The organism is Paraburkholderia sp. HC6.4b, from assembly GCF_014200875.1.
Lineage (GTDB): Bacteria > Pseudomonadota > Gammaproteobacteria > Burkholderiales > Burkholderiaceae > Paraburkholderia > Paraburkholderia tuberum.
The window spans coordinates 1-110,526 of sequence record NZ_JACHDC010000024.1; the positions used below are offsets into that span (position 1 = coordinate 1).

A 110,526-nucleotide genomic window follows, 5' to 3' on the forward strand; every position below is an offset into this window, starting at 1 on the left:
CGATGATTGATCCGTCTTTCGACAGACAAACCTTCCTCCAATACTGTGTGAGGCTTCTGATACTTCTGCCTGACAGCAGACTCCGGAGAATCCGCCGCCGCATTCCGCATCAAGCGCCCACACTTATCGACTGTTAGTTTTTAAAGATCGGTCCGCCAAACGCGCCGCGCCTGAACCACCACTACCCGGCACTGCTTCGTTTGCGTCGCTGCGTCTGCAGCAGAGAAGCGAAATTATGGAGACTCTTTCGCGTCTCGTCAATACCCGTTTTTGCTTTCGCTTAAAAAAGTTGCCGCTCACTTCCGGGTCGCATCCACCACGACCTCGACAGGAACTGTAGCGGCCATAGCCGCGTAGCCCGCGTCGCTTGGATGGATGTGGTCGCCGCTATCGAAAGCGCGCTGCAGACGCTCCGGCTGCGTCCGATCGCGCAACGCCGCGTCGAAGTCTACGACGCCATCGAAAGCACGACTAGTTCGGATCCACTGATTAACCGCGAGTCGGATCTTTTCCCGCTCCGGTGGCAGCGACGCCGGCGTCAGCGTCGCGCCGAACATCTTGACACCGTTGCGCCGCGCGGCCGCGATCACTCGCTGGTAACCGGCGATCAGATCGGCAGCCGTGACCGACGTATGAGGAAAATCGCAGTCGAGCCCGCCATGAGGCGGCATTGCCGCAAAGTTGATGTCGTTGATGCCAATCAGCAGGATCGCCGCTTTGACGCCTGGACGTCGCAAAACGTCGCGCTCGAAGCGGCTCGCAAGCGCGTCGCCATAACAAGGCGAGTCGCTCAGGAGCCGGTTGCCGCTGATGCCGAGATTCACGATCGCGGTCGACTGCGCGCCGCTCGCCGCCAGCCGCCGAGCCAGCGCATCCGGCCAGCGACGGTTCTGGTTGAGGGTGGAGCGCATGCCGTCGGTGATCGAGTCGCCGATCGCGGCCACGGCAAGCGACGGTGCCGCCGCCTCCACCGACAAACCTGTGACCCACACATATTGCGTGAAGCGGCCGGGAAACGCCGTGGCGGACGCGTCGGTGGTGTGATTGCCGGGCCCGGACACATAATTTACCTGATTCGACACTCGGTGCCATGCGACGATCCGCTGCTCCGGTCCCACGAACGCACTGATCGCATATGGCGCGCCCTCGACGACATCGATCGCGACCGGATCGCTGTCCACCTCGCCGCCAGGCGGAACGCTGACCGCGCCCTTACCGCCAAACGTCACCCGACCGCCGGCGCCCTCGACGGCTGCCGCGCCACCGGCGGAGCGCGCGATGCGCAGTTCGTCGATGACGAGAGGCGTCTTGCCGTACGCATTGCTCAGATGAATTCGCGCCACCCTCCCCGACAACGTCGGATACATGATTTGCCGAACGGTGCGCCCGGCGACTTCCGGCGCGCGATACAGCGGTGGCAACTCGGCCCGCTGTGGAATCGGTTGCAGCGCGGTCGCCCAAACGGCGACCCAATGCTCGGACGCTTCGGCAGCGAACGCACTCGAGGAAACGACAAACGGGGCAAATTGGGCAAGCAGCGCCGCGCCGCATGCGGCAGCCAGGGTGCGAATGGTCATTCGGAAGATCGGTTCGAGGCGAAACGCGCATTGTGCCCGAACGACGCGGCAAGCGCCGGCAATCGCAGGCAGGTCCGCTTACCCCGGCGCCCGGCGGCTGTGCCGGCTCGGTCTCACGCCGTTTGCTGACTCATGATCTTCAGCGCGACCGCTTCGGCGACCTCGATTCCGTCGATTGCCGCCGAGTAGATCCCGCCCGCATACCCCGCACCCTCGCCCGCCGGATACAGCCCGTTGACGTTGACACTCTGGTAGTCGTCGCCGCGACGCACGCGTACCGGCGACGAAGTTCGCGTTTCAACGCCGGTCAGCACCGCATCATGCATCGCGAAACCTGCGATTTTCTTCTCCATCTGTGGCAGCGCTTCGCGAATCGCTTCGATCGCGTAGTCGGGCAGCGCGGTGCTGAGATCGGTTGGCCGCACGCCCGGCTTGTACGACGGAACGACCGAGCCGAGTGAAGTGGACGGCCGCCCCGCGATGAAGTCGCCGACCAACTGCCCTGGAGCCATATAGTTACCGCCACCGAGCTCGAACGCCCGCTCCTCCCACTTGCGCTGGAACGCGATGCCGGCGAGCGGCCCGCCCGGGTAGTCGTCTGGCGTAATGCCGACCACGATGCCCGCGTTCGCGTTGCGCTCCGCGCGCGAGTACTGGCTCATGCCGTTCGTGACGACGCGCCCCAGCTCGGACGTGGCCGCCACCACGGTGCCGCCGGGACACATGCAGAAGCTATAAACCGCTCGCCCGTTGCTGCAGTGGTGCACCACCTTGTAGTCGGCTGCGCCGAGCTGTTTGTGACCGGCAAATTTCCCGAAACGGCTCCGATCGATGATCCCTTGCGGATGCTCGATCCGAAAACCGAGCGAAAACGGCTTCGCCTCGACGTGAACGCCGCGGTCGTACAGCATCTGGAAGGTATCGCGTGCGCTATGGCCGACCGCCAGCACAACGTGGTCGCAGCGCAGCGTCTCGCCGGTCGACAGCTTCAGCCCGCGCACCTGGCCGTTGTCGATGTCGATGTCCTCGACACGCGTTTCGAAGCGCACTTCGCCGCCCAACTCGTGGATGCTCGCGCGCATCTTCTCGACCATGCTGACGAGACGAAACGTGCCGATATGCGGCCGGCTCAGGTACAGGATGTCCTCCGGCGCACCGGCCCGCACGAATTCGTCGAGCACCTTGCGGCCGTAGTGTTTCGGGTCCTTGATCTGGCTGTAGAGCTTGCCGTCCGAAAAGGTGCCCGCGCCACCTTCGCCGAACTGCACGTTCGACTCGGGATTCAGCACCGATTTGCGCCACAGGCCAAACGTGTCCTTGGTGCGCTCACGTACGGCCTTGCCGCGCTCGAGGATGATCGGCCGGAAGCCCATCTGCGCGAGGATCAGGCCCGCGAACAGTCCGCACGGCCCCATGCCGATGACGACCGGACGCGGCGTGCTCAGTTGGGCGGGCGCTTCGGCGACGAACTTGTAGCTCATGTCGGGCGTCACGCCGCAATGCGGCACGTCGGCGAGCCGTTTCAGCGCGGCCCCTTCATCCTTGACCTCGACATCGACGATGTAGGTGAGCTTGATGTCGGCGCGCTTGCGCGCGTCGTGCGCGCGGCGAAACACGGTGTATCGGATGAGCCCGTCCCGCGCCACGCCGAGTTCCGTGAGGCGCGCACGGATGGCGGCTTCGAGGGCGCTTTCGGGATGATCGAGCGGGAGTTTGATTTCGCTTAGACGTAACATGAGTGCCGGAGATGCAAGTGGGCCGCAAATCGCGGCCAATTCGCAATTTTACCGGTAAGTGTCGGCGCGGGGTGACGGCCGGTCATGAAGCGCCGGCCCGTCGAAACCGGGCAAACCAGCATGCATGCTTCGACGCCCTCAATCAGCTATCAGCCCCAACGTCTCTGCACAAAAAATTTATAAACCGACCGGTCGGTTGGTTTATACTACGCCGACACAGACCACTCCTCCAGAGAGAGCGTCCCTCATGTACACCCAATCCCTCGATATCCCCGGCAACGTTGCCCCGCTGGACGCGGACGCGAATTCGCCCGAACAACAGGCTCGCTTCGACGCGGTCATGAGCGCCGACGGCAAGATCGAGCCGCAGGACTGGATGCCCGACGCGTACCGCAAAACGCTGGTGCGGCAGATCTCGCAGCATGCGCACTCGGAGATCGTCGGCATGCTGCCCGAGGGCAACTGGATCACGCGCGCGCCGAGCCTCAAGCGCAAGGCGATCCTGATCGCCAAGGTGCAGGACGAAGCCGGCCACGGCCTCTATCTGTATAGCGCCGCCGAAACGCTCGGTGTCTCGCGCGAGCAGCTGATCGACGCGCTGCACGCGGGCAAGGCCAAGTATTCGAGCATCTTCAACTACCCGACACCCACCTGGGCCGACGTCGGCGTGATCGGCTGGCTCGTCGACGGCGCGGCGATCATGAACCAGATCCCGCTGTGCCGCTGCACGTACGGCCCGTACGCCCGCGCGATGATCCGCATCTGCAAGGAAGAGTCGTTCCATCAGCGCCAGGGCTTCGACGCGCTGCTCGCGATGATGGCCGGCACCGAGGCGCAGCGCGAGCTGGTCCAGCAGGCGGTGAACCGCTGGTGGTGGCCGGTGCTGATGATGTTCGGCCCGAGCGACAAGGATTCGGTCCACAGCAACCAGTCGGCCAGATGGGGCATCAAGCGCATCACCAACGACGACCTGCGCCAGAAATTCGTCGATGCGACCGTCGAGCAGGCGAAGGTGCTCGGCGTCACGCTGCCCGACGCTGACCTCAAATGGAACGAGGCGCGCGGTCACTACGACTACGGCGACATCGACTGGGAAGAGTTCTGGCGCGTCGTCAATGGCGACGGCCCGTGCAACCGCGAGCGCCTCGCGACCCGCGTGAAGGCCCATGAAGACGGCGCCTGGGTACGCGAAGCCGCGCTCGCCCACGCGGAAAAGCAGCGCCAGCGCGCGCAACAGCACGCCGCCTGAGTGGCACCGCACATCAAAGGAATCAGGAGATCAGCAATGAACAAGGAATGGCCGATTTGGGAAGTGTTCGTGCGCAGCAAGCAGGGACTCGACCATAAACACTGCGGCAGTCTGCATGCCGCCGACGCGCCGATGGCGCTGCGCATGGCGCGCGACGTCTACACGCGCCGCCAGGAAGGCGTGAGCATCTGGGTGGTGCCGTCCTCGGCGATCACGGCCTCGGCGCCGCACGAGAAGGCCGAGCTGTTCGAACCGGCGGGCGACAAGATCTATCGCCACCCGACGTTCTACACGCTCCCCGACGAAGTCAACCACATGTAAGCGCGGCCATGACCACTACGTCCACTACGTCCATTACGCCCGAACATCTCCAGTACGTGCTGCGCCTCGCGGATACCGCGCTGATCCTCGGTCAGCGCAACACCGAGTGGTGCGGCCACGGCCCGATCCTCGAAGAGGACATCGCGCTGTCGAACATGAGCCTCGACCTGATCGGCCAGGCGCGCCTGCTGTACACGCACGCGGCCGTGCTCGAAGCGCCGCTCACCGGCCGTCAGCGCAGCGAAGACGACTACGCGTACTTCCGCGCCGAGCGCGAATTCGCGAACTACACGCTCGCCGAGCTGCCGCATTACGGGCCGCTCGCCGGCACCGCGCAGGCCGGGAAGGATTACGCGGTCACGATCGTGCGCAACTTCCTGTACGCGACGCTGATGATGCATCTGTGGGGTGCGCTGACGGGCTCCACCGACGGGCAGCTCGCCGCGATCGCCGCGAAGTCGATCAAGGAAACGCAGTACCACGTGCATCACGCGAGCGAGTGGCTGATCCGTTTCGGCGACGGCACCGACGAATCGCACCGTCGCGCGCAGGCCGCGCTCGACTATCTGATGCCGTACACGTACGAGTTCTTCAGCGCGGACGCGGTGGAAGACGCGGTCGCCGCGGCCGGCATCGGCCCGCGCACCTCAGCGCTGGAAGCCGCGTGGCTCGACGACGTGCGCGCCACGCTCGACCAGGCCACGCTGACGCTGCCCGCGGCGCTGCGGCACGTGAGCACGGGCAAGCACGGCGAGCATTCGGAGCACATGGGTTTCGTGCTCGCCCAAATGCAGAGCCTCGCGCGCCAGCATCCGGGCGCCAGCTGGTGAGTACGCGATGACGACCTCGACCGCCCCGCAGCCCGCGAACGCCGCCGCTGCCACGACCGACGCCGCGCTCACCCGCGCATGGACCGTGCTCGAAGCGGTACCCGACCCGGAGATCCCGGTGGTGTCGATCCGCGAGCTCGGCATCCTGCGCGACGTGCGACGCGCCGCGGACGGCGCGCTCGAAGTCGTGATCACGCCGACCTACTCGGGCTGCCCGGCGATGTCGCAGATTGCCGAAGACATCGGCCGTGCGCTCGAGGCCGCGCAGCTCACGCCATACCGCGTCGCCACCGTGCTCGCGCCGGCGTGGACCACCGACTGGATCACGGCTGAAGCCCGCGAAAAACTGCGCGTCTACGGCATCGCGCCGCCGACGGGCAACTGCGGTTCAGCCGCGACGTCAGCGCCGCAGGAGAAAGTGCTGCGCTTCGTGCCGCGCGCGCTGCCGGCCCCAGGCTGCCCACGCTGCGGCTCGGCGCACACCGAGCGGCTCGCGCAATTCGGCTCGACCGCCTGCAAGGCCCTGTATCGCTGCCTCGACTGCCGCGAACCCTTCGACTACTTCAAACCGTACTGATATGGCCACCCCGCAATTCCATCCGCTGCGTATCCGCGAAGTGCGCCCCGAAACCGCCGATGCGGTCTCGGTCGCCTTCGAAGTCCCGCCCGAACTGCGCGACCACTATCGCTTCACGCAGGGGCAGTTCGTCACGCTGAAGACGCATATCGACGGTGAGGAAACGCGCCGTTCGTATTCGATCTGCGTGGGCGTCACCGACTACGATCGCGACGGCGAGTTGCGCATCGGCATCAAGCGCGTGCGCGGCGGGCGTTTCTCGAACTTCGCGTTCGACACGCTGCAGCCGGGCCACACGATCGACGTGATGACGCCGGACGGCCGTTTCTTCACGCACCTGAACGCGGAACAGGGGCAGCAGTACCTCGCGTTCTCGGGCGGCTCGGGCATCACGCCGGTGCTCGCGATCATCAAGACGACGCTCGAAGTCGAGCCGCGCAGCACCTTCACGCTCGTCTACGGCAACCGCAGCGTCGACCAGATCATGTTCGCCGAGGAGCTCGAGGATCTGAAGAACCGCTTCATGAACCGCTTCGTGCTGTATCACGTGCTGTCGGACGACCTGCAGGACGTCGAGCTGTTTAACGGCGTGCTCGACCAGGAAAAATGCGCGGCGTTCATCGAGCAGCTGCTGCCGGCCGACGCGATCGACGAAGCGTTCATCTGCGGCCCCGCGCCGATGATGGATGCGGCCGAGGCCGCGCTCAAGGCAGCCGGCGTGCCGCCCGCGAAGGTGCACGTCGAGCGCTTCGGCACGCCGCTGCCGCAGGCGGGCGTGCCGCCCGTCGAGATCACCGCGGACACCCCCGCGGCCGAGCTCGAAATCGTGCTCGACGGCAAGCGCCGCAAGCTGCGCCTGCCGTATCAGGGCACGAGCGTGCTCGACGTCGGGCTGCGCGCCGGTCTCGCGCTGCCGTATGCGTGCAAGGGCGGCGTGTGCTGCACCTGTCGCGCGAAGGTGCTCGAGGGCGAAGTGAAGATGGAAAAGAACTACACGCTCGAAGAACACGAGGTCCGCGACGGGTTCGTGCTGACGTGTCAGTGTCATCCGGTTAGCGACAAGGTCGTCGTCAGTTACGACGAACGTTGAGTCGAGTGCTTTCATGGCCTATGTACGGACTGCCCGCCCGTGACGTCCGCCACCGCTTTCGGCCGTTTCGCGATCCGCTTAAACTAGAGGCCGCTCATCGATCGGGACATCGGGTTCCAGTCGGCGAGCGGCCTCTTTTTGTTACAGCTGCTGGCGTCACTGCAAGCCCTTGCCCATGAGCACGATTCACCTCACCAACGGCGATGTCGCCGCCGAGTCGCTGCGTACCGCGCTGGACCAGGCGGGCCGCGACGATCGCGTGCAGCCGCTGCGGGACGATCTGGCGGTCGGCCCGTTACGCGGCGTCGACGACGCTCCGCACGTGCGCGCCGACTTCTGGGAACGCGTCAGCGCCGACACGCAACGCGACTTCGTGCGCGAGTTCCGCGAACAGGCCGCGGTGCTCGACGGCCTCGCCAGCAGCACCGCGAATCTCGTGGTGTGGCACGCCGAAAGCGCGTCCGATCAACTGATGCTGCGCCGCGTCTGCTACCTGGTGCGCAACAGCCCGCAGCGTTTGAACGAAGTGCGTCTGTCGATCGCCGACCTCGCCGATCCGCAAGCGTGGGCGCATACCCGCAAGGATTGCGCGACATCGGTCGGCATGTTTGCGCCGGACGTATTGCAGACACACCTGCCGGACGCCGCGCCGATTTCCGTGCTGCGCATCAGCCGGCTCGCGCTCGAATGGCAGGAGGTCAAACAGGCGAACGGCGAGACGCGGCGCTGGCGTGACAACACCTTCACGAGCGGCAGCGTTGCCGAGATCGACGCGCTGATCCTCGACCGCGCACCCGACGACTGGCAGCCCGCCGCGCGCGTCGCCGCCTACGTGATGACCGCCGGGTTGGGGTTCCTCGTCAGCGACAGCATCGTGCTGTGGCGCATGCGCGAACTCGCGGCGCTGCGGCGCATCCGCCTGCGCGGCGACGCGAACGAATGGCGCTCGCTCGAACTGCGCGCGGCATCCGCCCCCTGCTCACCCCAATAAGATAAGAACAGACGAATATGGCCCGCACCCGAGCCCCCGACCACGAGACCCAACGCGAGCAGATTCTCGAACTGGCCGCCGCGAAGTTCGCGCAGACCAGCTATCCAAGCACGTCGATGGCCGATCTTGCCGCGGCGAGCGGCACCTCGAAAGCGCGCCTCTATCACTATTACGAGAGCAAGGAAGCAATCCTGTTCGATCTGCTCGATCGCTACACGAAGCGCCTGATGCTGATCATCGCCGAGGTGGAAGGATCGAGCCAGCGGCGCGAACTGAGCGAGCGAGAAACCTTCGCGGAGCTGATCCGCGCGTTCCTGTCCGAGTATGAGACGTCGCACAGCCGGCACGTCGCGCTGCTGAACGATGTCAAGTATCTGGTCGATTCGCAGCGCGAGATCATCCTGAACCGTCAGCGCGACGTAGTCGCCGCCTTCGCGCGGCAGCTCGTGCGCGCCTATCCCGAACGCGCGACACGCGACAACCAGACCGCGCTGACGATGATGGTGTTCGGCATGATCAACTGGACCTTCACGTGGCTCAAGCCGGACGGCCGGATGGGCTATCGCGAGTTCGCCGAGCAGGTGGTCGGCATGGTCGAGCATGGTCTCGGCAGCGCGCCGGCCAGGTAGACGATGGTCTGAACAGATCGCCACCCGCGCACTGGATGTTGCAAAGCAACAACATGCAGGCCAAATAAATCAGCGCAGGGAATCCATGCGGCATCGTGTCACGAACGTGCGATCACTTTTAACTTCTGTTTAAAATCAAATAATTAAATTTAGGGTTCCAGCGCTCCAGGTATTCACCTCGACTTTTGATACGGGTTTTCCCTAGTGAATGGCTTAGGTTTCCGCTAAAATCCGTTTTGCGGTGCACAACGCCGCCTGATTAAAAGGAGAACCCGACCATGAACATGCTGACCCATCGCAACACCGAGCCGATCGCGCCGAACGATCGCGCGTCGCTGCCTGCTGAACGCGCGCACGTTCTGGTCCGTGAACTCACCGCCGCCGATCGCGAACGCCTGCTTGCTCACTTCCTAGCGCTCGACGAAGAAGACCGTCTGCTGCGCTTCGGCCAGGTCGTGCCGAACCATGTGATCGAAAACTACGTGCGCGCGATCGACTTCACGCGCGACACCGTGTTCGGCGTGTTCAACAGCAAGCTGGAACTGAGCGGCGTCGGCCATCTGGCCTACCTGCCGGCCGAAGGCAACAAGCGCACCGCCGAATTCGGCGTCTCCGTGCTCGAAAGCGCACGCGGCATCGGTATCGGCTCGAGGCTATTCGAGCGCGCCGCGATCCGCAGCCGCAACACGCATGTGACGACGCTGTACATCCACTGCCTGGCGCGCAATTCGACCATGATGCACATCGCCAGGAAGGCCGGCATGAAGATCGAGTACGCGTACGGCGAGGCCGACGCCTATCTGACGCTGTCGCCGGCCGATCAGTCGAGCATCCTCGCGGAAATGCTGCAGGAGCAGGCCGCCGTGTTCGATTACGCGCTCAAGCGCCACGCACGCCAGGCATCGCGACTGTTCGAGTCGTTCATGCCGGTGGCTGTCGCTGCCTGAATAATCGCTACGGGGAAATGAGATTGGGGCGGCCGAAAGGTCGCCCTTTTTCTATCTGTACCCAATCAACGCCACGCGTAGGACCGTGCGCGGAAGCCTACAAAATGGGCAGCGCTGTCGTTTCCTTGATCTTTTCTAGCGAAAAGCTCGATTTCACATCGATCACCGATGGATGCCGCAGCAATTGATCCTGCACGAAGCGCGAAAAGTGCGCCATGTCCTCCACCTGGACGCGCAGCAGGTAATCCATCTCACCCGTCATCGCGTGACATGCGACAACTTCGGGCCACGTCTGCACGGCCGCGCCGAACAGATCGGCGTGCGTGGCCTCGCCATACGGACTGAACGCGCGACCGCCACCCTTCTCCAGCCGCACGCTGACATACGCGAGCAGGTCAAGCCCGAGACGTTGCGCGTCGAGCAGCGCGACATAGCCGCGAATCACGCCGCTTTCCTCGAGCCGGCGAATCCGCCGCAGGCACGGACTCGGCGACAGATTGATCCGGTCCGCTATCTCCTGATTCGACAGCCGGCCATTCTCCTGAAGGATCGCCAGAATGCGTCGATCGATCGCGTCTATCTCGCCAATAGCCATGTTCTGCCACGTGTCGTTCGAATAGAGCCATAAACTGGCTCAAGCGTAGCGACGCGTGATTAAGTTCGCAAGTTTTTGTCTTCATCGCGGTTCTACACTTGCCCCATCCGGTCGCGCTCAGCCGGCCGTCCCGCGCGCTCACCGCCTGCGCGCCTCGGCAACCCTCTTGCATGGGATTGGAGACTGACGATGCAGGTTTCAACTTGGGAAAATCCTGTCGGCACTGACGGCTTCGAATTCATCGAATACACGGCGCCGGACCCGAAAGCGCTCGGCAAGCTGTTCGAACAGATGGGCTTCACGGCCGTCGCGCGGCATCGTCATAAGGACGTGATGCTGTATCGTCAGGGCGACATCAACTTCATCGTCAACGCGGAGAAGCATTCGTTTGCGCAGCGCTTCGCGCGCTTGCATGGCCCGTCGATCTGCGCGATTGCGTTTCGCGTACAGGACGCCGCGAAGGCCTACGCCCAAGCGCTCGAAAAAGGCGCATGGGGTTTCGACAACAAGACCGGCCCGATGGAGCTGAACATCCCGGCGATCAAGGGCATTGGCGATTCGCTGATCTATTTCGTCGACCGCTGGCGCGGCAAGAACGGCGCGACGCCGAACAGCATCGGTGACATCGACATTTACGACGTCGACTTCGAGCCGATTCCGGGCGCGAACCCGAACCCGGTCGGCCACGGCCTGACCTATATCGATCACCTGACGCACAACGTGCATCGCGGCCGCATGCAGGAATGGGCGGAGTTCTACGAGCGCCTGTTCAACTTCCGCGAGGTGCGCTACTTCGACATCGAGGGCAAGGTGACGGGCGTCAAGTCGAAAGCGATGACCTCGCCGTGCGGCAAGATTCGCATTCCGATCAACGAGGAAGGCTCGGACACCGCCGGTCAGATCCAGGAATACCTGGACGCGTACCACGGCGAAGGCATCCAGCACATCGCGCTCGGCACCACCGACATCTACCGCACCGTCGACGGCCTGCGCGCATCGGACATTTCACTGCTCGACACGATCGACACGTACTACGAACTCGTCGACCGACGCGTGCCGAATCATGGCGAGCCGCTCGAGGAACTGCGCAAGCGCAAGATCCTGATCGACGGCGCAGCGGACGATCTGCTGCTGCAGATCTTCACCGAAAACCAGATCGGTCCGATCTTCTTCGAGATCATTCAGCGCAAGGGCAACCAGGGCTTCGGCGAAGGCAACTTCAAGGCGCTGTTCGAATCGATCGAGCTCGATCAGATTCGCCGCGGCGTCGTGCAGGACAAGACCTGACCATGGAGACTCGCGCCTGATCGGCGCGCACAAGAAAAAAGGGCGAGGATCGCAGGATCCTCGCCCTTTTACGTTGCAACGCCGCCGCTCTCTTCGGAACGGCGGCCGGTCGTCATTAGACGCGCGCGATGCGGTGCGTCATGAATTCTGCCTGTACCGATCGCTGCCGATCGCACCGTCGACCCGCGCCGGCGCCACCTGCGCCGTGCGGATGATCGCGTTCGACAGTGCCCCCGTGCTGCCCGGATTCGAGCGCACCGGCGCGCTCATCGCGAAGAAAGCGGCGGAAACCATCAGGAAGGTCTGGATGTTTCTTGTGTTCATGCGTACTCCTTTTCTAACTGCCCTGCTGTCCAGAAGCTGCACAGAATGCGCGGCGTTCGGCATCGCTCGCAGGTCGGGGTTAGACAGTCGTTTTCACTGCGGTTCCGCAAATTTGTAGGTTTTACAGCTTGTTACACGCGCAGGCGCAATACAACTCCATTCCGGCGGAAATCCGCGACAACTGCTGACAACACGTCGGCAACTTGTCGCGAAACCGGCCGAAATCGGACCGTGCGCGGGCGATTTTTGATCCGCTGCGGCGGGTTTCCACCAGTGCTACCATCGCTTAAAACCCGTCAATATGACGACCCCGGCCCCAGCATTCACGAGATGCCGGGGCCAGAAAAGTTTTGGTGATCCCAAGCTGAAGTGGAGGAGTACACATAATGAATGCCCCGCTAGACGCAGGTCAGCGAGCCTCGCTCGAAGCCGCGTTGTCTTCCGTCACGCTCGACGACAAATACACCCTCGATCGCGGCCGCGCGTACATGAGCGGCATCCAGGCGCTGGTGCGTCTGCCGATGCTGCAGCAGGAACGCGACCGCGCCGCCGGCCTCAGCACGGCCGGCTTCATCTCCGGCTACCGCGGATCGCCGCTCGGCGGGCTCGACCAGTCGCTGTGGAAAGCGAAAAAGCATCTGGCCGCGCATCAGGTGGTGTTCCAGCCCGGCGTCAACGAAGACCTCGCGGCCACCGCCGTATGGGGTTCGCAGCAAGTCAATCTGTACCCGAGCGCCAAATACGACGGCGTGTTTTCGATGTGGTACGGCAAGGGCCCCGGCGTCGACCGGTCCGGTGACGTCTTCAAGCACGGCAACTCGGCCGGCTCGTCGCGGCACGGCGGCGTTCTCGTGCTCGCCGGCGACGATCACGCGGCCAAATCCTCGACACTCGCGCACCAGTCCGAACACATCTTCAAGGCGTGCGGGCTGCCGGTGCTGTTTCCGTCGAACGTGCAGGAATATCTGGACTTCGGCCTGCACGGCTGGGCGATGAGCCGCTACTCGGGCCTCTGGGTCGCGATGAAGTGCGTGACCGACGTGGTCGAATCGTCCGCATCGGTCGATATCGATCCGCACCGCACCAACATCATCCTGCCGGAAGACTTCGTGATGCCCGACGGTGGGCTGAACATCCGCTGGCCCGATCCGCCGCTCGTGCAGGAAGCGCGTCTGCTCGACTACAAGTGGTACGCGGGTCTCGCCTACGTGCGAGCGAACAAACTCGACCGCGTCGAAATCGATTCGCCGCATGCGCGCTTCGGCATCATGACCGGCGGCAAAGCTTATCTCGACGTGCGCCAGGCGCTGACCGACCTCGGTCTCGACGACGAAACCTGCTCGCGCATCGGCATCCGGCTGTACAAGGTCGGCTGCGTGTGGCCGCTCGAAGCGCAAGGTGCGCAGGCCTTCGCACGCGGTCTCGACGAAATTCTGGTGGTCGAGGAAAAGCGCCAGATCCTCGAATACGCGATCAAGGAAGAGCTGTACAACTGGCCCGACGCGCAGCGCCCGCGCGTATTCGGCAAGTTCGACGAGAAGGACGGCGCGGGCGGCGAATGGTCGGTGCCGATGGGCAACTGGTTGCTGCCGGCGCACTACGAGCTGTCGCCCGCGATCATCGCGAAGGCGATCGCCACGCGGCTCGACAAGTTCGATCTGCCATCGGATGTGCGCGCCCGCATTGCCGCGCGCATCGCGGTGATCGAGGCGAAGGAAAAGGCGCTCGCGCGGCCGCGCGTCGAAGTCGAGCGCAAGCCGTGGTTCTGCTCGGGCTGCCCGCACAACACGTCGACCAACGTGCCGGAAGGCTCGCGCGCGATGGCCGGCATCGGCTGTCATTACATGACGGTCTGGATGGATCGCAGCACCAGCACGTTCAGCCAGATGGGCGGCGAAGGTGTCGCGTGGATCGGCCAGGCGCCGTTCACGAACGACAAGCACGTGTTCGCCAATCTCGGCGACGGCACCTACTTCCACTCGGGGCTGCTCGCGATTCGCGCGGCGATCGCGTCGAAGGCGAACATCACCTACAAGCTGCTGTACAACGACGCGGTCGCGATGACGGGCGGCCAGCCGGTCGACGGCGTGCTGAGCGTGCCGCAGATCACGCATCAGCTCGCCGCCGAAGGCGCGGCGAAGATCGTCATCGTCACCGATGAGCCGGAGAAGTACGCGGCAAACGTCGGCCTCGCGCCCGGCGTCGACATTCACCACCGCGACCAGCTCGACGACGTGCAGCGTCAGCTGCGCGAGGTTCCGGGCACCACGATCCTGATCTACGACCAGACCTGCGCGACCGAAAAGCGCCGTCGCAGGAAACGTGGCGCGTATCCCGATCCGGCACGGCGCGTCGTGATCAACGAAGCGGTGTGCGAAGGCTGCGGCGACTGCTCGGTGAAGTCGAACTGCCTGTCGGTCGAACCGCTCGATACTGAGTACGGCACGAAGCGCCAGATCAACCAGTCGACCTGCAACAAGGACTTCTCGTGCGTGAACGGCTTCTGCCCGAGCTTCGTCTCCGTTGAAGGCGGCCAGTTGCGCAAGCCGAAGGCGGCGTCGGGCGCCGAAATGCCGCCGGTGCCGGATCCCGAGTTGCCGTCCATCGACCGTCCGTACGGCGTTCTGGTGACGGGCGTCGGCGGCACGGGCGTCGTCACGATCGGCGCGCTGCTCGGCATGGCCGCGCATCTCGAGAACAAGGGCGTCACGGTGCTCGACGTCACCGGCCTCGCGCAGAAAGGCGGCGCCGTGATGAGCCACGTGCAGATCGCGAAGCAGCCCGCCGACATCCACGCGACCCGCATCGCAATGGGCGAAGCGAGCCTCGTGATCGGCTGCGACGCGATCGTCACCGCCAGCGACGAATGCGTGTCGCGGATGCACGCGGATCGCACGCGCGTCGTGCTGAACAGCGCGCACACGCCGACGGCCGAGCTGATCAAGAACCCGAACTGGCGCTTCCCCGGCAGCAGCACCGAAGCCGACGTGCGCGCCGCGGCCGGCGATGACAACGTCTCGACCGTCGACGCGAATCACTTCGCCGTCGCGCTGCTCGGCGACGCGATCTACACGAACCCGTTCGTGCTCGGCTATGCGTGGCAGCGCGGCTGGGTGCCGCTCACGCACGAGTCGCTGATTCGCGCGATCGAGCTGAACAACGTGCAGGTGGACAAGAACCGCGCGGCGTTCGAATGGGGCCGGCGTGCCGCGCACGATCTGGCTGCGGTACGCAAGCTCGCGCAAACGCAGAGACGCGGCGAACCGGCCGACAGCGCGGGCGGCAAGATCATCGCGCTGCATACGCCGAAGGCGCTCGACACGCTGATCGACAAGCGCGCCGACTATCTGACCGCCTGGCAGAACCGTGCGTACGCGGAGCGCTATCGCGCGCTGGTGTCGCAGGTGCGAGCCGCGGAAGAAGCGCTCGATTCCGCCGACGGCCAAATGCCGCTGACCGAGGCGGTCGCGAAGAACCTGCACAAGCTGATGGCGTACAAGGACGAATACGAAGTCGCGCGTCTGTACAGCGACCCGGCGTTCATCGAAAAACTGAACGCGACGTTCGAAGGCGACTGGAAGCTGCACCTGCATCTCGCGCCGCCGACGCTATCGAAGAAGGACGCGCACGGCCATCTGGTAAAGAAGAAGTACGGCCCGTGGATGTTCCGCGCGATGCACGTGCTCGCGAAGCTCAAGTTCCTGCGCGGCACCGCGTTCGACGTGTTCGGCAACACCGGGGAGCGTCGCACCGAGCGCGCGCTGATCGGCGAATACGAGGCATTGGTGCGTGAGCTGATCGGCGAGCTGACTTCTCTGAAACGCGATCTCGCGGTCGAGCTCGCGAATCTGCCCGACGGCATCCGCGGCTATGGGCACGTGAAGGAAAACAACCTGAAAGGCGTGCGCATCAAGTGGAACGAGCTGCTCGCGCGTTGGCGTTCGCCGGATGCGGGCAAGACGCAGCACGCGGCTTGATCGACTCTCCCAACTGAACCGAAAAGCGGCGGTCTGCACGGACCGCCGCTTTTTTTCAGGCGCAAAAAAACGCTACGGAACCGGGATTCCGTAGCGCTTCTGCCCAGGCCGCCGCGCGCGCGTTACTGCCGCGCCCGCGCCAACCTCACGTGATGCACGTTACTTCGCGTTCACCGACTTGCGCGCGTTCGCCGAAGCGACCGCCGTCATGTTGATGATACGGCGCACGGTCGCGGCCGGCGTCAGGATATGCACCGGCTTTTCCGCACCCAGCAGGAACGGCCCGACCGTCACACCCTCGCCGCCCACGACCTTCAGCAGGTTGTACGCGATGTTCGCCGCTTCGACGTTCGGCATGATCAGCAGATTCGCTTCGCCGGCGAGCGTCGTGCCCGGGAACGCGGCCTTGCGGACCGTCTCCGACAGCGCCGCGTCGCCGTGCATTTCACCGTCGATTTCGAGCGACGGCGCGCGTTGCGTGATCAGCTTGCGCGCCGCGGCCATGCGCTGCGACGACGACGACGGCGCGCTGCCGAAGTTCGAGTTCGACAGCAGCGCGACCTTCGGGGTGATGCCGAACTTCTCGATTTCGCGCGTGGCGAGCATCGTCATGTCGGCAAGCTGCTCGGCGGTCGGCACTTCGTTCACGTACGTGTCGCAGATGAACATGTTGCGGCCCGGCAGCATCAGCAGATTCATCGCGGCGAAGTTCTCGACGTCGTCGGCCTTGCCGAGCACCTGCTCGATGAAGTTCAGATGCGTGTGGAACTGGCCGATCATGCCGCAGATCATTCCGTCCGCTTCGCCAAGGCGCACGAGGATCGCGCCGATCAGCGTGTTGAACTTGCGCATCGCGGCCTTCGCGACGTCCGGCGTCACGCCTTCGCGCGCGCCGAGTTCGTGATACGCCTGCCAGCACTTGTGATAGCGCGGATCGTCTTCCGGATCGACGATCTCGACGTCTTCACCGCACTTGAGCTTCGAGCCCATCTTCTTCAGACGCATCTCGATCACCGACGGACGGCCGACCAGGATCGGCTTGGCGATCTTTTCGAGCAGCACGAACTGCGCGGCGCGCAGCACGCGCTCGTCTTCGCCTTCCGCGAACACGATGCGCGCCGGTGCCGACTTCGCCGCCGCGAACACCGGCCGCATCACCATGCCCGAGCGATAGACGGTCGCGCCGAGCTGTTCGCGGTACGCATCCATGTCCTGGATCGGGCGGGTCGCGACGCCCGAATCCATTGCGGCCTGCGCGACGGCCGGCGCGATCTTGATGATCAGGCGCGGATCGAACGGCTTCGGAATCAGGTATTCGGGACCGAATTCGAGCGAGTGGCCTTCGTAGGCCTTCGCGACTTCATCGCCCTGGTCGGTTTCCTCGGCCAGTTCGGCAATCGCGCGCACGCACGCGAGCTTCATTTCTTCGGTGATCGTCGTCGCGCCGACGTCGAGCGCGCCGCGGAAGATGAACGGGAAACACAGCACGTTGTTGACCTGGTTCGGATAGTCCGACCGGCCGGTCGCGATGATGCAGTCCGGGCGCACCTTGCGCGCTTCTTCCGGACGGATTTCCGGCTCGGGGTTCGCGAGCGCGAGAATCAGCGGCCGCGAGCCCATTTCGGCGACCATCTCCGGCTTCAGCACGCCGGCGCTCGAGCAGCCGAGGAACACGTCGGCGCCGCGGATCGCATCGGCGAGCGAGCGCGCTTCGGTGTGCGCCGCATAGCGCTCCTTCGACGGATCGAGGTTGCCGCGCCCTTCGTAGATCACGCCCTTCGAGTCGGCGACGAGAATGTTCTGCTTCGACAGACCGAGATTGACGAGCAGATCCAGACACGCAATGGCCGCCGCGCCCGCGCCCGAACAGACCAGCTTCACTTCGTCGAGCCTCTTGCCGACCACCTTGAGGCCGTTCAGGATCGCCGCCGATGCGATGATCGCGGTGCCGTGCTGATCGTCGTGGAAGACCGGAATCTTCATACGTTCGCGCAGCTTCTTCTCGATGTAGAAGCACTCGGGTGCCTTGATGTCCTCGAGGTTGATGCCGCCCAGCGTGGGCTCGAGCATCGCGATCGCCTCGACGAGCTTGTCCGGATCGGATTCGCTCAGCTCGATGTCGAACACGTCGATGTCCGCGAACTTCTTGAACAGACACCCCTTGCCTTCCATCACCGGCTTCGCGGCAAGCGGGCCGATGTTGCCGAGGCCGAGCACCGCGGTGCCGTTCGTGATCACGCCGACGAGGTTGCCGCGCGACGTGTACTTCTGCGCGTCGAGCGGTTCCTCGTAAATTGCCATACAGGCTGCCGCCACACCCGGCGAATACGCGAGCGACAAATCCAGCTGGTTCGACAGCGCCTTGGTAGGCGTCACCGAAATCTTGCCAGGTTTCGGATTCTGGTGATATGCGAGAGCGCTTTGCTTGAGTTGTTCGTCCATTTCTAGGCCTGCGAGACGTAAGTGATTGGGCCCGGCGACACACATCGTGCAGCGCTTTCATCTGTCGGACCGATAGCCGACCGAGGCGGTTTTCGCACGCGCCCGGTCAGGCGCGACGGCTTACCTCGACGAAGACGGGACGATGTGGAGTGCTTCGCGGGTCGATTAGTGTACACCCCGGACGTGTCGATGCACTGAGTGGTTAACAGGACTCGCCATTAGCGAAACAGGCGCTCAGGACGCTGCGTCGCCACGACCCGGCCGTGCTTTTCCGCCAGGCGGCGGGGGGCGCCATGCGGGCCGCATGGTCCACGCATTCGCAGTATTCGAAGCGATTGAAGGACGCGCTTCGTCGACGCGGTCAGTCGAGTTCGGCGCCGCGTCGCTCAGGAATCAGAAACAGGGTCGCGAGGATGTCCAGCAGGTAAATCGACGCCAGTAGCGCGAGCGCCACGCCGAACGAGTAGCGCGCCGCCAGCGCGCCCACGACGACCGGCCCAAAGCCGCCCACCGCGCGACCCGCGTTGAACAGCACGTTTTGCGCGGTGGCGCGCGCATCGGTTGGATAGAGCTCCGAAATCAGCGCGCCGTAGCCGCCGATCATGCCGTTGACGAACACCCCCATCGCCGCGCCGCCGATCAGCAACGCCATCGGCGTCGTCAGTTGCGCATAGACGAACACCATGACGACGGCGCCCGCCTGGTAGAACAGGAACGTCGGCTTGCGGCCGAAGCGGTCGGCGGCGATGCCGAATAGCCAGATGCCGGCCGCCATGCCGAGAATCGTCGCGGCGGTCCACAGCCCCGATTTGGTCAGCGAATAGCCGAAGGTCTTCGACAGATAGCTAGGTAGCCAGATCATCAGCCCGTAATAGCCGAAGTTCTGCACCGAGCACAGGATCGTGACGCCGAGGCTCGCGCGCGTCGTGCGTCCATCGACGAACAGCAGTTTCAGCGGCAGCTTGCGCATGCCGCGCGCGATGCGTTGGTCGAAAAGCGCCGGCTCCTCGACGCGGCGCCGCACGAAGAACGACACGACCGCCGGCAGCAGCCCGAGCGCGAACATGCCGCGCCAGCCGATCACCGGCAGCAGCAGCGGCGTCAGCAACGCGGCCGCCAGCACGCCAAGCTGCCAGCCGAGCCCGACATACGACGACACCCGCGCCCGCTGCGACGCCGGCCACGCTTCGGCGACCAGCGTCATACCGATGCCGAATTCGCCGCCCAGCCCGATCCCGGCGACGGTCCGATAGATCAGCAGGTCCGTGTAGCCTTGCGCGAGCGCGCACAGGCCGGTGAACACCGCGAAGATCAGGATCGTCCACGTCAGCATGCGCACGCGGCCGAAATAATCGCTGAGCACGCCGAAGAGCACGCCGCCCGCCACCGCACCGATGAGCGTCCATGTGACCAGCGCACCGGCCTGCGAGGAACTCAGATGCAGGTCGGCGGCGATCACCGGCAGCATGAAGCCGAGAATCAGCAGATCGAAGCCGTCCATCGCATAACCCAGCACCGACGCAAGCAGCGCGCGGCCCGCATAGCCCGGTTGGACGGCGGAGCGGGTTTCGGTGGCGGAGGCGGAGGCGGGTGGAGCGGCGTTCATTGAAAGCATTCCGTAGGTCTGAAGGCGGCTGCGTGGGAAGCGTCCCGGGAAAGTCGCGTGAGTGTAAAGGCGGCCTCACCCGGTCACAAGACGATGCGCGCGCCAAAGCGCCCGCCGGCTGCGCCGCCGCGCACGACGGCCTCCTCGGTGCGACCCATTTCAGGTAAAATAGCGGCCCACGCGCGCAGTAAAAGCCGGTCTGTGCTCTTCCCCCGGCCGCGTATCCCGCCCAGCATGGCGCGGCATACCCCGCTTGCTGCGCCACCGGGCCCAGCGCCCGCTTCTCCCCCGCTCACTCCGAAGGATCCGCCCATGACAGGCTTCGATCGCCAGACGATCTCCGACACCACCGCCAAAATGCTGCTCGAAGTACAAGCAGTGCATTTCAACGCGGAGAAACCGTATATTTTCACGTCCGGCTGGGCGAGCCCGGTGTATATCGACTGCCGCAAGCTGATCTCGTATCCGCGTGTGCGCCGCGGCCTGATGGAAATGGCCGAAGCGACGATCCTGCGCGACGTCGGCTATGAGCAGATCGACGCGGTCGCCGGCGGCGAAACCGCGGGCATCCCGTTCGCGGCATGGCTGTCCGACCGCCTGATGGTGCCGATGCAGTACGTGCGCAAGAAGCCGAAGGGTTTCGGCCGCAACGCGCAGATCGAAGGTCTGCTGACCGAAGGCCAGCGCGTGTTGCTCGTCGAAGACCTGACGACCGACAGCCGCAGCAAGATCAACTTCATCAACGCGCTGCGCACCGCCGGCGCGACGGTGAACCACTGCTTCGTGCTGTTCCACTACAACATCTTCAAGGAAAGCGTGTCGGTGCTGAAAGACATCGACGTCGATCTGCACGCGCTCGCCACATGGTGGGACGTGCTGCGCGTCGCGAAGCAGAACAACTACTTCGACACGAAGACGATCGACGAAGTGGAAAAATTCCTGCACGCGCCGGCCGAGTGGTCCGCTGCACATGGCGGTGCGACGTCTACGCCGCAATAAAGCCATCGCGCTAAGGCAGTGACAATAAAAACGTAGCCGCTTTATGCGGATTGAATGAAAAAGCCGCCTGTTTCGCAACAGGCGGCTTTTTTATCGCCGATTGTTTATCGCTGATTACCCGGCGGACGAAACGAGGCCCGATATCAGGACTGGTTCGCGATGTCCTTACTCGAGTTCGACGAAAGATTCAGCAAACCATTGCTCTGCGCATACTGGAATAGTTGGGAGTCGCGATCGATTCCGAGCTTGCGCATGGCCGCGTTTTTTTGTGTGCTGATCGTCTTGATGCTGCGATTCAAACGCTCCGATATTTCCTTGATCGTCATACCCGATACGAACAGGCGCACGACTTCGAGTTCGCGCCGCGACAGCTTCGAGTCGTCGCGCTTGCCGGCTGAATTGACCCGCAACCCATCGAGCACCGCCTTCACCGACGGACTCATATAGGTCATGCGACGGCCCACGTGTTGTACCGCAAGCGCAATATGGCTGAGATCGTCCGATTTGTTCACGACCGACGTCACGCCAAGTTCCTTGAGCCGTTTGAGCAATGCGGCGTTCTCGAGCATGGTGAGCACGACGATCGGCAGATTCGGGAAATTGCGGCGCAAATAGTCGATGAGTTGCAAGCCGTCGCCGTACTGACCGCCCGGCATGGCCAGGTCGGTGACGAGCACGTCGCATTCGGTGGATTGCAACATTTTGATAAGTTCAGTCGACTGCCTTGCGCGCCCAACGACTTGCATACCGGGAAATTTGAGCAGCGCATTTTCAGCGCCAAACAGAATAACCGGATGATCGTCTGCCACCACGACCCTGAGTGAAACTTGCATCGTCCTCCTCTGGACGGATAAACCGGTCTCCACAACTTCTAACACTGCTTTTGACGCTCGCTATTTAAACGAGTCAAATGCAGTAAGGGTCGCGCGACAACCCCCTTACTATAGCTGATTTCCTGTCTGCGAATTCCGCGGCACGCGAACATATTGCGTCGCAGAGCTAATCAGCGCTGATGTTAGACTTGATTCGACCTTGGGGCACAATTCAGCACAACGACAGTCGCGAGGACCCGCGCCTCGCGCCCTTACAGGAGAACCGGCATATGCGCATGCGTTGCCTGGTTGTTTCGCTGGCATCATCTTGGCGGCATCGATCGCTCGCCGTCGGCGCGATGCTTGCGCTATTCGCAGCGCATAGTGCCGGTGCGCGGGCCGACGAGCCGTTCACGCTGACGAGCGCGAGCGTGCGCGCGGGCGGCACCGTGCAGAATGCGCAGGTGTTCGACCGGAACGACTGCAAGGGCGGCAACCGTTCACCGCAGCTCTCATGGCGCGACGCGCCGGCCGGTACGCGCGGCTTCGCGATCACGATGTTCGACGAGGACGCGCCGGGGCGCGGCTGGTGGCACTGGGCGGTCGCGGGCATCCCCGCCACGGTCGACAGCCTGCCCGAGAATGCGAGCTCGTCCGGTTTCCTGCGCAAGCTCGGCGCGGTCGAAGCGCGCAACGACTTCGATACCGACGGCTATGGCGGCCCGTGCCCGCCGCCCGGCAAACCGCATCGCTATATCATCACCGTGTACGCGCTGAACTCGGCCGATCTGCGTCTCGCGCAAGGACGTCCCGCGTTGATGTTCGATCACGAGATCGGCACGGCCGCGATCGGCAGCGCGCGGCTCGAGGTCAATTACGGGCGCTAGTGGCGGCCGTCGCGGTCGTGATGGGGCGCCGCCGCGCCGCATCGCCTGGCTTGCGCCGTTCGCCTTCCCGATCGCTTTGCTGGAGCACTTCATGTCGAAGATCGTCATCGTTTATCACAGCGGCTACGGCCACACGAAGAAGGTCGCCGAAGCCGTGCTCGCGGGCGCGCTGGAAGCCGGTGCGCAGGCGAAGATGATGCCGGTCGGCGACCTCGACGACGCCTCGTGGGACGAACTCGCCGCCGCCGACGCGCTGATCTTCGGCGCGCCGACCTACATGGGCGGCCCGTCGGCCGATTTCAAGAAGTTCGCCGACGCCAGTTCGAAACCGTGGTTCGCGCAGGCGTGGAAAGACAAGATCGCAGCCGGCTTCACGAACTCGGCGACGATGAACGGCGACAAGTTCTCGACCATTCAGTACTTCGTCACGCTGGCGATGCAGCACAGCATGATCTGGGCCGGCACCGGCATGATGCCGTCGAACACGAAGGCCGCGACGCGCAACGATCTGAACTTCGTCGGCGGCTTTACCGGACTGCTTACGCAATCGGCGGCCGATGCGTCGCCCGACGAAGCGCCGCCGCCGGGCGATCTCGAAACCGCGCGCCTGTTCGGCGCGCGCATTGCGGGCGTCACCGCGCGCTGGATCGCGCCGCGCGGGTAGCGGCGCGCGGCTAATGGCTGAACGGCGCCGAGACGATGTCGCGGTTCATCTTCGGTCATCAGCCCGCATTCGCCGCGCAACGGGTCACGCCAACGTCACGTTGTGCGCGCATCGTCGTTTTTTCGCGCTGCACCGCACCGTCGCAGCGATGACGTCTTAAAATAACGTTCCGGCGCGGCGTCGCGCCCCGTTTCCAGCGAGTGAGATCGAGATGAGCACGAAAGTTTTTGTCGACGGACAGGAAGGCACGACCGGTCTGAAAATTTTTGAATACCTGTCGCAGCGCGCCGACGTCGAAATCCTGCGTATCGAAGAAGCGAAGCGCAAGGACCTGGACGAGCGCCGTCGTCTCATCAACGCGTCGGACGTCACGTTCCTGTGTCTGCCCGATATCGCCTCGCGCGAGTCGGCCTCGCTCGTCGAGAACGACCGCACGGTGCTGATCGACGCGAGCACCGCGTTCCGCACCTCGCCCGACTGGGCCTATGGCCTGCCCGAGCTGGCTCGCTCGCAGCGCGAGCGCCTGCGCACCGCCAAACGCATCGCCGTGCCGGGCTGCCACGCCTCGGCGTTCGTGCTCGCGATGCGCCCGCTCGTCGAAGGCGGCGTCGTCGCGCCCGAGTTCGCCGCGCACGCCTATTCGATCACTGGCTACAGCGGCGGCGGCAAGAAGATGATTGCCGACTACGAAGCCGGCGGCAACGACAGACTCAAGAGCCCGCGCCCGTACGCGCTCGGCCTCACGCACAAGCACCTGCCGGAAATGGCCACGCATACGGGCCTGAAGTCGGCGCCGATTTTCACGCCGATCGTCGGCGACTTCTACAAGGGCCTCGCGGTCACCACGTACTTCTCGCCGGGCCAGCTCGCGAAGAAGACGACGCCGCAGGACGTGCAGGCTCAGTTCGCCGAATACTACGCGGGCGAAGCGTTCGTGCACGTCGCGCCGTTCAACGCCGACGCGAGTCTCGACAACGGCTTCTTCGACGTGCAGGCGAACAACGACACCAACCGCGTCGACCTGTTCGTGTTCGGCAACGAAGAGCGCTTCGTGACCGTCGCACGGCTGGACAATCTCGGTAAGGGCGCGTCGGGTGCGGCGATCCAGTGCATGAATCTCGCGATCGGCGCGGCCGAAGACACCGGTTTGAAACGCTAGGCGAGTCGACCCGCATCCGCGGTGCCACGAAAAAAGCCGGTCTTTGCAGACCGGCTTTTTTTGTTTTAAAGCCCGCTCATTGCATTGCACTGCATTGTTTTCCGCCTGCAGCGCATGTCGCACGGCATAACTCGCGGCCTGGCAATGGCTATTGCCACAGCACCTTTTCTTATCGCTTGCGGCGGGGCAAAGCCGACAATCCGGGCTCCGTCACACCGGCGCAATGCGCGGGCGCGAGTTGCGGTACGCAAGGCGCGCCGACGCCCAGCGCTAGCACCGCGACGCTGTGCCCCGACATCGCGGACCTCGTCAACAGCACTTACCTCGGCGGCGCCGGCAGCGGCGAAATCGTTCAGCTGAATATCGACGCGACCGCGATGACCTACACGCTGAAGTGGCTCGAGTCGCCGATTCCGCTCACCAGCGCGAGCGTCTCCGTCACACGCAGGGGCACGCAGATCACGGGCGCGGTGATTCACCCGCCCACCGGCATGCTGCCGACCGCCGAGCAGACACGCTGCGCGTTCATCCTCGGCGCGGGCACCGGCACCGCGTCGGACGGCACGACCTACACGACGCCCGACTTCGTCGACAACCCGAACGCGCCGATGATCCTGATCGGCAAGGGCGTCGCGGGCGGCGGGATTCCGGGCGCGACGAGATCCAGTATGCAGGCATCACGCTGCTGCCCGGCGTTCCCGCCATCGGCGCGGTCCACAAGCGGCACTTCGACTTCTATCCGTTCCTCGGCTTCGCGAGCATGACGACCGACATCACGAAGCTTGCCGGCACCTACAACGCGCTGCTGTACCACCTGTCGCCGACCGCGAACTACGAAACCGTCGCTACGAACGCCGTCGAAACCTTCGACGCGATGTTGACGGCAGAATTCATCGCCGTGGCAGGCCCAACGGTCCGCTTCAGATCGCCTGATGCATTGGCTTCGGCCGCTGGCCTGGCTCCGGTCCTGAAGCAATCGGGCAAATCCAGTTGGCTCAAACGACCTCAAAAGGGCGACAAGCGTCTCAAGCGGATCTTCTATCAGTCCGCATTCGCATCGATGCGCTGTCCCGAGAGCGCCGCGTTCTACGCACGCAAACGCAAAGAGGGGAAGCGACATCATCAGATCATCATTGCTCTGGCCAGACGACGCGTGAATGTGCTATGGGCCATAGGGCGGTATGAATTCGAAAATCATTTCGGTGCTCGCTCTGTGCGCACCGTTGCTGGGCGCGTGCGGCGGCGGCGGCAGCAGTAACGGCGACGGACCGATGACCGAAACGCGGCCGTGCCCTGCGTCGCTCGACTACGGCACGGTCTTCACCGGTGGCGGCGGAGACGGTGAACTCGTCAAACTGCAGCTCGATACGACGAAGATGACGTGGCAGATCAGCTACATCCAGTCGCCGATTCCCGCCACCACCGGCACCGTCGCCCCGACGCGCGCGGGCCAGGTCGCGAGCGGCTCCCTGACCCAGGAAACGCTGCTACCGACCAACAAGCTGAACCAGTGCGCGTTCCGTCTGAACGGCGCGAGCCTCGATGCGAGCCGGCCGGCGCGGATTTTCGTGGGCGAAGGCGTCGTCGTCGTGGGCGCCGGTGTTCAACGCGGGCCTTGCGTACAGCATCACCGAGCACTGGGCGCTCGTTGCGTCGGTCACGTATATCCCGCTGAAGACGACGTCGCCGGTCATCATCAAGGCGGCCGATGGGACGGAGCTTGGCGTGTCGAAGGCGGATCTGCGCGCAAACCCGATCATTTCCTTCCTGGCCGTGTCGTATAAGTTCTGAATTTGATTTTCCGCGATCGCGGCGCCGCTTTGGGCGCGCGGCGAATTCCGGGCAAAAAAAAGCCCACCTAAGTTGGCGGGCTGAATCCATATCAGAGGAGACATGGAGGAGACAAGACGAACTATAGCAGACCGCTTGGTGCGTTGCAACATGCAAATTAGGGTTGACCCTCAATGTTGCAGACATACAACGGTCACATGGGTACGGCTCAGTTTTCCCTTGTCTGCCGACACGTGCGGTGCTTAGTGCCTCACCAGCGCCATCATCGCGCCGAAACCGACGAACACACCGCCCGTCAGCCGGTTGAACATCCGCGCGACGCTGCGGCTCTTCAACCTGGCGCCGATGCGCGTGCCAAAACCCGCATACACCAGATACCAGCTGACCTCGATCGACGCGAACGTCGCGAGCAGCACGCCGAACTGCGGCAACTTCGGCTGGGTTGCATCGATGAATTGCGGCAGTAGCGCGGCCGCGAACAGGATCGCCTTCGGATTGCTGCTCGCGACCAGAAAGCCGTTGCGAAATAGCGCGAAGCGCGAGCGCGCGGGCCGGGCTGTCAGGTCGTCGACGTTGTGCGCGGCGGTTTCGTCGGCCGGCGCGCGCCATGCCTTGATGCCCAGATATACGAGGTAGGCCGCGCCGATCATGCGCAGTGCATTGAACATGGTCGGCCATGCCGCCAGAAACACGCCGAGCCCCGCCGCCGATACCACCAGCATCAGCACCAGCGCCGATAGACAACCGGCCATCGTCGCGCTCGCGCGACGCAGGCCGTGCTGGGCGCCGTGCGTCATCACGAGCAGCATGTTGGGACCGGGAATCGCGGAAACGACGAAAACGGTGGCGGCGAACAGCCACCATGTATGCAGAGTCATCGAAATCGGGTGTAGGGGGATCGGGCGGCTATTATGCCTTGCCGCCCAGCGCGACTCATGCGGCCACGCTGCGTCGAGCGCTCGCGTCCGGCGATCGACAGCGCCGTCAGCGGCCGGCCCGGCGCGTCGCGACCTGACCCAGCACCGCGAAATCCTTCTCGCCGTCGCCGTGCGCGATCGCTTCGATCAGGCTGTCGCGAACCACGCTCGCGACCGGCATCGGCGTCGTCACCGCATCGGCGGCGGCGAGCGCGAGGCGCACGTCCTTCAGTCCCAGACGCGCCTTGAACAGCGCCGGCTCGAAGCGCTGCTCGGCGATCAGCTTGCCGTAGCCCGAGTACACCGGTCCCGGAAACAGGCCGCTCGTGATCACGTCGAGGAAGTCCTGCATCGCGAGGCCGTGGCCCGTCACGAGCGCGGCCGCTTCGCCGAGCGTCTCGATCGCCGCGCCGAGCATGAAGTTCGCGGCCAGCTTCATCACGTTCGCCTGCTGCGGCAGCGAGCCGATGCGCCAGGTCTTCTGGCCGAGTGCGTCGAAAATCGGCTGGATCCGGTCGATCGATTCGGCCGGGCCGCCCGCGACGATCGTCAGCTTGCCCGCGGCCGCGACGTCGGGCCGCCCGAGCACCGGTGCGGCGACGTAATGCACGCCGCGCGACGCGTGCGCGGTCGCCAGTTCCTCGGCGAGAGCCACGGAAATCGTCGCCATGTTCGCGTGGATCAGCCCGCGCGGCGCATGTTCGAGCAACGACGCGGTGATGACTTCGCGCAGCGCGGCATCGTCGGCGAGCATCGAGAACACGGCGTCGCCCGCAAACGCTTCAGCCGGCGTCGCGACGACTTGCGCGCCCAGCCCGGCCAGCGGCTGGGCCTTTTCCGGTGAGCGGTTCCACACGCGCACCTGGTGCCCGGCTTTCAGAATGTTTGCAACCATCGCGGCGCCCATCTCGCCGAGACCGATAAAACCGATGTCCATCTATCGCTCCGTCTTCTAAAGAACCCGAAGTAGAGCACACTCATGCGACAAGCGCAGGACAACGCGCAACCCGAGCGGTGCGATACTGCAGGCATGGTCACCGCGACATTCCGCTTCTACGAGGAGCTGAACGACTTCATCGCCCGGCCGCTGCGCCGGCGCGCGTTCACCTGCGTCTGCGCGCGCGGCGCAACGACCAAGCACATGATCGAAGTGCTCGGTGTGCCGCATACCGAGGTCGAGCTGATACTGGTAAACGGCGACTCGGTCGGTTTCGATCATCCGCTCGCCGACGGCGACCGCGTCGCGGTCTATCCGAAATTCGAGGCGCTCGACATCCAGCCGCTGCTGCGCGTGCGCGAGCGGCCGTTGCGCGTGATGCGCTTCATCGCAGATGCGCATCTCGGCGGCCTGGCGCCGCTTCTGCGGCTTGCGGGCTTCGATACGCTGTACGACAACCACTTTCCCGACGCCGATATCGAGGCGCTTGCCGCCGCGCAGCAGCGCATCGTGCTGACGCGCGACCGCGAGCTGCTCAAACGCCGCAATATCACGCATGGCTGCTACGTGCGCGCGCTGCGGCCGCGCGAGCAGTTGCGCGAAGTGTTCGAGCGGCTCGACCTCGCGCGCAGCGCGCAACCGTTTCGGCTATGCCTCGTATGCAACGCGCCGCTGCGACGCATCGCACGCGAGGAAGCCGGCCTGCGCGTGCCGCGCGGCGTGCTGCAGCGGCACAGCCGCTTCGTGACCTGCGATGTATGCCGACGCGTGTTCTGGGAAGGCTCGCATTGGCAGAGGATGCGCGCGTTGATGGACAGCGTCTCCGCCGGCGCACCGGACCGTGTCGGCTGACGCCCCGCGCTTGCGTACAATGCGGGTTGATCTATTTGGCAGAGGCCTTTCCGATGATGAAAAAAACCGACCTTGAAAAGAACAAGGCGCTGAAACTGGGCAACGCGATGAAACAGGCAACCGCTAACCGCGGCGGCAAGAACGCGGCGACCGAGCCGAAGATCGACCGGCGCGAGCAGCGCAAGCTCGATCAGGCGCAAGGCCTCGTCCCGTTTGCGTGCAAGCTCAACGGCGAGCTGGTGGAGGAGCTGAAAACGCGCGCCGCCAGTCATCCGGACGGCCTGAACGGGCTGCTGGATGAAGTGATCCGGCGCGGACTCGCGGGCTGATCTTCCCGCGCGCAAAATGCGCCGCAAAAGCAAAAAGGCCAGAGCGCGAGCTCTGGCCTTTTTGCTGGCAACGCATCTGCCGCCACCGGCTGCACCGACCGGCAAACGGTGCGGCGCAGCGCTATGTCGCGCCCGACGAGCGCGCGTTGGCTTAGTTCTGCACGCCCTTGTCGTTCGTGCCTGCTGCCGAAGCTGCGGCGGAAACGTGTGCCTTCTTGCCGTGGGTCTTCAACTGCTTGACGTGGTGCTTCTTCGGTGCGCTTGCTGCTTCCATAGCAGCGGCATCCGATGCCTGCGCGAAAGCCTGAACGGAAACGAGTGCGATCGAAGCGGCTGCGAGCGAGACGATAACTTTTTTCATGTGTTGATCCCCAAACCAGACGACTGAGTCAATGTGAATGAATACAGCTGCACGGTAGAGCGGCTGGACTTCGAGGTGCCTTGTGCTCCCCGCGGGAGAGTATTACCCAGGCGTAGGCGGTTTGTCATGCGCAAAACTCGATATGTATTTTCCGGGAGACAGCCTGCTTTCAGCCTGCTTTCATCTACCTGCAAGCCGCAGCGGAGACCCTACCAGGTCCCCGTGAAGCCGCCGCCCGCGCGCCTCGCCGACCGCTTCGCGGCGCTCAAACCAGGTTTCGCAGCAGGCTCGCGGTCTCCTGCAGCGCCGGCAAAACGCGGTGCAGCGCGGCGTTCGCCGACTCCTCGCCGATCGGCATGCTGACGCTGATCGCCGCGACCACCGTACCGTGCCGGTCGCGCAGCGGGACCGCGACGCCGCGCACACCAATCTCGAGCTGCTGGTCGGTGACCACGTAGCCGTTGCGGCGGATTTCGCCAAGCACTTCTCTGAGCCGTTCGACGGTCGAATAGGTGTACGGCGTGAAAACCTTGATCGGATACGACGCGAGCCACGGGTCGATGCTGTCGGGCGGCTGGAACGCGAGCAGCACGAGCCCCGCCGACGATAACGGCGCCGGCGTGCGCGAGCCGGTCACGAAGCCGACCGCCATCGCCCGATTCACGCCGTTGCGCGCGACGTAGACGACGTCGTGTTCGTCGAGGATCGCGACCAGCGCGGTTTCCTGCACGGTCGCGGTGATCCGCTGCAGGAACGGTTGCACCGTGCGCGGCAGCCGCGCCGAATCGAGGTAAGACTGGCCGAGCCGCAGCACGCGCGGCGCGAGCCAGAACAGCTTGCCGTCTGTGTCGACGTAGCCGAGCTCGCGCAGCGTCAGCAAATAGCGGCGCGCAGCCGTGCGCGACAGGCCGGCGCGCGCGGCGACCATCGTTGGCGTCATGCGCGCGTGCTCTTCGTCGAATGCTTCGATGATCGCGAGCGCCTTCGCGGCGCCCGCGATCCAGTCCTTGTCGTCCATGTCGTTTGCTCGTGGAAGGAGCGGGGGATCGCGGTCCGGTCCGCAAGTCGCTTGATCACCGCGATCCGCAGGCCGGCGACCGCACGGCCGTTGCGCGATTATCGCGCGACTTGCGGGCTTTGCCTGCCCGGCGCGCGACGCCCGCGTATCATGTGAGCGATTCCTTACCGGCTGAGCACCGCGTGGCGCGCCTGCGCGGCTTCCCAGCGCGATCCCAAGACAAATCAGAAGAAATCTTGAATCCCGATACCCGCCAACACCTGCGCGCGAACGTGCTGATGCTGATCGCGGCGATGATCTGGGGCTCCGCGTTCGTCGCACAGCGACTGAGCCTCGATACGATCGGCCCGTTCCTGTTTACCGGCTTGCGCTTTCTGCTCGGCGCGCTCGTCGTGCTGACGATGATCGTCTGCGTGCGCCGCGCGGCGCTCGCCGAGCTGACGAAGCGCGCGCCCGGCGGAGCCCGCGAACTGCTTGGCGCGGGCGGGCTGCTCGGCGTCGTGCTGGCCGTGTCGATCTCGCTGCAGCAGATCGGCCTGCAGTACACGAAGATCGCGAACGCGGGCTTCATCAGTTCGCTGTATGTGATGATCGTGCCGCTGCTCGGCGTGCTGTTTCGCCACCGGACTGGCCTCCATACATGGCTTGGCGCGCTACTGGCGGCCGTTGGCATGTACTTCCTGAGCGTCGACGAGCACTTTTCGATGCTATACGGCGACTGGTATCAGCTCGCCGGGGCGCTGGTGATTTCCGCGCAGATGATGCTGGTCGGCCGCTTCGCGGCGCGCCACGACACGCTGATGCTCGCACTCGCGCAGTTCGTGACCTGTGGGCTCGTGTGTCTGTCGATCGGCCTTGCCATTGAACCCGTTAGCGCCGCGGTAATTGCGCGAGCCGCGCCGACGATCGCGTACGGCGGTGCGTTATCGGTGGGCGTCGCGTATACGATCCAGGTGGTCGCGCAGCGCTACGCGGCGCCCTCGCATGCGGCGGTGATTTTCAGCATGGAAGGCGTGTTCGCGGCGTTTGCGGGCTGGCTCGTCCTCGGCGAAACGCTGACGACTCGCGCGTTGTTCGGCTCTGCGCTGATGCTCGCGGGATTGATCGTGTGTCAGATACTGCCGGGCTGGAAACGCGCCCGGCAGCGTGCGCCGCAGGTGATGTGATTTACAGCGTTATAAAACGATTCGACGCCAACGCTCGGTGCGCGATGCGCGCCGACAGGCGTCTTGCCCCTTCGCCCAACTATGCCGCGCGCGGATGAGCGAATAGGCTCGGCGTATCGGCGGTTGGCGGAAACACGCACCAGCAGCCGTCGTCGTGGCGAAAGAAGAACAAACCCCGCCCGCCCTGTTCCGACGACGTCTCCACCCTCACATAGCGCCGCCCGCCCGCGCGCGTGCGGCTGAACTCCGTCACGTGAACCGGCTCGGCCGGCGATGGCGAAAGCCACTTCTCGACCAGAAACCGCAACGACTGTTCGCTCGCGGCTCTCATGATCTGCTCCGGAACAGCTTGTCGCGCTGCGCATCGCGCGTGGACTCGGGACTGTCGTCGTCGCGAGCGGCGTCGCCGTTCTCGGCGGCCTCGGCGGCTGCCAGCGCCATCATCCGACTCGTCGCGACCGCGCGCAACGAGCTGCAATGGGCCGCATGTCGAAGGTCCGACAGAAGACGGACTAGCTGTCGTGCTGATCTGCGTCTCATACATCCCCCGCACTGCACCAGAAACCTCACAAAGCACTTTAACTCTATGCCGGATTGTTCGTTGGGCAAATGATTTTGACTAAATAGCAACAGTCGCGCTTGCAATAAGAAGGCGCGCAATCTTCGTGCCGCGTTATCAATGTGCGCGTTCGGTGGGCGGAAATCTGTGCGTTGGCGAGCGCTTCGCGTCGCGCGAAGCGTCGATGCGGGAGCAACGGGAAGTGTCGGTCGGAGACTTGTTATCCACAGCGACCTCTGAATAACTTCGGGATAGCGCGACGAACAGCCTGTGCGCGAAATCTTGATAAAGATCAGGGTCGGCTAACGGTGTTCGAACTTATCCCAGTTATGTAGTTTTTCTACCGACGTGTTCCGCAGGGTTATAGGTTTCGCATGATGTTGAAGCGGCGCGACATTTGCGACTTATCCACAGAATCGGTTGACCCTTGTTAACTACTACTACGTATGTATACGTATCAAGTAAACACCATAAGGTGAATATCGCTGCGCGCCTGAATCAGAGGCTGATCGGACCTTGATCAGCCTCGACGCGAAAGCCGCTGCGCGGCTGTCACGGCACCAGAGGCGCCGTGCCGCTCGCGGGTTCGATCGCTGCAGCCTGGCCAATCGGGTCGGCGGGCTGGACCGGCGAGGATGTCGACGGCGTCGTCAACGGAACCGGTGCGGGTGCGGTTAACTGCACTGGCGCGGGCGCTGACTCGACCGCCTGAGCCGCAGCTGGTGACGTCACCGCGACAGGCTTGTCGGTCGTCGGTTGAGCGAGCGCTGGTGAGGTCGTCTGAACCGGCACGGTCGGCGTCGCTCGAACTGCAGCGGAGGTGGTCGCCGCTACCGGCTCGGGCACCGGCTCAGGGATCGTCAGTTGAAGCGGCGCTGCTACCGGCATCGGCAGCGTCCGCGTCTCGATCGGGCTGCTCGTCACCGGCTGCGTGCGCACGACCGTCTGCAAGTAATGATTGACGAGACCGAAAAAGCGGTCATAGAACTTGCCCGACGGAATCGTCTCGCTCGAGATCTTCACCATCGCGTCGCTATTGGAGCGAATCGGCAGCGACAGCGAACCGAGCACGCTGAGCCCGACGCTCGCCGACGTATCGCTCTTCTTCAACGCGAAGCCGTTCTGCACCGCGTTCACATACACGATGCTGGTATCGGCCGCCTCTTCGCCGGGCGTGCACACGACGTGAAATTCGACGACCACGTGCGAATCGCCGGTCGGCTGAAAATTCTTCGTGCCGTCGACGGTATCGGGACGTGACATCGTCGTCAGATAGCCTTGGCTCAGCAATGCGCGGCGCGCGGCTTCGCAGCTATCGCCCGTACTCGAATTGAAATTGCGCGCGTACGGGCTTGCGCCGGTTTCGAATAGTTCCTGAGTGAATTTGGGTTGCGGCGTGCTGCTGCATGCCGTGAGCGCGACCAGCCCGAACAGGGCCGCGGCGGTGGTGCGGGAAAAGGGGTTCTGCATGATCAGTTGCGAGAAGCGCTTCGTGAGCGCGAATGGAAATGCATTGTAGAGCGGGCAGCGTCACGTGCGTAAAAAGCGTGCAAGGTACAGCCCGGACCCTATTGCAGCGGGTAACACCACGTCAACTTGAAGCACGCTGCCGCGCCCTCGCAGTGCATGCGGGCGAAAATGCGAAAGAAATCGCGCGCGCGTGCCTAGTTCGACGTCGTGCGCGTCGAGCCAATCGTCGCGGCCGAAGTCGACCCAGAGGTCGCGGCCGACGATGCCCCGGCTGCCCCGCTCGCGGCGGGTGCCGCGGATGCAATGAGCACCGCCGGCACGCTGAACGCGTCGGCCCACGGATTCGCGCTGGCGCAACGATCCGCCTCGCACGACGCGGCCCGCCCAACGGCCCCGGAAGCGCCGTCAGCGGGTGTCGCAACCGCCGCGAAATCCTCCACGCGCAGATTCACCTTCTGCGCATAGGCCTTCGAGCCGCCATAGCTCTTGAGCGCGGTATTCAGATCGCCGTTCGCCGAGCGCATGTAGCCGTACAGAATCGCCGACCCCGCTTCGATGTTCGCACCCGGCTCGGTCAGATCCTTCACGTTGCGCAGCAGGCCGCGGTGCGCCTGCGGCACGACCTGCATCAGCCCCGTCGCGCCATTGGCGCCGCGGGCTTTTTCCTTGAAGCGGGATTCGATCGAGATGATGGCGAGCAGCAGCGCCGGAGGAAGGGAGTATTTGTTGGCGGCGGATTGCACCGCGTCGGAGATCTTTTGAGCCTTTTCTTTGCCCACACCGAACTTCTGCGTCAGGTACGCCGATATTCGGTCGGTGTTTTCGTCGGCCGCCGCGGTTTGCGCGAGGCCGAGCGAAAGCACGATCAGGCAAAGTAACCGGCTCATAGTGGACGTCGGAGGAAGCAAAGATCCGCGCATTATAGCGCCGCTGCATCGGGCGGCGCCTTTCCTCGGCAATTTTTGTCTTTTAAATCAAGGGTGACCGGAACTCGCCCCGCTTTCCGATGCGTTCATTTGAGCGCTTTTAACTTCAGGTCATAGCCGTCGCTCAGCGTCGCGAGGAACGCGGCGACGTCGTCGATATCACGCTCGGACCAGACCGGACGCTCGCCCGTTTTGCGCGTCAGCGGCTCGTCGGTCGTATCGACGTTCACGCGCAGTGCGACCGGCAGATCGTTGAATTTGTCGACTTTGCCGTGCGCATCCCTTGGATACCACTTGTCCGGGTTCGTGTCGCGTTGCACGTAGAAACGCAACGCCTCTTTCAGCGTGTGGAAGCGACCGTTGTGAAAAAACACTTGACGCGTCGCGGTATTGCGCAGCGATACCGACTTGAACAGTCCGCAGTTCAGCTTGTCGCTCTGATCCGTACGCAATGGTCCGCACAGGCCCATGTCGAAATACTTCGGATCGGCGTTGACCTTCAGTTCAGCGTTGCGCGGCACGCCAAGCGCCTGAAAGTTGAAGTCGGTGAAAAGCGGATGAGCGCCGTTCACGCCCGACTGGTCGATATGACAGGATGCGCAATTGCCGCCGGCGGGGTCGTCGAACAGTTTTTTGCCGCGCAACTCTTGTGCAGTTAGTCGCACTTTCCCGTCCAGGTAGTAGTCGAACTTGCTCGTGTACGGATGAAAACTCGGGTCTTCGAGCTCGAAGCGCTCGATCGCGTACATCGCCTGGGTGAACGCCTTGGTCGGATCGGCAAAAATGTTCTGGCCGAATACTTCCTTGAAGCGCGCAGCGTAGGGCGCGCGCTGCATCTTCGCGAGCAATGCGGCCGGATCCTTGTTGGCCATCTCGTTCGGATTGAACAGCGGGAAGTTCGCCTGATCGTGCAGATAGTTGAAGCGCCCGTCCCAGCCGAAGCCGCCGACCGGCGCGTTGTCCGTTTCGCTGAGCCGCTCGGACAGGCTCGCCGCCTGCGCATGCGTCCAGATCGGCGTACGGTTCAGCACGTAGCGCAGGCTCGGCACCGCGCGCGTGCCCTGCTGATGCAAGTCCGCGCCGCCCAGTTGCGCGGCGAGACCGTTGGGCGGCCCGTACGCGTGCTCGGGACTGTGACAGCTCGCGCACGACATCTTGCCCGAGGCCGACAGCGCCGGATCGAAGAACATCAGTTTGCCGAGCGCGGCGGCGTCGCTATAGACGGGCTTCACATCGGCGGATGTCGGTGTCGCATTCGACGCAACAGCGGGCGCCGCACCGGCGCCCCCCAGTAACGCGCCGCCCATCAGGGCGGCGAGCGCTATCCGACGCGCGCTCGCGCGCGCCGTGAATCGCATGACAGAAGACAGCATCGAGTCTTTTACAGGTTCGTGAAGATGTCGCTGCCGAACCCCACCAGACCGGCCTGTCCCGCATAACCAAGGTGGTCGAGCTGGAAGATGTCCTCGATGCTCTTCAGCATCGAATAGTGGTTGTACGGCACCGTGGACACCGTACCCGGCTTGATGAACTTCGAGATCATCACAGCGCCGGTCTGGTCGCCGCCGTAGCTCGACTTGGTCAGGTTGATCGTGATGCCGTTATAGGCGAGCGACGAAGTCTCCGGGAACGACGGCAGGTTCGGGCCGGGTTGCTGGCTACAGCAGGTCGTGCCGGCAAATACCAGATCCTCGCCCGACGCAGACTGCGTGACCGTCGCGTAGCTGCTTTCGTCGAAGTTGATGATCAGCAGGCCATCCTTCTGGAACGCCGGCGATGCGGTGATGATCGGCACCCACTTCTGCAGGAACGTGTTCGCGCTCGTCAGGCCGCCCGGCTGGCCGTTCACGCAAGGTGCGTCGTGGCCGTCGTCGCACAGGTTCGGCGTGATCAGGTTGAAGTTCGCCGTGGTCGAGACCGATTGCAGATCGTTCTGCAGGTTATTCAGATTGACGACGTGCTGTCCGCAGTCCGGCGAATCGATGATCGAGTGGAAGTACATGAACGGATTGTGGCGCGTCGCATACTGGTCGCCGAGCGGCACGGCCGCGCTCGGCGCTTCGGCCGACTGCGTCAGGTCCGTCGTGTTCAACGTCGGATGGCCGCAGGTGGCGGCTTCGCGCGACGGATCGTTGCCCATGTCGCCTTCATAGCCCTTCCACGTATAGCCCGCTGCCTTCAGCTGGTCCGGCAACGTCTTCACGCTCGCCGGATACACGCAGCCCGAGCCGATCGCCTGGCCATCGGACGTCATGCCGGTCAGCTTGAAGTCCTGATAGGTCATGCAGTCGTTGTCGGTCTCGTTGGTCGGCGACTGGCCGCTGATCATCGAGATGTAGTTGTCGAGACTCACGTGGCCCGTGCCGTAGTACTGCTGCACGAGCGCGCCTTGCGATGCCAGTGTTTGCGCGAGATACGGCGCTTTGGTGTCGGCGCCGAACGTGGTCGCGTAGTTTTCGTTTTCGAGCGTGAGCACGAAGACGTGGCGAATCTGCTGCTGTCCGGTCAGTTGCAGCCCGCCGGACGAAGAAGACGAGCCGCAGGCGGCCACGATCAAAGCGATTAAAGCCGCGCAAGCGGCCATGATGAGTGCGCGTAGCCCAATGCGGTGTGACATGTTCGTTGCCCTCTGTTGCTGTCTCTTTGTTGCCCTGTCGGGAATGCGGTTTTATTTGCGGGCAGACTTTATGGAGCGCCTATGACATTGACGTGAAAGTTGACGTTCGTTCACCGATAAAACCATTGGCGAACCAGCGGGTTGCCGACTCGATTCACGCTTCGCGACGATTTGAGACAATGCGCGTCGGCCGCGCGCATCGTTGCGCGCCGCCTCAACGAACAACCGATGTTTTCAGCTATGAGCAAGACCGCGTTTATTCCCAGCGTCCCGGGCACCTCGGAGGACGACTTCGAGATTTCGGCGAGCGCGAAAATGGCCGGCTACCGGCGCTTCTTCGGCGTATTGAAGGTGGTGCGCACGACCGACGGCCGCGTGCTGTTTCCATTCGATGGCGCGCCCGAACTGGGCCCACACGCGAGCCGACTCGAAGCGCTCGCGGCCGCGCAGGTGTATGGCGAACACATCGTCGCGAGCGATCTGGCGCGGCCGGAGTTGTAGGATTCGTCGATCACCCGGCGATATGCCGATAGGCGAAAAGATGCGGGTGGGTCAGCGCACGCGCACCCGGTTTGCCGCGCCGGCCCCCGCACGCGCGGCGAGCACACCACCGAGCACGCCGCCGACATGGCTCTGCCACGACACATCCGGATAGATCGGCAGTACGCCGAACAGCAGGCTCAGACCGTAGCTGCTGACGACGACCAGGGCCACGAGGATCGACACGAGATTGCGCGTGTAGTAACCACGCGCAACCAGGTGACCCGCATAGCCGAACACCAGCCCGCTCGCGCCGATATGCACCGAATACGGCGCGCCGAATAGCCACGCGCAAAGACCGGCGCCGAGCATCGCGCCGATGGTCGCGCGCCAGAAGCCGGCGATGTTCGGCCACGTACACAGCCAGCCGAGTACGACGAGCCCGCTGGTGTTGGCGGCGATGTGTCCGACGCTCGCATGCAGCCACGGCGCGAACAGGATGCCCTGCAAGCCGTCGAGCGAACGCGGCACGACGCCGTGTTCGTTCAGATGCAGGAACGGCAACGCAACCGACAGAAAGAACACCGCCCACATCGAACCGACGAACAGCGCGATCAGCACGACGCGTGACTTCAGCTTTTCGGTTAGCGTGTTGGGAGGTGAGGTCTTCATGATGACGAGGCCACGTGGGATGTCGACAGAGGGTAGTCGATGTGGCGTCGTCACGTCGAGGCATCGTGGCAAGACAGATGCCGATGGTGTTTCGTCCGCCGGACCGCATGGCGGCGCGGCGGAATGCGTGAGCTTGCGGCCCGGTTTGCCGCTACGTCTTCGTCACTCCACCGTCACCGACTTCGCCAGGTTCCGCGGCTTATCCACATCCGTGCCACGCGCACAAGCGGTGTGATACGCGAGCAACTGCAGCGGCACGACGTGCAGGATCGGCGACAGCAAGCCATAGTGCTCTGGCATCCGGATCACATGCAGCCCTTCGCCGTTGACGATCTTCGTATCGGCATCGGCGAACACATAAAGCTCGCCGCCGCGCGCGCGCACTTCCTGGATGTTCGACTTCAGCTTTTCGAGCAGCGCGTCGTTCGGCGCGACCGTCACCACCGGCATCGCTTCGGTCACGAGCGCCAGCGGCCCGTGCTTCAGCTCGCCAGCCGGATACGCCTCGGCGTGGATATACGAAATCTCCTTGAGCTTCAGCGCGCCTTCGAGCGCGATCGGATAGTGCATGCCGCGTCCGAGGAACAACGCATGTTCCTTGCGCGAAAACTCCTCCGACCACGCGATGATCTGCGGCTCCAGCGCGAGCACGCTGTTGAGCGCCGCCGGCAGGTGGCGCAACTGCTTCAGATAACTCGCTTCCTGCTCGTCGTTCAAACGTCCGCGCAGCTTCGCGAGCGTTGCCGCCAGCGTGAACAGGGCAACCAGCTGCGTCGTGAATGCCTTGGTCGACGCGACGCCGATCTCGCGGCCCGCGTGCGTGAGGAACGACAACTCGGTCTGCCGCACCATCGCGCTCGTGCCGACGTTGCAGATCGCGAGCGTGTGCTTGTGGCCGAGCCCCTGCGCGTGCTTGAGCGCCGCGAGCGTGTCGGCGGTTTCGCCCGACTGCGAAATCACCACCACCAGCGACTTCGGATTCGGCACCGACTCGCGATAGCGATACTCGCTCGCGATCTCGACCTGAGTCGGAATCTTCGCGAGCGATTCGAGCCAGTACTTGGCGGTGAGCCCCGAGTAGTAGCTGGTGCCGCACGCGAGAATCAGCAGGCTGTCGATGTCCGCGAACACCTGGCGCGCGCCTTCGCCGAAGATCGACGCATCGAACGCGTCGGCCTGCGGAATCGTGTCGGTGATCGCGCGCGGCTGCTCGAAGATTTCCTTCTGCATGAAGTGGCGATACGGGCCGAGTTCGACCGCGCCGCCATAGGCGGCCACCTGGCGCACCTCGCGTTGCGCGGCCTCGCCCTGGCGATCGGCGATGCGCACGCCATCGAGCGACAGTTCGCAGACGTCGCCTTCCTCGAGGAAGATGAAGCGCTCGGTGCTGCCTGCGAGCGCGAGCGCGTCCGATGCGAGGAAGTTTTCGCCGTCCCCGAGCCCGACCACGAGCGGCGAGCCCTGACGCGCGCCGACCACCGTATGCGGCTGATCCTCGTGCAGCACCGCGATCGCATACGCGCCGTGCAGTTGCGCGATCGCCTCGCGCACCGCAGCGAACAGGTCGCCGCGATACAGGCTATGGACCAGGTGCGCGATAACCTCGGTGTCGGTCTGCGAGACGAACTCGTAACCCTTGCCGCGCAGCATTTCGCGCAAGGTCTCGTAGTTTTCGATGATGCCGTTGTGTACCAACGCCAGCGCATCCCGCGAGAAGATCGGGTGCGCGTTGTCGGTGACCGGTGCGCCATGCGTGGCCCAGCGTGTATGCGCGATGCCCGTCACGCCTTCGAGGCGACCGTCGCGCACCTGGCCTTCGAGGTCGGCCACGCGCGCGACGCTGCGCGCGCGGCTCGGCCCGCGAGCGCCGAGCACGGCGACGCCGCACGAATCGTAGCCGCGATATTCGAGGCGTCGCAGTCCTTCGATCAGGACGGGAACGATATTACGTTGCGCAACCGCGCCGACAATGCCGCACATGGTGTATTCCTTTTCAGTGCCGGATTCAGTGAGCGCGCCTCGTGGGCACGCCGTATCGATCAGCTTTTCTTTTTGACAGGGCGCACGTAGCCCGTCTTGCTCGTCTGGGTTTTATCGTTCAACACCAGCGCGTCGGCGGCGACGTCCTTCCACACCGTGGTGCCGGCCGCGATCGTCGCGCCGCGCTGCACGCGCACCGGTGCGACCAGCTGCGTGTCCGAGCCGACGAACACGTCGTCCTCGATCACGGTGCGGAATTTGTTGGCGCCGTCGTAGTTGCAGGTGATCGTGCCCGCGCCGATATTCACGCGCGCGCCGACATCCGCATCGCCGATGTAAGTGAGGTGGTTGGCCTTCGAGCCATGACCGAGCACCGCGTTCTTGATCTCGACGAAGTTCCCTACATGAGACTCGTCCTGCAGCGCCGCGCCTGTGCGCAAGCGCGCATATGGACCGACAACGGCCTTCGCGCCGACTTGCGCGCCTTCGATGTGCGTGAACGCATCGACGCGCGTACCGGCGCCAATACTCGCGTTGCGAATCACGCAGTTCGGCCCGATGCTGACGTTGTCGGCCAGCGTCACACGGCCTTCGAACACGCAGTTGACGTCGATCGACACGTCGCGGCCGCATTCGAGCGTGCCGCGCACGTCGACGCGCGCCGGGTCGGCGAGCGTCACGCCCGCGACGAGTAGTGCGTCGGCGACATTGCGCTGATGAATCCGCTCGAGCTCGGCGAGCTGCTGCTTGCTGTTGACGCCGAGCGTTTCCCACTCGTCGTCGGGCTGCGTGGTGACGACTTCGAGGCCGGCTTCGATCGCCATTTCGACCGCGTCGGTCAGATAGAACTCGCCTTGCGCGTTGTCGTTTTTGAGCGCCGCGAGCCAGTCGGCAAGGCGCGCGGTCGGCGCGACGATGATGCCGGTGTTGATTTCGGCGATCTTCAGCTGCTCGGGACTCGCGTCCTTCTGCTCGACGATGCGTTGCACGTTGCCGTGCAGATCGCGCACGATGCGGCCGTAACCGGTCGGGTCGTCGAGCGTGACGGTGAGCACGCCGTAGCCGTCCTGGCCGGCACGCCCGGTCAGTGCGCGCAGCGTTTGCGCACGCGTGAGCGGCACGTCGCCATAAAGCACCAGCGTGGGCAACGAAGGATCGAGCAGCGGCAGCGCCTGCTGCACCGCGTGGCCGGTGCCGAGCTGTTGCTCCTGCACCGCGAACTGGATATCGGGCGCGGCGACGGCTTCGCGCACGGCTTCGGCGCCGTGGCCGATCACGACGATCAGGCGGGCGGGCTTCAGCGCGCGGGCGGTGTCGATGACATGAGCGAGGAGCGGCCGGCCGGCCAGAGGATGGAGCACCTTGGGAAGCGCGGACCGCATGCGCTTGCCGGTACCTGCCGCCAAAATGACGATGTTCATGGCGTCGGCAAATAGACGAGTTTGGAGCGGACGATTCTATCATGCTGCACCTGCAAAAAAGGCCGCAGACGCGGCCTCGGCAGGGCTTGCAAGCCAGCGGAAAAGCGCCGGAATGCCGCCGGAACAGGCACTTTTCGCTCGTTACAGGTCGTCGAACTGGACCAGCGAAATGGTCTTCGCACTGGTGAGCGGCGCGCCTTCGCCGCCGCTCGAGCATGGTTCTTCGTCGAACGCGATGTCACCTTGCGGGTCGGCTTCGCCGCTCGCGCGCAGCCCCGCGAACGCAAACAGCTGGTGATCCATCAGATGCGACGGCACCACGTTCGACAACGCATTGAACATGTTCTCGATGCGGCCCGGGAAACGCTTTTCCCAGTCGCGGACCAGCGCCTTCATTTCCGCGCGCTTAAGGTTTGGTTGGCTACCGCACAGATTGCACGGAATGATCGGGAATTCACGCAACTCGGCGTACTTCTCCAGATCGGTTTCCTTCACGTAGGCGAGCGGCCGGATCACGATGTTCTTGCCGTCGTCCGATTGCAGCTTGGGCGGCATGCCCTTCAACTTGCCGCCATAGAACAGGTTCAGCAGCAGCGTTTGCAGGATGTCGTCGCGATGATGGCCGAGCGCGATCTTGGTCGCGCCGAGCTCGCCGGCGACGCGATACAGGATGCCGCGCCGCAGCCGCGAGCACAGCGAACAGGTGGTCTTGCCCTCCGGCACGAGCCGCTTGACGATGCTGTAGGTGTCCTGATTCTCGATGTGAAACGGGATGTCGAGCTGGGTCAGATACTCGGGCAGCACGTGCTCGGGGAAGCCCGGCTGCTTCTGGTCGAGGTTTACCGCGACGATGTCGAAATTGATCGGCGCGCGCTCGCGCAGCCGCATCAGGATCTCGAGCATCGCGTAACTGTCCTTGCCGCCCGACAGGCACACCATCACCTTGTCGCCGTCCTCGATCATGTTGTAGTCGCCGATCGCCTGGCCGACCTGGCGCGCGAGACGCTTGAAGAGCTTGTTGTTCTCGTACGCTTCCTTCTGCTCGCGGCGCGTGAGCGGCGATTTCGAGGCGCGGGCGGCGCTCGGTGCCGCGGTGGCGTCAGCGGCTTCGTTGTCTGCGGTCAGGATTTCCGGTGCGTTCATCGCTCAGTCCTCCTTGATGCGGAAGACTTCGACGCCGACCGCATCGCAGTCCGGATACACGTCCGGCTTTTCGGTCGACACGCGCGCGCCGCGCACCTGCGGATGTTCGAGCATCGCGCGCACGAGGTCGTCGCACAGCGTTTCCTGCAGATGAATATGGCCTTGCGAGACGCGCCTCGCGATCGTCGAGCGCATGAAGTCGTAGTCGACGACTTCGGTGAGCTTGTCGTGCACCGGCGTGGACATCGCGAGCGGCACGAACAGTTCGACGTTGATCACGACGCGCTGCTCGCCGCGCTTTTCGAAGTCGTGCACGCCGATATTGATGTGCACTTCGTAATTGCGCAGAAAAAGCCGGCGGCAATCGGCGAGCCGGGGGTGCGAAAGAGCGGCAAACATGTTCGTTCCAGTCCAAAAAAGCGTGCGGGGCACGCAAAGGGGCGCTTCGCCACACGCGATGGCCGCCTCGAAGGCCGGCCACGCGCGCGTGTCAGGCGCCCGTCAAAAACATCACGTCGCGCGGCAGCGGCACGAGATGCTGCCCGCCGTCGACCACCAGCGTCGTTCCGGTAACGCCGGCTGCATCCGCGAGATACAGCGCGGCGGCGACGATATCCTCGGGCCGCGACGCACGGCCAAGAGGCGTCATACGGTGAGCGGCCTCGAACCCGTGCTGGGTCTGGTCGCCCGATTGCATGGTCAGCCCGGGCGCGAGCCCGACCACCCGGAGCTTCGGCGCGAGCGCCTGAGCGAGCGCGACCGTCGCGGTCTGCAGCGCCGCCTTCGACAGCGTGTACGACAGATAGTCCGGGTTCATGTTGTACAGCTTCTGATCCAGCACATTGATGACGACGCCGCGCTGGCTTTCGTCGCGCAACGCCGCATCGGGCGTCGCGTCGTAAAGCATGCGCGCGAGCACGAGCGGCGCGCCGACGTTCATCGCGGTCAGCTTCAGCAGCAGCTCGTAGCCGACGTCGCGCGCCGTGTCTTCCTCGAAGCGCGACGCGTTATTGACGATGCACGACGGCCGCCCGAGCGCAGCGGCGCAGTCCGGCAGCAGCCGGGCGACCTGCGCCTCGTCGCCGAGCTCGGCGTGCAGCGCGACCGCGCGGCGGCCCAGCGCGACGATCTGCGCGACCACTTCGTCGGCGTCCTCACGCGAGGCACCGTAGTGCACGGCCACGTCCCAGCCGCGCGCGGCGAAGCCGAGGGCGAGCGCGCGCCCGATGCGGCGCGCGGCGCCCGTAATCAGCACGACGCGGGGCGTTTCGGGCGGCAGTTCAGCCGCGCGGGCAGCGATGTCCGGAGAAACGGTCATTTACAATGCGGGGATGAATCCCAAAGCTCACCAACCCGATAGTTTACCTGCTCCCGGCCCGAGCGCGCTCGCGCAGTCCGACGCGCTCGTCGCCGAGATCCGCGCGCAGCTCGACGCGGCCGGCGGCTGGCTGCCGTTCGACCGCTACATGGAGCGCGCGTTGTACGCGCCGGGTCTCGGCTACTACAGCGGCGGTGCGCGTAAATTCGGCCTGCGCGCCGACGACGGCAGCGACTTCGTCACCGCGCCGGAATTGTCGCCGCTGTTCGCCGCGACGCTCGCGCGCCCGCTCGCCGAAGCGTTGGAGGCGAGCGGCACGCGCGATGTGATGGAGTTCGGCGCCGGCACCGGCAAGCTCGCCGCGGGCTTGCTCAATGCGCTCGACACGCTCGGCGCCGGGCTCGACAGCTATTCGATCATCGATCTATCGGGTGAGCTGCGCGAGCGGCAGCGCGAAACGATCGCGGCGGCCGCGCCCGCGCTGCTCGCGAAAGTGCGCTGGCTCGACGCGTTGCCGCAGCGCTTCGAAGGCGTGGTGATCGGCAACGAGGTGCTCGATGCGATGCCGGTGCGGCTCTTCGCGCAAAACGGCGGTGTCTGGCGCGAGCGCGGCGTGGTGTGGCGCGACGGCGCCTTCGCGTTCGACGACCGCCCCGTCGCGGCCGCCGCGGACCTCGCGCTGCTGACCGAAATCGATGCGACCCGCGAACCGGCCGGCGACGACTACGTGACAGAAACGCACGAAGCCGCGCGCGCCTTCACGCGCACCATCTGCACGATGCTCGCGCGCGGCGCGATCTTGCTGATCGACTACGGTTTTCCGCGCCACGAGTACTACCACGACCAGCGCGCGCAGGGCACGCTGATGTGCCACTACCGGCACCGCGCGCACGGCGACCCGTTCCTGTACCCCGGTCTGCAGGACATCACTGCGCACGTCGAATTCACCGGCATCGCCGAGGCGGGCGTCGAGACCGGCGCGGACCTGCTCGGCTTCACATCGCAAGCGCGCTTCCTGCTGAACGCGGGCGTCACCGAGGTGCTCGGCGAAATCGATCCCGCCGACGCCGCGCGCTTTCTTCCCGCCGCCAACGCGGTACAGAAGCTGCTGTCCGAGGCGGAGATGGGCGAGCTCTTCAAGGTGATCGCGTTTTCGCGCGGACTCGACGATACGCTGCGCGCCTTTTCGAGCGGCGATCGTTCGCATACGCTGTGATCGTGAATCCGCTCTGGCTCGAGGACTCGCGATGATTCGCTGGCTTTTGACTACCTTCGTTGCCGTCGCGGTGCTGTCGTCGTGCTGGCCGTGGCTGAGGAAGCTCGGCATCGGCCGGATGCCCGGCGACGTGACCTTGCGGCTGTTCGGCCGCGAGTATCCGTTTCCGTTCATGTCGACGCTGGTGCTGTCGATGCTGTTGTCGCTGTTGGCGCGGGTGTTGTAGGCGCCGTCGCGCGCTACTTTACGCCCGCGCGACTTCAAGCCAGCGCAGCCTCTACCGCACGCACGCGCTCCTCATGCACGGCGTCCTTGATGCCGGCCGGCGCATCGGCGAGCCGCTGCGCCACTGCCCCTGCATCCACGCCTCGCGCGGCCACCAGTGCAAGCCTCAGCCGCTCGGCCTGCGGGTACTCGCTCATCTCGAGGCCGAGCCGCCCGCGTGCATCCGACTCGCAGGCCTGCAGCGCCTCGGCGAAGCGCGCCGGCTTCCTGATCGCGTCGCTGCGCTCGAGCAGGCGCACCACAGCCGCCGCCCCCATCTCCATCACGCGATGAATATTGCCGTGCTCGCGCGCGACCAGCACCGCCAGATCGCGGCACTCGTTCGGCACGCGCAGCCGCTCGCACAGCGGCTTCAGCAGATCGACGCTGCGGCCCTCGTGACCGATGTGCCGCGGCAGCAGGTCCTCCGGCGTGGTCGCCTTGCCGAGGTCGTGCGTCAGCGCCGCGAAGCGCACCGGCAGCGCGTAGCCCTGCTGCGCGGCATGGTCTAGCACCATCATCACGTGGACACCGGTATCGACCTCGGGGTGATAGTCGGCGCGCTGCGGCACGCCGAACAGCGCGTCGATCTCCGGCAGAATCCGCGCGAGCGCGCCGCAGTCGCGCAGCACGCCGAACATCCGCGACGGCTTCTTCTCCATCAACCCGCGCGACACCTCCTGCCACACGCGCTCGGCCACTAGCGCATCGGCTTCGCCGTCGGCGACCATCTCGCGCATCAGCGCCAGCGTTTCCGGCGCGACCGTGAAATCGAGGAAACGCGCCGCGAAACGCGCGATGCGCAGAATCCGCACCGGATCTTCGAGGAAGGCGGCGCTGACATGGCGAAAAAGCCGCGCCTGCAAGTCAGCCTGGCCGTTGAACGGATCGATGACGGGGCCGGTCAGTTCGCCGTCCGGGCGCACCTCGCGCGCCATCGCGTTGATCGTCAGATCGCGGCGCGCGAGGTCTTCTTCGAGCGTCACGTCGGGCGCATAGAAAAACTGGAAGCCGTGATAGCCGGCCGCCGTCTTGCGCTCGGTGCGCGCGAGCGCGTACTCCTCCTGCGTCTGCGGATGCAGGAATACCGGAAAGTCCTTGCCCACCGGCCGATAGCCCTGCGCGACCATCTGCTCGGGTGTTGCTCCCACCACCACGTAGTCGCGGTCCTGCACCGGCACGCCGAGCAGCTCGTCGCGGACCGCGCCACCTACTGCATAGATATTCATGGGCATTCGTCTTGATAGGCGATCGCGTGCGTTTCGCGGCGCGAGGCGTCGATCCATGCATTGACCGCGGGCAGCTCGGTGAGCCGCTCGACATAGGCGGCTGCGGTCTCCGACAACGCCGGCTTCCACGTGTTGAAGCGCATCGCGACCGGCGCGAACATCGCGTCGGCAATGCCGAATTCGCCGAACAGGAACGGACCGCCGTAGGTCTCGAGGCAGTCGCACCAGATCGTCTCGATCCGCGCGATATCGGCGAGCGCGCCCGGCGTCGCGTTCTTGCCCGGGAACGACGCACGGATGTTCATCCACATCTTCGAGCGCAACTCGCCGAACCCCGAATGCATCTCGGCGCTGACGCTGCGCGCATGCGCGCGCGCCGCCGCGTCTCGCGGCCACAGCGCGTGTTGCGGGAAGCGCTCGGCGAGCGTTTCGGCGATCGCCAGCGAATCCCACACGGCCTGCCCGGCGTCGTCGATCAGGCACGGCACCTTGCCCGGTCCGCGCGGCGCCTGAGCGCGGATCTTCGCATTCGTGTCCGCTTCGTACAGCAGGATCAGTTCCTCGTCGAACGGAATGCCGAAGTGCGTGAGCAGCAGCCACGGACGCATCGACCACGACGAATAGTTCTTGTCACCAATCAGCAGTTTCATACTTGTTATCAGGTAGAGGGAAAGGCTTCAGCGTCCGGCGTTGGCGCGGAACGTGTCGAGTCGCGAACCCGAGGCAGCACCGGTCAGGTACGTCGGCACGATCGCTTCGATGCTGACCGGTTCGAGTCCGAGCTCGGGCGCGAGCGGCCCGCTCAGAATGTTGGCAACCTTCATCGAATCGAGATTGTCGCGCGAAATCACCGGTTCGCCCGGCGCCATTTCGAAGCTCAACGCCTGCAGGCGCGCGAGCGGCTCGGGCAGACGGATGATGCGCGCATGCTTGCCGATCACGTCGCCGCAGTACGAAACCAGGTCTTCGAGCGTGTAGACGGTCGGACCGCCGAGCTCGTAGGTGCGGCCGCTCGCGCCATCGAGATCGAGCACGTTGACGATCGCCTTCGCGACGTCGCCGACATAGACCGGTTGGAACTGCGCGTCCGGCATCGCGAGCGGAATGGCCGGAAACACGCGCTGCAGGAACGCGAACTTGTTCAGAAACGCGTCCTCGGGTCCGAACACGACGGACGGCCGGAAGATCGTCCACGCGACGTTGGCCGCATGCACGGCTTTCTCGCCGTCGGCCTTCGAGCGCGAATACATGCTCGGGCCGTTCGGATTGGCGCCTAGCGCGCTCAGATGAATCAGCCGATGCACGCCCTTGCCTTCGCAGGCGGCGACGATGCGCGTCGGCAGCTCGACGTGCGCATGCGCGAACTCCCGCCCATAGGGCTTGCCGCGTTTGCCGTTCAGGATACCGACCAGATTGATTACGCAATCCGCGCCCTCGACGAAGCGCGCGAGTTGCACCGGATCGAACACGTCGGTTTCGAGCACGTCGATCGGCAGCATGGTCAGATGTCGCGCGTTGTAGCGTCGCCGTGTGGCGACGCGCACGTCCTTGCCCGTCTCGACGAGCGCGTTGACGAGGTAGCTGCCGATAAACCCTGAACCGCCGATGACCGCGATGGCTTGATGTCGCATTTTTCGACTCCCTGATGGAAGCCGCGGCAACGGCTGGCGAAGCGCGCCGCAACCTCGAAGCGAGATTGCGGCGCCAAGGCGCTTACGGTGCGATGTAACCCAGGCGCGCCTTCAGCGATTGCGGACGGCCTTCGAACAATGCCGCGTAGTAGACCGTGTTGGACAACACATTTTTCACGTAGTCACGAGTTTCCTGAAACGGAATCGTCTCGGCGAAGACCGCGCCTTCGACCGGGCGCTGCAGCGACTGCCGCCAGTTGCGCGGACGGCCCGGACCTGCGTTGTAGCCAGCGGTGGCCAGCACGGCGGACCCGTCGAACTGATTGTAGATCATCGCCAGGTAGTTCGTGCCGAGCAGGATGTTGGTGTCGATGTCGTTCATCTGCTCGCGCGACACCGGTCCCAGACCGATCTTCTTCGCGACCAGTTGCGCGGTGGCGGGCATCAGCTGCATCAGTCCGCCCGCGCCGACCTCAGAGCGCGCGTTGATGATGAAGCGCGACTCCTGGCGAATCAGCCCGTACGCCCACTCGACGTCGAGCCCGCTCGACTGCGCGTCCTGCTCGACGATGTTGCGGAACGGCGATAGATAGCGCAGCGAAAAATCGTGCTCGCTCTTCGTGCGGTCCGCGGTGTTGACGGTGCGGTCGTACAGCTCGATGCGGCGCGCGTACTCGGCGGCGGCGAGCAGTTGCCGGTCGGACATGTTGCGCAACGGCCAGTTCCACTCGCGATTGCCTTCGAGCCGCAGATTCAGCCCATAGAAGCGCTGCGCGAGATCGAAGCCCGGCGTGGTGCCGGCTTGCTGCACTTCGGCGTCGGTCACGGTGGTTTTCGGCGGCACGGTGATCTTCTGGCCGAGCTCTTCGAGCGCGAGCTGGCCGTAGAAGTTGAAGTTCGACGCGATCGACTGGAATTCCTGACTGGCCGTAGCCGTGTCGCCGGCCTGCTTCAGCGCGCGCGCGTGCCAGTACACCCACGACGGTTGCTTGCGCAGCGACTCGGGCATCTGCTCGATCGACCAGCGCACCATGTTCCAGTCGCCTGCGAGTAGCGCGCTGCGTGTGCGCCATTCATACGCGGGATTCGACAGCGGCGCGTTGGCCGACAGCCGGAACCAGTCGACCGCGCCAGGCATCTGCTTGAGCGCGCCCTGATAGCCGATCGTGCCCCAGCCGATCGCGCGCTCCGGCGAATTCAGCGACGGCGCGACCGACGCGAACGTGGCCGCGGCCATGGCCGGATCGTTGCGCGCCATGCGCGTGATGGCGAGCAGCGCCAGTTGATGCGATTGCGCATCCGGTCCGACGCCGCGCGCGAGCAATAGCGGCGGCGCATTGGTCGCCTGGCTGAACAGCACCGGGTCGGGCGGCTGGTCGCCGAGCGCGTCGACGAGCTTGCTGCCGGTACTCGTGTAGTTCTGTTCGTACGCGAGACGAATTTGCGCCCAGATGTCGTCGGCGCTGAACTGGTGGTTCACGCCGAGCACCGTGATCAGATCGACGCAGCCGTCGCCGTACCACTTCGGCTCGACGAGCAGCGCGCGCGCCGCGTCCGCGACGTTCTCGCCGCGCGACGCGCGCGATTCGAGCGCGTAGCACTTGACCTGAGTGTCGTCGTCGAGCACGAACTTCGCGTACTGCTGGTCGAAGTTGCGCCAGTCGTGACGCGTGCCGAGCACCGTCAGGTAGTCGTTGCGCATGCGATCGGCGATCGCCTGGCCGTCGTACTTCTGCAGGAACGCGAGCACGGGCGCGTCCGGCGCGTCGATGCGCGCATGGCCGGTCGAATCGAACAGCTGCGGCTTGATCTGGAAGTACTCCAGATACGAGGGCGCCGGATAATTCGGGATCATGCTCGCGAGCTGGGATGCGCGCGCCGCGTCGTTAGTACGCGAGGCTTCGCGAAGCTGGACGAAAATCTGGTCGTCGTTCGTGAGTTGCGAGATCGGAAGGGGCTTGACGGCCGAGGCAGTGCTGCAGGCCACGAGTGCCGCTGCGGCAAGCGCGATACTGGCCGCGCGATATACTCGAAAAAGGCGTTTTGACATCGTTGTTTCTGGAGCGCGAATTGGACCCAAGCATAGCATGCAACCCTGTCCCGGCAACGAAAAAGGCGCTGCGCCGGAGGTTGCTGGAAAGCCGTCTGCAAGCGGCTTCGGAGCCGGCGAAGAATGCCGTGCTCGGGCGTCGGATGCTCGACGCGCTGAAGCACTACGCGGTACGCAGCGCGGGATTCTACTGGCCGCTTGCCGGCGAGTTCGACGCGCGCGGGGCGATTGCGATCTGGCTTGCCGCGGACTCGCACCACGAAGCCAGTCTGCCAATCATTAAAGAACGTGGCATGGCGCTCGAATTCCATGCCTGGACGCCCGCGACGCCGATGAAAATCGGCCATCACAAGATTGCCGAGCCCACCTCGGGGCGCGTGGTGCTGCCCGAGCTGCTGTTCGTGCCCTGCGTGGGTTTCGACTCGGACGGCTACCGCCTCGGCTACGGCGGCGGCTATTACGACCGCACGCTGGCCGGCTGGCCGGCGGCGCACAAGCCGATCACGGTCGGCATCGCCTACGAAGCGTGCCGCACCGACACGCTGGAACGCGAGGCGCATGACATTGCGCTCGATCTGATCGTCACAGAGGCGGGGTTTCATCCGGCGCTGCCGGGCTGAACGCGCGATGCGCGGCGTGTGACGCGCCGGCGCTTGCGCAGTGTTTCGTCGTTACAGTGAAGCCGCCGCGCGCGCCGCCGTGTCGTACAGGCCCGACGCATTGCGCATCAACTGCGCGGCCTCGCCGATCTGCTGGTTGGTCAGGCCGCTTTCCTTGAGCGTCGAGATCAGGCAGTTTTCGCGCACCTCGCGATACTTCAGGCATAGTTCGCGGCCCGCGTCGGTTGCGGAAAAGAACACTTCCTTGCCGGTCTTTTCGCTTTTTACGTACCCTCTAGCTACGAGCTTTTTCAACGCGTACGTCGCGACGTGCGTGTCCTCGATGTTCAGCACGAAGCAGATGTCCGCGAGCTTCTTGCGGCGTTCGCGATGGCTCACGTGGTGCAGCAGCGACACTTCGATCGCGGTCATGTCCTTGTCGCCCGCCGCCGACATGCAGCGCACCATCCAGCGGTTGAACGCATTGCCTGCCATGATCAGCGCGTATTCGAGTTCCGAGAGTTCCGCGCTGCTCTCGGAGACGAGATGTTCCGACGAAACGATCTTGGTGGGATGACGCGTCATACGAGGTTCCCGTGACGAAAATGGGCTGGAAAAGTGTCGCAAGTGTACGACGATGCTCGCCACCGACGAGCCTGGCAAAAACGCTTATTGGTAAATCGTCAATATTTTATTGATAATGTACGCTCCAAACGTCGCCGACTCCGTGCCGGGCATGCGCCAACGCACCGCGCTGTCCGCCTCATCCTCCGACTCGATCCGGGCCGCCCAGTCATGAGCCAACCACGAATTTTTCCCCTCGGCGATGCCGCGCTCGTCTGCGAAGCGCCGCCGCCCGCCACGCTGGAGTGCCAGCAGCGCGTGTGGGCTGCGGCCGAAGCCGCGCGCGACTGGCCGCAGGTGCTCGAAGTCGTGCCCGGCATGAACAATCTGACGCTCGTGTTCGACCCGCTCTCGACCGACGCCGACGCGCTCGGCGAGCAGTTGCTGACGGCCTGGAACGCAGCGGCCAAAGCCGTGGCGCCCGGGCGCGACGTCGAGATTGCAGTGCAGTACGGCGGCGCATTCGGCCCCGATCTGCAGGCGGTCGCCGAACATACGGGCTTGAGCGCGCGCGAGGTCGTCGAACGTCATGCGGGCGGCGTCTACGTGGTGTTCTTTCTCGGCTTCCAGCCCGGCTTCGCCTATATGGGTGGGCTCGACACCGCGCTGCACACGCCGCGCCGCGCGTCGCCGCGGCTCGAGGTGCCGGCGGGCTCGGTCGGCATCGGCGGCGAGCAGACTGGCATCTATCCGGCGGTGTCGCCGGGCGGCTGGCAACTGATCGGCCGCACCGAGGTGCCGCTGTTCGATCCGGCGCGCCGTCCGCCCACGCTGCTGCAGCCCGGCGACCGGGTGCGCTTCACGATCGCGGGGATGCACGCATGATCGACGTGATCCGCGCGGGTCTCCAGACCACGATCCAGGACCTCGGCCGCCACGGCTATCGGCATCTCGGCGTCGCGATGGGGGGGGCGCTCGACCGGCTGTCGCTCGAAGTCGGCAACCGGCTGGTCGGCAACCGCCCCGACGCGGCCGGCCTCGAAATCACCTTCGGCCCGACCGCGCTGCGCTTTTTGCGCGCGACGCGCGTCGCGATCACCGGCACCGAGTTCGGCGCGACGCTCGACGGCAAACCCGTCTATTCGTTTTGGAGTCTGCCCGTGCAGGCCGGCCAGGAGCTCGTGCTGCACGCGGCGAAGCGCGGCATGCGCGGCTATGTCTGCGTGGCGGGCGGCATCGACGTGCTGCCGATGCTCGGCTCGCGCAGCACCGACCTTGCCGGCCATTTCGGCGGACTCGGCGGCCGCGCGCTCAACGACGGCGACCGTCTGCCGGTCGGCGCGCCGCAGCAGCGCGGCCACCTCGGCTTCACGCCCGAGGCGCCCGAGTTCGGCGTGAAGGCGCCCGCCTGGTGCAAGTTCGTGCTGGTCAACGAGCCGCTGCGGCGCGGTCGTCATCCGTCGGGCGTGCCGTGGGCCATACCGATCCGCGTGCTGCGCGGCCCCGAATACGACAGCTTCACCGCGGATGCACAGCAGTCGTTCTGGTCCGACGAGTGGCTCGTGACGCCGAACAGCAACCGCATGGGCTATCGCCTTGCCGGCACCGAACTGAAGCGCACGCACAAGACTGACCTGCTGTCGCACGCGGTACTGCCCGGCACGATCCAGGTGCCCCCGAACGGTCAGCCGATCGTGCTGATGAGCGACGCGCAGACCACCGGCGGCTATCCGAAGATCGGCGCGGTGATTCAGGCCGATCTGTGGAAGCTCGCGCAGGTGCGCCTGAACGGTGCTGTCCGTTTCATCCCGACGACGCCCTACGAAGCGCGCCAGGCTTTGCGGGAAGAACGCACGTATCTGCGGCAGATCGATGCCGCGATCGCGATGCATGAAGAGCGTTGCGCGCGCCGGGTGGCGCTCGCGGCGCTGTGACACTAAGTAAAGGAATCCCCATGGAAATCGATCTGAACGCCGATCTCGGCGAAGGCTGCGGCTCCGACGAGGCGCTGCTCGACCTCGTGAGTTCGGCCAACATCGCATGCGGCTGGCATGCGGGCAGCCCCAACGCGATGCGCGACTGCGTGCGCTGGGCCGTGCAGAAAGGCGTGTCGATCGGCGCGCATCCGAGCTTCAACGATCCCGAGAATTTCGGCCGCAAGGAAATGGATCTGCCGGCGGGCGAGATCTATGCGGGCGTGCTGTATCAGCTCGGCGCGCTGTCGGCGATCGCGCAGGCCGAGGGCGGGCGCATCGCGCACGTAAAGCCGCACGGCGCGCTGTACAACCAGGCCGCGCGCGACGCGAAGATCGCTGACGCGATCGTCTCCGCGGTGCACGATTTCGATCCGTCTGTCGCGGTGTTCGCGCTCGCCAACAGCGGGCTCGTGAGCGCCGCGCGCAACGCGGGCCTGACCGCGATCGAGGAAGTGTTCGCCGACCGCGGCTATCGCGCCGACGGCTCGCTCGTGCCGCGCAAGGAGCCGGGCGCGCTGCTCGACGACGAGGACGAAGTGCTCGCGCGCACGCTCGTGATGATCCGCGAGCAACGCGTGAAGGCCGTCGACGGACAGTGGGTGCCGTTGAACGCGCAGACCATCTGCCTGCACGGCGACGGCCCGCATGCGCTGGCGTTCGCGCGACGCATTCGCGGCGCGCTCGCCGACGCCGGCATCGAAGTGCATGCGGCGGCCGCCGCGCGCGTCTGAGCGTTCGCATCACCGTCCTAGCCACTGCGCGCCTCGCTCCGATCCGGCGCGCGTGACCGATCCAGCGCCCCGCACCCATGCGGGGCGATTGCCAGCCGCGGCATCAATCGCGATGCCCGCTGCAAACCCACGGATGCCGACGCGCATTCACGGGGCAGGTAAAGAGAGTTCGACGCGGCCGCAGAGCCGCGGCAGCATGCCGGCGCATGAGGCCGCATGCACCGGTTCACGTCAGCCGCCACCCGCGGCGAAGTTGAATAGCCTCTTTGGAGATCCTGATGCAGACAACTGTCAGTCTATGGCCGCTCATCGGTGTGGCCGTCATCATCGTTGGCTTTCTGTTGCGCTTCAATCCGATGCTGATCGTGGCCGTCGCCGCGATCGTCACCGGTTTCGCGGCGCACTTCCCGCCGGAAAAAATCCTCGCGCTGATCGGCACCGGCTTCATCAAGACGCGCAACATCCCGCTGATCATCCTGCTGCCGCTCGCGGTGATCGGCCTGCTCGAACGACACGGCCTGCGCGAGCGCGCGCAGGCGTGGATCAGCAGCATCAAGGCGGCGACCGCCGGACGTCTGTTGATCGTCTATCTGCTCGTGCGCGAGCTGACCGCCGCGGTCGGCCTGACCGGGCTCGGCGGCCATCCGCAGATGGTGCGTCCGCTGATCGCGCCGATGGCCGAGGGCGCGACCGAGAACCGCTTCGGCAAGATCGGCGACGCGGTGCGCTTCCGGCTGCGCGCATTCTCGGCCGCAACCGACAACGTCGGCCTCTTTTTCGGCGAGGACATCTTCGTCGCGTTCGGCGCGATCGTGCTGATGACGACTTTCCTGAAGGAAGCGGGCATCGTCGTCGAGCCGATTCACGTCGCCGTGTGGGGCATTCCGACCGCGATCAGCGCGTTCATCGTGCATGGCTTCCGGCTCTGGCTGCTCGACCGCCGGCTCGAGCGTGAATTGCGCGGCAAGGCGCCGGGCGGCAGTTCGAGCGCGACCGCCGCATCGACGCCGCCGTCGGCCACGCGTGCTACCGGAGACGAAGCATGACCTTCACGATCACCTATCTGTTCTGGTTGCTCGGCATCGTGCTGCTGATCGTCGGCGGCATGATCGTCACGGACCTCGAGCATCCGCGCCGCCTCACCGCGGGCGGCTTCTGGATTCTTTACGCGCTGATCTTCCTGATCGGCGACCGGCTGCCGCCGGCCGTGGTCGGCGTCGCGGTGATCGCGATGGCGCTGATCGCGGGCTTCGGCGGCGTCACCGCGGGCAAGCCGAAGACGCTGTCGCTCGAAGCACGTCAGGCGAGCGCCGCGCGACTGCGCAACAAACTGTTCGTGCCCGCGCTGACGATTCCGGTCGTCACCGTGATCATCACGCTCGCGGCAAGCCATCTCGTGTTCGGCGGTGTGCCGTTGATCGAGAAGGCCAACGTCACGCTGATCGGCTTCGGTCTGGGCTGCGTGATCGCGCTCGCGATCGCCTGTGTGATCACGCGCGACACGGTCGGCCAGTCGATGAAGGAAGCGCGCCGCCTCGTCGATGCGCTCTCGTGGGCCGCGGTGCTGCCGCAGATGCTCGGCATGCTCGGTCTGGTGTTCTCGGACGCGGGCGTCGGCAAGGCGGTCGCGCACGTGACCACGTCGTATATCAGCCTCGAGTACCGCTTCGTCGCGGTGGCCGTGTACTGCATCGGCATGGCGCTGTTCACGATGGTGATGGGCAACGGCTTCGCCGCGTTTCCGGTGATGACGGGCGGCGTCGGCGTGCCGATCCTCGTCGGCGTGTTCCACGGCAACCCGGCCGTGATGGCCGCGATCGGCATGTTCTCCGGCTACTGCGGCACGCTGATGACGCCGATGGCCGCGAACTTCAACATGGTGCCGGCTGCGCTGCTCGAATTACCCGACAAGAATGCGGTGATCAAGGTGCAGATTCCGACGGCGTTGATGCTGCTGGTGATCAATATCTTTCTGTTGAATTTCTTGATGTTTTTGTAGGGCTGCTGACAAGCGCGTCGTTTTGACAACCGGGATGTGAGCAGACGCAAACGGTCTTGCGCCGATCAACTCGCCTCGACCACGAAGCCGTGCTGCCGCAACAGCTGCAGCACGCCCTTCGGCCCACCCAGATGCAGCGCGCCGATCGCGACGAACAGCGGCTTGTTCGGCGCGGCGAGCTGCAACATTCTCGCGACGAAGCGGCGATTGCGCTCGTAGACGATCCGGTTGTCGATCGAATTGGAGACGCGCGGGTCGCGCGCGAGCTTCTCCGATTTGGCAGCCTGCCACGCGGCGATCGCATCGGCATCGCCGACCCGCCACAGCCGGTGCAGCGTGCGCACGTCCTCGACGTTCTGCGCGGGCGTCTGCACCAGATCCTGCGCGAGCATCTCCCGCTGCTGCGCGGCCGACAGTCCGGTGAACGCGCGCATCTGTTGCGCGAGCGTTTCGAGTCCGACGATCTTGCCGCGCGTCTTCAGATAGACGTTCTGCAATTGCGCTTCGGTGCCGTATTCCGTTTGCAGCCCCGCGGACAGCGAGTCGTAGGTCTCGACCACCAGCGACGCGAGCCACGGCCGCATCTTTTTGATCGCATCGAGCGCGGCCGGGTTGCCGCGCAGCCGCAACGCGAGCTTGTGCCACAGCGGCTCGGGCAGCAGACCCGGCAGGCAGTCGTGCTTGCACACGCCGTACTTCGACACGTCGTCCTGCGACACCAGCAGCTCGTCGGGCGACAGTTCGAGCGCGAGCGTCGGCGACGCGGCGAGCGCCGCGAGGATCGGCGCGCGGAACGGCTGCCCCGCCGGATAGTCGGCGGGATCGCCGACGTGCAGCGTGCCGAGCACGTAGATCGTCGTACTGCCGCGCGTCGCGACATAGAACGGCATGCGCGCCGGTTGCTGGCGCACCGGGCCGCTCGCCGTGGTGCCGGGGACCGGGGGCGGCGCAATTGACGGCGGTGGCGGGCTTGGCGCCGTGACGGCAGGACGGGCCGCCTGGGCTGGCGCCTTGGCCGCCGCGCCGGCCGCGTGAGCGATGCAGGGTACGGCCGCGCCGACCGACAGCGCGCAGCCTACGCGAAATAAAGCGGACAGCGACGCGGGAAGAAATACGGAGAAAAAGGCGCGCGCGAGCGCATGAACAAACGCGCAGAGAAACGGGCGAAAAAACTGGCCGGCGAACCTTCCAGCAAATGCGCCGCAGGGCGCGGCGCCTCCCAGCGCACGCGCCCCGCGGCGCCGCGCGAAGGCGGCTATCCAGCCGCCCTCACACAAGCGGCGCGCAAGACGACGCGCCGCCACCACATCAGGCATCCACGTCCCCCACCTCTTCAGCGCGGTGACAGGAGACCAGGCGGCCATCCACTTCTCGCAGCTTCGGCTCCTCGCTGCGGCAGCGGTCGATCACGTACGGGCAGCGCTGATGGAACGTGCAGCCCGACGGCGGATTCAGCGGCGACGGCATTTCGCCTTGCAGCTTGATCTTGATCGTGCGGTCGGCCTCGAAGATCGACGGGGTCGCCGACATCAGCGCGCGCGTGTACGGATGACGCGGCTTCGAGAAGATGCGCTGCTTGTCGCCGAGTTCAGCGACGCCGCCGAAGTACATGACCATCACGTCGTCGGCGATATGCTCGACCACCGACAGGTTGTGCGAGATGAACACGTAGCTCGTCTTGAACTCGTCCTGCAGGTCCATGAACAGGTTCAGGATCTGCGCCTGGATTGAGACGTCGAGCGCCGAGACCGGTTCGTCGGCGACCACGATCTGCGGATCGAGGATCATCGCGCGCGCGATCGCCACACGCTGGCGCTGGCCGCCGGAGAACATGTGCGGATAGCGCTTCGCGTGCTCGGGCCGCAGGCCGACCGTGCGCATCATCTGCGCGATGCGCTCGGCGCGCTCGGTCGCGCTCATCTGCGTGTTGATCGCGAGCGGTTCGCCGAGCGTCTGCTCGACGGTCTTGCGCGGATTGAGCGACGCAAACGGGTTCTGGAACACCATCTGCACGCGGCGCCTGAGCGCCGCGATCTTCTCGTGATTCGCGCCGGCCACGTCCTCGCCGTCGATCAGCAGGCGGCCCGCGCTCGGCGTTTCGATCATCGTCAGCTGACGCGCGAGCGTCGACTTGCCGCAGCCGGACTCGCCGACTACCGCCAGCGTTTTGCCGCGGTCGAGCGCGAACGACACGCCGTTCAGCGCCTTCACCGTGCCGTGCGCGAACATGCCGCGCTTGACCGTGTAGTAGCGCGCGAGCTGGTCGGCGACGAGCACGTGATCGCCAGTACGATCCGACTGGCGACGGGTTTCGGGTACTGCGCTCATCGGGCGCCTCCTTGCGTGTGAACGTTGGCGTCCTTCTCGAGGTTCAGCGGCTTGATGCAACGCACGCGCGTGAGCTCGGCGTGCGCGGGCAGCGGCGCGAGCGCGGGGCGGGCCTTCATGCAGTCGTCGACCACGTACTTGCAGCGCGGCGCGAACAGACAACCCTTGGGCCGGTCGTCGCGGCCCGGCACCATGCCCGGCAGCGCCGCGAGCCGCACCGCGCCGACGTTGTGCTCGGGAATCGCGGCCAACAGCGCTTCCGTGTACGGATGATGAGGCGCGGCGAAGATGTCCGGCACCTTGTTCGTCTCGATCACCTCGCCCGCATACATCACGGCGACGCGCTGCGCGACCTCGGACACCACGGCCAGATCGTGCGAAATCAGCACGAGCGCCATGCCGCGTTCCTTCTGCAGGCGCATCAGCAATTCCATGATCTGCGCCTGGATCGTCACGTCGAGCGCGGTGGTCGGCTCATCGGCGATCAGCAGCTTCGGGTTGCAGGCGATCGCCATCGCGATCATCACGCGCTGGTTCATGCCGCCCGACATCTGATGCGGAAACGAGCCGATACGGTTCTTCGCGTCCGGAATGCCGACCTGATCGAGGAGTTCGAGCGCGCGTTTGTCTAGCGCGCTGCCGCGCAGGCCCTCGTGCAGCTTCAGCACTTCCTTGATCTGATAGCCGACCGTGTAGCTCGGGTTCAGGCTCGTCAGCGCGTCCTGGAACACCATCGCGATGTCCTTGCCGATGATCTTGCGACGTTCCCTCGCGGAAGCCTTCAGCAGGTTCTTGCCGTCGAACGTGATTTCGTCGGCGGAGACCTTGCCGGGCGCGTCGATCAGGCCCATCAGCGCCATCATCGTCACGCTCTTGCCCGAGCCCGATTCGCCGACCACGCCGACCACTTCGCCCGGCGCGACGTCGAGATTGATGCGGTCGACCGCGGGCAGGCCACCGAAGTTGACCGCGAGATTGCGGATGGTCAGTAGATTGCTCATGATCAGGCCATCCGTTTCAGTTTGGGGTCGAGCGCGTCACGCAACCCGTCGCCGAGCAGGTTGATCGCAAGCACCGAGATCAGGATGGACAGGCCGGGCATCGTGACGATCCACCATGCGCTGTCGATGTAATCGCGCGCCGACGCGAGCATCGCGCCCCACTCCGCCGACGGCGGCTGCACGCCGAGGCCGAGGAAGCCGAGCGCGGCGGCATCGAGAATCGCCGACGAAAAGCCAAGGGTTGCCTGCACGATCAGCGGCGCGGTGCAGTTCGGCAGCACCTGCGAGAACATCAGCCGCAACGTGCTCGCACCCGCGACGCGTGAAGCGGTCACATACTCCTTCTGCAACTCGCCCTGGGCGGACGCGCGCGTCAGACGCACATAGCCCGGCAGCGCGACGATCGCGATCGCGAGCATCGTGTTGACGAGACCCGGACCGATGATCGCGACCACCGCGACCGCGAGCAGCAGCGACGGCAGCGCGAGCAGCACGTCCATGATGCGCATGATCGGCGTGTCGGCCCATTTCTCGAAGAACGCGGCAACGAGGCCGAGCACGACGCCCGGAATCAGCGCGAGGACCACCGAGACGAAGCCGATCCAGAACGACAGCCGCGCGCCGTACATCAGACGCGAAAGGATGTCGCGGCCCGCTTCGTCGGTGCCGAGAATGAACTTCCAGTTGCCGCCGTCGAGCCACGCCGGCGGGATCTTCACGGAGTCGCGGTATTGCTCGATCGGGCTGTGCGGCGCGATCAGCGGCGCGAAGATCGCGATGAAGACCAGCACCAGCACGATGATGCCCGCGCCGACCGCACCGCGGTTGCGCGAGAAGTTCGCCCAGAATTCGCGTGCCGCGATGCCGCGGCCGCTCGGCGGGGTAACCGCTTGGGGGACGGTGTTTTGAATGTCAGCCATCGTGATTTACCTCGTATGGCGAATGCGCGGGTTGAGCACGCCGTACAGCAGATCGACGACGAGGTTCACGACGATCACCAGCGTGGCGATCAACAGGATACCGCCCTGCACGACCGGATAATCGCGCCGGCCGATCGCGTCGATCAGCCACTTGCCGATGCCCGGCCATGAAAACAGCGTTTCGGTCAGCACCGCGCCCGCAAGCAGTGTGCCGACCTGCAGGCCGATCACGGTGACGACCGGAATCAGCGCATTGCGCAGCGCATGCACGACGATCACGCGTCCCGGCGACAGCCCCTTCGCGCGCGCGGTGCGGATGTAGTCCTCGCGCAGCACTTCGAGCATCGACGAGCGCGTCATGCGCGCGACGACCGCGAGCGGAATCGTGCCGAGCACGATCGCGGGCAGGATCAGGTGACTGAGTGCGGATTTGAACGCGCCTTCGTCGGTGGACATCAGCGAGTCGATCAGCATGAAGCCGGTCACGTGCGGAATGTCGTATTCGACCGCGATGCGGCCCGACACCGGCGTCAAGCCGAGCTTGACCGAGAACACCATGATGAGGATCAAGCCCCACCAGAAGATCGGCATCGAGTAGCCGGTCAGGGCGGTGCCCATCACGCCGTGATCGACCACCGTGCCGCGCCTCAGCGCCGCGAACACGCCCGCCGGCAGGCCGACGATCAGCGCGAACAGCATCGCGCAGAACGACAGTTCGACGGTGGCGGGAAAGCGCGCGAGGAATTCGCCCATCACGCTCGTGTTGGTGATGATCGAAGTGCCGAGGTCGCCGTGCACGGCGCGCACGATGTAGTGGAAGTACTGCATTGGCAAGGGCTCGTCGAGCCCGAGGCGGTGCATCGCGGCCGCATGCATGGCCGGATCGACGCCGCGCTCGCCCATCATCACTTCGATGGGGTCGCCCGGGATCAGGTGAATCAGCGCGAACGCGAGGATCGTGATGCCGATGAACGTCGGTATCACCATGCCGATGCGGCGCAAAACGAAGCGGAACATGGTTCGCTCCCATGGTACTGGTGATGAAAAAACGCAACCGGCGACGAGGGCTCGTGACCCCGGTCGCCGGACCATTTCGACCAGTTTTCTAACCGTGCGAAAAGTGTACTGTGTTGCGGCGTACTGTATTGCGGCCTACTGCGCGAACTTTACGATTACTTGACGCTGACGCCGTCGAAGCGCGCGTAGCCGAGCGGTTCGATGCGCATGTCGACCACCTTCTTGCTGACCGGCTGATAGACGGTCGAGTGCGCGATCGGCGAGAACGGCAGTTGCTGCGCGAAAATATATTGCGCTTCGCCGTAGATCTTCGTGCGCGTCGCCACGTCCGAAGTCGTGCGGCCCTTCTGGATCAGATCGTCGAACGGCTTGTAGCACCACTTCGAGAAGTTGTTGCCGTTGATCGCCTCGCAGCCGAGCAGCGTGCCGAGCCAGTTGTCCGGATCGCCGTTGTCGCCGGTCCAGCCGATCAGCATCGTGTCGTCTTCGCCCGCGTGCGCGCGCTTGATGTACTCACCCCATTCGTACGTGACGATCTTCGCCTTCACGCCGATCTTCGCCCAGTCCGCCTGGATCATTTCCGCCATCAGACGCGCGTTCGGGTTGTACGCGCGCTGCACCGGCATCGCCCACAGCGTGAGGTCGAAGCCGTTCGGGTAGCCCGCCTTCGTCAGCAGATCCTTCGCCTTGGCCGGATCGTACGAGGCGGCCGGCAAGTTCTTGACGAACGACCATTGCGTCGGCGGCATCGGGTTCGTGGCCAACTGGCCCGCGCCCTGGTAGACCGACTCGATGATCGCCTTCTTGTTGATCGCCATGTCGAGCGCCTGGCGCACTTCGAGCTTGTCGACCGGCTTGTGCGTCACGTTGTACGCGAGATAGCCGAGGTTGAAGCCCGGTTGCGACGGCATGTCGATGTTCGGCTCGGCCTTCAGCGGCGCGATGTCGGCCGGGCGCGGATAGCTCATCACCTGGCATTCGTCGCGCTTGATCTTCTGCACGCGCACGCCGGCATCCGGCGTGATCGAGAAGATCAGCTTCGAGATCTTCACCGCGCCCGGCTTCCAGTAGTCGGGATTGCCGTCGAAGCGGATCGTCGCGTCCTTCGTGTAGCTGCGGAAGATGAACGGACCGGTGCCGACCGGGTACTGATTGATGTCGGCGGCCTTGCCTGCCTTGAGCAGCTGATCCGCATATTCAGCCGACAGGATCGACGCGTATTCCATCGCCAGATTCTGGATGAACGGCGCGTTGACTTCCTTCAGCGTGAACTTGACCGTGTACGGGTCGACTTTCTCGACGCTCGTGATCAGCTTGTCGAGGCCCATGTCGGTGAAGTACGGGAACTGCACCGGATACGCCTTGCGGAACGGCTGGTTCGGGTCGAGCATGCGCTGGAACGAGAAGACCACGTCGTCTGCGTTGAATTCGCGCGTCGGCTTGAAGAACGAGGTGGTCTGGAACTTCACGCCATGACGCAGATGGAACGTGTAGGTCTTGCCATCGGGCGATACATCCCACTTCTCCGCGAGGCCGGGCTCGACCTTGGTGCCGCCGCGTTCGAACTCGACGAGGCGGTTATAGACGGTGAACGTGTTGGCCGTGAAGTCGACGCCCGTCGTGTATTGGGCCGGATCGAAACCCGCGGGACTGCCTTCCGAGCAGTAAACGAGGGTTTTGTTCGGGATCCCAGCGGCCTGCGCGCTCGTGACGCCAAGCAGGGATGCCGCTGCGGCAGCGACGAGCGTGGACCTACGCGCGACGCGCAACAGATTGTTTTGCTTCATGTTTCCTCCAGGTTCAGGGCCGGCTTGCGCCGGCGTAGCGGGATATTACTTGAGCTTGGGCCGGCGACCAAGCGGAGCAAAATCCCTCTGTTGACGACAGGAAACACTTGCGCAAACGTTTTGCCACGGGCCGGGCCGCCCGTTCGGGCCGCCCGGCGACGAATGCGGCGCAAAAAAACGCGCCGCGCCCGCTTATTTCACCCCAACCCCCAGGAATTGCGTCGGCCCGAACGGATCGATCTTAAAGCCCGTCACGTTCTTGCTGATCGGCTGATAGACGGTCGAATGCGCGATCGGCGTGAACGGCACCTGGTCCTTGAAGATCTCCTGCGCCTGCGTATAGGCCTTGGTGCGATCGGCCATGTTGGTGGTGCTGCGGCCCTGCTTGATCAGATCGTCGTAAGGCTTGTAGCACCACTTCGAGAAGTTGCTGCCGTTGACCGCGTCGCAGCCGAGCAACACGCCGAGCCAGTTGTCAGGGTCGCCGTAGTCACCCGTCCAGCCGATCAGCATCGCCTGATGCTCGCCGGCGTGCGCGCGGCGAATGTACTCGCCCCATTCGTACGTGACGATATTCACCTTGACGCCGATCTTCGCCCAGTCCGCCTGCAGCATTTCGGCCATCAGGCGCGCGTTCGGGTTATACGGGCGCTGTACCGGCATCGCCCACAGCGTCAGCTCGAAGCCGTCGGGGTAGCCCGCCTGCTTCAGCAGCGCTTTCGCTTTGTCGACGTCGTAGGGCGCGTCCTTCAGGTTCTTGTCGTAACCCCATTGCGTCGGCGGCATCGGGTTCGTCGCGAGCTGGCCCGCGCCCTGGTAGACCGCTTCGATGATCGCCTTCTTGTTGACCGACATGTCGAGCGCGCGGCGCACTAGCACGTTGTCGAGCGGCTTTTTGGTCGTGTTGTACGCGATATAGCCGAGGTTGAAGCCCACTTCGCTTGGCATCGCGAGCGACGCATCGGCCTTCACGGTGGGGATGTCGGCGGGGCGCGGATACGACATCACCTGGCATTCGCCGCGCTTCAACTTTTGCAGGCGCACGGCCGGATCGACCGTGATCGCGAAGATCAGCTTGCCGAGCTTCGCGACGCCCGGCTTCCAGTAGTCGGGATTGCCGTCGAAGCGAATCGTGTCGTCCTTCGTATAGCTGCGGAAGATGAACGGGCCGGTGCCGACCGGGTACTGGTTGATGTCGGACGCCTTGCCCGCCTTCAGCAGCTGATCGGTGTATTCAGCCGACAGGATCGACGCGAACGGCATCGCGATCTGCTGCAGGAACGGCGCGTCGACTTCCTTCAGCGTGAAGCGCACCGTGTACGGATCGACCTTCTCGATTTTGGCGATGTTCTTCGCGAGACCGAGGTCGTTGAAATACGGGAAATTGACTGGATACGCCTTGCGGAACGGGTTCTCGGGATCGAGCATGCGTTCGTAGGTGAACACGACGTCGTCCGCGTTGAATTCGCGGGTCGGCTTGAAGTACGACGTGGTCTGGAATTTGACGCCGTGGCGCAGATGGAACGTATAGGTGAGGCCGTCGGGCGACACGTCCCACTTTTCGGCGAGTCCTGGCTCGATGTCCGTGCTGCCGTGCGCAAATTCGACGAGCCGGTTATAGACCGTGTACGAGCCGGCGCTGAATTCGACGCTGGTCGTGTATTGCGCGGTATCGAAGCCCGCCGGGCTGCCTTCGGAGCAGAACACCAGCGTCTTGTCGGGCAGCGTGGCCGCCTGCGACGCGGCGGGCGCGAGGCCGCTCGTGGCGACCGCGAGCGCGGCGAGCGCCGGCAGGCAGAACTGGTGAAGCGCGAACAGCCGGTGTGTCGCAGTCTTTCTTGTCACTGTCATATCGTCCTCCGCACAGCAGCCGGGTTAGCTGCGTTTCGATGATAGACAGCCCAAAAATGAGCTTCAACAGGGACTTACCACGCTATTTGGGACAAATTTGCGACCCATGCCAGACTGGCGGGGACCGCGCGGCCGTTGCAGCCGCGCGGGCATCGCAATTACACGGCGAGCCGTTCGCAGATCGCCTTGGTCGACGCGGCCGCGTTCAGCGTATAGAAGTGCAGACCCGGCACCTTCGCATCGACGAGCCGTTGACACAGAGCCGTCACCACGTCGAGCCCGAACGCGCGGATCGACTCGCGGTCGTCGCCGAAGCTCTCTAGCCGGCGCGCGATCCAGCGCGGCACTTCGGCGCCGCACATTTCGGAGAAGCGCATCAGCTGCGAGAAGTTCGTGATCGGCATGATGCCGGGCACGATCGGCACGTCGACGCCGAGCTGGCGCGCATCGTCGACGAAACGGAAGTACGCGTCCGCGTTGAAGAAGTACTGCGTGATCGCCGAGTTCGCGCCGGCTTTCACCTTGCGCGCGAAGTTTTCGAGATCGTGACGCGGCGAGCGCGACTGCGGATGGTATTCCGGATAGCCCGCCACCTCGATCCAGAACCAGTCGCCGAACTCGGCACGGATGAAGCTGACGAGCTCCGACGCATAGCGCAGCTCGCCGACCGCGCCCATGCCCGAGGGCAGATCGCCGCGCAGCGCGACGATATGGCGGATGCCGTACGCGCGGTACTCGTTGAGGATCGCGCGCAGGCTGTCCTTCGACGAGCCGATGCACGACAGATGCGGCGCCGCCTCGAGCCCTTCCTTCGCCATGTCGACGACGGTATCGAGCGTGCCTTGCTGGGTCGAGCCGCCGGCGCCGAACGTGACGGACACGAACTTCGGTTTGAGCGACACGAGTTCCGCGCGCGTCGCGCGCAGTTTGTCGATGCCTTCCTGCGTTTTCGGCGGGAAGAATTCGAATGAGAGTTCGATCGGATTCATAGTCAAAAAGGTCAACCGAGACTGCGGTTGCCGAAAATGAGCGCGGACAGTAGCCACGACACGATGCTGTACAGGATCGAGCCGAAGAACGCCGACCAGAAGCCCGACACCTCGAAGCCCTTCAGCAGCGACGCGCACAGCCAGAAGCACAGCGCATTGACGACCAGAATGAAGAGTCCGAGCGTGAGGATCGTGACGGGCAGCGTCAGCAGGATCAGCAGCGGCCGCAGCAGCGTATTGATGAGGCCGAGCACGATCGCGACGATCAGCGCGGTACCGAAACTACGGATATGGATCGACGGAACGATGTAGGTGATGATCAGCAGCGCGAGCGCGTTGATGAGCCAGGTCAGCAGCACGGTCATGTAGAACTCCTTGTAAGCACCTGTGCGGAGAAGATGTCCAGCAAACGAAAGCCGCGCTGGCGAACAAAGCGGCGCATTGCGCGCCGCCCCGGGATCGGACCGTCAAGCTTTTACCGCCGCCCGCATGGCCGGGCGCGCGAACGCGCGCATCGAGCCGCGGACGGCCGCGTGCTTAATAGCGGTAGTGGTTCGGCTTGAACGGACCGTTCTTGTCGACGCCGATGTAGCCGGCCTGCGCGTCGGACAGCACGGTCAGGTTCGCGCCGATGCGCGCCAGATGCAGACGCGCGACCTTCTCGTCGAGATGCTTCGGCAGCACGTACACCTTGTTTTCGTACTTCGCGCCCTGCGTGAACAGTTCGATCTGCGCGAGCGTCTGGTTCGTGAACGAGTTCGACATCACGAACGACGGGTGGCCCGTCGCGCAGCCGAGGTTCACGAGGCGGCCTTCGGCCAGCAGGATCACGCGCTTGCCGTCCGGGAAAATGATGTGGTCGACTTGCGGTTTGATGTTTTCCCACTGGTACTGACGGGTCGACGCGACGTCGATTTCCGAGTCGAAGTGGCCGATGTTGCAGACGATCGCGTTATGACGCATCGCCTTCATGTGATCGTGGTTGATCACGTGGTAGTTGCCGGTCGCGGTCACGAAGATGTCGGCCTTGTCGGCCGCGTATTCCATCGTCACGACGCGGTAGCCTTCCATCGCCGCTTGCAGCGCGCAGATCGGATCGATTTCGGTGACCCACACGGTCGCGCCCAGACCGCGCAGCGATTGCGCGCAGCCCTTGCCCACGTCGCCGTAACCGGCCACGACCGCGATCTTGCCCGCGATCATCACGTCGGTCGCGCGCTTGATGCCGTCGACGAGCGACTCGCGGCAGCCATACAGGTTGTCGAACTTCGACTTCGTGACCGAGTCGTTGACGTTGATGGCCGGGAACGGCAGGCGGCCTTCCTTCTCCATCTGGTACAGACGGTGCACGCCGGTGGTGGTTTCTTCGGTGACGCCCTTGATTGCCGCGAGACGCTTCGAGTACCACGTCGGGTCGATCTCGAGGTGCGCGGCGATCGACTTGTACAGCGCGACTTCTTCTTCGTTGGTCGGCCTGGCGATCACCGAGCGGTCTTTCTCGGCCTTCGAGCCAAGGATCAGCAGCAGCGTCGCGTCGCCGCCGTCGTCGAGGATCATGTTGGCGAACTCGCCGTTCGGCCATTCGAAAATGCGGTGCGAGAACTCCCAGTATTCATCGAGCGATTCGCCCTTGAACGCGAACACCGGCGTGCCGGCCTGCGCGATCGCGGCGGCGGCATGGTCCTGAGTCGAGAAGATGTTGCACGAGGCCCAGCGTACGTCCGCGCCGAGCGCGGTCAGCGTCTCGATCAGCACGCCGGTCTGGATCGTCATGTGCAGCGAGCCGGCGACGCGCGCGCCCTTCAGCGGCTGCTGCGCCTTGTACTCATCACGGGTCTGCATGAGGCCGGGCATTTCGGTCTCGGCGATCGTGAGTTCCTTGCGGCCCCAAGCGGCGAGCGACATGTCGGCGACAACGTAATCCAGCTTCTGGGAATCGATGACTGCGGCGTTCATCACGCCCTCCTTTCTAAGAAATTGACTAGAAATGTGACGTGAGCGCGGTTTGAGGCAGCGTTCGGATTCGCGCGATGCGCATTCCATGCTGCCAATTGAAGCCTTCGAGCCTGGCGGGCGGCCGGCGAATGCGGATTCGCGGTACCCGTCGCAACGCTCCTCGAAGACGAACGGCGATTGTAGCAAATCGAGATGACTTCGGCGCGTGCCGGATGGTGCGGCAGCGCGCTGGTTCAGATCGGCAGCAGCCCCAGCATCGGCGCGAGCAGCACCATGGCGACGCCGGCGATCATCATCGTCAGGCTGGACACCACGCCCTCCTCGCTGCCGAGCTCGCGTGCCTTCGCGGTGCCGACGCCGTGCGCGGCCGCGCCGAACAGCGCGCCGCGCGCGAGCCGCGTGCGCAGCGGCACGATCGCGAGCACGATTTCGCCGAACAGCATGCCGCAGACGCCGGTCGCGATCACGAACAGCGCGGTCAGGTCCTTCGGCGCGTGAATCCTGTCGGACACGGCGAGCGCGAATGGCGTCGACACCGAACGCGTCATCAGGCTGCGCTGCAAGTCCGGCGACAGGTGCAGCAGCTTCGCGAGCATCAGCGAGCCGCCGACGCCGACCAGAATGCCCACCGTCACGCCGACGGACAGCGAGATCCAGTGGCGCTTCAACAGTGCGCGGTACTCGTAGATCGGCACGGCGAACGCGACCGTCGCGGGGCCGAGCAGCCACATCAGCCAGCGCGTGTCCTCGAAGTAAAGCGAATACGGAATGTGCGCGAGTACGACGATCGCGACGAGCGCGGCCGGCACCGTCAGCATCGGCGTGAGCCACGGCGAGCGCACGCGCGCATACAGCGCCTTCGACGCGAAGTACAGCGCGATCGTCAGCACGAGGCAGCCGGCCGCGATCAGGCGCGAGGCGTCGTCGGCCAACAGCGAAGCGAACGGGAGCGGGTTCATCGGCGCTCGTGCGACAGACTGCCTGCCTTACGCGCAACCCGCACGCGGCGCAGCGCGAAACGCCGTTCGACGCGCGCGGCCTGATCGACAGCGAACGCCACCGCGACCATCACCATCAGGGTGCCGGCGATCACCACCAGCGCGAGGCGCCAGCCGTCCGCGCGGAACAGGCCGCCGTATTGCACGGCGGCGACCGCCGCCGGAATGAAGAACAGCAGCATGTCGGACAGCAGCCAGTCCGCGCCGGCCTTGACCCAGCGCGGCGCAATACCGCCACAGAACAGCAGCGCGAGCAGCACGACGAGGCCGACCACGCCGCCCGGCACCGGCAGATGCAGCCGCCGCACGATGAAATCGGCGCCGATCCAGAGCGCCGCGATCGCGGCGCTTTGCACGGCGATGCGTGCGACACGGCCGAAACCACCCGCGACCCCACTTGAGCCGCCACGGGCGGGACGCACGGAACGGGCGAAAACTGGCGCGGACATGACATTCCCTGGCTGGCGTGGAAGGCACTTAGTATGGGGCCCGCCGCGCCATAAACAAAATGACTTACAATCATCGAAACCATTCCAAACTGGAATTCTGGAGACCACGCTCATGGAACTCCGCGCGCTGCGCTATTTCGTCGAAGTAGTCCGTCGGCAAAGCTTCACCGTCGCCGCTGAGCAGATGTTCGTCACGCAGCCGACCATCAGCAAGATGGTCAAGTCGCTGGAAGACGAAATCGGCTCGCCGCTGCTGCTGCGCGACGGCCGCCAGATGGTTCTCACCGACGTGGGCCGGATCGTCTATCAGCGCGGCCAGGACGTGCTCGCCGCGCACGCACAACTGCAGGCCGAGCTGAACGATCTCGACACGCTCGGGCGCGGTGAACTGGCAATCGGCATTCCGCCGATGGGCGGTGCGCTCTTCACCCCCGCAATCGCCGCGTTCCGCCAGCGCTATCCGAAGATCGAGCTGAAGCTGTTCGAGCAGGGCTCGCGCGCGATCGAAGCCGCGCTGATCAACGGTGAACTGGAACTGGGCGGTGTGCTGCAGCCGGTCGACCCCGACAACATCGACGTGCTGCCGATGTCGCGCGAGCTGTTGTGGCTCGTCGCGCGCGCCGGCTCGCGCTGGGATGCGTTGAACGAGGTGCCGCTCGCCCAACTCGCCGATGAGCCGTTCGTGTTTTACGGCGAAAGCCTCGCGCTGAACGACGTCGTGTTGAACGCATGTCGCGCGGCGGGATTTGCGCCCGCGATCGTCGGACGCAGCGCGCATTGGGACTTCATGGCGGCGCTGGTGCTGGCTGGCGTCGGCATCGCGCTGCTGCCCGCGCCCTATTGCCGGCGGCTCGATCCCGCGCAGTTCACCTGCCGCCCGGTCGTCGAACCGGAGATCCCTTGGGAGATGGCGATCGGCTGGCGCCGCAACGGCTATCTGTCGCACGCGGCGCGCGCGTGGCTCGACGTCGCGCGCGAAACGCTGCCGACACACGCCAGCGACGATTTCATACTCGGACCGGGGATCGGCTCTAACGGAATCACAGCGCCGCAAGGAGCTCTGCCACCCTCAGGTGAGTGACGGGCGGCCGCCGGCCGCGTTACGCCGCTCGCGTTTGCCGACCTCCTTGCAAACGGCGATCAAACCGCCTGCGCGGGCGTGTCACCTGGGTTCGGGGGCGTCACCGTCTCCGACCTCCCCGCTCCGTCTCGCCGGCTCGTCGCGATCAACTCCGCCGCCCGTTCGCCGATCATCACCGTCGGCGAATTGGTGTTGCCGCCGATCAGGGTCGGCATGACCGACGCATCGACGATCCTCAACCCCGTCACGCCGCGCACGCGCAATTGCGGATCGACGACCGAGCGCGCGTCGCCGCCCATCCGGCAGGTCGCGACCGGGTGATAGATCGTGTCCGCGCGCTCGGCGATCGTCTGCCGCAGTTCCGCATCCGATTGCCCTGGCCGCGTGTACAACTCCTCGCCGCCGTGCAGCGCGAGCGACGGCGCGCCGAGAATGCGCCGCGCCATCTTCGCGCCCTCGACGAGCAGATCGAGATCGCGCGCATCGCTCAGAAAGCGCGGATCGATCAGCGGCGCGACACGCGCATCGGCGCTTGCGAGCGTCACGGTGCCGCGGCTATGCGGACGCAGCACGCATACATGCAGCGAATAGCCGTGGCCCCAGTGCATATGGCGGTTGTGATCGTCGACGATCGCCGCGCAGAAATGCAGTTGCAGATCGGGCCGCGCGAGCGTCGGCCGGCTCTTCAGAAAACCGCCCGCCTCGGCGACGTTGCTCGACAGCATGCCGCGCCCGTGGCACATGAAGGTCACGAATTGCGGCAGCATCCGCGCGATGCCGCGCACCGAGAAACCGGTGGGCTCGATCGACCTCACGCGCTTGTTGATCGTGAAATCGATGTGATCGATCAGGTTCTGGCCGACCTCGGGCGCATCGTGAAGCACGTCGATGCCGAGCGAGCGCAGATGCGCGGCCGGCCCGATGCCCGAGCACATCAACAGTTGCGGCGAGTTGAACGCGCCAGCGGCGAGCACGACCTCGGCGCGCGCCGCGAGCGTTTCGGTGCGGCCGGCGCGCACGATTTCGACGCCGCTCGCGCGCTTGCGGTCGAACACGACGCGCAGCACGGTCGCGTCGGCCATCGTGTGCAGATTCGCGCGCGGCCGGTCGTAGATGTACGCGCGCGCGACGCTGCAACGGCGCCCGTCACGTTGCGTGACCTGATAGAAGCCGATGCCTTCCTGGTCCGCGCCGTTGAAGTCGTCGTTCGCTTTGTAGCCCGCTTCGAGCGCGGCCTGCACGAAGCGCCTGGAAAACGGATTCCTGAAGCGCAGATCGGACACGGTCAGCGGACCGGCCTCGCCATGCCACGCATCGGCGCCGCGCTCGTTGTCTTCGGCGCGGCGAAAATACGGCAGCACCTCGGCCCACGACCAGCCGTCGCAGCCGAGCCGCGCCCACTCGTCGTAATCGAGCGGATGGCCGCGCGTGTAAATCATCGCGTTGATCGCGCTCGATCCGCCGAAACCGCGTCCGCGCGGCTGATAGCCCTGGCGACCGGCGAGCCCCGGCTGCGGCGTGGTCAGGTAGCCGTAGTTGGTCTTCAGTCTATTCGGCACCACGGCCGCGACGCCGACCGGCATGTTCACCAACAGATTGCGCCCGGTATGCGGACCGGCCTCGATCAGCGCGATGGTCGCGTCGGGACAGCTATCCGCGAGACGGCTCGCGAGCGCGCAGCCGCCCGAGCCCGCACCGACGATGATGTAGTCGTATTGCATGCGCTCCTCCTGATGGGCCGCGTTGCTCGCGGACCCTGTCTCGTGCACACTTGTCTACGTGTGTTTTCTGCGCATTGTAGGGAGCGTATTGGGGCTGCGGCGGCTCCCTGACAGAACGATTCCTCTAAACGCCGGCGGCAACGCGCCCCTATGATGAAAGGCGCGTACGGCCCGCGCGCGGCTTCCAAACATGGCGCGACGCGCGTCCTCCTTCCGGCATGCGGCATCACGCGCGGCGCTCGAACAGATGCGACAAAGCGCATCGCGGATGCCGTCGGCAAAGCGGCGCACAATAAGCGAAAGCACGGAGACAGCAGATGGAACGGCACGGCTTCGGCCAGACTCACGAGGTGACGAATCAGGCACCGCCGCTCGCGGACTACAACCTGTTCGCGAGCGACGCCGCTTTGAGCGCGGCCGTCGATCGCGACGGCGCGAGCTGGCATCGCGAGGCGCTGCTGCGACACGGCGCGACGCTGACGACGCCCGACACGCTCGCGCTCGCGGAGCTCGCCAACCGCCATACGCCGGAGCTGGTCACGCATAGTCCGCGCGGCGAGCGCATCGACGCGCTCGAGTTCCATCCCGCGTGGCATGAACTGCTCGCGCTGCTGCGCCGCGAAGGGCTACACGCGCTGCCGTTCGCCGAGCCGCGAAGCGGCGCGATGGCCGCGCGCTGCGCCGGCTACTTCATGCATGCGCAGATCGAATCCGGCTCGCTGTGCCCACTGACGATGACATTCGCGAGCATTCCGGTGTTGCAGCGCGAATCCACGTTGTTCGATACGCTGCGCGACCAGTTGTACACACGCGAGCACGATCCGCGCGACGTGCCGCTCACGCAAAAGCGCTCGGCGATGATCGGCATGGGCATGACCGAGAAACAGGGCGGCTCCGACGTGCGCAGCAACCGGACGCGCGCCCATGCGTTCAACGGTGCCGGCGGACGCGGCGGCGCCTACCGGCTCGTCGGTCATAAATGGTTCTTCTCGGCGCCGCAGTGCGACGCCCATCTGGTGCTCGCGCGCACCGACACGCACGAGGGACTGTCGTGCTTTTTCGTGCCGCGCTTCGCGCCGGACGGCAGCAAGAACGCGGTGCAGATCCAGCGTCTGAAGGACAAGCTCGGCAATCGCTCCAACGCAAGCAGCGAAGTCGAATTTCTCGACGCGTACGGTGTGATGATCGGCGACGAAGGACGCGGCGTGCCGACCATCATCGAAATGGCGAGCTACACGCGGCTCGACTGCGTGATCGGCAGCGCCGCGCTGATGCGTGCCGCGCTCGTGCAGGCGGTCCATCATGCGCGGCATCGCAGCGCGTTCGGCCGGCACCTTGCCGAGCAGCCGCTGATGCGCAACGTGCTCGCCGATCTCGCGCTCGAATCCGAAGCGGCTACGGTGCTGTTCATGCGTCTCGCGCGCGCGTTCGAGGAATCCGCCGACGCGTCGTCGGCTTCATCGGCCGAACGCGCCTGGCGGCGCATCGTTACGCCTGCCGCGAAGTACTGGGTCTGCAAGCGCGCGCTCGAATTCACCGGCGAGGCGATGGAAGTCTGGGGCGGCAACGGCTACGTCGAAACCGGGCCGATGGCGCGCTTCTATCGCGAGGCGCCGGTCAACTCGATCTGGGAAGGCTCGGGCAACGTGATGTGCCTCGACGTGCTGCGCGCGATGGAGCGCGAGCCGCAGGCCGCGCAAGCGCTGTTCGCCGCCTGGCAGGACGTCGCGCGCGCGCATCCGGCGTTGGGCGCGGCACTCGCGCGCCTCGCCGCGACGCTGAACGGACCGGCCGAACAGCGCGAGGCGTCGGCGCGACGTATCGCGCAGCAGATCGTGCTGATCGCGCAGGCGACGCTGCTCGCGCAGCACGCGCCCGCCGGGGTCGCCGACGCGTTCATCGCGACGCGTCTCGCCGACGGCTGCGGCGAAAGCGGCCGCGTGTACGGCACGCTGCCGGCCACGTTCGATCACGCGGCGATCGTCGAGCGCGCCTTTCCCGCGTAAACGCGGCGGGCGCGCAAACCCCGAGCGCACCGCTCGCAACTCCGACTCAACCTCAAACCAAGATAAGCGCGCTCGACGCGCACGGTCATCCATCTGGGAGTGGACTCACATGAAGAACGATGTGCCGCAGGTCGCCGCGCTCGAAGCACTGTTGCGCGATCAACGTCATGCGTATCTGCGCGCGCCCTATCCGTCGTGGGACACGCGCGCGACGCATCTGCGTGCGCTGCGCAAGCTGATGCTCGACAATCGCGACGCGCTCGCCGACGCGATGCACGCGGACTTCGGCAATCGCGCGAAGGAAGAAGTGCTGCTCGCCGAATTCCTGCTCGTGAAGGAAGAGATCGACGCCGCGCTGCGTCACGGCAAGCGCTGGATGAAAGCGCAGCGCCGCCGCACCAACAAGTGGCTGCTGCCGGCGCGCGCGAAGGTGGTGCCGCAGCCGCTCGGCGTGGTCGGCATCATCGTGCCGTGGAATTATCCGGTGCTGCTCGCGGTCGGGCCGTTGATCAGCGCGCTGACGGCCGGCAATCGCGCGATCATCAAGATGTCCGAGCTGACGCCGCGCACCTCGGCGCTATTCGAGCTGCTGATCGGTCAGACGTTCGCGCGCACTCACGTCGCGGTCGTCAACGGCGATGCGGCGCTCGCGGCCGCGTTCAGCGCGCTGCCGTTCGATCATCTGCTGTTCACCGGCTCGACGAAGGTCGGTCACGAAGTAATGCGCGCGGCGGCCGAGCATCTGACGCCGGTCACGCTCGAACTCGGCGGCAAGTCGCCGGCGCTGATCGGCGCGCATGCGCGTTTCGACAACGCGGTCGACAATCTGATCGCCGGCAAGACGCTGAACGCGGGGCAGACCTGTGTGGCGCCCGACTACGTGCTGGTGCCGCGCGGCAAGGAGCAGGCGTTCATCGAACGGGCGCGCGTGCGGATGGCGAGGATGTATCCGGACTTCGCGCAGAACCCGGATTACACGTCGATCATTTCTTCGCGGCACTTCGAGCGGCTCGAACGTCTCGCCGACGAAGCGCGGGCTGCGGGCGCGCAATTGCATGCGCTGACCAACGCGACGCCCGATGCCGGGAGCCGGCGCTTTCCGCTGATCGCCGTGACTGGCGCGCCGGACGAATGCGCGCTGATGCAGGAGGAGATTTTTGGGCCGCTGTTGCCGCTCGTGCCGTACGACACGCTCGACGACGCGATCGCGTGGATCAATGCGCGGCCGCGGCCGCTGGCGCTTTATCTCTATGCCGACGATGCGCGGACGGTTGAGCGTGTCACGCATGAAACGATCGCCGGCGGCATGGCGGTTAACGAGACGCTGATGCATCTGGCATGTGAGAGTTTGCCGTTCGGCGGGGTCGGGGCGAGTGGGATGGGGGCGTACCACGGGTACGAGGGGTTCGTTACTTTTTCCAAGATGAAGCCCGTGCTCGTGCAGGCGCGCTTGAATGCGCGCGGGTTGATTTCGCCACCGTACGGGAGACGCGTGAACGCGGTGTTGAAGTTGATGATGAGATTCTGATTTAGCCCCTGGGCGGGGTGAGGCCTTTTTTTGTCTTTGTTCTTTGCGGTGTTGGCCTTTCCTTGTTGTCTTATCGGTCTATTAGCGTTGCCCCTGTGCGGGGCGGCACCTACTTTCTTTGCTGCTGCAAAGAAAGTAGGCAAAGAAGACAGCTAAAACCGCCAACTCTTAAGCGGGTCCCCTGGCTTGGAGGGGGTAGTGGTGCATCTGGAATCCGTGCCCCCGCACATTCCGCCGTTCGTGACAAAGCCGTCATCCCTCCCACTCCGCACTACGTGCGTCGCGGACGGGTCTGCTTGGGAAACCAATGGTTTTGCCCGCGCAGCGGGGGCCGTCGGCTGCGCCTCGGCGATGCGCCGAAACCACCAGTGGTTTTTGAACGGGGTTTCGGCGCGCGTAGCGCCGCCGGAAGAATGACTGCCTTGTCACTGGCGCCGAATGTGCGAGGGCACGGATTCCAGATGCACCACTACCTCATGCAGACCGAGGGACCCGCTTAAGAGTTGGCGGTTTGAGCTGTCTTCTTTGCCTACTTTCTTTGCAGCAGCAAAGAAAGTAGGTGCCGCCCCGCACAGGGGCAACGCTAATAGACCGACAAGACAACAAGGAAAGGCCAACACCGCAAAGAACAACGACAAAAAACCGCCCCGCCCTGCCAAAGGGCAAACACACCCCTTCAGTGATCCGCAGTACTAGCGCCGCCAGGCACATCAGTAGCAACAACATCAACCACATCCGGCGCGCCAGCGCCATTGCCCGTCTCAGCATCAGCCCCACTCTCGAGCCGATGCAACCAGGCCAGCAACTCGGCGACAGCCTGATAAAGCTGCGGTGGAATCCGCGCATCCAGATCGACTTGCATCAGCAGCGACACCATCTCGGGCGCCTCATGCACATAGAGCCCTGCCTCCTTCGCGCGCTGCACGATCATCTCAGCGAGCAGCCCATACCCCTTGGCGACCAGACGCGGGGCGGGCTCGCCGCCATGAGCGTCATAAACAAGCGCGGCCGCGCTGCGACGTTGGGTGCGGCTCATCAGATATCCCAATCGAGGTCGTCGCGCGATGCGGCGCCCGACGCCGACGCCGTCGACGTGGCCACAGCCGCCGACGCCGACCGTGCATACGCGCCCGCGGCCTGCGCACCCGCCGCCGAGGTGCCCGCCGCGGTAGTACCAGGCACACCGCCGCCGATCTCGCGAATCGTCAATCCCTGCAACTCGAGCCCCGCCGCCGCGAGCCGCTGACGGAAACCGTCCCCCTGCATCGCGAGCCGCGCGGCGCCCCGCGGGCTCGCCTGCACGCGCGCGGTCAGCCGCGTGCCGGTCAGCGTCAGTTCGGCATCGACGGTGCCGAGCGTCGGCAGCGACAGCGTCAGGCGCGTGCGCCACGGCTGGCCGTCCTCGCTCGCGAGGCCGCCGCCGCTGCGGTCCCATTCGTCCCCATCCTGCTCGATCGTCCAGTCCAGACGCGCGCCGGGCCACGCCTCGCCGGTCCAGCGGAACTGTCCGGTCGCCAGCAGATCGAGCTGCTGGCGCACGAGCGGCACCGTCGCCGGATGCACCGCCGCCGCCATCGCCTGCGCGCTCTGCGACGAGCCGGCATCGGCCGCCTGGGACACCGCGCTGTGCAGCCCCGCGTGTGTGGACTGGCCATTCAGGTCGGACACCGAGCTGGCCAGCAGCTCGCCCGCGACGAGTCGCGCGGCCTGCGCGGTCAGGATCGACGGCATCGCGTGCATGGCAGGGTTGTTCTCGGCAACGTTCGCCGTGCCGCGTGGCGTTGCCTCGGGGGCTCCGTTCGCCGCAGCGGACCGCGCGCTCGCGTCGCCAGCGTCGGCGCTCCAGTCGGGAGGCAATTGAGAATCTGCGACGAGCTGGTTCTGCGCCTCGTTCGCCAGTTGGGCCGGCGAACGCTGGCCGACCAGCCACGCCGCGAGATGCGCCTCGTAGAACAGGCCGCTGTCGGCGACCGTCTGTTGCAGCGCGGCCGCGAGCGCCGCGACCGGCACTTCGGTCGCCGCCACGCTCGCGGTGGCGGCCGCGGTTGCGCTGGCGGCAGCGTTGGGATTGGTATTGGTATTGGTGTTGGCAGCAGCGGAATCGCCGGCAGCGAAATTGACTGTCGCGGCGCCCGCCGCATCGGTCAGCGGCAAGCTTTCGATGGCGACGTCGAGCGCCGGCGCGGCCGCCCAGATCGGCGCGCGGCCGAGCACCGCCGGTGTGGCCTCGCCGCCTGAGTGCGCAATCGCATTCAGCGTCAGCGCGACGGCCGACAGCGCGGTTTGCGCGGACGGCTGGGGCGCGGGCGTCACGTTCGCAGGCGCCGCGGGAACCGCGGTATCGACGCCGGCCGCGCCGGTCTGCGAGGTGGTCGCGGTTCCCGGCGCGATGCTGAGCAGGCTGTCGATCCGGCTCGACAGCACCGAAGCGAGGGCCGAATCGATTCCGTTCATGCCGGTTCCTTGGTCGCATCGGCGGCAACGCGCGCGATGCTCTGATTGCTCCGATCCTTCAGACGCGTGCGGCGTGGCGCCCGCTCACGCGCGCGCCCGCTCGCGCTCAGCGCGCCCCGTACAACTCCTTCAGCACGCGCGTCGACCGGCCGGCGAACAGCGCCGACAGATGCGCCATGCGCGGATTCGCGAGGTCGCGGATCGCGGCGTCGTCGGCGAGGATCTGGCGGATCAGCGCGTACTTGCGCAGGCGTTCGGCCTCGTCGAGCTTGACGCCCACGTCGGCTTCGCGCAGCGCTTCGACCAGCTGCCGATACTCTTCCTGCAAGTGCACCAGGTCGTTCCACAGTGCACGACGGGCCGCCATCAGCATGCGGCAGGACAGCGCCGCGATCGCCTCGTAGCGGGCAAAATATTCTGCGTTCGATGTCATCTCAGGCTTTCCGCGGCTGGCTGTGCTGCCATCCGCGCGATCTCCGGGGCTATCCCGATCCATGCCTCTTCGAGCGTCGCGAGCAGACGGTCCACTTCCACGAGCATCGCCTCGCTCTGATTGATATTGGCTTGCAACAGTCGACGCGCCATATAGTCGTACAAAGCGTTGAGCCGTTCGGCGATTTCGCCGCCCACCTCGAGGTTGAGCGACTGCTGCAGCCCGCTTTCGATGATCCGGATCGCCTTGCTGATCGCCATGCCACGCTCGGCCACGTTGCCCTGCTGCAAATGCATGCGGCTTTGCGCGATCGCCTGGCGTGCGCCCTGGTACAGCAACACGATCAGACGATGCGGACTTGCGCCCATCACGGATGTCTCGATACCGACACGCGCATACGCGTTGGCTCCAGCGTGCCCTTGGGAAAACATCGGCGCTCCTCCTCTTATACTGGCTGCGGTTAAGTCGTGGCGTGGCCGCGCGGCGCGTCGACGCGCCGCTCGCTGACCTGTAATTTGGTTATCGGATGCGCGACGACAAAGCTTTAGTCCGGTGTAAGGAGGATCGAAAGCGCCGCTGGGCGGGCACCGGAAACACGGCACGAAGCCGCCGGCGCAAGCGCCGGCAGCGGCGTGCCGGATCGTCGGACGGGACTCGTGTGGACCTTCAGGCGGTCCTTCAGGCAGCCCTTCAGGCAGCCCTTCAGGCGGACACGCGCGATCCCGCTCAGATCGACATCTGCGCGATGTCGTTGTACGCGGCGACCAGCTTGTTACGCACCTGCAGGCCGAACTGGAAGCCGATGTTGGCCTTCTGCATGTCGACCATCACGTCGTTCAGCGAGACGTTCGACGCACCGAGCTCGAACGCCTGCGACTCGCCGACCGCCTTCTGCTGGTCGCCGCTGATCTTGTCGAGCGAAGCCTTCAGCGCCGCCGCGAAGTTGGTGGGCGTCGCCGCGCCGGATTGCTCCGCCGCCGGGGTCGCGTCGCCGGCCGCCTGCGCCGCCATCGCCTGCATCTGTTGCAGCGCCGACGATAGCGCGTTCACGGGCATGGTCATGTTTTCTCCGTTGGATGTGCGATCGGACCGCCGGACGGTGTACCGATCTGGACGAAAGCATAGCAGCGGCTCCTCGCGGAAAGTCCCGAAACTAGAGGGAAAACCCCGCTCTATTCAAGCAATCGGGTTCAGCGGCGCTGCGGATAATTTCAAAGGTGAAAGTCTCTGTCCGTCCGCCCAGCCCCGGCGCGGCATCACGACAGAACGCCAAGGCATTCCCCGGAGAAACCCGACGCATGGATTCGTCTGCCAACTCGTTGATCAACCCCGACGCCCGTATGGGGCTCGCCGGCGCGCAGCCCGCTGCCGGTCAGGCCGGTAGCGGCCAGGCCGGCGGCATGGCCGACCTCGGTGGCCTCGGCGGCCTGGGAGGTATCGGCGGCAATTTCGGCCAGCGTCTGTCCGGACTCGCGCAGATGCGCGGCAACCCGCGCGCGCCGCTCGTGTTCGCGGTCGCGCTGCTGGTGGCGGTCGTCGCCGGCCTGTTCCTGTGGTCGCGCGCGCCCAGCTATAAGGTGCTCTACAGCAATCTGTCCGACCGCGACGGCGGCTCGATCATCACCGCGCTGCAGCAGGCCAATATTCCGTACAAGCTGTCCGAAAGCGGCAGCGCGATCCTCGTGCCGGCCGAGCAGGTCCACGAGATGCGCCTGCGCCTCGCATCGCAGGGGCTGCCGAAGAGTGGCTCGGTCGGCTTCGAGCTGATGGACAACCAGAAATTCGGCATCAGCCAGTTCGACGAGCAGATCAACTATCAGCGCGCGCTCGAAGGCGAACTCGAACGCACGATCGAAGCGATCTCGAGCGTCAAATCGGCGCGCGTGCATCTCGCGATTCCGAAGCCGAGCGTGTTCGTGCGCGACAAGGAAGCGCCGTCGGCGGCGGTGCTCGTGAACCTGTACCCGGGCCGCGTGCTCGACGAAGGGCAGGTCGTCGCGATTACGCACATGGTGGCCTCGGCGGTGCCGGAAATGCCGGTGCGCGGCGTGACGATCCTCGACCAGGACGGCAACCTGCTCACGCAGCCAACCAATGGCAGCGGACTCGATGCGACCCAGCTGAAGTTCCGCCAGCAGATCGAGCGCAACACCCAGCAGCGCATCGACACGATCCTCGCGCCGCTGTTCGGCGCCGGCAACGCGCGCTCGCAGGTCAGCGCCGACATCGACTTCTCGCACAGCGAGCAGACCTCCGAGAACTACGGCCCGAACGGCAATCCGCAGCAGGCCGCGATCCGCAGCCAGCAGTCGAGCAGCGCCACCGAAATGTCGCAAGGCGGCGCCTCGGGGGTGCCGGGCGCGCTGTCGAACCAGCCGCCGCAGCCGGCCTCCGCGCCGATCGTGGCGGGCAACGGCGCGAGCTCGGTCACCACGACGCCGGTCAGCGACCGCAAGGATTCGACCACCAACTACGAACTCGACAAGACCGTGCGCCACGTCGACCAGCCGATGGGCGGCATCCGCCGGCTGTCGGTCGCGGTGGTGGTCAATTATCTGCGGGTCGTCGATCCGAAGGGTCACGTGACGATGCAGCCGGTCAGCGCCGACAAGCTCGCACAGATCACCCAGCTCGTGAAGGACGCGATGGGCTTCGACGCGTCGCGCGGCGACTCGGTCAACGTGGTCAACAGCGCGTTTACCACCGAGCTCGACCCGAACGCCGACCTGCCGTGGTGGCGCACGCCCGACATGCTCGCGCTGTACAAGCAGATCGCGACGTACCTCGGCATCGGCGCGGTGGCCCTGTTCCTCTACTTCGTGATGGTGAAGCCGGCGCTGCGCCGCGCCTTCCCGCCGCCGCCCGAGCCGGTTGCCGCGCTGATGGCGCCCGACGAACCGGTGCTGCTCGACGGCATCCCGGCCGAGGAGCGCGATGGCGCGGTGGTGGAAATCGAAGCGGATAGCGAGCATCTCGCGCTCGAAAACGCGAAGCACAAATACGAGCGGAACCTGGAGTTCGCGCGCAGCATCGCGCGTCAGGATCCGAAGGTCGTAGCAACCGTCGTCAAGAACTGGGTGTCCGATGAGCGCTGAAGGCGTAGTGAAGAGCGCGCTGCTGCTGATGTCGATCGGCGAGGAAGAGGCGGCGCAGGTGTTCAAGTTTCTGGGCCCCCGTGAGGTTCAGAAAATCGGCGTCGCGATGGCCGCGCTGAAGAACGTCACCCGCGAACAGGTCGACGAGGTGCTGCAGGAGTTCGTGCGCGAGGCCGAGCAGCACACCGGCATGTCGCTCGATTCGAGCGATTACATCCGCTCCGTGCTGACCAAGGCGCTCGGCGACGACAAGGCCGGCGCGATCATCGACCGGATCCTGCAGGGCAGCGACACGAGCGGCATCGAAGGCCTGAAGTGGATGGACTCGGCGGCGGTCGCGGAACTGATCAAGAACGAGCATCCGCAGATCATCGCGACGATCCTCGTGCATCTGGACCGCGATCAGGCTTCGGAGATCGTCGGCTGTTTCACGGACCGGCTGCGCAACGACGTGCTGCTGCGGATCGCGACGCTCGACGGCATCCAGCCGGCCGCGCTGCGCGAGCTCGACGACGTGCTGACCGGCCTCTTGTCCGGCAGCGACAACCTGAAGCGCAGCCCGATGGGCGGTATCCGCACGGCCGCCGAGATTCTGAACTTCATGTCCAGCAACCACGAGGAAGGCGTCATCGAAAACGTGCGCCAGTACGACGCCGAGCTCGCGCAGAAGATCATCGACCAGATGTTCGTGTTCGAGAATCTCCTCGACCTCGAAGACCGCGCGATCCAGCTGCTGCTGAAGGAAGTCGAATCCGAAGCGCTGATCATCTCGCTGAAGGGCGCGGCGCCCGCGCTGCGTCAGAAGTTCCTGTCGAACATGTCGCAGCGCGCGGCCGAGTTGCTCGCCGAAGACCTCGACGCGCGCGGCCCGGTACGCGTGTCCGAAGTCGAGACGCAGCAGCGCCGCATCCTGCAGATCGTGCGCAACCTGGCCGAGAGCGGACAGATCGTTCTAGGCGGCAAGGCGGAAGACGCCTATGTCTGATCCGAACGCCCCGGCAAAGGAAAGCCTCTCGGCCTACCAGCGCTGGGAGATGGCGTCGTTCGACCCGGCTCCGCCGGCGCCGCCGCCGGCCGAACCCGAGTTCGACGAGCGCGCGTTCGAAGCCGAACTCGAGCACCGCCGCGAAGCCGCGCATGCACAGGGCGTCGCGTCCGGTCATGTGGCCGGCCAGGCGCTCGGCTATCAGGCGGGCTATGACCAGGGGCACGCGCAGGGTTTCGCGCAAGGCCAGACCGAGGCGCGCGAGGAAGCGATGCGGCTCGCCGCGCTCGCCGAAACCTTCAAGAGCGCGCTCGATGGCGCGCAGCACGCGATCTCCGAAACGCTGATCGCACTCGCGCTCGACATCGCGCAGCAGGTCGTGCGCCAGCACGTGCAGCACGACCCGACCGCACTGATCGCGGCCGCGCGCGAGGTACTCGCGGCCGAGCCCGCGCTCGCCGGCGCGCCGGCGCTGATCGTGAGTCCCGCCGATCTGCCGGTCGTCGAGGCGTATCTGCTCGATGAATTGCAAACGCGCGGCTGGACCGTGCGCACCGACGCATCGGTGGAGCGTGGCGGTTGCCGCGCGCAGGCCGGCACCGGCGAGGTCGACGCGGGCATCGACACGCGCTGGCAGCGCGTCGCCGCCGCGCTCGGCAAGGTGAGCACGTGGTGAAGCCGACGCTCGACGAGATCCGCGCGAGCGATCTGACGCCGCTCGAACGCGAGCTCGCCTTGGCGTCGTTCGGCGCCGAGGCGCTGGCCGATGTCGAGTCGGCCGGTATTCCGCAGCCCCCGGATGCGGCATGGCACGCTCCTGCGAGCGCACATCCAGCGACAGGCGCGGCGGCGAGCCGCGAGTCCGCCGCGACGGACCACGCTGCGCGCAGTGCTTGCGCCGCTCACGCTCCGCACGCGCCGTCCTACGATCCCGCGCTCGACATCAATCCCCACATGCAGGCATGGCGCGGCCAGCTCGACGCGCTGCGCGCGCGCAACGCGATCGCGAAGCCGCTGCGCGCGTGCGGGCGTCTCACACGCGCGGCCGGTCTCGTGCTCGAAGCGGTCGGCCTGCGTCTGTCGGTCGGCGCCGAAGTGATGATCGAGTTGCCGCCCGGCAGTTCGCTGCCGATGGCCGAAGCCGAAGTGGTCGGCTTCTCCGGCGACAAGCTGTTCCTGATGCCGACCACCGAAGTGATCGGCCTGTTGCCCGGCGCGCGGGTCTTTCCGCTCGAAAGCGCGCCGATCGCCGACCCGCTCGCGGGCGCGAAGCGTCTACCGGTCGGCTGGGAATTGCTCGGCCGCGTGCTCGATGCATCCGGCCGTCCGCTCGACGGGCTCGGACCGCTCGGCACGCAAAGGGACGCGCCGCTGTCCGCGCCGGTCATCAATCCGCTCAATCGCGAGCCGATTCACAAGGTGCTCGACGTCGGCGTGCGCGCGATCAACTCGCTGTTGACCGTCGGTCGTGGTCAACGGATGGGGCTGTTCGCGGGTTCGGGCGTCGGTAAATCGGTGCTGCTCGGCACGATGGCGCGCTACACCAGCGCCGAGGTGATCGTGATCGGCCTGATCGGCGAACGTGGCCGCGAAGTGAAGGAGTTCATCGAACAGATTCTCGGCGAGGAAGGGTTGGCGCGCTCGGTCGTGGTCGCCGCGCCGGCGGACGTGTCGCCGCTGTTGCGGATGCAGGCCGCCGCGTACTCGACCTCGCTCGCCGAATACTTCCGCGACCAGGGCAAGCACGTGCTGCTGCTAATGGATTCGCTGACCCGTTACGCGATGGCGCAGCGCGAGATCGCGCTCGCGATCGGCGAGCCGCCCGCGACCAAGGGGTATCCGCCGTCGGTGTTCGCGAAGCTGCCGGCGCTCGTCGAGCGCACCGGCAACGGACCGGCGGGCGGCGGCTCGATCACCGCGTTCTACACGGTGCTCACCGAAGGCGACGACCAGCAGGACCCGATCGCCGACTCGGCGCGCGCGATTCTCGACGGCCACATCGTGCTGTCGCGCTCGCTCGCCGAAGCCGGCCACTACCCTGCGATCGATATCGAAGCGTCGATTAGCCGGGCAATGACCGCGCTGATCGACGATAACCATCTGAATAAAACGCGTATGTTCAAGCAGATGCTGTCGCGCTATCAGCGTAACCGCGATCTGATCAACGTCGGCGCGTATTCGAGCGGGCGCGACGCGGTGCTCGATCGCGCGATCGCGCTGTATCCGCGGATGGAAGCGTTCCTGCAGCAAGGCTTTCGCGAGTGCGCGAACTTCCAGCCGAGCATCGACATGCTGAACGCGCTGTTTGCTTAGGGCCGAGGAGGCTGACGATGTCGAAACATTTCCCGATCAAGACGCTGATCGGTCTCGCGCAGGACGACGTGGATGCCGCCGCGCAGCGGCTCGGCCGCGCGCAGCGCGAGCGCAACGACGTTCAGGCGCAACTCGATGCGCTCGTGCAGTACCGCGACGAATACTACGCACGCTTCATGGAGAGCGCGCAGTCGGGCATGCCGGCCGGCAACATGCGCAACTTCCAGGCGTTCATCGATACGCTCGATGCCGCGATCGAGCAGCAGCGCAGCCTGCTCGCGGCGGCGAGCGCGCGCCTCGAGGCGGCGAAGCCCGACTGGCAGCGCCACAAGCAGAAGCTCGGCTCGTACGAAGTGCTGCAGGCGCGCGGCGAGGCGGCCGAGGCGAAGGTTGCGGCGCGGCGCGAACAGCGCGACGCCGACGAATTTGCGGCGCGGAGTCTGCGCATGCGAGCCGACGGCGCGTGAGGCCTTGCCTCGCGGCCAAAGCCTGACGGCACACCCGTTCGACCGATTCACAGGATTCTTTATGTCGCTTCTTTCACAGATCGGCTCCCAACTGAGCACGCTGCTCGACACGAGCGGCAATGGGTCGAGCAGCGCGTCCGCGAACGCCGCGGTCTCGAGCCCGTTCGCGCAGACCTTGCAGCAAAGCATCGACCAGCAGAACAGCGCGAATCAACAGCACACCAGTTCAGCGACGGCGTCGCAAGCCTCGGCGCCGAGCGCGCCCAGTGCGCCGCCGCCCGCTTCCACGTCCGCTCCCGCTTCCTCGCAGCAGAGCGCGAGCGGCAGCCAGAACGGCAACGGCACAGCGAGCAACGCGGCGAGCAGCAGCGCGTCATCGTCGTCGTCCACGGCGTCGACGACACCAACGCAGCAGGCATCGAACAGCCAGACGACCGCGACGCAAGCCCGGCAGAAAGACACCAAGGCGCAAACCGACGCTGGCGCGCTCGCGGCCGCTGCGGCTGCCGCCCAGGCTCAGGCGCAAGCGCAGGCACAGGTCGTCGCCAACAACGCCGACTCGAACGCCACCACCACGACCGATGCCGCGAGCTCCGCCGCCGATGCGGTGAGCGCGCTGGCCGGCACGGCCACGAGCGCGCTCGCGGCCACCGCGGCAAGCAGGAAAGGCGCGGTCGATCCGAAGTCGCTGCAGGATGCGTTGCAGCGTGCGCTGTCCGCGCTGTCGAGCGGCCAGGGCGCGGTGCCCGCGGTCGCGCTTGCTGGCGGCGCGGCCGCAAAAGCCACGAGCGTGTCGAGCGCGGCGGGCGGCTTGGGCAACACGAAAAACGGCCTGAACGGCACGTCGGACGACAAGACGCTCGCGAGCGGCCTGTTCGGCAACGGCAAGGGCGCCTCGACGACCCACACGACGTCGACGGCGACGGCTGCCGCGACCGCGCTGGCCGATCCGTCGGCAGCGAAGTCGGCCGCCGACGCGTTGAGCGCCGCGGCCGCGACGAGCGGCCAGGCGGACAACCTCGCATCGGTGCGCAGCGCGTCCGAGGCGGCGAACGCCGCGCTGGCCGCGACGCAGGCGGCAGCGAACGCCGCGAGCACGACGGCGGCAGCGCAGAGTACGGGCAATGCGAGCGCGGCCGCCGCCGCGAATGCGTTGACGCCGCAGGTCGGCACGAGCGACTGGGAAGACGCGCTGAGCCAGAAGGTGGTGTTTTTGTCGAATGCGCATTCGCAGAGCGCTGAGCTGACGCTCAATCCGAAGGATCTGGGGCCGTTGCAGGTCGTGTTGCAGGTGGCGGATAACCATGCGCATGCGCTGTTCGTTTCGCAGCACCAGTCGGTGCGGGAGGCGGTCGAGGCGGCGTTGCCGAAGCTTCGCGAGGCGATGGAGTCGAATGGGATTGGGCTTGGCAGTGCGAGTGTGAGTGATGGGTTTGCGCGGCAGAGCGGGCAACAGCAGCAGAGCGCTGGCGCGGGTGGGGGGAATGGGAAGAGGGGTAGTGGTGGTGGGGGCGCCCTTGCAGGGGACAGTTCCAGCGATGCCATCGGGAATGTTGCCGTGCGGCAGCAGGTTGGATTGGTCGATACGTTTGCCTAGAGCGAGGCGGGGCGCTTTTTTGTCGTTGTTCTTTGCGGTGTTGGCCTTTCCTTGTTGTCTTATCGGTCTATTAGCGTTGCCCCTGTGCGGGGCGGCACCTACTTTCTTTGCTGCTGCAAAGAAAGTAGGCAAAGAAGACAGCTCAAACCGCAAGCTCATAAGCGGGTCCCCTAGCTTGGAAGGGGTAGTGGTGCATCTGGAATCCGGGCCCCCGCACATTCCCCGTTCGTGACAAAGCCGTCATCCCTCCCACTCCGCACTACGTGCGTCGCGGACGGGTCTGCCAGGGAAACCAATGGTTTTGCCCGCGCAGCGGGGGCCCTCGGCTGCGCCTCGGCGGTGCGCCGAAACCACCAGTGGGTTTTGAACGGGGTTTCGGCGCGCGTAGCGCCGCCGGAAGAATGACTGCCTTGTCACTGGAGCGGAATGTGCGGGAGCACGGATTCCAGATGCACCACTACCTCATGCAGACCGAGGGACCCGCTTAAGAGTTGGCGGTTTGAGCTGTCTTCTTTGCCTACTTTCTTTGCAGCAGCAAAGAAAGTAGGTGCCGCCCCGCACAGGGGCAACGCTAATAGACCGATAACAAAGCAAGGAAAGGCCAAAAAAGCCAGAACAACGACAAAAAAAAACCCCAAAAACCAGAAACAGCCAGAAATAGCCAGAAATAGCCCTTCTTTTCGACCCATAGCGCCGCAGGCAAATCAACAACAATCACCCTAACCCTTACTAGGCCAGCAACAAGCTGGCAAACCAAATGGCAACCACGACCGCCCCGCAACAAGCCGCGCCCGCCTCGCCGGGCCCCATGAAGCGCATCATCCTGATCGTCCTCATTGCGCTGATCGCCGCGGGCGCTGCCGGTGCCGGCGTGTGGTTCTTCATGTCGAAGCGCGCACCCGTCGCGGTATCGGCCGAAGCCGCGCCGGCGCAATCCGCCGTGCCGCTGTTCTTCCCGCTCGAATCGATGACCGTCAACCTGCAATCGGACGACGGCCAGCAACACTTCCTGCGCATCGGCCTCACGCTCAAGCTCGGCGATGCCGCCACCCAGCAGGCGCTCACCGATCACATGCCGGAAGTGCGCAGCCGCATCCTGCTCGCGCTGTCGAACAAGCACCCCGAAGAACTCGCGCCGCTCGAAGGCAAGCGCGCGCTCGCCGAAGAGCTGAAGACGCTGATCACCGAGCCGATTGACAAGGGCGCCGCACCGATCCGCGTGCAGGACGTGCTGTTCACCGAATTCGTCGTGCAGTGACGTGACGTTGTCAAGCGCTGCCATCATCAATCGCCAAGGGACGCACGAGGAATAAGCAATGGGCCACGAAGAGTTCATGTCCCAGGAGGAGGTCGATGCCCTTCTGAAGGGCGTCACCGGCGAATCCGACACGGAATCCGAGCAAAACGACCGCACGGGCGTGCGGCCGTACAACATCGCCACGCAGGAACGTATCGTCCGTGGCCGGATGCCGGGCCTCGAAATCATCAACGACCGCTTCGCGCGCCTGTTGCGCGTCGGCATTTTCAACTTCATGCGGCGCTCGGCGGAAATTTCCGTCGGCCCGGTGAAGGTGCAGAAGTACAGCGAGTTCACGCGCAACCTGCCGATCCCGACCAACCTGAACCTGGTCCACGTGAAGCCGCTGCGCGGCACGTCGCTGTTCGTGTTCGATCCGAACCTCGTGTTCTTCGTGGTCGACAACCTGTTCGGCGGCGACGGCCGTTTCCATACGCGCGTCGAAGGACGCGATTTCACGCAGACCGAGCAGCGCATCATCACGAAGCTGCTCAATCTGACGTTCGAGCACTACGCGGCGTCGTGGAAGAGCGTGCGTCCGCTGCAGTTCGAATACGTGCGCTCGGAAATGCACACGCAGTTCGCCAACGTCGCGACGCCGAACGAAATCGTCATCGTCACGCAGTTCTCGATCGAGTTCGGCTCGACGGGCGGCACGCTGCACATCTGCATGCCCTACTCGATGATCGAGCCGATCCGCGACATTCTCTCGTCGCCGATCCAGGGCGAGGCGATGGACGTCGACCGACGCTGGGTGCGCGTGCTGTCGCAGCAGGTGCAGGCCGCCGAAGTGCAGCTGAGCGCCGATCTCGCGCAGGTGCCGGTCACGTTCGAACAGATCCTGAACATGCGCAAAGGCGATGTTCTGCCGATCAACATCCCCGAGCACATCACCGCGAAAGTAGACGGCGTGCCCGTGATGGAATGCGGCTACGGAATTTTCAATGGTCAGTACGCGTTGCGGGTCCAGAAGATGATCAGCGCAGCCGACACGATGAAGGAAGGTGGATATGAGTGATCTGAACGCAAAGCCCGAGACCGATCTCGCGGCAGCCGAGCAACTCGCCGCCGGCGAGCTGTCCGCCGTGGAAGACGACGCGGCGATGGCCGACTGGGCAAGCGCGCTCGCCGAGCAGAACGGCAACGACGAAATCAACCCGGCCGCGGGCGCCGTGTTCCAGCCGCTGTCGAAGGCCGCGCCGACCTCGACGCACAACGACATCGACATGATCCTGGACATTCCCGTCCAGATGACGGTCGAACTCGGCCGCACCAAGATCGCGATCCGTAATCTGCTGCAGCTCGCGCAGGGCTCGGTCGTCGAACTCGACGGCATGGCCGGCGAACCGATGGACGTGCTCGTCAACGGCTGCCTGATCGCGCAAGGCGAGGTGGTGGTCGTCAACGACAAGTTCGGTATCCGGCTGACCGACATCATCACGCCGTCCGAACGCATCCGGAAACTCAATCGATGAAACGTTTGGCAGGTCGCGGCGTGCTGCTCGCGTCGCTTTTCGCGTCCACCGTCGCGTCCACCGTCGCGCACGCCGCCGACATGAACGCCGTCAACAACGCCGCGAAGATCGCCTCCGGTGTCGGCGCGGGTAGCGCGGTGCCGGCGCTCGGCGTCGGCGCGGTCCTGCAAACCTTCGTCGGGCTGGCGGTTGTGATCGGCCTCGTGTTCGGCTGCGCGTGGCTCGCCCGACGCTTCGGCCTGCAGCCGGGCCAGCGCGGCGGTCTTGTGAAGACGGTCGGCGGCGCTTCGCTCGGTGGCAAGGAACGCGTCGCGGTGGTCGAGATCGGCGATACGTGGCTCGTGCTCGGCGCCGCGCCCGGCAACGTGCGGCTGCTGCATACGATGCCGGCGGGTGCCGTCGCGGCCGATACGGTTGCCGCTTCGCCAGCACCGCTTTCCGGCACTTTTGGTCAACGCTTTCGCGACGCCCTGAAAGGCGAAGTGGGCAAACGTTTCAACGCGCACCGCGGCGGGGATCGGTAATGCAGGTCAGTTTCAGGCAGTCAGCCTGGTTCTTCGCGCTTACGCGCCGTGCGGGGCGGGCGCTCCCCGCAGCGCTTCAACTCGCGCTGCCGGCACTGCTGTTCGCGCTGCCGACGCTGTCTTTCGCGCAAACCGCCGGCCTGCCGGCGTTCACGACGAGCCCCGGCCCCAACGGCGGCACGACCTACTCGCTGAGCGTGCAGACGATGCTGCTGCTCACGATGCTGTCGTTCCTGCCCGCGATGGTGCTGATGATGACGAGCTTCACGCGCATCGTGATCGTGTTGTCGCTGCTGCGCCAGGCGCTCGGCACGACCACGACGCCGCCGAACCAGGTGGTCGTCGGTCTCGCGCTGTTTCTGACGCTGTTCGTGATGTCGCCGGTGCTCGATAAAGCCTATAACGAAGGTTACAAGCCGTTCTCCGAAGGCACGATGTCGATGGATCAGGCGGTGGCGCGCGGCGTCGCGCCGTTCAAGACCTTCATGCTGCGTCAGACCCGCGAAAGCGACCTTGCGCTGTTCGCGCGCATCTCGCACGCGGCGCCGATGCAGGGGCCCGAAGACGTGCCGCTGTCGCTGCTGGTGCCGTCGTTCGTGACGAGCGAGTTGAAGACCGGCTTCACGATCGGCTTCACGATCTTCATTCCGTTCCTGATCATCGACATGGTGGTCGCGAGCGTGCTGATGTCGATGGGCATGATGATGGTGTCGCCGGCGACGATTTCGCTGCCGTTCAAGCTGATGCTGTTCGTGCTCGTCGACGGCTGGCAGTTGCTGCTCGGCTCGCTCGCGCAGAGCTTCGTCTGATATTTTTTCGACTCCTTGTTCCTCAGGCACTCACGATGACACCCGAAGCAGTCATGACGCTGGCCCACCAGGCCATGTACGTCGGCCTCGTGCTGGCCGCCCCGCTGCTGCTCGTCGCGCTCGTCGTCGGTCTGGTCGTGAGCCTGTTCCAGGCGGCCACGCAGATCAACGAAAGCACGCTGTCGTTCATCCCGAAGCTGCTCGCGATCGCGCTCACGCTGGTGATCGCCGGACCATGGATGCTGACCACGATGCTCGACTATCTGCGCCACACGATCACCAGCATTCCGACGCTCGTCAACTGAGCGCCGCTGGCACGCCTGCCCTCCCCACTCCATGTTCACGGTCACCTACGCGCAACTGAACGTCTGGCTGACCGCGTTCCTGTGGCCGTTCGCGCGCATCGCCGCGCTGATCGCGACCGCGCCGGTGCTCGGCAACATGTCGCTGCCCTCGCGCGTGAAAATCGGTCTCGCCGCGTTCGCGACGATCATCGTCGCCCCGACGATCGGCGCGCTGCCGCAGGTCACCGTGTTTTCCGCGGCCGGCGTGTGGATTCTCGTCAACCAGTTCCTGATCGGCATCGCGCTCGGCGTGACGATGCAGGTCGTGTTCCAGGCGATCGACGCGACCGGCTACTTCATCGGCCTCGGCATGGGCCTTGGCTTCGCGACCTTCTTCGACCAGCAGGCGACCGGCTCGGGCGTCGTGATCTCACGCTACATGACGACGATCGCGACGCTGGTGTTTCTCGCCGTCGACGGTCATCTGCAGATGATCGCCGCGCTCGTGACGACGTTCCAGTCGGTGCCGGTGTCGGCGAACCTGCTCGCGCCGCACGGTTGGCAGACGCTCGCGAACTGGGGCGGCTCGATCTTCTCGGCGGGGCTGCTGCTCGCGTTGCCGGTCGTCGTCGCACTGCTGATCGCGAACCTCGCGCTCGGCATTCTCAATCGCGCGGCGCCGCAGATCGGCGTGTTCCAGATCGGCTTTCCGCTGACGATGCTGGTCGGCCTGCTGCTCGTGCAGCTGATGCTGCCGAACATGATCCCGTTCTTCGTGCGCTTGTTCGATAACGGCATCGATGAGATGGGACGGGTCGCGGCGGCGCTGGGATAACGCCGAAAATCGCGGACATAAAAAAACCGGCTCGCGCCGGTTTCTTTATTGCGCCGCCGGGAGCGGCATCAGCTGTTGATGTACTGGAACAGCGACATGTTCTGGATCTGCACGAACGCTTGCTGCGAAGCCTGCAAGGCCGCCTGCTCCATCGAGTACTTGCTGATCGTCGAGACCATGTCGGTCTGGGTCAGGTCCGCGAGATCGCTTTGCGTTTGCAGTGAGTTGGTCTCCGTCACCGTTTGCAGCGCCTTGACTTCCTGCTCGCGGCCGCCGACCGATGCCTGCACCGCGGTGACGTTGTTCAGCGTGTTGCCAAGCTGCGACAGGCCCGTATTCAACGCGTTCTGCAGGTTCGCCGAGGCCGCGGGGTTGCCGCTCACCGGCTGCTGGAGCGCGGCGATCATCGCGTTCAGGTTCGCGAACACGTTGGTGCCCGCCTGGTTGGCCGGCTGCACCGTGAATTTGTCGTTGGCCGCCGGCGTGCCTGTGATTTCGACGGTCTGGCCCGCGATCGTGATGTCCGAGCCCGCCGTGTACGGCTGCACCGTACCCGCGACGTTGGTCGTCGTGTCAGTGACCGTGTAGGTGAGCGAGCTGCCGCTGCCGCTGAACTGGATCTGGTACGAGTCCGCGTTCCCCGCGTTGGTCGGATCCTTGACCGACACCGCGCCGATCACGCCGCTGCCGGTATTGGCCGGGTCGCCCGAGGCGATCGGCTGCGCGTTGGTCGCGCCGACGCTCATGAACACCGACAGCCCATTGTCACCGGTCGAGACCGCGTTGCTATCGGTGACCTGCACGGTGCGCGTGCCCGTGTCGCCCGTATAGGTGACGTTGCCGGCCGCATCGGTCGTGAAGGCCTGGGTCGAATTCTGGAAACCGGCGAACAGCGCATTGCCCGAGCTGTCGCTCGCATTCGCGGAGGTGACGAGCTGGTCGCGCAGGGCGGTCAGCTGCGCGGCGATCGCCGTGCGGTCGGCGTCGTTCAAACTGCCGTCGCCGGCGCGCAGGCCTAACGTGTTCGCGCTTTGCAACGTCGTGATGACGCTGGAGAGCGTCGAGTCCTCGGCCTGCAACGACGTGAGCGCCGCGTTCTGGTTCGTCGTGTACTGCGACAGCGCGGACGCCGTCGAGCTGAGCTGCACGGCCTGCGCGGCGCCGAGCGGATTGTCGGCGGGCGTGGTCAGGCTCTCGCCGCTCGAGATTTCCTGATAGATCTGCGACAACTGAGCCTGCTGATTGCTCATGTTCGCGACGTTCATGCTGAAGTACTGCTGGGTCGAAATTCGCATGGTTCCGCCTTACGAGAAGATGCCAAGCAAAGTCTGGAACAGCGTCTGCGCCGTCTGGATGACCTTGCTGTTGGCCTGATAGAGCTGCTGGTACTGAAGCAGGTTGGCCGCTTCCTCATTGATATTGACGCCCGACACCGACTGCTGCGCCGACGTGATCTGCGTGACGAGCGTGCTTTGCGCGGTCGCCGAGGTCTGGATCTGCGTGGTCTGGTTGCCGATGTTGTTGACGTAGCTCGCGTACGCGCCCGTCAGCGTCGAGGTGCCGCCGTCGAGCGCCTGCGCCGAAGTCAGGTTCGACAGCAGTTGCGCGTTGCGGCCGTCGTTGGTCGCGCCGGTGTTCGGTCCGATCGTGAACGAGTCGCCGTTGGCGGGCGTGCCGCTGATCGTGACCGTCACGTTGTTCATCACGCCCGCGCTCGCCGAATTGCTCGGGTTGGTGATCGTCAGCGTCGCGCCCGAGCTCGGCGAGTATGGCACCGCGGTCGTCGCCGAGCTGATCGTGTACTGCGTGGACGGCGAGCCGGCGACTGTCACCACCGTGCCGACCGGGAAGCCGGTCAGGCCGGTGCCCGCGGTGTAAGTGATCGTCGAGGTGCTGGTCGGCGCGCTGTAGCCGGCAGATACCGTGCCTTGCGTAATCGTCCCGGTGCCGGTGTTCGACGTCGACGCCGACGCGAGCACCGGCGCCGCGGCCGCGATTGCCGACGCCGACGTGGTGGTCAGCGCGAAGCCGTCGAGCGCGCCGCGGGTCGGTTCGACCGAGAACGAGTCGCCGGCCTTCATCGTGCCGCTCGCGACCGAGAACTGCAGGCCGCCGATCGGGTTGGTCAGGTTCGCCGCCGAACCGACGATGCTGCCGGTCTGGTTGTCGGTCAGCGTGTAGGTGCTGCCGTCGTACGACAGCGTGTAGTCGCCCGTGGTCGGCTGGGTCGCGTCGGCGAACGAGACACCGAGCGTAGCGTTGCCGGTGTTCTGCGAGTTCGCGTACACGGTCGGCGAGCCGACCGTGAACAGCGCGCCGCCCGCGGTGCCGTTCAGCGTCAGGCCGAGTTCGTTCTGCGCATTGACCTGCGCGGCGAAGCTGGTCGCGATCGCGCCGAGTTGCGCCTCGGCCGGATCGAGCGTTTGCGAGCGGAATTGCAGCAGTCCGCCCAGCGTGCCGCCGGACACGCTCGTGTCGGACAGCGTCTGCGGCGTCGGTGTCGGCTTTGCCCCGGCCAGGCCGAGATACTGGACCGACAGCTCGCTCGGATCACCCGACGAAGTCGCCGTGCCGAGATTGAAGCTGTTGCCGGCCAGCACGAGCGGCTGTCCGCTCGACATGAACAGGCTATAGCTGCCGTTGTCCTGCACCACCGACACGCCGATCAGCTGGGACAGGTTCGACACCGCCTGGTCGCGTTCGTCGAGCAACTGGTTCGGCGGCTGGCCCTGGTTGCTCGCCTGCGTGATCTGCGTATTCAGCGACGCGATCTGCGCGGTGTAGGTGTTGATCTGCGTAACAGAGTTGCTCAGCTGCGTGTTGACGCTCGAGCGCAACTGGTCGTACTGCTGGCCCGCCGCGTTGATCTGGTTCGCGAGCGTCTGCGCGTCGCTGACCGCGGTCTGCCGCGTCGACACGCTCGACGCGTTGTTGGCGACGTTCTGCAGCCCGGTGAAGTAACCGCTGATCGCGCTCGCAATCCCGGCGGTCGGACTGCCGACGAGGTTGTTGAGCTGGGTGATCATCGTGTTGTACGCGGTGAGCGCGCTGCTCGACGACTGCGCGTTGTTCAGCTGGGTCGTCAGGTACTGGCTGTACGCGCGCGTCACGGTGTCGGTGGAGACGCCCATCGGCAGGTAGCCGGAGCCGGTATACGTGCCGCCCGTCTCCGAATACACCGGGGTTTCCATCGTATAGCCGGGTGTCGACGCGTTGCTGATGTTCTCACCAGTCGTCGTCAAACCCCACTGGGCCGCGTTGAGTCCGCTAAGGCCGATATTCAACAGATTGCTGGACATGCGTCATCCTGAAGGGCGGCATCGCAGACATGCCACCGCGTTAGTGGAACATCCTCTTTAACGGCCCACCGTGCGAAAAATTGAGGGCCATGCCGTTTCGTTTGCGCGACGTTGCCGCGCTGTTGCCTCCGACGCGAGTGCAACGTTTGCTTCGTCGGCCAAAGCGTTCGCGCGGTGCCGGGCGTCGCGCGCACGGCACCGCGCGTTGGCTCGCCGCTCAGCGCGCCAGCGAGCGGCGCTTCATTTCGAGCTGCGTGATCAGCCGCTGCAGCGTGTTTTCCGCGCTGCCCGGCAGCGACAGGAAACGGAAGCCGAGCTGATAGCGCTGCGTGCCGTTCGGCAGCGCGAGCGAGCGATGCGACACGAGCTGCAGATCGAGCGACAGACGGCCGAGCGCGCCGAGCGTGAGCTCGCAGTCCATCAGGCGCGCGCCCATCGGCAGCGCGGCGACGCGCAGGTCGGTCGTGCGCATCCCGACGCCGCCAAGCGACAGGTCGTGCACCTCGAAGCGGAACGTGTCGCCCTCGGGCAGGCGGCCCGTACACATGAACGGGTCGAGAATCGGCGCGGCGACGCGGAAGTACTCGCGGCGCTGCACGTAGAACAGCACCTCGGGGAAGTCGGCCTCGAACGCCGGCATTCCCTCGAAGCGCGTCTCGCGTGGCGTCGGGGTCGTGAACTCGACGCGCACGCCGTCGGGCGACGCGTGGAACTGGCAGCGCGGCGCGTTGAGCAGCCCCTTGTTCTGATCGGCAAGCGCGCCCCAATCGAAGGTGAAGGTGCGCTCGCGCACGTCGACGTCGAGCAGGCGCGTGACGATCTGCCCGCCCGCATATTCGACGGTGAGGAAATCGCCGCGATTGACGATATTGCGCAGCTGCACGCCGATTTCCAGCGGATTGCGGCGGCCGAAATCGGAAGCGCTCTCGTTTTGCGGGACGTGCGGCTGACCGTTCGTGTCAGTCAGGCCGTTCGACTGGTTCATATCCATGGGCTTGCCGGTAAGCATGTTCTTGCGGGCACGTGCCAGGGCCTAGCCATGGACTCTGAGGGTCTTCATGCAAAGCCGCAACACACGCGTTCGACCGGACCTTACAGCGTTATTCCGGTATCGGGTCTAACTCGTTAGCGGCAGCATCGAGCCAAAATTTAGGGGCTCAATTTAAATATTCGCCGGAAAATTTCGCGCAAACGTTAAAAGCGTATCTGCCCTATTTTCCGCGACCTTGCTCGCCCCGGACCCTGCGGAGCTTTTTACCGATGCCGGTTTTTCTGCTGCTTTTATCGCCGCTTTTACCGACACCTTTAAAACCGCTTTGATGCCCGTCGCGTGCGTTATTTTTAATCAGCCCATTTTCTGCATGATCGACAGCAGCTTTTTCGCGTAATGCGGATCGGTTGCATAACCGGCGCGCTGCATGCCGTTCGCAAAACCGTTCACGTCGCGCGACGAATTGATCACCTGCGCGTAACGCGGATTGCTCTTCAACATGCTCGCGTAATCGGTCATCGCTTCCTGGTACGAGTCGTACGCGCGGAATTTCTCGACCGTGCGCTGCGGCTTGCCGTTCACGTACTCGGTCGTGACCGTCGACACGGTCTTGCCGGTCCAGTCGTTGCCCGCCTTGATGCCGAACACGTTGTGGCTCGTCGAGCCGTCGGCCTTCTTGATCTCGCTCTTGCCCCAGCCCGATTCGAGCGCGGCCTGACCGATGATGAAGCGCGCCGGAATGCCGGTCGCCGCGCTCGCGGCCTGCGCCGGCGTGGCGAGCTTGTCGACGAAGGCGTCGACCTTCGACGAGCTGCCGTCGCCGCGCACCGGTGGCGTCAGCGCGCTATTGGCCGAGTAGGCGCGGCCGAGCCCGAGCTGACCGTTGGCCTGGGCGTTGCCGTAGGCACGCGCGAGCGCGTTGAGCGCCGCGCTCTGGCCTTCGTCGCCGCCGCTACCGCCGCCGAGCGCGTTGGCCATGCCGGCGAGACCACCCGCCGCGCCCGCGCCGTTCGCGCCACCCACCTGCATGCCCTGGTTGCGCATCAGTTGCTTGAGCATCGCGTCGGCGACGCCGATGCCCTTCTTCGACAGCTGCTGCGCCATCTGCTGATCCATCATCGACGTGAACGTCGCCGTGTCGTGCGAATCGAACGGACCGTCCTGCGGCGTTGCATCGCGCATGCTCTTCAACATCATCTGCGTGAACACGGCGTCGAACTGCTGCGCGGCCATCTTCATGCCGGCTTGCGGCGAGGCCTTCGCCTGCGCGCTGAGTGCGCCGAAGCCCTGCACGTCGAGCGCGAACCGGCTGGTCAGATCGTTGGCGGAGTTGACGCTATTGGTCGTATCGGAATTCATCTCGCGTGCTCCTTAGATGATTTCAAGGTCGGCGCGCAATGCGCCGGCTGCTTTCATGGCCTGCAGGATCGACATCAGATCCGCGGGCGTCGCGCCGAGCGCGTTGAGCGCCTTCACCACTTCGGCGAGGTTCGCACCGGCGTTCACGAGTTTCAGCGAGCCGTTGTCCTGCTTCATCTGGATCTGCGACTGCTGCGCGACCACCGTGCGGCCGTTCGAGAACGCGCCCGGCTGACTCACCACCGGCTGCGTATTGATCACGACCGACAGATTGCCGTGCGCGACCGCGCAGTTCTGCAGCGTGACCATCTGGTTCATCACGATCGAGCCGGTGCGGGCGTTCAGGATGACCTTCGCGGCGGCCTGCCCGGGCCGCACTTCGAGGTTCTGCAATTGCGCCATGAACGAGACCTGCTGCTGCGGATCGGCCGGCGCGCGCAGCTGGATCGTGCGGCCGTCGAGCGCGGTCGCGGTGCCGCTGCCGAACGCGTTGTCGATCGCCGCGACGACGCGCTGCGTGGTGTCGTAGTCCATGTCGTTCAGGTCGAGCTGCATGGTGCCCGCCTGCGACACCGCCGTCGGCACCGAGCGCTCGACGATCGCGCCGCTGGTGATGCGCCCCGCGGCGAGCTGGTTGACCTGCACCCTGCTGCCGTTCGCGCTCGCGCCCGCTCCGCCCACGGCGACGTTGCCCTGGCCGAGCGCATACACCTGGCCGTCGGCGCCCTTCAGCGGCGTGAGCAGCAGCGTGCCGCCGCGCAGGCTTTTCGCATTGCCGAGAGACGACACCGTGATGTCGATCGCTTCGCCCGGCCGCGCGAACGGCGGCAGCACCGCGGTCACCATCACCGCGGCGACGTTCTTCAACTGGATGTTCGACAGCGACGACTGCGAGTTGCTGGAGCCCGCCGCCTGGTTGTTGATCGAGATGCCGAGGTTCGCGAGCATGTTCGCGAGCGTCTGCGTCGTGAACGGCGTCTGCGTGGTCTGGTCGCCGGTGCCGTCGAGGCCGACCACGAGGCCGTAGCCGATCAGCGGGTTGTCGCGCACGCCCTGGATCTGCACGAGGTCCTTCAGGCGCTCCGCGTGCGCCGGCGTCGCGGCCGGCAGCGCCGCGCAGGCGAGCGCGACGAACATCAGTGCGCGGCCCGCGCGCGACAGCGTGTTGAAGACGGTACCCATGATCACCACGGCGCCACGTTGAGGAAGAACCGCTGCAGCCAGCCCATGGTCTCCGCTTCGTTGATGTAACCCTTCGCGGAGTATTCGATTTTCGCGTCGGCGACCTGGGTTGAGTACACGGCGTTCAGACTCGAAATCGTGTTGGGATTCACGACTCCGGAAAAGCGCACGAATTCATTGCCCTGATTGATCAGCATCTGTTTCTCACCGCTCACGATCAGGTTGCCGTTCGCCTGCACGCCGGTCACGGTCACGGTGATCGTGCCGTTGAACGTATTCGACGCGTTCGCGCCGCCGGTGCCGGCAAAGCCGTTGGCGCCGGTCGCGTTCAGGTTGGTCTTGGCGAACAGGCCGCCGAGAAAGCCCGCGGTCGGCACGCTGAAGTTCGTGCTGCCGTTGCGGCTCGCATTCGCGCCCGAGTTCTTCGTCGCGTTGATGTTCTCGGCGATCACGATCGTGATGATGTCGCCTACGTTGCGTGGCCGCTGGTCTTCGAACAGCGGCCGACCCGCGTAGCCCGGGTTGTAGATCGAGCCCGGCGCCTGCGCCTGCGGCGGCAGCGGCGGCACCGCGTTCATCGGCTGCTGGGTGATCGGTTCCCTCGGCAGTTGGGCGCAGCCGCCGAGCGCGGCGAGCAGCGTGAGCTGCACGAGCGCCTCGGCCGTGCGCGAATGAACCGGAGTGCGAGTGGAGTGCGACATCATCGTTTACCGCCTTAAATTTCCAGTCCTCAAACCTGCATCTGGCTCAAGGTCTGCAGCATCTGGTCGGAGGTCGTCACGGCCTTGCTGTTGATTTCGTACGCGCGCTGCGTCTGGATCATGTTCACCAGTTCCTGCACGACGTTCACGTTCGACGCTTCCACGTAACTCTGGTTGAGCGTGCCCGCGCCGTTCAGACCCGGCTGCGACACGTTCGGCGCACCCGACGACGCCGTCTCCGAGAACAGGTTCTCGCCCTTGGCGTCGAGGCCGGCCGGGTTGATGAAGGTCGCGAGCTGCATCGTGCCGAGCTGCTGCGTATTGCTCGAGCCGGCCACGGTGATCGACACCGCGCCGTCGCTGCCGATCGTCAGCGAGGTGGCATTGGTCGGGATCGTGATCGCCGGAATCACCTGGTAGCCGCTCGACGTGACGAGCTGACCCTGCGCGTTGGTCTGGAACGAGCCGTCGCGCGTGTAGGCGGTCGTGCCGTCGGGCATCTGCACCTGGAAGAAGCCCCCGCCGTTGATCGCGACGTCCTTCGAGTTGCCGGTCTGCTGCAGGTTGCCCTGCGTGTACAGACGCTCGGTCGCGACCTGTTGCACGCCGGTGCCGAGCTGGATGCCGGACGGCAGTTCGGTTTGCTGCGTCGAGTTCGCGCCCGGCTGGCGGATGGTCTGGTACAGCAGATCCTCGAACACCGCGCGCGAGCCCTTGAAGCCGTTGGTGCTGACGTTCGCGAGGTTGTTCGAGATCACGTCCATCTGCGCCTGTTGCGCATTCATGCCGGTGGCGGCGATATACAGTGAGCGGTTCACTTATGGTTCTCCAATGTCGGGCGGAGTTGGCGCTTTAGCGCTTACTCCGGCCCCATGCAAAGCGGTCTCGGAGCGCGCCTCGTAGGGCGCCCCGCGGCAATCCGTTAGCTGAAGCTGAGCAGCTGGTTGGCGGACTGATCGTTCTTGTCGGCGTTTTCCAGCAACTGCGTCTGCATCTGGAACTGGCGCGCGTTGGTGATCATCGAGACCATCGCGCTGACCGGATTCACGTTGCTGCCTTCGAGCGACGCCGGCGCGACCGTCACGGTCGGATCGGCGTCGGCGGGATTGCCGTCGGCGGTGCGAAACAGACCGTCATCGCCGCGCGTGAGCGACTGCGGATCGGGATTGACCAGCTTCAGCTGATCGACGGTGACCACAGCGGTGGGCGGATCGCCCGGCGTCAATGCCGACACCGTGCCGTCCTTGCCGATCGTGATCTGCGCGCCCGGCGGCACCGATACCGGCCCGCCGTTGCCGAGCACGACCTGATTGGTCGCGTTCACGAGCTGGCCGTTTTCGTCGATGTGCAGATTGCCCGCGCGCGTGTAGGCCTCGTTGCCGTCGGCGGTCTGCACCGACAGCCAGCCCGGCCCCTGAATCGCGACGTCGAGCGGATTGCCCGTCTGCTGGATCGGCCCCGGCGTGTAGTCGGCGCCCGGTGTCGACGACAGCACGAAGGTACGGGTCGTGTCGTCGTTGATCGCGCTGCCGTCGCCGAACGACATCGGCACGGCGCGGTAGGTTTCGAGCTGCGCGCGAAAGCCCGTGGTCGACGCGTTCGCGAGGTTGTTCGCGACGATCGCCTGCTGTTCGAGCGCCTGCGCGCTCCCCGACATCGCGGTGTAGATCAGCCGATCCATGAAGAACTCCTGTTCGCTTACAGGTTGATCAGGGTCTGGTCGACGGCCTGCTGGGTCTTGATCGTCTGCGCGTTCGCCTGATAGTTGCGCTGCGCGGTGATCAGGTTGACCAGCTCGCTCGTCAGATCGACGTTCGAGTTCTCGACCGCGCCGCCTTGCAGCACGCCGTGATTGGTCGAGCCCGGCGTCGAGATCTGCGCGACGCCCGAGGCAGCCGTCTGGCCGTACTCGTTGTTGCCGAGGTCGACGAGGCCGTTCTGGTTCGAGAAGTTCGCGAGCACGATCTGGCCGAGCGCCGCGGTCTGGCCGTTCGAGTAGTTGCCGGTCAGCGTGCCGTCGGAGCCGACCGTGAAGCCGGTGAGCTGGCCGGCCGCGAAGCCGTCGGTCTGCAGGCTGTTCACGCCGTCCTTTCCGCCGTACTGCGTCGTCGTGCCGATGTTCAGCGTGAGGTTCTGCGGCGTCGACGAACCATCGGCGGTCGGGATCGAGAAAGTGAAGCCGCCGAGCGTAGCGGTGGCAACGTACGTCGCGGGCGTGGTGGCCGGAACGGCAGGCTGGGTCGTGCTGACCAGCTTGCCCGACGAATTGAAGGTCGCCTGGCCGACCAGCGACGCCGTGCCGGTCGAGGTGCCCGCATAGACGTTCCACGTGCCGGCACCGGTCTTGGCGAAATACATGTTGACCGTCTGCGAGCCGCCGAGCGAATCGTAGGCCGTCGTGCTGGTCGAGTAGTTGTAGGTCGTCGAGTCGTTCTGGTTGAACGCAGTCGGCGTTGGCGCGACGGTGTAGGCGGTGGTAGCCGACGGTGTGCCGGTGAACGTCACGCTCTGACCATTGCCGAGCGTGATCGCCGTGCCGGCCGTGTAGGTGCCGGAAACCGGCGCGGTGTTAGCCGTCGTGTCGGTAACCGTGTAACCACCGGCGCCGTCGAAGGTGATCGAGTAGGTGTCGTTGTTAGTGTTCGCGGTCGCGTCGGTGATCGTCGCGCCGGTCGTTGTCAGCGCCGTGCCGCCGGTGTTAGTCACCGTCGGCGCGCTCAGCATGATGTTGTCCTGCGCGTTCAGGTTCAGGCCCGCGGTGATCGAGGTGGTCGCCTGCGGCGCGATGTTCGCGGTTGGCACCTGCAGCGGCACGGTCTGCGCGGTGTTGATGATGCCCGAGCTATTGGCCGCGTAGCCCATCAGATCGAGGCCCTGCGCGTTCGTGATGAAGCCGTTCTTGTCGAGCTGAAACACGCCGTTGCGCGAATAGGTCAGCGTGCCGTTGTTCGACATCTGGAAGAAGCCGTTGCCGTTGATCGCGACGTTCAGTGCCTGGTTCGTCGTGGTGAGCGTGCCTTGCGAGAACTGCTGCTGCACTTCGGACAGTTGCGTGCCGATCCCGATCTGCTGGCTCGTCGCGGTGGCGATCGAGTTCGCGTACATATCGGCGAATTCGGCGGTGCCGCTCTTGAAGCCGACCGTGTTGGCGTTGGCGATGTTGTTGCCGATCACGTCGAGATCGCTCGACGACGCCGACAGACCGCTCAAACCTTGTTGGTAACCCATGACGTGCTCCGTGTCTGGAAAGTCGTAACTGAATTGATCTGAATCAGAGGATCGCTGCGACGCCGGTCAGGTCGACCGTCGAGCCGTTCGACAGCACGAGGCCCGGCGTGCCGCTGCTCTGCTGGACGACGCTTTCCACCGTCGCGCCGGTGAGCGTGGTAGCCGTCGCCTGCTGGCCGTTGATCGTGCCTGTCGCGGTGATCGTGTAGGTGCCGTCGGCGAGCGTGTTGCCCGCCGAATCGGTCGGCGTCCAGCCAACCGGAATCGTGCCGGCCGACTGCTTGCCGAGATCGAGCGTGTTGACGATCGTGCCGGCCGAGTTCTTCACGACGATCTGCAGGTCGCTGACGGAGTTCGCGAGCGTGACGCCGAACTCGTTCGTCTTGCCGCTCGCCACGGTGATCGAGTTGCCCGGTGCGAGCACGGTCGAACCGATCAGCAACGCGGCCTGCGACTGCTGGCCCGCCGACAGCTGCGTCGACAGCGAGGAGAGCGACGTATTGAGCTGGCTGATGCCCTGCACCGTGCTGATCTCGGCGAGCTGCGAGGTCATCTGCGAGCTGTCCATCGGATTGGTCGGGTCCTGGTTCTGCATTTGCGCGACGAGCAGCTGCAGAAAGGTGTTCTGCAGGTCCGCCGCCGACGTGCCCGACGTGCTGCTCGACGTGCTGCTCGTCGAGCTGGTCGCGCTCGAGCTGCTGCTCGTGCCGTTCATCGTGTCGAGCAGCGTCTGCGAAACGGTCGTGCCGCTGCCGCCGATCGTGGTGTTGGTGGTCAAGGCTCTCTCCTCAGGTTCCGATCGTGAGCGTTTTCAGCATCAGGGTTTTGGCGGTGTTCAGTGTTTCGACGTTGGCCTGGTACGAGCGCGAGGCCGAGATCATGTTGACCATCTCCTGCACCGGGTCGACGTTGGGCAGCGTCACGTAGCCGTTCGCGTCGGCGGCCGGATTGCCGGGTTCGTACGCGGTCTTCATCGGTGACGGATCGTCGACCACGCCCGTCACCTGCACGCCGCCGACCTGCTGGCCGGAGCGCGTGCGCGCGCCGCCGAGCGGGCTCACCGCGAACACGACCTGCTTGGCCTTGTACGGCTGACCGTCGGGGCCCGTCGTGCTGTCCGCGTTGGCCAGGTTCGACGCCGTCACGTTGAGCCGCTCCGACTGCGCCGACATCGCGGAACCCGCGACACCAAAAATGTTCATCAGGGATGGCATGTTTCCTGACCTCTCCTGCCGGTTCGCACCGGCTTTACGTTAAGTCCCGTAGCGTTTCTGTTCGTGCGCGCATGCTGCCTGTGTTCAGCTGCTATGCGCCCTGCCTGGGTGCCGTGCTCGTGCCCGGCTTACGACGAGCCCGACGTGATCGCCGACAGCATCGTCTTGATCTGGTTCGACACGACCGTCATACCCGACTCGAAGTGCACCGTGTTGTCGGCGAACTGCACGCGCTCGGTGTCGACGTCGACCGTGTTGCCGTCGAGCGCCGGCTGCAGCGGAATCCGGTATTGCAGGTTGCCGTAATCGTCGGGGCTGCCGCCCGTCGCCGTCAGCGTGGCCTTGCCGCTCATGTGGCCGGCCTCGGTCGTGTTCATCGAGATGCCGCTCGTCACGCCCGCGGGTTGCGTCATCGCGAGCGTCGAGCTGTTCGATGCGCCTTGGCCGGCGGTGCTGCCGCCCGTCTTCTTCAGCGCGCCGGCGAGCGACGACGCGAAGTCGATATCGCGCGCCTTGTAGCCGGGCGTGTCGGCGTTCGCGATATTCGACGACAGCAGTTCCTGCCGGTATGCGCGCACATCCATCGCCTGCCGGCCGAATGCGAATTCGGCATCGAGCTTGTCCAGCATCGGAATCTCCCGAGAACGTTTCCAAGGCCGTCCCGTGTGCGCATCGTGAGAGACACGCGGCGGGCGCGAAGGCCTTTTTGCATGTGATGCATCTTATGGGCCGCGCGCAAGCGGCAATCGGACGAATAACCGGGAAAGGGGGCTTCTATTCAACGTTTGCGCGAAAGCGGGGCTCACTAGAATGCAAGGCGTACCGATGCATTCGATGGAGACCCGCGATGGACCAGCCCACCAACACCTTGCCGCAGCCGGCGAGCGGCACGACGATGCGTCGCGTGGGGGCTGGTCGGGTCGATGAACGGGGCGATGGTTCGGAGGGCGCGCTCGCCCAGCCGGTGCCGCGCTCTTTCCCGCGTTGCCTTGCGCATTGCCTGACGCGGGCCGCGGTATGGGTTGCGGGCGGCATCGTGTTGCTGCCGGCCACGACCCAAGCGCAGGATGCGGGCGGCCCGATCGTGATTGCCGGGCCCGCCGAGAAAAATCCCGCCGCGCTGAACGATCTCGCGCAACGGATTCAGACGCCGGCGCAGCGCAGCGCGTCGGCGGCGTCGCTCGCGGCGGCGACCGCACAGTCGCTCGGCCGCGCGAGCGGGTCGCGCGACACCGATACGTTCGGGCGTGCCGCGAGCGCAAGCGGCGCGATCGTCATTCCGGGCGCGGGCGAGCCCGCTGCCGCCGCGCCGGCCATCATCCGCACCAACTTCAAACCGGACGCCAACGGCGTCGTGACGATTCCGCCGGCGGCCAGCACTGGGGCGTCGGGCGTCGCGCGCGTCAATGTCGAAGCGGGCCCGGCCGCCAGCGTCGCGAATCAGCGCGTGGTCGCGGCCAGTGCGCCGCAAGGCGACGGTTTCGACAGTCTCGCCGCGCGCGGCGAGCCGCCCGAGTTCGGCGCGAATGGCAAGCCGATCGCGGCCGCTGCGGCGCAGCCGGCGCATCCCGGGATCGCGAGAACACCCGCGACGTCGCCTGGCTCGCGCCAGCCGGCGGCCGTCATTGCACAGAGAACGCCGCAGACCGCTACCGCCGCGACGGCTGCGCAAGCCGCCGCGCCGCTGCCTGGCCAGCAGGACCCGGAAGCGATTCACGCAAGCGCGCTCGCGTTCCTGCAACAGCAGGCCGTCGGCCTGCCCGGCAAGGCCGACATCACTGTCGCGTCCGCGTTTCCGCGCGGCCTCGCCGCGTGCACGTCGCTCGAACCGTTCATGCCGACCGGTGCGCGCCTGTGGGGCCGGCTGACGGTCGGCGTGCGCTGCGCGGGCGAGCGGCCGTGGACCATCTATCTGCAGGCGCGCATCTCGCTGCATGCGACCTACTACCTCGCCGCCCGCGCGATGGCGCCGGGCGAAGTGCTCACGGCCGCCGACCTCGTCGCGCGCGAAGGCGACCTGACCGGCCTGCCGCAGGCGATCGTCACCGACCCGTCGCAGGCGGTCGGCTCGGTCTCGCTCGTGCGGATCGCGGGCGGCATGCCGCTGCGCCGCGACATGCTCAAGAGCGCGTCGGCGGTGGTGTTCGGCCAGACCGTGCGGGTCATCGCGGCCGGCGACGGTTTCTCGATCTCGTCCGAGGGCAGCGCGATGAACAACGCGTCGCCGGGCCAGCAGGTGCGCGTGAAGACCGCCAACGGCCAGATCATCTCCGGCATCGTCAGGGACGGCGGCACGGTGGAGATCCAGATGTGAGCGGGCTGGCGGCAACGAGCACCGTCGAAACGGTCGGCGCCCCGGTGGCCAGGGCAGACGGACGGAGATTGAAAGGGGTAGATGGCCACCTGGCGGCGAGCCGGGTGTCGAGCGATTGCGCTAAAGTTTTGATCAGCGGTTGCCGTTATCAGGATCAAATCGTTAGGGAAGCCAATCGTGAAAGTCGATCCCACCACCTCTTCAAATCTGCCGTCGTTGAAAGACGCTTTGTCCCGTTCGCAGCAGAGCGACGAAGCCACGCCGGCAGCCAGCACCACCCAGGGCGCGACGAGCACGGCCGCGCCGGCCGCGAGCAGCGCGTCGGGCGAAACGAGCGTGAGCCTGTCGGGTCTGTCGCAGCATCTGCGCAGCCTCGCGGCCTCCGGCTCGGCCGACATCGACACCGCGCACGTCGAGTCGATCAAACAGGCGATCAAGGACGGCAAGCTGCAGATCGACTCCGGCAAGATCGCCGACGGCGTGCTGCAGACGGCGCGCGACCTGTTGCAGAACAAAACCTCGTCGACTGGCAACTGATCGGCATTTCGCCGCGCGGTGATCTGCCGGGCGGCGTCCGACCAACCCGGTTCGCGCGCCGTTCGCGAGCCAGTGTGCGTAGCGAGTTGTTGATATGAAAGACGCCCTCGTTGCTACCCTGATCGAAGAATATTCGACCGTCGAGGCATTCGCCTCGATCCTCACTCTCGAAACCAAAGCGCTGACGGCGGTCTCGCCGCTGGAGCAGTTGCCGGCGATCGTCGAGAAAAAAACCGAGCTGATCGGTGTGCTCGCGAGGCTCGAAGCCGCGCGCGACTCGCATCTGGCCGAACTCGGCTTTCCGACCGGCTGGTCCGGCATGGAGCTCGCGGCCAGCACCGACGCGCGCGTCGCGACGCAATGGAAGCTGCTGCAGAAAGCAGCGGATCGCGCGCGGCGCGTCAACACCAACAACGGCGAGCTGATCCGCGTGCGGATGGATTACAACGAGCGCGCGCTAAAGGCGCTGCAAGTCAACGTGCCGCGCAAGACGAATCTGTACGGGCCGGATGGGCGAGTTCCGGCTTATTCGGGACTTTGATCGGCCCGCCTGCCCGGCCTGCAATCGAGCAATCTACGAAATGAATGAAAAAGCCCGTCATCGACGGGCTTTTTCCTTTTCCGCCGCCGCTTTTCCACCCACTTCCCTGTCCGTTCCGCGCTGCGTTAGCCGTTCGGCTAGCTGGCGCTAGTCCACCTCGTCACGTTGAAATGGTGACTTCGTTCGAGCTTTCGCCAACGCCGCGGCTTCGACGCGGCCGCAATTCGACGGGCGGAAGCTTGTTTGCTCGTTAGTTTGTGTAGGCGTGTGTATAATGGAGGGTATGATGTATGAACGGTGCCGAGGTCGTCAAATTGATTCAAGCGAATGGCTGGCAGCTCGTCCGCATAGCGGGCAGTCACCATCATTTCAGGCACGCGGGAAAGCGGGGGCTCGTGACCGTCCCGCATCCGAAAAAAGATTTGCCGGCCGGCACCCTGAACAGCATTCTGAAACAGGCGGGGCTCAAATGAAGCATCTGATCTTTCCGATCGCCATCGAACCCGGAGACAACACGCACGCGTTCGGCGTCGTGGTGCCCGATATTCCAGGCTGCTACTCTGCGGGCGACACGCTCGAACAAGCGTATGTGGACGCGAAACAGGCAATCGAATCGCATCTCGAAACCTTGCTCGACGAAGGGCTGCCGCTGCCCGAGCCTCTCACGCTAGGCGAGCATCGGCGCAATCCCGAGTTCGCGGGGTTCACATGGGGTTTCGTGACGACGCGCAATATTCCGGCGTTGAAGAAGGCGGTTCGCATCAACATCTCGCTGCCCGAGGTGCTGGTGCACGAGATCGACGCGTATGCGCAGGCGCGCGGTATGTCGCGCTCGGCGTTTCTCGCGCTCGCCGCCGAGCATGAGATGGCGAACGCCTGAGCAACGGCAGGCGGCACAGGCGCGCATCGGCATCGGCGCACCGCCGCATCTGCAGGCGGCGTTTGAAAAACGGCGTGCGGCGCCGCGGTGGCGTCAGTTCGCTTCGGCGTTCGCCCAGGCCATTTCGCGCAGTCGGGCGCGCAGGCGTGCCACGGCCTGGCTATGCAACTGGCACACGCGCGATTCGCTGACTTCCATCACCGCGCCGATCTCGCGCAGATTCATGCCGCGCTCGTAGTACAGCGACATCAGCAGCTTCTCGCGCTCCGGCAAGCGGTCGATCGCTTCGATGAGCGCCGAGCGCAGGCTGTCGTCGAGCAGCGCCGAGAGCGGATCGGAATGATCGACGCAGTAGCGGTCCAGAAAAGGTTCGTCGTCGGCGGAGCGGTCGAAGTCTTCGTAGTAGATCAGCTGGCTGCCATGCAGGTCCTGCAGCATCGACTGATATTCGTCGAGCGGCATTTGCAGGTGCTCGGCGACCTCCGCCTCGCTCGCCGAGCGGCCGAGGTTCTGCTCCACCTTGTGCACCGCGGATTCCACTTCGCGCGACGTGCGGCGCAGGCTGCGCGGCAGCCAGTCGTTGCTGCGCAACTCGTCGAGCATCGCGCCGCGAATCCGCTGGCTGGCATAGGTCTCGAACTGCGCGCCCTGGTCTTCCTTGTAGCGGCCGGCGGCATCCAGCAAACCGATCATGCCGGCCTGGATCAGGTCGTCGAGATCGACGCTCGCCGGCATTTTCGCGACAAGCTGCAAGCCGAGTCGACGCACGAGCGGTGCGTACTTCGTCAAAACTTCGGCCTGAGAAATCTTTCCCTGAGCGTTGTACATCGTGCTCCCCTTGTCCTTCGTGCACGCCTTTCAAGCGTGATGCGCGGACGGTTGGTCGGCGTGGTGCGCCGCTGTAACTGTCGCAGGCGCCCGCCAGGGCGTTTGCGACGACATCGCTGGCCGCATCGGCCAGTACTGCAATTCGGCGGCGAGATGGCGGAAGTCGCGCGCGGCCGGTGTCGACGGAAACGCGTCGACCACGCAGCGCGACAGCTCGAGTGCCCGTGCGATGCGCACGTCGGCCGCAATGCAGCCGGCGTTTTCCAACGCGACGGTCAGGTAACGGCCGGCCACGCCGGCGAGATTCGCGAACGCGGCTTGCGCGTCGTTGGCGCTT

107 protein-coding genes, 3 pseudogenes and 1 riboswitch (1 of these 111 only partly in view) are annotated in these 110,526 nt (G+C 65.2%); of the genes and pseudogenes, 50 read left to right on the plus strand and 60 right to left on the minus strand.

Annotation, left to right across the window (positions count from 1 at the left end; translation table 11 throughout):
* Window positions 1-296: 296 nt before the first annotated feature.
* The gene (locus HDG34_RS31160; RefSeq protein ID WP_184065727.1) at window positions 297-1,577 is read right to left on the minus strand and encodes an SGNH/GDSL hydrolase family protein; all 1,281 of its coding nucleotides are present in this window, start codon (window positions 1,575-1,577) and stop codon (window positions 297-299) included.
* A 113-nt stretch (window positions 1,578-1,690) separates the two neighbouring features.
* Window positions 1,691-3,313 carry an NAD(P)/FAD-dependent oxidoreductase gene (locus HDG34_RS31165; RefSeq protein ID WP_184065730.1) on the minus strand — a complete coding sequence of 541 codons (1,623 nt, stop codon included), beginning with the start codon at window positions 3,311-3,313 and terminating at the stop codon, window positions 1,691-1,693.
* Window positions 3,314-3,560: 247 nt separating this feature from the next.
* On the opposite strand from HDG34_RS31165, the gene paaA reads away from it, so the two are divergent.
* The 8 genes from paaA (at window position 3,561) to HDG34_RS31205 (ending at window position 9,947) form a co-directional block, all read left to right on the plus strand.
* On the plus strand, window positions 3,561-4,562 hold the full coding sequence (gene paaA / locus HDG34_RS31170) for a 1,2-phenylacetyl-CoA epoxidase subunit PaaA (protein WP_184056337.1): 1,002 nt from the start codon (window positions 3,561-3,563) through the stop codon (window positions 4,560-4,562).
* Window positions 4,563-4,598: 36 nt separating this feature from the next.
* On the plus strand, window positions 4,599-4,883 hold the full coding sequence (gene paaB, locus HDG34_RS31175) for a 1,2-phenylacetyl-CoA epoxidase subunit PaaB (protein WP_018418671.1): 285 nt from the start codon (window positions 4,599-4,601) through the stop codon (window positions 4,881-4,883).
* 8 nt (window positions 4,884-4,891) lie between these two features.
* Window positions 4,892-5,713 (plus strand): 1,2-phenylacetyl-CoA epoxidase subunit PaaC, encoded by an 822-nt coding sequence (gene paaC / locus HDG34_RS31180; RefSeq protein ID WP_184065733.1) that lies wholly within the window; start codon window positions 4,892-4,894, stop codon window positions 5,711-5,713.
* Window positions 5,714-5,720: 7 nt separating this feature from the next.
* A complete protein-coding gene (gene paaD / locus HDG34_RS31185; RefSeq protein WP_090802184.1) occupies window positions 5,721-6,290 on the plus strand; it encodes a 1,2-phenylacetyl-CoA epoxidase subunit PaaD in 570 nt (189 codons plus the stop codon).
* A 1-nt stretch (window position 6,291) separates the two neighbouring features.
* Window positions 6,292-7,380: a 1,2-phenylacetyl-CoA epoxidase subunit PaaE gene (paaE, locus tag HDG34_RS31190; RefSeq protein ID WP_184034674.1), complete on the plus strand. Its 1,089-nt coding sequence runs from the start codon at window positions 6,292-6,294 to the stop codon at window positions 7,378-7,380.
* 175 nt (window positions 7,381-7,555) lie between these two features.
* Window positions 7,556-8,371: a DUF1835 domain-containing protein gene (locus HDG34_RS31195; RefSeq protein WP_184065736.1), complete on the plus strand. Its 816-nt coding sequence runs from the start codon at window positions 7,556-7,558 to the stop codon at window positions 8,369-8,371.
* 17 nt (window positions 8,372-8,388) lie between these two features.
* Complete coding sequence (locus HDG34_RS31200; RefSeq protein WP_018418677.1) at window positions 8,389-9,000, plus strand: TetR/AcrR family transcriptional regulator; 612 nt, start codon at window positions 8,389-8,391, stop codon at window positions 8,998-9,000.
* Between the two features lie 278 nt (window positions 9,001-9,278).
* Complete coding sequence (locus HDG34_RS31205) at window positions 9,279-9,947, plus strand: GNAT family N-acetyltransferase (protein ID WP_090802188.1); 669 nt, start codon at window positions 9,279-9,281, stop codon at window positions 9,945-9,947.
* A 97-nt stretch (window positions 9,948-10,044) separates the two neighbouring features.
* Here HDG34_RS31205 and HDG34_RS31210 read toward each other — a convergent pair whose 3' ends face one another.
* A complete protein-coding gene (locus HDG34_RS31210; protein WP_184065739.1) occupies window positions 10,045-10,542 on the minus strand; it encodes an Lrp/AsnC family transcriptional regulator in 498 nt (165 codons plus the stop codon).
* 189 nt (window positions 10,543-10,731) lie between these two features.
* Between HDG34_RS31210 and hppD the strand changes: the two genes are divergently transcribed.
* A complete protein-coding gene (gene hppD / locus HDG34_RS31215) occupies window positions 10,732-11,829 on the plus strand; it encodes a 4-hydroxyphenylpyruvate dioxygenase (RefSeq protein ID WP_184065742.1) in 1,098 nt (365 codons plus the stop codon).
* A gap of 138 nt (window positions 11,830-11,967) precedes the next feature.
* Here the strand turns inward: hppD and HDG34_RS31220 are convergent, their stop codons facing one another.
* Window positions 11,968-12,153 carry a hypothetical protein gene (locus HDG34_RS31220; protein ID WP_090802620.1) on the minus strand — a complete coding sequence of 62 codons (186 nt, stop codon included), beginning with the start codon at window positions 12,151-12,153 and terminating at the stop codon, window positions 11,968-11,970.
* A 386-nt stretch (window positions 12,154-12,539) separates the two neighbouring features.
* On the opposite strand from HDG34_RS31220, the gene HDG34_RS31225 reads away from it, so the two are divergent.
* On the plus strand, window positions 12,540-16,130 hold the full coding sequence (locus HDG34_RS31225) for an indolepyruvate ferredoxin oxidoreductase family protein (protein ID WP_184065745.1): 3,591 nt from the start codon (window positions 12,540-12,542) through the stop codon (window positions 16,128-16,130).
* Between the two features lie 159 nt (window positions 16,131-16,289).
* Here HDG34_RS31225 and HDG34_RS31230 read toward each other — a convergent pair whose 3' ends face one another.
* Both HDG34_RS31230 and HDG34_RS31235 read right to left on the minus strand, forming a co-directional pair.
* Window positions 16,290-18,572, minus strand: a complete 2,283-nt coding sequence (locus HDG34_RS31230) for an NADP-dependent malic enzyme (RefSeq protein ID WP_184065748.1) — start codon at window positions 18,570-18,572, stop codon at window positions 16,290-16,292.
* A 361-nt stretch (window positions 18,573-18,933) separates the two neighbouring features.
* A complete protein-coding gene (locus HDG34_RS31235) occupies window positions 18,934-20,178 on the minus strand; it encodes an MFS transporter (RefSeq protein WP_184065751.1) in 1,245 nt (414 codons plus the stop codon).
* Between the two features lie 312 nt (window positions 20,179-20,490).
* Here HDG34_RS31235 and HDG34_RS31240 point away from each other — a divergent pair, with 312 nt between their 5' ends.
* Window positions 20,491-21,177 carry an orotate phosphoribosyltransferase gene (locus HDG34_RS31240; RefSeq protein ID WP_018418686.1) on the plus strand — a complete coding sequence of 229 codons (687 nt, stop codon included), beginning with the start codon at window positions 20,491-20,493 and terminating at the stop codon, window positions 21,175-21,177.
* A 143-nt stretch (window positions 21,178-21,320) separates the two neighbouring features.
* On the opposite strand, the gene HDG34_RS31245 is transcribed toward HDG34_RS31240, so the two are convergent.
* Window positions 21,321-22,010: a response regulator gene (locus tag HDG34_RS31245; RefSeq protein ID WP_184056372.1), complete on the minus strand. Its 690-nt coding sequence runs from the start codon at window positions 22,008-22,010 to the stop codon at window positions 21,321-21,323.
* A 269-nt stretch (window positions 22,011-22,279) separates the two neighbouring features.
* On the opposite strand from HDG34_RS31245, the gene HDG34_RS31250 reads away from it, so the two are divergent.
* The 6 genes and pseudogenes from HDG34_RS31250 to HDG34_RS31275 form a co-directional block, all read left to right on the plus strand.
* Window positions 22,280-22,876, plus strand: a complete 597-nt coding sequence (locus HDG34_RS31250; protein WP_090802611.1) for a YbhB/YbcL family Raf kinase inhibitor-like protein — start codon at window positions 22,280-22,282, stop codon at window positions 22,874-22,876.
* 91 nt (window positions 22,877-22,967) lie between these two features.
* Window positions 22,968-23,540, plus strand: coding sequence for a flavodoxin family protein (locus HDG34_RS31255; RefSeq protein ID WP_026225500.1), 573 nt, complete (start codon window positions 22,968-22,970; stop codon window positions 23,538-23,540).
* Window positions 23,541-23,751: 211 nt separating this feature from the next.
* Complete coding sequence (gene argC, locus HDG34_RS31260; protein ID WP_184065755.1) at window positions 23,752-24,699, plus strand: N-acetyl-gamma-glutamyl-phosphate reductase; 948 nt, start codon at window positions 23,752-23,754, stop codon at window positions 24,697-24,699.
* Window positions 24,700-24,813: 114 nt separating this feature from the next.
* Window positions 24,814-25,957 (plus strand): annotated as a pseudogene (locus tag HDG34_RS31265) (DUF2957 domain-containing protein).
* Window positions 25,881-26,312 (plus strand): annotated as a pseudogene (locus tag HDG34_RS31270) (DUF2957 domain-containing protein); the annotation flags it as partial. The pseudogenes HDG34_RS31265 and HDG34_RS31270, both read left to right, overlap by 77 nt.
* Window positions 26,272-26,490, plus strand: a pseudogene (locus tag HDG34_RS31275) (OmpW family outer membrane protein); the annotation flags it as partial. The pseudogenes HDG34_RS31270 and HDG34_RS31275, both read left to right, overlap by 41 nt.
* 242 nt (window positions 26,491-26,732) lie before the next feature.
* Here the strand turns inward: HDG34_RS31275 and HDG34_RS31280 are convergent.
* Entirely contained in the window at window positions 26,733-27,368 is a 636-nt protein-coding gene (locus tag HDG34_RS31280) for a LysE family translocator (RefSeq protein ID WP_184065758.1), read from the minus strand.
* Window positions 27,369-27,474: 106 nt separating this feature from the next.
* Complete coding sequence (locus tag HDG34_RS31285; protein ID WP_184034705.1) at window positions 27,475-28,344, minus strand: NAD(P)-dependent oxidoreductase; 870 nt, start codon at window positions 28,342-28,344, stop codon at window positions 27,475-27,477.
* A 93-nt stretch (window positions 28,345-28,437) separates the two neighbouring features.
* Between HDG34_RS31285 and HDG34_RS31290 the strand changes: the two genes are divergently transcribed.
* Window positions 28,438-29,196 (plus strand): Mut7-C RNAse domain-containing protein, encoded by a 759-nt coding sequence (locus tag HDG34_RS31290; RefSeq protein WP_184066040.1) that lies wholly within the window; start codon window positions 28,438-28,440, stop codon window positions 29,194-29,196.
* Between the two features lie 53 nt (window positions 29,197-29,249).
* Window positions 29,250-29,525 carry a hypothetical protein gene (locus tag HDG34_RS31295; RefSeq protein ID WP_018418694.1) on the plus strand — a complete coding sequence of 92 codons (276 nt, stop codon included), beginning with the start codon at window positions 29,250-29,252 and terminating at the stop codon, window positions 29,523-29,525.
* 151 nt (window positions 29,526-29,676) lie between these two features.
* Here the strand turns inward: HDG34_RS31295 and HDG34_RS31300 are convergent, their stop codons facing one another.
* Both HDG34_RS31300 and HDG34_RS31305 read right to left on the minus strand, forming a co-directional pair.
* The gene (locus tag HDG34_RS31300; RefSeq protein ID WP_184056380.1) at window positions 29,677-29,886 is read right to left on the minus strand and encodes a hypothetical protein; all 210 of its coding nucleotides are present in this window, start codon (window positions 29,884-29,886) and stop codon (window positions 29,677-29,679) included.
* A 265-nt stretch (window positions 29,887-30,151) separates the two neighbouring features.
* A complete protein-coding gene (locus tag HDG34_RS31305) occupies window positions 30,152-30,904 on the minus strand; it encodes an IclR family transcriptional regulator C-terminal domain-containing protein (RefSeq protein WP_184065762.1) in 753 nt (250 codons plus the stop codon).
* 236 nt (window positions 30,905-31,140) lie between these two features.
* On the opposite strand from HDG34_RS31305, the gene HDG34_RS31310 reads away from it, so the two are divergent.
* Window positions 31,141-32,070, plus strand: a complete 930-nt coding sequence (locus HDG34_RS31310; RefSeq protein ID WP_184065765.1) for a DMT family transporter — start codon at window positions 31,141-31,143, stop codon at window positions 32,068-32,070.
* Window positions 32,071-32,149: 79 nt separating this feature from the next.
* Here HDG34_RS31310 and HDG34_RS31315 read toward each other — a convergent pair whose 3' ends face one another.
* The 5 genes from HDG34_RS31315 to HDG34_RS31335 form a co-directional block, all read right to left on the minus strand.
* Window positions 32,150-32,401: a hypothetical protein gene (locus tag HDG34_RS31315; protein WP_184056386.1), complete on the minus strand. Its 252-nt coding sequence runs from the start codon at window positions 32,399-32,401 to the stop codon at window positions 32,150-32,152.
* A gap of 780 nt (window positions 32,402-33,181) precedes the next feature.
* Window positions 33,182-34,099, minus strand: coding sequence for a DUF2242 domain-containing protein (locus tag HDG34_RS31320; protein WP_184065768.1), 918 nt, complete (start codon window positions 34,097-34,099; stop codon window positions 33,182-33,184).
* 194 nt (window positions 34,100-34,293) lie between these two features.
* Window positions 34,294-34,986 (minus strand): lytic transglycosylase domain-containing protein, encoded by a 693-nt coding sequence (locus HDG34_RS31325; RefSeq protein WP_184065770.1) that lies wholly within the window; start codon window positions 34,984-34,986, stop codon window positions 34,294-34,296.
* 125 nt (window positions 34,987-35,111) lie between these two features.
* Window positions 35,112-36,398 carry a cytochrome-c peroxidase gene (locus HDG34_RS31330; protein ID WP_260321398.1) on the minus strand — a complete coding sequence of 429 codons (1,287 nt, stop codon included), beginning with the start codon at window positions 36,396-36,398 and terminating at the stop codon, window positions 35,112-35,114.
* Window positions 36,399-36,406: 8 nt separating this feature from the next.
* The gene (locus tag HDG34_RS31335) at window positions 36,407-37,642 is read right to left on the minus strand and encodes an alkaline phosphatase family protein (protein WP_184065773.1); all 1,236 of its coding nucleotides are present in this window, start codon (window positions 37,640-37,642) and stop codon (window positions 36,407-36,409) included.
* Window positions 37,643-37,882: 240 nt separating this feature from the next.
* Between HDG34_RS31335 and HDG34_RS31340 the strand changes: the two genes are divergently transcribed.
* Window positions 37,883-38,143 (plus strand): DUF6723 family protein, encoded by a 261-nt coding sequence (locus HDG34_RS31340; protein ID WP_090805534.1) that lies wholly within the window; start codon window positions 37,883-37,885, stop codon window positions 38,141-38,143.
* Between the two features lie 51 nt (window positions 38,144-38,194).
* Here the strand turns inward: HDG34_RS31340 and HDG34_RS31345 are convergent, their stop codons facing one another.
* The 6 genes from HDG34_RS31345 to HDG34_RS31370 all read right to left on the minus strand — a co-directional run bounded on the left by HDG34_RS31345 (window position 38,195) and on the right by HDG34_RS31370 (window position 44,656).
* Entirely contained in the window at window positions 38,195-38,794 is a 600-nt protein-coding gene (locus HDG34_RS31345) for a rhomboid family intramembrane serine protease (protein ID WP_184065789.1), read from the minus strand.
* A 162-nt stretch (window positions 38,795-38,956) separates the two neighbouring features.
* Window positions 38,957-40,774 (minus strand): glutamine--fructose-6-phosphate transaminase (isomerizing), encoded by a 1,818-nt coding sequence (gene glmS / locus HDG34_RS31350; RefSeq protein ID WP_184065792.1) that lies wholly within the window; start codon window positions 40,772-40,774, stop codon window positions 38,957-38,959.
* Window positions 40,775-40,833: 59 nt separating this feature from the next.
* Window positions 40,834-42,195 (minus strand): bifunctional UDP-N-acetylglucosamine diphosphorylase/glucosamine-1-phosphate N-acetyltransferase GlmU, encoded by a 1,362-nt coding sequence (glmU, locus tag HDG34_RS31355; RefSeq protein WP_184065795.1) that lies wholly within the window; start codon window positions 42,193-42,195, stop codon window positions 40,834-40,836.
* 141 nt (window positions 42,196-42,336) lie between these two features.
* The gene (gene ttcA, locus HDG34_RS31360) at window positions 42,337-43,338 is read right to left on the minus strand and encodes a tRNA 2-thiocytidine(32) synthetase TtcA (RefSeq protein ID WP_184065798.1); all 1,002 of its coding nucleotides are present in this window, start codon (window positions 43,336-43,338) and stop codon (window positions 42,337-42,339) included.
* A 3-nt stretch (window positions 43,339-43,341) separates the two neighbouring features.
* A complete protein-coding gene (locus HDG34_RS31365; RefSeq protein WP_090802589.1) occupies window positions 43,342-43,737 on the minus strand; it encodes a dihydroneopterin aldolase in 396 nt (131 codons plus the stop codon).
* A gap of 91 nt (window positions 43,738-43,828) precedes the next feature.
* Window positions 43,829-44,656, minus strand: coding sequence for an SDR family oxidoreductase (locus HDG34_RS31370; protein WP_184065800.1), 828 nt, complete (start codon window positions 44,654-44,656; stop codon window positions 43,829-43,831).
* 13 nt (window positions 44,657-44,669) lie between these two features.
* Here HDG34_RS31370 and HDG34_RS31375 point away from each other — a divergent pair, with 13 nt between their 5' ends.
* Together HDG34_RS31375 and HDG34_RS31380 are read left to right on the plus strand one after the other, a co-directional pair.
* Entirely contained in the window at window positions 44,670-45,872 is a 1,203-nt protein-coding gene (locus HDG34_RS31375; protein ID WP_184065803.1) for a class I SAM-dependent methyltransferase, read from the plus strand.
* A gap of 31 nt (window positions 45,873-45,903) precedes the next feature.
* Entirely contained in the window at window positions 45,904-46,098 is a 195-nt protein-coding gene (locus HDG34_RS31380) for a DUF2905 domain-containing protein (protein WP_018418711.1), read from the plus strand.
* Between the two features lie 34 nt (window positions 46,099-46,132).
* Here the strand turns inward: HDG34_RS31380 and HDG34_RS31385 are convergent, their stop codons facing one another.
* The 4 genes from HDG34_RS31385 to HDG34_RS31400 form a co-directional block, all read right to left on the minus strand.
* Window positions 46,133-47,365, minus strand: coding sequence for a multifunctional CCA addition/repair protein (locus HDG34_RS31385; RefSeq protein WP_184065806.1), 1,233 nt, complete (start codon window positions 47,363-47,365; stop codon window positions 46,133-46,135).
* Complete coding sequence (locus HDG34_RS31390) at window positions 47,362-48,015, minus strand: glutathione S-transferase family protein (RefSeq protein ID WP_184065809.1); 654 nt, start codon at window positions 48,013-48,015, stop codon at window positions 47,362-47,364. Before HDG34_RS31390 ends, HDG34_RS31385 begins: the two co-directional genes overlap by 4 nt.
* A 27-nt stretch (window positions 48,016-48,042) precedes the next feature.
* Entirely contained in the window at window positions 48,043-48,996 is a 954-nt protein-coding gene (locus HDG34_RS31395; RefSeq protein ID WP_090802583.1) for a complex I NDUFA9 subunit family protein, read from the minus strand.
* An 82-nt stretch (window positions 48,997-49,078) separates the two neighbouring features.
* Window positions 49,079-51,046 carry a lytic transglycosylase domain-containing protein gene (locus HDG34_RS31400; RefSeq protein WP_184065812.1) on the minus strand — a complete coding sequence of 656 codons (1,968 nt, stop codon included), beginning with the start codon at window positions 51,044-51,046 and terminating at the stop codon, window positions 49,079-49,081.
* Between the two features lie 20 nt (window positions 51,047-51,066).
* Here HDG34_RS31400 and HDG34_RS31405 point away from each other — a divergent pair, with 20 nt between their 5' ends.
* Window positions 51,067-51,666 (plus strand): 5-formyltetrahydrofolate cyclo-ligase, encoded by a 600-nt coding sequence (locus tag HDG34_RS31405; RefSeq protein ID WP_184065815.1) that lies wholly within the window; start codon window positions 51,067-51,069, stop codon window positions 51,664-51,666.
* A gap of 51 nt (window positions 51,667-51,717) precedes the next feature.
* Here the strand turns inward: HDG34_RS31405 and HDG34_RS31410 are convergent, their stop codons facing one another.
* A complete protein-coding gene (locus HDG34_RS31410) occupies window positions 51,718-52,230 on the minus strand; it encodes a winged helix DNA-binding protein (protein ID WP_018418717.1) in 513 nt (170 codons plus the stop codon).
* A 210-nt stretch (window positions 52,231-52,440) separates the two neighbouring features.
* Between HDG34_RS31410 and pxpB the strand changes: the two genes are divergently transcribed.
* The 5 genes from pxpB to HDG34_RS31435 all read left to right on the plus strand — a co-directional run bounded on the left by pxpB (window position 52,441) and on the right by HDG34_RS31435 (window position 56,915).
* Complete coding sequence (pxpB, locus tag HDG34_RS31415) at window positions 52,441-53,094, plus strand: 5-oxoprolinase subunit PxpB (protein ID WP_184065831.1); 654 nt, start codon at window positions 52,441-52,443, stop codon at window positions 53,092-53,094.
* The gene (locus tag HDG34_RS31420) at window positions 53,091-54,143 is read left to right on the plus strand and encodes a biotin-dependent carboxyltransferase family protein (protein WP_184065834.1); all 1,053 of its coding nucleotides are present in this window, start codon (window positions 53,091-53,093) and stop codon (window positions 54,141-54,143) included. The genes pxpB and HDG34_RS31420 overlap by 4 nt, the downstream gene beginning before the upstream one ends.
* A 20-nt stretch (window positions 54,144-54,163) precedes the next feature.
* Window positions 54,164-54,916 (plus strand): 5-oxoprolinase subunit PxpA, encoded by a 753-nt coding sequence (gene pxpA, locus HDG34_RS31425; protein ID WP_184065837.1) that lies wholly within the window; start codon window positions 54,164-54,166, stop codon window positions 54,914-54,916.
* A 278-nt stretch (window positions 54,917-55,194) separates the two neighbouring features.
* Window positions 55,195-55,962, plus strand: a complete 768-nt coding sequence (locus HDG34_RS31430) for a DUF969 domain-containing protein (RefSeq protein WP_184065840.1) — start codon at window positions 55,195-55,197, stop codon at window positions 55,960-55,962.
* Window positions 55,959-56,915, plus strand: a complete 957-nt coding sequence (locus tag HDG34_RS31435; RefSeq protein ID WP_184065843.1) for a DUF979 domain-containing protein — start codon at window positions 55,959-55,961, stop codon at window positions 56,913-56,915. The genes HDG34_RS31430 and HDG34_RS31435 overlap by 4 nt, the downstream gene beginning before the upstream one ends.
* Before the next feature lie 65 nt (window positions 56,916-56,980).
* Here the strand turns inward: HDG34_RS31435 and HDG34_RS31440 are convergent, their stop codons facing one another.
* The 12 genes from HDG34_RS31440 to HDG34_RS31495 form a co-directional block, all read right to left on the minus strand.
* Window positions 56,981-58,231, minus strand: coding sequence for a TraB/GumN family protein (locus tag HDG34_RS31440; protein ID WP_184066046.1), 1,251 nt, complete (start codon window positions 58,229-58,231; stop codon window positions 56,981-56,983).
* Entirely contained in the window at window positions 58,224-59,243 is a 1,020-nt protein-coding gene (locus tag HDG34_RS31445; protein ID WP_090802569.1) for a peptide ABC transporter ATP-binding protein, read from the minus strand. Before HDG34_RS31445 ends, HDG34_RS31440 begins: the two co-directional genes overlap by 8 nt.
* A complete protein-coding gene (locus HDG34_RS31450) occupies window positions 59,240-60,244 on the minus strand; it encodes an ABC transporter ATP-binding protein (RefSeq protein ID WP_184034804.1) in 1,005 nt (334 codons plus the stop codon). Before HDG34_RS31450 ends, HDG34_RS31445 begins: the two co-directional genes overlap by 4 nt.
* 2 nt (window positions 60,245-60,246) lie before the next feature.
* Complete coding sequence (locus HDG34_RS31455) at window positions 60,247-61,164, minus strand: ABC transporter permease subunit (protein WP_090802566.1); 918 nt, start codon at window positions 61,162-61,164, stop codon at window positions 60,247-60,249.
* Between the two features lie 6 nt (window positions 61,165-61,170).
* A complete protein-coding gene (locus HDG34_RS31460) occupies window positions 61,171-62,181 on the minus strand; it encodes an ABC transporter permease subunit (RefSeq protein WP_090802564.1) in 1,011 nt (336 codons plus the stop codon).
* Between the two features lie 155 nt (window positions 62,182-62,336).
* Entirely contained in the window at window positions 62,337-63,968 is a 1,632-nt protein-coding gene (locus tag HDG34_RS31465; protein ID WP_184065846.1) for an ABC transporter substrate-binding protein, read from the minus strand.
* A gap of 192 nt (window positions 63,969-64,160) precedes the next feature.
* Window positions 64,161-65,819, minus strand: coding sequence for an ABC transporter substrate-binding protein (locus HDG34_RS31470; RefSeq protein WP_260321399.1), 1,659 nt, complete (start codon window positions 65,817-65,819; stop codon window positions 64,161-64,163).
* A gap of 158 nt (window positions 65,820-65,977) precedes the next feature.
* Window positions 65,978-66,808, minus strand: a complete 831-nt coding sequence (gene metF, locus HDG34_RS31475; protein WP_176078847.1) for a methylenetetrahydrofolate reductase [NAD(P)H] — start codon at window positions 66,806-66,808, stop codon at window positions 65,978-65,980.
* Between the two features lie 11 nt (window positions 66,809-66,819).
* On the minus strand, window positions 66,820-67,173 hold the full coding sequence (locus HDG34_RS31480; RefSeq protein ID WP_090805530.1) for a phage holin family protein: 354 nt from the start codon (window positions 67,171-67,173) through the stop codon (window positions 66,820-66,822).
* A gap of 172 nt (window positions 67,174-67,345) precedes the next feature.
* Window positions 67,346-68,764 carry an adenosylhomocysteinase gene (gene ahcY / locus HDG34_RS31485; RefSeq protein ID WP_184065849.1) on the minus strand — a complete coding sequence of 473 codons (1,419 nt, stop codon included), beginning with the start codon at window positions 68,762-68,764 and terminating at the stop codon, window positions 67,346-67,348.
* Between the two features lie 33 nt (window positions 68,765-68,797).
* A riboswitch (S-adenosyl-L-homocysteine riboswitch) is annotated at window positions 68,798-68,932 on the minus strand.
* 65 nt (window positions 68,933-68,997) lie between these two features.
* The gene (locus HDG34_RS31490; protein ID WP_184065852.1) at window positions 68,998-69,723 is read right to left on the minus strand and encodes an LrgB family protein; all 726 of its coding nucleotides are present in this window, start codon (window positions 69,721-69,723) and stop codon (window positions 68,998-69,000) included.
* Window positions 69,720-70,211, minus strand: coding sequence for a CidA/LrgA family protein (locus tag HDG34_RS31495; protein WP_184065855.1), 492 nt, complete (start codon window positions 70,209-70,211; stop codon window positions 69,720-69,722). The genes HDG34_RS31490 and HDG34_RS31495 overlap by 4 nt, the downstream gene beginning before the upstream one ends.
* Before the next feature lie 112 nt (window positions 70,212-70,323).
* Between HDG34_RS31495 and HDG34_RS31500 the strand changes: the two genes are divergently transcribed.
* The gene (locus HDG34_RS31500; protein ID WP_184065858.1) at window positions 70,324-71,292 is read left to right on the plus strand and encodes a LysR family transcriptional regulator; all 969 of its coding nucleotides are present in this window, start codon (window positions 70,324-70,326) and stop codon (window positions 71,290-71,292) included.
* A gap of 59 nt (window positions 71,293-71,351) precedes the next feature.
* Here the strand turns inward: HDG34_RS31500 and HDG34_RS31505 are convergent, their stop codons facing one another.
* A complete protein-coding gene (locus HDG34_RS31505) occupies window positions 71,352-73,013 on the minus strand; it encodes a GMC family oxidoreductase (protein WP_184065861.1) in 1,662 nt (553 codons plus the stop codon).
* 317 nt (window positions 73,014-73,330) lie between these two features.
* Between HDG34_RS31505 and HDG34_RS31510 the strand changes: the two genes are divergently transcribed.
* Window positions 73,331-75,019 carry an isovaleryl-CoA dehydrogenase gene (locus tag HDG34_RS31510; RefSeq protein ID WP_184065864.1) on the plus strand — a complete coding sequence of 563 codons (1,689 nt, stop codon included), beginning with the start codon at window positions 73,331-73,333 and terminating at the stop codon, window positions 75,017-75,019.
* Between the two features lie 109 nt (window positions 75,020-75,128).
* Entirely contained in the window at window positions 75,129-76,547 is a 1,419-nt protein-coding gene (locus HDG34_RS31515) for a coniferyl aldehyde dehydrogenase (protein ID WP_184065867.1), read from the plus strand.
* Between the two features lie 676 nt (window positions 76,548-77,223).
* Here HDG34_RS31515 and HDG34_RS31520 read toward each other — a convergent pair.
* From HDG34_RS31520 to fliE, 5 genes are all read right to left on the minus strand, one after another.
* Window positions 77,224-77,583: an EscU/YscU/HrcU family type III secretion system export apparatus switch protein gene (locus HDG34_RS31520; protein ID WP_184065870.1), complete on the minus strand. Its 360-nt coding sequence runs from the start codon at window positions 77,581-77,583 to the stop codon at window positions 77,224-77,226.
* The gene (locus tag HDG34_RS31525; RefSeq protein ID WP_184065873.1) at window positions 77,583-79,001 is read right to left on the minus strand and encodes a flagellar hook-length control protein FliK; all 1,419 of its coding nucleotides are present in this window, start codon (window positions 78,999-79,001) and stop codon (window positions 77,583-77,585) included. The genes HDG34_RS31520 and HDG34_RS31525 overlap by 1 nt, the downstream gene beginning before the upstream one ends.
* Window positions 79,002-79,107: 106 nt before the next feature.
* Window positions 79,108-79,434 carry a flagellar protein FliT gene (locus HDG34_RS31530; RefSeq protein WP_090802544.1) on the minus strand — a complete coding sequence of 109 codons (327 nt, stop codon included), beginning with the start codon at window positions 79,432-79,434 and terminating at the stop codon, window positions 79,108-79,110.
* Window positions 79,431-79,865 carry a flagellar export chaperone FliS gene (fliS, locus tag HDG34_RS31535; protein WP_090802543.1) on the minus strand — a complete coding sequence of 145 codons (435 nt, stop codon included), beginning with the start codon at window positions 79,863-79,865 and terminating at the stop codon, window positions 79,431-79,433. The genes HDG34_RS31530 and fliS overlap by 4 nt, the downstream gene beginning before the upstream one ends.
* A gap of 295 nt (window positions 79,866-80,160) precedes the next feature.
* Entirely contained in the window at window positions 80,161-80,496 is a 336-nt protein-coding gene (gene fliE, locus HDG34_RS31540) for a flagellar hook-basal body complex protein FliE (protein ID WP_090802541.1), read from the minus strand.
* A 236-nt stretch (window positions 80,497-80,732) separates the two neighbouring features.
* Between fliE and fliF the strand changes: the two genes are divergently transcribed.
* The 6 genes from fliF to HDG34_RS31570 all read left to right on the plus strand — a co-directional run bounded on the left by fliF (window position 80,733) and on the right by HDG34_RS31570 (window position 87,891).
* Window positions 80,733-82,529, plus strand: a complete 1,797-nt coding sequence (gene fliF, locus HDG34_RS31545; protein WP_184065876.1) for a flagellar basal-body MS-ring/collar protein FliF — start codon at window positions 80,733-80,735, stop codon at window positions 82,527-82,529.
* Window positions 82,519-83,514 (plus strand): flagellar motor switch protein FliG, encoded by a 996-nt coding sequence (gene fliG, locus HDG34_RS31550; protein ID WP_018418745.1) that lies wholly within the window; start codon window positions 82,519-82,521, stop codon window positions 83,512-83,514. The genes fliF and fliG overlap by 11 nt, the downstream gene beginning before the upstream one ends.
* Window positions 83,507-84,190 carry a flagellar assembly protein FliH gene (gene fliH / locus HDG34_RS31555; protein WP_090802539.1) on the plus strand — a complete coding sequence of 228 codons (684 nt, stop codon included), beginning with the start codon at window positions 83,507-83,509 and terminating at the stop codon, window positions 84,188-84,190. Before fliG ends, fliH begins: the two co-directional genes overlap by 8 nt.
* Entirely contained in the window at window positions 84,184-85,827 is a 1,644-nt protein-coding gene (gene fliI / locus HDG34_RS31560) for a flagellar protein export ATPase FliI (RefSeq protein WP_184065879.1), read from the plus strand. Before fliH ends, fliI begins: the two co-directional genes overlap by 7 nt.
* 17 nt (window positions 85,828-85,844) lie before the next feature.
* Entirely contained in the window at window positions 85,845-86,294 is a 450-nt protein-coding gene (gene fliJ / locus HDG34_RS31565; protein ID WP_090802535.1) for a flagellar export protein FliJ, read from the plus strand.
* A 61-nt stretch (window positions 86,295-86,355) separates the two neighbouring features.
* The gene (locus HDG34_RS31570; protein ID WP_184065883.1) at window positions 86,356-87,891 is read left to right on the plus strand and encodes a flagellar hook-length control protein FliK; all 1,536 of its coding nucleotides are present in this window, start codon (window positions 86,356-86,358) and stop codon (window positions 87,889-87,891) included.
* A gap of 413 nt (window positions 87,892-88,304) precedes the next feature.
* On the opposite strand, the gene HDG34_RS31575 is transcribed toward HDG34_RS31570, so the two are convergent.
* Window positions 88,305-88,580 (minus strand): hypothetical protein, encoded by a 276-nt coding sequence (locus tag HDG34_RS31575; protein WP_184065886.1) that lies wholly within the window; start codon window positions 88,578-88,580, stop codon window positions 88,305-88,307.
* Between the two features lie 68 nt (window positions 88,581-88,648).
* Between HDG34_RS31575 and fliL the strand changes: the two genes are divergently transcribed.
* Genes fliL through fliR form a run of 7 tightly spaced genes read left to right on the plus strand, consistent with a single transcriptional unit; the run spans window position 88,649 to window position 93,115 of the window.
* Window positions 88,649-89,149 carry a flagellar basal body-associated protein FliL gene (gene fliL / locus HDG34_RS31580; protein WP_090802533.1) on the plus strand — a complete coding sequence of 167 codons (501 nt, stop codon included), beginning with the start codon at window positions 88,649-88,651 and terminating at the stop codon, window positions 89,147-89,149.
* Window positions 89,150-89,207: 58 nt separating this feature from the next.
* A complete protein-coding gene (gene fliM, locus HDG34_RS31585) occupies window positions 89,208-90,206 on the plus strand; it encodes a flagellar motor switch protein FliM (RefSeq protein WP_184065889.1) in 999 nt (332 codons plus the stop codon).
* Window positions 90,199-90,663, plus strand: a complete 465-nt coding sequence (gene fliN / locus HDG34_RS31590) for a flagellar motor switch protein FliN (RefSeq protein WP_090802529.1) — start codon at window positions 90,199-90,201, stop codon at window positions 90,661-90,663. The genes fliM and fliN overlap by 8 nt, the downstream gene beginning before the upstream one ends.
* The gene (gene fliO, locus HDG34_RS31595; protein WP_184065892.1) at window positions 90,660-91,187 is read left to right on the plus strand and encodes a flagellar biosynthetic protein FliO; all 528 of its coding nucleotides are present in this window, start codon (window positions 90,660-90,662) and stop codon (window positions 91,185-91,187) included. Before fliN ends, fliO begins: the two co-directional genes overlap by 4 nt.
* Window positions 91,187-91,996, plus strand: a complete 810-nt coding sequence (fliP, locus tag HDG34_RS31600; RefSeq protein ID WP_184065895.1) for a flagellar type III secretion system pore protein FliP — start codon at window positions 91,187-91,189, stop codon at window positions 91,994-91,996. Before fliO ends, fliP begins: the two co-directional genes overlap by 1 nt.
* Before the next feature lie 35 nt (window positions 91,997-92,031).
* On the plus strand, window positions 92,032-92,301 hold the full coding sequence (fliQ, locus tag HDG34_RS31605) for a flagellar biosynthesis protein FliQ (RefSeq protein ID WP_090802525.1): 270 nt from the start codon (window positions 92,032-92,034) through the stop codon (window positions 92,299-92,301).
* Window positions 92,302-92,332: 31 nt separating this feature from the next.
* On the plus strand, window positions 92,333-93,115 hold the full coding sequence (gene fliR / locus HDG34_RS31610; RefSeq protein WP_090802523.1) for a flagellar biosynthetic protein FliR: 783 nt from the start codon (window positions 92,333-92,335) through the stop codon (window positions 93,113-93,115).
* A 68-nt stretch (window positions 93,116-93,183) separates the two neighbouring features.
* Here fliR and flgL read toward each other — a convergent pair whose 3' ends face one another.
* The 12 genes from flgL to flgB all read right to left on the minus strand — a co-directional run bounded on the left by flgL (window position 93,184) and on the right by flgB (window position 105,718).
* Window positions 93,184-94,410, minus strand: coding sequence for a flagellar hook-associated protein FlgL (flgL, locus tag HDG34_RS31615; protein WP_184065899.1), 1,227 nt, complete (start codon window positions 94,408-94,410; stop codon window positions 93,184-93,186).
* Between the two features lie 9 nt (window positions 94,411-94,419).
* On the minus strand, window positions 94,420-96,414 hold the full coding sequence (gene flgK / locus HDG34_RS31620; RefSeq protein WP_184065903.1) for a flagellar hook-associated protein FlgK: 1,995 nt from the start codon (window positions 96,412-96,414) through the stop codon (window positions 94,420-94,422).
* Window positions 96,415-96,631: 217 nt separating this feature from the next.
* Window positions 96,632-97,405, minus strand: coding sequence for a flagellar brake protein (locus tag HDG34_RS31625; protein WP_184065917.1), 774 nt, complete (start codon window positions 97,403-97,405; stop codon window positions 96,632-96,634).
* Between the two features lie 354 nt (window positions 97,406-97,759).
* Complete coding sequence (gene flgJ / locus HDG34_RS31630) at window positions 97,760-98,764, minus strand: flagellar assembly peptidoglycan hydrolase FlgJ (RefSeq protein WP_184065931.1); 1,005 nt, start codon at window positions 98,762-98,764, stop codon at window positions 97,760-97,762.
* A gap of 12 nt (window positions 98,765-98,776) precedes the next feature.
* The gene (locus tag HDG34_RS31635) at window positions 98,777-99,946 is read right to left on the minus strand and encodes a flagellar basal body P-ring protein FlgI (RefSeq protein WP_026225507.1); all 1,170 of its coding nucleotides are present in this window, start codon (window positions 99,944-99,946) and stop codon (window positions 98,777-98,779) included.
* A gap of 2 nt (window positions 99,947-99,948) precedes the next feature.
* Window positions 99,949-100,647 (minus strand): flagellar basal body L-ring protein FlgH, encoded by a 699-nt coding sequence (gene flgH, locus HDG34_RS31640; RefSeq protein ID WP_184066049.1) that lies wholly within the window; start codon window positions 100,645-100,647, stop codon window positions 99,949-99,951.
* Between the two features lie 29 nt (window positions 100,648-100,676).
* Window positions 100,677-101,465 carry a flagellar basal-body rod protein FlgG gene (gene flgG, locus HDG34_RS31645; RefSeq protein WP_184065934.1) on the minus strand — a complete coding sequence of 263 codons (789 nt, stop codon included), beginning with the start codon at window positions 101,463-101,465 and terminating at the stop codon, window positions 100,677-100,679.
* A gap of 104 nt (window positions 101,466-101,569) precedes the next feature.
* Window positions 101,570-102,328, minus strand: a complete 759-nt coding sequence (flgF, locus tag HDG34_RS31650; RefSeq protein ID WP_184065937.1) for a flagellar basal-body rod protein FlgF — start codon at window positions 102,326-102,328, stop codon at window positions 101,570-101,572.
* Between the two features lie 17 nt (window positions 102,329-102,345).
* Window positions 102,346-103,875, minus strand: coding sequence for a flagellar hook protein FlgE (locus HDG34_RS31655; RefSeq protein ID WP_184065940.1), 1,530 nt, complete (start codon window positions 103,873-103,875; stop codon window positions 102,346-102,348).
* Window positions 103,876-103,918: 43 nt separating this feature from the next.
* Window positions 103,919-104,653 (minus strand): flagellar hook assembly protein FlgD, encoded by a 735-nt coding sequence (locus HDG34_RS31660; protein ID WP_184065943.1) that lies wholly within the window; start codon window positions 104,651-104,653, stop codon window positions 103,919-103,921.
* A gap of 10 nt (window positions 104,654-104,663) precedes the next feature.
* On the minus strand, window positions 104,664-105,089 hold the full coding sequence (gene flgC / locus HDG34_RS31665; protein WP_026225509.1) for a flagellar basal body rod protein FlgC: 426 nt from the start codon (window positions 105,087-105,089) through the stop codon (window positions 104,664-104,666).
* Window positions 105,090-105,217: 128 nt separating this feature from the next.
* Entirely contained in the window at window positions 105,218-105,718 is a 501-nt protein-coding gene (flgB, locus tag HDG34_RS31670; RefSeq protein ID WP_184065946.1) for a flagellar basal body rod protein FlgB, read from the minus strand.
* Window positions 105,719-105,936: 218 nt separating this feature from the next.
* On the opposite strand from flgB, the gene flgA reads away from it, so the two are divergent.
* The 5 genes from flgA (at window position 105,937) to HDG34_RS31695 (ending at window position 109,361) form a co-directional block, all read left to right on the plus strand.
* Window positions 105,937-107,403, plus strand: a complete 1,467-nt coding sequence (flgA, locus tag HDG34_RS31675) for a flagellar basal body P-ring formation chaperone FlgA (RefSeq protein WP_184065949.1) — start codon at window positions 105,937-105,939, stop codon at window positions 107,401-107,403.
* Window positions 107,404-107,580: 177 nt separating this feature from the next.
* Window positions 107,581-107,940, plus strand: a complete 360-nt coding sequence (gene flgM, locus HDG34_RS31680; protein WP_090802502.1) for a flagellar biosynthesis anti-sigma factor FlgM — start codon at window positions 107,581-107,583, stop codon at window positions 107,938-107,940.
* Window positions 107,941-108,034: 94 nt separating this feature from the next.
* Window positions 108,035-108,481 carry a flagella synthesis protein FlgN gene (locus tag HDG34_RS31685; RefSeq protein ID WP_018418771.1) on the plus strand — a complete coding sequence of 149 codons (447 nt, stop codon included), beginning with the start codon at window positions 108,035-108,037 and terminating at the stop codon, window positions 108,479-108,481.
* Between the two features lie 290 nt (window positions 108,482-108,771).
* On the plus strand, window positions 108,772-108,954 hold the full coding sequence (locus tag HDG34_RS31690) for a type II toxin-antitoxin system HicA family toxin (RefSeq protein ID WP_184065952.1): 183 nt from the start codon (window positions 108,772-108,774) through the stop codon (window positions 108,952-108,954).
* Window positions 108,951-109,361, plus strand: coding sequence for a type II toxin-antitoxin system HicB family antitoxin (locus tag HDG34_RS31695; RefSeq protein ID WP_184065955.1), 411 nt, complete (start codon window positions 108,951-108,953; stop codon window positions 109,359-109,361). The genes HDG34_RS31690 and HDG34_RS31695 overlap by 4 nt, the downstream gene beginning before the upstream one ends.
* A 93-nt stretch (window positions 109,362-109,454) precedes the next feature.
* On the opposite strand, the gene HDG34_RS31700 is transcribed toward HDG34_RS31695, so the two are convergent.
* Both HDG34_RS31700 and HDG34_RS31705 read right to left on the minus strand, forming a co-directional pair.
* The gene (locus HDG34_RS31700) at window positions 109,455-110,189 is read right to left on the minus strand and encodes an RNA polymerase sigma factor FliA (protein ID WP_090802497.1); all 735 of its coding nucleotides are present in this window, start codon (window positions 110,187-110,189) and stop codon (window positions 109,455-109,457) included.
* Between the two features lie 30 nt (window positions 110,190-110,219).
* A protein-coding gene (locus HDG34_RS31705) for an AAA family ATPase (protein WP_184065958.1) crosses the window boundary here: on the minus strand, window positions 110,220-110,526 show its 3' portion. Its footprint extends 563 nt past the window's final position; the window shows 307 of its 870 coding nt (coding positions 564-870); the start codon falls outside the window, past its right edge; its stop codon occupies window positions 110,220-110,222.

What these genes read in the sequence shown, in the direction of transcription:
- HDG34_RS31160 (WP_184065727.1), bottom strand. Translation starts at nt 1,577, where the DNA reads ATGACCATTCGCACCCTGGCTGCCGCATGCGGCGCGGCGCTGCTTGCC.
- HDG34_RS31165 (WP_184065730.1), bottom strand. Translation starts at nt 3,313, where the DNA reads ATGTTACGTCTAAGCGAAATCAAACTCCCGCTCGATCATCCCGAAAGC.
- paaA (WP_184056337.1), top strand. Translation starts at nt 3,561, where the DNA reads ATGTACACCCAATCCCTCGATATCCCCGGCAACGTTGCCCCGCTGGAC.
- paaB (WP_018418671.1), top strand. Translation starts at nt 4,599, where the DNA reads ATGAACAAGGAATGGCCGATTTGGGAAGTGTTCGTGCGCAGCAAGCAG.
- paaC (WP_184065733.1), top strand. Translation starts at nt 4,892, where the DNA reads ATGACCACTACGTCCACTACGTCCATTACGCCCGAACATCTCCAGTAC.
- paaD (WP_090802184.1), top strand. Translation starts at nt 5,721, where the DNA reads ATGACGACCTCGACCGCCCCGCAGCCCGCGAACGCCGCCGCTGCCACG.
- paaE (WP_184034674.1), top strand. Translation starts at nt 6,292, where the DNA reads ATGGCCACCCCGCAATTCCATCCGCTGCGTATCCGCGAAGTGCGCCCC.
- HDG34_RS31195 (WP_184065736.1), top strand. Translation starts at nt 7,556, where the DNA reads ATGAGCACGATTCACCTCACCAACGGCGATGTCGCCGCCGAGTCGCTG.
- HDG34_RS31200 (WP_018418677.1), top strand. Translation starts at nt 8,389, where the DNA reads ATGGCCCGCACCCGAGCCCCCGACCACGAGACCCAACGCGAGCAGATT.
- HDG34_RS31205 (WP_090802188.1), top strand. Translation starts at nt 9,279, where the DNA reads ATGAACATGCTGACCCATCGCAACACCGAGCCGATCGCGCCGAACGAT.
- HDG34_RS31210 (WP_184065739.1), bottom strand. Translation starts at nt 10,542, where the DNA reads ATGGCTATTGGCGAGATAGACGCGATCGATCGACGCATTCTGGCGATC.
- hppD (WP_184065742.1), top strand. Translation starts at nt 10,732, where the DNA reads ATGCAGGTTTCAACTTGGGAAAATCCTGTCGGCACTGACGGCTTCGAA.
- HDG34_RS31220 (WP_090802620.1), bottom strand. Translation starts at nt 12,153, where the DNA reads ATGAACACAAGAAACATCCAGACCTTCCTGATGGTTTCCGCCGCTTTC.
- HDG34_RS31225 (WP_184065745.1), top strand. Translation starts at nt 12,540, where the DNA reads ATGAATGCCCCGCTAGACGCAGGTCAGCGAGCCTCGCTCGAAGCCGCG.
- HDG34_RS31230 (WP_184065748.1), bottom strand. Translation starts at nt 18,572, where the DNA reads ATGGACGAACAACTCAAGCAAAGCGCTCTCGCATATCACCAGAATCCG.
- HDG34_RS31235 (WP_184065751.1), bottom strand. Translation starts at nt 20,178, where the DNA reads ATGAACGCCGCTCCACCCGCCTCCGCCTCCGCCACCGAAACCCGCTCC.
- HDG34_RS31240 (WP_018418686.1), top strand. Translation starts at nt 20,491, where the DNA reads ATGACAGGCTTCGATCGCCAGACGATCTCCGACACCACCGCCAAAATG.
- HDG34_RS31245 (WP_184056372.1), bottom strand. Translation starts at nt 22,010, where the DNA reads ATGCAAGTTTCACTCAGGGTCGTGGTGGCAGACGATCATCCGGTTATT.
- HDG34_RS31250 (WP_090802611.1), top strand. Translation starts at nt 22,280, where the DNA reads ATGCGCATGCGTTGCCTGGTTGTTTCGCTGGCATCATCTTGGCGGCAT.
- HDG34_RS31255 (WP_026225500.1), top strand. Translation starts at nt 22,968, where the DNA reads ATGTCGAAGATCGTCATCGTTTATCACAGCGGCTACGGCCACACGAAG.
- argC (WP_184065755.1), top strand. Translation starts at nt 23,752, where the DNA reads ATGAGCACGAAAGTTTTTGTCGACGGACAGGAAGGCACGACCGGTCTG.
- HDG34_RS31280 (WP_184065758.1), bottom strand. Translation starts at nt 27,368, where the DNA reads ATGACTCTGCATACATGGTGGCTGTTCGCCGCCACCGTTTTCGTCGTT.
- HDG34_RS31285 (WP_184034705.1), bottom strand. Translation starts at nt 28,344, where the DNA reads ATGGACATCGGTTTTATCGGTCTCGGCGAGATGGGCGCCGCGATGGTT.
- HDG34_RS31290 (WP_184066040.1), top strand. Translation starts at nt 28,438, where the DNA reads ATGGTCACCGCGACATTCCGCTTCTACGAGGAGCTGAACGACTTCATC.
- HDG34_RS31295 (WP_018418694.1), top strand. Translation starts at nt 29,250, where the DNA reads ATGATGAAAAAAACCGACCTTGAAAAGAACAAGGCGCTGAAACTGGGC.
- HDG34_RS31300 (WP_184056380.1), bottom strand. Translation starts at nt 29,886, where the DNA reads ATGAAAAAAGTTATCGTCTCGCTCGCAGCCGCTTCGATCGCACTCGTT.
- HDG34_RS31305 (WP_184065762.1), bottom strand. Translation starts at nt 30,904, where the DNA reads ATGGACGACAAGGACTGGATCGCGGGCGCCGCGAAGGCGCTCGCGATC.
- HDG34_RS31315 (WP_184056386.1), bottom strand. Translation starts at nt 32,401, where the DNA reads ATGAGAGCCGCGAGCGAACAGTCGTTGCGGTTTCTGGTCGAGAAGTGG.
- HDG34_RS31320 (WP_184065768.1), bottom strand. Translation starts at nt 34,099, where the DNA reads ATGCAGAACCCCTTTTCCCGCACCACCGCCGCGGCCCTGTTCGGGCTG.
- HDG34_RS31325 (WP_184065770.1), bottom strand. Translation starts at nt 34,986, where the DNA reads ATGAGCCGGTTACTTTGCCTGATCGTGCTTTCGCTCGGCCTCGCGCAA.
- HDG34_RS31330 (WP_260321398.1), bottom strand. Translation starts at nt 36,398, where the DNA reads ATGCTGTCTTCTGTCATGCGATTCACGGCGCGCGCGAGCGCGCGTCGG.
- HDG34_RS31335 (WP_184065773.1), bottom strand. Translation starts at nt 37,642, where the DNA reads ATGTCACACCGCATTGGGCTACGCGCACTCATCATGGCCGCTTGCGCG.
- HDG34_RS31340 (WP_090805534.1), top strand. Translation starts at nt 37,883, where the DNA reads ATGAGCAAGACCGCGTTTATTCCCAGCGTCCCGGGCACCTCGGAGGAC.
- HDG34_RS31345 (WP_184065789.1), bottom strand. Translation starts at nt 38,794, where the DNA reads ATGAAGACCTCACCTCCCAACACGCTAACCGAAAAGCTGAAGTCACGC.
- glmS (WP_184065792.1), bottom strand. Translation starts at nt 40,774, where the DNA reads ATGTGCGGCATTGTCGGCGCGGTTGCGCAACGTAATATCGTTCCCGTC.
- glmU (WP_184065795.1), bottom strand. Translation starts at nt 42,195, where the DNA reads ATGAACATCGTCATTTTGGCGGCAGGTACCGGCAAGCGCATGCGGTCC.
- ttcA (WP_184065798.1), bottom strand. Translation starts at nt 43,338, where the DNA reads ATGAACGCACCGGAAATCCTGACCGCAGACAACGAAGCCGCTGACGCC.
- HDG34_RS31365 (WP_090802589.1), bottom strand. Translation starts at nt 43,737, where the DNA reads ATGTTTGCCGCTCTTTCGCACCCCCGGCTCGCCGATTGCCGCCGGCTT.
- HDG34_RS31370 (WP_184065800.1), bottom strand. Translation starts at nt 44,656, where the DNA reads ATGACCGTTTCTCCGGACATCGCTGCCCGCGCGGCTGAACTGCCGCCC.
- HDG34_RS31375 (WP_184065803.1), top strand. Translation starts at nt 44,670, where the DNA reads ATGAATCCCAAAGCTCACCAACCCGATAGTTTACCTGCTCCCGGCCCG.
- HDG34_RS31380 (WP_018418711.1), top strand. Translation starts at nt 45,904, where the DNA reads ATGATTCGCTGGCTTTTGACTACCTTCGTTGCCGTCGCGGTGCTGTCG.
- HDG34_RS31385 (WP_184065806.1), bottom strand. Translation starts at nt 47,365, where the DNA reads ATGAATATCTATGCAGTAGGTGGCGCGGTCCGCGACGAGCTGCTCGGC.
- HDG34_RS31390 (WP_184065809.1), bottom strand. Translation starts at nt 48,015, where the DNA reads ATGAAACTGCTGATTGGTGACAAGAACTATTCGTCGTGGTCGATGCGT.
- HDG34_RS31395 (WP_090802583.1), bottom strand. Translation starts at nt 48,996, where the DNA reads ATGCGACATCAAGCCATCGCGGTCATCGGCGGTTCAGGGTTTATCGGC.
- HDG34_RS31400 (WP_184065812.1), bottom strand. Translation starts at nt 51,046, where the DNA reads ATGTCAAAACGCCTTTTTCGAGTATATCGCGCGGCCAGTATCGCGCTT.
- HDG34_RS31410 (WP_018418717.1), bottom strand. Translation starts at nt 52,230, where the DNA reads ATGACGCGTCATCCCACCAAGATCGTTTCGTCGGAACATCTCGTCTCC.
- pxpB (WP_184065831.1), top strand. Translation starts at nt 52,441, where the DNA reads ATGAGCCAACCACGAATTTTTCCCCTCGGCGATGCCGCGCTCGTCTGC.
- HDG34_RS31420 (WP_184065834.1), top strand. Translation starts at nt 53,091, where the DNA reads ATGATCGACGTGATCCGCGCGGGTCTCCAGACCACGATCCAGGACCTC.
- pxpA (WP_184065837.1), top strand. Translation starts at nt 54,164, where the DNA reads ATGGAAATCGATCTGAACGCCGATCTCGGCGAAGGCTGCGGCTCCGAC.
- HDG34_RS31430 (WP_184065840.1), top strand. Translation starts at nt 55,195, where the DNA reads ATGCAGACAACTGTCAGTCTATGGCCGCTCATCGGTGTGGCCGTCATC.
- HDG34_RS31435 (WP_184065843.1), top strand. Translation starts at nt 55,959, where the DNA reads ATGACCTTCACGATCACCTATCTGTTCTGGTTGCTCGGCATCGTGCTG.
- HDG34_RS31440 (WP_184066046.1), bottom strand. Translation starts at nt 58,231, where the DNA reads ATGCCTGATGTGGTGGCGGCGCGTCGTCTTGCGCGCCGCTTGTGTGAG.
- HDG34_RS31445 (WP_090802569.1), bottom strand. Translation starts at nt 59,243, where the DNA reads ATGAGCGCAGTACCCGAAACCCGTCGCCAGTCGGATCGTACTGGCGAT.
- HDG34_RS31450 (WP_184034804.1), bottom strand. Translation starts at nt 60,244, where the DNA reads ATGAGCAATCTACTGACCATCCGCAATCTCGCGGTCAACTTCGGTGGC.
- HDG34_RS31455 (WP_090802566.1), bottom strand. Translation starts at nt 61,164, where the DNA reads ATGGCTGACATTCAAAACACCGTCCCCCAAGCGGTTACCCCGCCGAGC.
- HDG34_RS31460 (WP_090802564.1), bottom strand. Translation starts at nt 62,181, where the DNA reads ATGTTCCGCTTCGTTTTGCGCCGCATCGGCATGGTGATACCGACGTTC.
- HDG34_RS31465 (WP_184065846.1), bottom strand. Translation starts at nt 63,968, where the DNA reads ATGAAGCAAAACAATCTGTTGCGCGTCGCGCGTAGGTCCACGCTCGTC.
- HDG34_RS31470 (WP_260321399.1), bottom strand. Translation starts at nt 65,819, where the DNA reads ATGACAGTGACAAGAAAGACTGCGACACACCGGCTGTTCGCGCTTCAC.
- metF (WP_176078847.1), bottom strand. Translation starts at nt 66,808, where the DNA reads ATGAATCCGATCGAACTCTCATTCGAATTCTTCCCGCCGAAAACGCAG.
- HDG34_RS31480 (WP_090805530.1), bottom strand. Translation starts at nt 67,173, where the DNA reads ATGACCGTGCTGCTGACCTGGCTCATCAACGCGCTCGCGCTGCTGATC.
- ahcY (WP_184065849.1), bottom strand. Translation starts at nt 68,764, where the DNA reads ATGAACGCCGCAGTCATCGATTCCCAGAAGCTGGATTACGTTGTCGCC.
- HDG34_RS31490 (WP_184065852.1), bottom strand. Translation starts at nt 69,723, where the DNA reads ATGAACCCGCTCCCGTTCGCTTCGCTGTTGGCCGACGACGCCTCGCGC.
- HDG34_RS31495 (WP_184065855.1), bottom strand. Translation starts at nt 70,211, where the DNA reads ATGTCCGCGCCAGTTTTCGCCCGTTCCGTGCGTCCCGCCCGTGGCGGC.
- HDG34_RS31500 (WP_184065858.1), top strand. Translation starts at nt 70,324, where the DNA reads ATGGAACTCCGCGCGCTGCGCTATTTCGTCGAAGTAGTCCGTCGGCAA.
- HDG34_RS31505 (WP_184065861.1), bottom strand. Translation starts at nt 73,013, where the DNA reads ATGCAATACGACTACATCATCGTCGGTGCGGGCTCGGGCGGCTGCGCG.
- HDG34_RS31510 (WP_184065864.1), top strand. Translation starts at nt 73,331, where the DNA reads ATGGAACGGCACGGCTTCGGCCAGACTCACGAGGTGACGAATCAGGCA.
- HDG34_RS31515 (WP_184065867.1), top strand. Translation starts at nt 75,129, where the DNA reads ATGAAGAACGATGTGCCGCAGGTCGCCGCGCTCGAAGCACTGTTGCGC.
- HDG34_RS31520 (WP_184065870.1), bottom strand. Translation starts at nt 77,583, where the DNA reads ATGAGCCGCACCCAACGTCGCAGCGCGGCCGCGCTTGTTTATGACGCT.
- HDG34_RS31525 (WP_184065873.1), bottom strand. Translation starts at nt 79,001, where the DNA reads ATGAACGGAATCGATTCGGCCCTCGCTTCGGTGCTGTCGAGCCGGATC.
- HDG34_RS31530 (WP_090802544.1), bottom strand. Translation starts at nt 79,434, where the DNA reads ATGACATCGAACGCAGAATATTTTGCCCGCTACGAGGCGATCGCGGCG.
- fliS (WP_090802543.1), bottom strand. Translation starts at nt 79,865, where the DNA reads ATGTTTTCCCAAGGGCACGCTGGAGCCAACGCGTATGCGCGTGTCGGT.
- fliE (WP_090802541.1), bottom strand. Translation starts at nt 80,496, where the DNA reads ATGACCATGCCCGTGAACGCGCTATCGTCGGCGCTGCAACAGATGCAG.
- fliF (WP_184065876.1), top strand. Translation starts at nt 80,733, where the DNA reads ATGGATTCGTCTGCCAACTCGTTGATCAACCCCGACGCCCGTATGGGG.
- fliG (WP_018418745.1), top strand. Translation starts at nt 82,519, where the DNA reads ATGAGCGCTGAAGGCGTAGTGAAGAGCGCGCTGCTGCTGATGTCGATC.
- fliH (WP_090802539.1), top strand. Translation starts at nt 83,507, where the DNA reads ATGTCTGATCCGAACGCCCCGGCAAAGGAAAGCCTCTCGGCCTACCAG.
- fliJ (WP_090802535.1), top strand. Translation starts at nt 85,845, where the DNA reads ATGTCGAAACATTTCCCGATCAAGACGCTGATCGGTCTCGCGCAGGAC.
- HDG34_RS31570 (WP_184065883.1), top strand. Translation starts at nt 86,356, where the DNA reads ATGTCGCTTCTTTCACAGATCGGCTCCCAACTGAGCACGCTGCTCGAC.
- HDG34_RS31575 (WP_184065886.1), bottom strand. Translation starts at nt 88,580, where the DNA reads ATGGGTCGAAAAGAAGGGCTATTTCTGGCTATTTCTGGCTGTTTCTGG.
- fliL (WP_090802533.1), top strand. Translation starts at nt 88,649, where the DNA reads ATGGCAACCACGACCGCCCCGCAACAAGCCGCGCCCGCCTCGCCGGGC.
- fliM (WP_184065889.1), top strand. Translation starts at nt 89,208, where the DNA reads ATGGGCCACGAAGAGTTCATGTCCCAGGAGGAGGTCGATGCCCTTCTG.
- fliN (WP_090802529.1), top strand. Translation starts at nt 90,199, where the DNA reads ATGAGTGATCTGAACGCAAAGCCCGAGACCGATCTCGCGGCAGCCGAG.
- fliO (WP_184065892.1), top strand. Translation starts at nt 90,660, where the DNA reads ATGAAACGTTTGGCAGGTCGCGGCGTGCTGCTCGCGTCGCTTTTCGCG.
- fliP (WP_184065895.1), top strand. Translation starts at nt 91,187, where the DNA reads ATGCAGGTCAGTTTCAGGCAGTCAGCCTGGTTCTTCGCGCTTACGCGC.
- fliQ (WP_090802525.1), top strand. Translation starts at nt 92,032, where the DNA reads ATGACACCCGAAGCAGTCATGACGCTGGCCCACCAGGCCATGTACGTC.
- fliR (WP_090802523.1), top strand. Translation starts at nt 92,333, where the DNA reads ATGTTCACGGTCACCTACGCGCAACTGAACGTCTGGCTGACCGCGTTC.
- flgL (WP_184065899.1), bottom strand. Translation starts at nt 94,410, where the DNA reads ATGCGAATTTCGACCCAGCAGTACTTCAGCATGAACGTCGCGAACATG.
- flgK (WP_184065903.1), bottom strand. Translation starts at nt 96,414, where the DNA reads ATGTCCAGCAATCTGTTGAATATCGGCCTTAGCGGACTCAACGCGGCC.
- HDG34_RS31625 (WP_184065917.1), bottom strand. Translation starts at nt 97,405, where the DNA reads ATGGATATGAACCAGTCGAACGGCCTGACTGACACGAACGGTCAGCCG.
- flgJ (WP_184065931.1), bottom strand. Translation starts at nt 98,764, where the DNA reads ATGAATTCCGATACGACCAATAGCGTCAACTCCGCCAACGATCTGACC.
- HDG34_RS31635 (WP_026225507.1), bottom strand. Translation starts at nt 99,946, where the DNA reads ATGGGTACCGTCTTCAACACGCTGTCGCGCGCGGGCCGCGCACTGATG.
- flgH (WP_184066049.1), bottom strand. Translation starts at nt 100,647, where the DNA reads ATGTCGCACTCCACTCGCACTCCGGTTCATTCGCGCACGGCCGAGGCG.
- flgF (WP_184065937.1), bottom strand. Translation starts at nt 102,328, where the DNA reads ATGGATCGGCTGATCTACACCGCGATGTCGGGGAGCGCGCAGGCGCTC.
- HDG34_RS31655 (WP_184065940.1), bottom strand. Translation starts at nt 103,875, where the DNA reads ATGGGTTACCAACAAGGTTTGAGCGGTCTGTCGGCGTCGTCGAGCGAT.
- flgC (WP_026225509.1), bottom strand. Translation starts at nt 105,089, where the DNA reads ATGCCATCCCTGATGAACATTTTTGGTGTCGCGGGTTCCGCGATGTCG.
- flgB (WP_184065946.1), bottom strand. Translation starts at nt 105,718, where the DNA reads ATGCTGGACAAGCTCGATGCCGAATTCGCATTCGGCCGGCAGGCGATG.
- flgA (WP_184065949.1), top strand. Translation starts at nt 105,937, where the DNA reads ATGGACCAGCCCACCAACACCTTGCCGCAGCCGGCGAGCGGCACGACG.
- HDG34_RS31685 (WP_018418771.1), top strand. Translation starts at nt 108,035, where the DNA reads ATGAAAGACGCCCTCGTTGCTACCCTGATCGAAGAATATTCGACCGTC.
- HDG34_RS31690 (WP_184065952.1), top strand. Translation starts at nt 108,772, where the DNA reads ATGAACGGTGCCGAGGTCGTCAAATTGATTCAAGCGAATGGCTGGCAG.
- HDG34_RS31695 (WP_184065955.1), top strand. Translation starts at nt 108,951, where the DNA reads ATGAAGCATCTGATCTTTCCGATCGCCATCGAACCCGGAGACAACACG.
- HDG34_RS31700 (WP_090802497.1), bottom strand. Translation starts at nt 110,189, where the DNA reads ATGTACAACGCTCAGGGAAAGATTTCTCAGGCCGAAGTTTTGACGAAG.